The sequence below is a fragment of the Microbacterium sp. AC145 genome (assembly GCF_979258505.1).
Genome location: NZ_OZ409859.1, coordinates 3,055,589 through 3,167,467 on the forward strand (window position 1 = coordinate 3,055,589; position 111,879 = coordinate 3,167,467).

The window sequence follows — 111,879 nt, forward strand, 5'->3', positions numbered from 1 at the left end:
CGTGAGCTCGAAGGGTCGGTGGACGCCCTCGGATCGCTCCCAGTCGGCCGGCCCCCAGTTCTTCGCGCGGATGCCAAGCGGCGGTGTGATGTCACGACGGGCGAGGCCGATGCGCGCGCGGGTGCGCGGTACGCGGATGCCGACGGTGGTCGACTCGATCATGGTGCCTCCCGGAGGGCTCGCGCGGGGTCCGGCGCCTGCGCGCTCCCGGCCATCTGCCCGCGATATGCCATAGCATCGAGCGGACGAGGGATGCGCGCCGCGGCACGCACCGGAACGAGGCTTCGCGAGAGGGGCACACCGATGCGCAGCGTGTCAGACCAGAACGTCGCCGAGCAGGTCGCCGATGAGCTGCGCAGCGCGATCCACTCGGGCGAGCTGGCGCCAGGCGAACGTCTAGTGGAACGCCGGCTCGCCGAGCGGCTCGGCGTCAGCCACATCCCGGTGCGGGAGGCGTTGACCCGGCTGGCCGAAGAACGGCTTATCGTGCGCGAGCCACGGCGTGGAGCACGCGTCGCGGCCCTCACCGCCCAGGATCTCGCCGACATCTCGAGCCTGCGCATCGTGCTCGAGCAGTTCATGGTCACCCGCGTGCAGGAGCGCTGGGATGAGGAGTCCGCGGCGCGCCTCGAGTCGATCGTGCAGGCCATGTCCGCCGCAGCGCCGGGCGACATCGCCGAGGTCCTGCGCCAGGATCGTCTGTTCCACGAGACCCTCGCCGAGCTCGCCGAGCACAGGTTCCTCGACGAGGTCAGTTCGCAGCTGCGGGGTCGGATCGCCGGGTTCCTGTACGCCGCGAACACGGCACTCGCGCCGGCGGAGCAGAAGGAGCACGTGCGCAGCCACCAGCAGATCGTCGACGCCATCGCGAGCGGCGATCCCGAGAGGGCCCGGCAGGTGATCGCCGACCACGTGTCCCGCGCGGTAGAACGCATCACGCCTTCGACCACCACCGACGGAGACAGCGCATGAAGACGATCGTCATCACGGGAGCATCCGACGGCATCGGCGCGGCCGCCGCCCGCCAGCTCGCCTCGTCGGGAGCCAGGCTGATCCTCGTGGGCCGTTCGGAGGAGAAGACCCGCTCCGTGGCCGACGCGGTGGGCGCCGAGTCGTTCACCGCCGACTTCGCCCGCTTCGACGACGTGCGACAGCTGGCCGAGCGGCTGCTCGCCACGGTCGGCGACGACGGCATCGACGTGCTCGCGAACAACGCGGGCGGCATCTTCGGCGAGCGCACTCCGACGGTCGACGGCCACGAGAAGACGATCCAGGTGAATCATCTGGCGCCCTTCCTGCTGACGAACCTGCTGATGCCTTCGCTGCTCGCCGGCGATGGCGCCGCGGTGATCAACACCTCGAGCGTCGGCCATCGGCTGTTCGGTCGCATCGACGTCGACGACCTCGACAACGAGCGCCGCTTCCGTGCGAACAAGGCCTACGGCGATGCGAAGCTCGCGAACATCCTCTTCACGAAGAGCCTGCACACGAAGTTCCACTCCGATGGGCTGAGCTCCGTCGCCTTCCACCCGGGCACCGTCCGCACGAACTTCGCCGCGGACTCGTCGAGTCTCATGCGGCTCGTCTACCAGGGCTTCCTCGGACGCTTCCTGCTGACCGGAGTCGAGGAGGGCGGCAGCATCCTGCGCTGGTTCATCGAGGGCACGCCGGACGAGACCTGGTTCTCGGGCGCCTACTACGACGAGCGCAGGCTGACGAGCCGCGTCAACCCGCAGGTCGACGATGCGGCGCTCGCCGACGCGCTGTGGCAGAAGAGCGCCGAGCTCGTCGGCATCCCGGCCTGACGACGCCGCACACAGCGAAGGAGAACGCAGGGCGCGACGGTGCGGATGCCGAGACGCGTCCGTCGCACGGTGTGAACTCCTTCGCATCGCGTGCGCCTCAGACCTTCAGGTTCGCGGTGTCGACGACCCGGTCGCCCTCGGCGGGGAAGGCCGCGCGGGTGACGCCGACCTCGACGTTGCCGGTGTGCATCAGGGTCGATCCCGTGCCGAAGGCGCCGTCGGCGAGGTCGATCGCGCCTCCTTCGAAGCGGTTTCCGACGGCACGATACTGCGTGACACCGGTCTTCACCGAGACGTGCGTCGCTGCCCCCTCGGCACGCAGCGTGCTGTCGGCGATCGTCAGATGCAGTTCACCGGCGCCCGTGCGCGAGACGCCGATACCGCCCGCGAGAGCCACATCCGACCCGGTGATCTCCACCGTCTGGCGCTCGCCGCGCGCCGCCGCGATCCGCGCATTGCGCAGCGTCGATCCCTCGATACGCAGTCGCTCGGATGCCGAGGTGATCGGTGCCGCGTCGTCGGCCGCGGTCACCGTGCATCCACGGAACGTCACCGCCCCCGGTCCCGTGATCTTCATGCCGCCGACGCCGCTCAGCACGGTGTCGACGAACGTCACGGGGGTCGTCACGGTCGCGCTGGTGAGCTCGCCGGAAGCGACGAACGTGACGTGGGAATCCGCGATGACGGTCGGCCGCGACGAGGCATCCGACTGCTGCGTGATGATGAGGGTGTCGGATGCCGTGCAGCCGCGCAGCTGAGCGCCGTCGGCGTTGATCCACAGCATGCCGGATCCGGCGAGCGAGGGCTTGCCGATCACCTGCACGTCTTCGAGGGTCAGGTCGGTGATGCGCACCCGGGCGACGAACCAGGAGCAGACGTGCTTGCGCACGGTGATGCGCTTGGCCGCCGATCCCCAGGCGGCACCCGAGTTCGCGAACGTCATCAGCCCCGAGTTGCCGGTGTACGTGAGGTCGTGCTCGTACTGGCCGTGCGTGACGAAGGGCCCCTGGTCATCGCCGTCTCCGTGGCAGTTCTCGACCAGGCAGTAGGCGCTCGCGGTGAAGTCGTTCAGGTGCCGCGCGTTCGAGGTGTGGCAGTTCGCGACGTAGCCGTAGATGCAGTAGATCTGCTGGGTGAGATACCCCGCTCCACCCCAGGTCACCGACGTCGGGTTGCTGAGGTTGCAGCTCTCGGTCGTGAAATACGTGTTCCAGCGGCGCTGGATCAGCGGCCAGAACGTGGCCGTGCCGTCGATGTGGTCGACATCGCACCGCACGGCGTATTCGAACGCGAGCGGATGCGAGCCCGTGAACTCATCCGTTCCCTTGCCGAGGAAGCGCAGATTCGAGACCGTCACATCGTGCACGGGCACGACGCGGCGCCAGGTCATGACGCGGTCCCTGCCGAGCGGCCAGCCGTTCTTGTAGTTGACCCGGATGTGCGTGCCGTCGACGATCTGGGTCACCTGCACGAGTCGCTGCAGCTCGCGCTCCCAGCGACCGGAGAGGGCGTTGACCTCGGCCGCATACCAGTCGCCGACCGCGAAGAACGACGAGTCGCCCACGGGGAAGATGTCGGCGAGATCGGGCACGTCCTCGCCGAGCACCGCCTCGTGCGCCGCATCCGTCACCTCTCCGCGGAAGAACATCACGGCGGCGAACGGGTCGTCCTTCGGAGCGTTCTCGATCCCCTCCGTGGTCATCAGACGGTTGCCGAAGTCGAACGCCAGGTTCGACCGGGTGAAGCGATGGCGGCGCACGAAGTTGAGGTCGGTGTGCGCCTCGATGCGGTGGATCGAGGCGTCGCCGACCATCGCATCGAGGGCGTCGTCGGCCGGTGCCGACGCGTCGAAGATGCCGAACTGCCGGAACTCGACGACCCCGGAATGCACGAGGAGCCACGCCCCCTCCTTGCGCGCGGCGAGCACCGTGCCACCGTTCACCGCCGGAGCATCCTTCTTCACGTAGCGGTAGAGGCCGTGGCCCCCGTCGCCCGGCGCCGCGTAGCCGCTCGTGCGCACGAGGTCGCCGTCCTTGCCCTTGAGGTCGGCGAGATCCGCGGCCGTACCGGCGCTGCCGATCGCCTTCGACGTCGCGGGGCTCAGTGGCGCCGCGGGCCCCGCAGCCTCGGCCGGCGCGTGACCGGCGACGGCCACGACCCCACCCAGTGCTGCGGCTCCGAACCCCGCCAGCACCATTCGGCGACTGCGGAACGCGCCGGTCTCGGTCTTGTCTTCCTGCGTGATCGTCATGGTCTTCCTTCATGCGGCGGCGTCACCGCGGTCAGGCGTGCGCCCTCGCGGCGCGCACGCAGTATCCGGTACTGCAGATCCCCAGAGCTCATCGGACTGTGCGCCCCTCGTCTCGGCGTGCGATCTCCGCCGCCGCGATCGTGTTCTCGACCACGACCCGCGCATCCGGCCACGGCGCGACGACGCGTCCCTCGGCGGCTGCCTCGAGCAGGGCGGCGATCATGCCGTCGAAGCCGAGCGCGATGTTCGACGGCTCCCCAGCGAGTTCGACCGAGAGCAGGCCCCCTGTCGTGACGACCTCGATGCCATAGGCGTCGGGCCCGGGAACCCCCGAGAGGCTCACCTGCACCGGCACCTCCGCCTCGCCGGCACGCATCCGCACGTCGATGCCCGCGGCGTCCTCGGAATGCTCGCGACCGGCGCCGCGCGTCCACCCCGAGCCGCCGATCACACGTGCACCGGGAAGCACGACGTCGACCATCTCCCACGCGTGCACTCCGACCGTCGCGAGAATGCCGCCGCCGCGTGCAGGATCGTCCTGCCACCGCCGCTGCCGCGTGCGGAAACCCGCGGCATCGTGCTGCGCGCGCACGCGGATGCCGAGGAGCTCGGCTCCCTCGAGCCGGTCGCGCAGCGCAGTGAGCTCGGGCGCGAACCGCAGCACCGAGCTCGTCCCCACCCTGTCGGCGTGCCCCGCGGTCACTGCGCCCGTCCAGTCCGAGAGCTGCCGCCTCGTCGCTGCAACGACCTTGTTGACGAAGACCGGCACTCCCGCCCCGAGCGATCGCACGAGCTCTGCCGCACGATCCGTGCGCGGAGTCGCGATCACGAGATCGGGCGCCGACGAGAGCAGGGCGTCGACCGACGGCACGGATGCTCCGCCGAATCGCTCCGCGAAGTCGTCGGCCGCACGCATGTCGTCGTCGAACACCGCGACCACCTCGGAGCCCCGCGCGCGCACGTTCGCCGCATCGACGGCGGGATGCGAATGCGCGAGACCGGCGAAGCCCACGCGAAGCGGCTGAGGACTCATGCCATCGATGCCAGGTGGGCGCGATCCACGGTGTGCTCGAGGGGCCGACCGGCGGCGAACGCCTCGATCTCGGCGGCCACGATCGAGCCCTGGCGCAGTCGTCCCTCGTGGGTGCCTGCCGCCCGGTGAGGGGTGAGCAGCACGTTCGAGAGCCGCCGCAAAGGATGCTCGGCGCCGAACGGCTCCTCATCGAACACGGCGATCGCGGCGCTGAGCCGTGCACTGCGCACCGCTGCGATCAACGCCGCCTGATCGACCACCCACGATCGGGCGGTGTTCACGAGCCCTGCCCCGTCGGGCATGAGGGCGAGTTCACGAGCACCGATCAGATGGTGTGTCTCGGGCAGAGTCGGTGCGTGCACCGCGACGATCCGTGCGCGAGCGAGGGCCTCCTCGAGCGGGACGAGCTCGGCACCGAGGGCTGACGCCTCCTCCTCGTCGAGCGTGGGGTCGACGAGCATCGCCTCGGCGCCGAGCAGGCGGACGAGCTCGAGGTAGGCCCGGCCCGTGCGCGACGCGCCGACGACGGCGATGGGCGACCCGAGGATCTCGTGCTGCACCCCGACGGAGGCGGCGTCGTACCAGCCGTCGCCGTCGCGCAGCGCGTTGTGCATCACCGGAATGCGATGCAGCAGCGCGAGCGTGAAAGCGAGCGACACCTCAGCCACGGGCCGCGCCATCGCCGCGCCCGCCTGCGTCACCACCACGCCCCGCTCGAACAGCTCATCGGTGGCGAACGCCTTGACCGACGCGCCGGTGTGCGCGAGCACCTCGAGCCGCGGAAGCGCGGCCAGCACGGTCGCATCGAAAGGCGCGGCGCCCCAGCTCGTGATCACGATCCGCGCGTCGTCGAGGTGCGCGTCGCCCAGTCGATCGACGCGCACGAGATCGCCGCCCAGCTGCGCCGCGACCACCCGCAGACGATCGACGTCGGCGGGCGCGAAGAACTCGGCGAACAGCTCGGCCGAGACGACGGCGACGACGGTCGGAGCGCTCATGACAGCCAGGCCTCCAGGTTCTCGGCGATGAAGGCGTCGTCGTTCAGGGCGGGGTAGGCCTGGCGCACGCGGCGGATCTCGTCGGCCTGTCCTGGCGAGAGTCCCTCGTCGGGATCCAGACACCAGGTTCCCTCGAGAAGCCCCTGCTGCACGAGCATCTCGTGGACGCCGGCGATCACGCCCCGGAAATCGTTGCCCGGGTCGAACACCGCCTGGTTGACGTCGACCATGTCGGAGGCGAACAGTCCGAGACGTCGATAGGCCTCGGCGTCGCCCTCCATCGCACGGCGCGCCTGCTCGAGCATCGCGACGGCGGCCCGAGTGCCCACCGCCCACTGCCCCAGAAGGCCGCCGACGAACCGCATCGTGCGCGGCCCCGAGGGCGACTCGACGTGGAACTCCGACAGCAGGTCGGCGATGATCGCATCGTCGTTGCCCGTGTACAGCGCGATCTCATCGGCCCGCCCCGACGCCGCGACACCGCGCACGAGCTCCAGGGTGCGGTAGCGATCGAAGGGTGCGGCCTTGACCGCCACGACCGAGGGGATGGCCGCGAACTCGCGCCAGAAGTCCCGGTCGAGCACGGGGCCGCCGATCGCCGTCTGCAGGTAGAAGCCCACCACGGGCAGCACCTCGCCCACGGCGCGGGCGCGCTCGAGCAGGGCGCGCTCATCGGCGCCGGCGACGCGAGGGCTCACGAGCACGGCGTCGTAGCCGAGCGACCGGGCGAGCTCCGCCTCTGCGACCGCCTGAGCGGTGTCGCCCGCCACGCCGGCGATGCGCACCACTCGTGGGTCGGCCCGCGCATCCAACTCCTCCGCGGCGAGCGCGAGGACGGGTTCGAACAGCGCATGCTCAGGGTCACGGATCTCGAATTGGGTGGTGTGCACACCGACGGCGATGCCGCCCGCGCCGGCGTCGAGGTAATAGCGCGTGAGCGCACGCTGCCGGCGCTCGTCGAGAGTGCGGTCCGCAGTGAGAGCGAGCGGATGCGCGGGGATCACGGCCCCCTGGGCGAGGGTGGCCGCCGCCTCCGGGCGCAGCACCGGCACCGGGGCGGTGCGGGGCGAGGACGCCACCATCAGAACTTCCCGTCCCGCACGGCCCACTTGGTGGGCTTGGCGATCATCGGCAGCTCGCGGGTGATCCAGTCGGCCTGCATGCGGATCAGCGATTCCGCAGGAACCGACGGGTAGCCGAACAGCTCCATGCACCGCCGCGCGTCGCTGAGCAGAGCAGTGGGCTGAGGCTCATCGATCAGCTCGACCTCTCGGCCGAGCAGCTCGCCGAATCGGCGGGCGACGGCCTCGACGCTCAGCAGCTCGGGCCCGGTGAGATTGATCGTGAACGGCTCGGTCGACGCGTGCGTGAGACTGCGCAGCACCACCTCGTTCGCGTATCCCTGCCAGATGACGTTGACGTTGGCCGTCGCGACGGAGACGGGCTGACCGGCCTGCACAGCGCTGCCGATGTCGGCGAGCACTCCGTAGCGCAGGTCGATCGCGTAGTTCAGGCGGATGATCGAGACACGCGTGCCACGCTCCTGCGCGCCGAACTCGAACACGCGCTCGCGCCCCAGGCACGACTGCGCGTACTCGCCGATGGGGGCGGGGGCCAGCGATTCTGAGGCCCCGCCCGACGAGGCGGGCACGAACGGATAGACGTTGCCGGTCGACAGCACGGCGATCGCACTGTCGCGGTAGCGGCGCGCGACACGATCGGGCAGCGCGGCATTGACCTCCCACGCCCACGACGCGTTGGTCGCCGCGCCGAACTTCGCGCCGACCATGAACACCACGTTCGGGGCGTCGGGCAAAGAGGAGAGGTCGTCGTTCTCGATCAGGTCGAAGGGCATGACGCGCACGCCGGCGCCTTCGAGACGCTCGCGGATGACAGGATCGCCGAACCGCGAGACCGCATGGACGACATCGGACCGACGGCCCGCGGCATCGAGCGCCCGCCTCGCGAGCATCGCCAGGGTCGGCCCCATCTTGCCGCCCGCTCCGAGGATCACGAGGTCGCCGGAGCCACCTGCCAGGTCGTTCACGAGTGCCTCGCTCGGTGTCGCGAGCGTCTCCTCGAGCTCGGCCTCGGAGGTGAATGTGTGCTGAGTCACGTGGTTGTTTCCCTTCTTCTCAGCCCTTGATGCCCGTGCCGGTGACGCCCTCTTGCACGTACCTCTGGGCGATGAGGTACGCGAGGAAGATGGGCAGCAGTGCGACCACGGATCCGGCGAGCATGGTGCTCAGGGGGACGTTCTGCTGCTGGAGCGACGAGATGCCGACCGTGAGCGTGAACATCGAGTTGGACTTGGCGATGATGAGCGGCCAGAGGAAGTCGTTCCAGTGCCACAGGAAGACGAAGATGCCGAGGGTGGCGAGGATCGGCTTGCACAGCGGCAGGACGATCCTGAGGAAGATCCGGAACTCGCCGGCGCCGTCGATGCGTGCCGCCTCGAACAGCTCGTCGGGCAGCCCTTCGATGAACTGCCGCATCAGGAACACCGCCTGCGCGTTGGCGAGCGTGGGCAGGATGAGGCCCCAGTAGGTGTCGATCCCGCCGAGGTTCGCCATCAGGATGAACGTGGGGATGAGGGTGACGTGGAAGGGCACCATCACCATCGCGAGGAACGACCAGAACATCACCTCCTTGCCCGCGAAGCGCTTCTTGGCGAACGCGTATCCCGCCATGGCGGAGAGGAACAGCACGGCCACGACCGACACCAGGGAGTACACGACCGTGTTCCACAGCCATCCGAGGATGTTCTGGCCGCCGAGCACCTGCTCGTACGACTCGAAGGAGATGTCGGTCCAGGGCAGCAGCGAGCCGGGCAGCTCGACGACGAGGCCGGGCTTGAGGCTCAGCACGACCATCGCGTAGAACGGGAAGAAGCTGAGGATGCCGGCGATGCTCAACCAGATCCAGCGAACGATCACGCCGCCGCGGGTGGGTTCGAGCGCCCGGAAGGATCGGTTCCGGCGCGGGCGGCGAGGCGGTGCCGGCGTCACCGTCGTCGTCGGCGGTTGCAACAGAGCGGTCATTTCTGCTTTCCGATCACGAGGCGCTGGATGAGGGCGACCACGAGGGTCATGATGAACAGGGCGACACCGACGGCGGCCGCGTAGCCGTAGTCGAAGTAGCGGAAACCCTGGTCGTACAGCAGGTAGACGAGCGAGTAGCTGGCGTTCGCCGGGCCGCCCTGGGTCATGACGTAGATGACGTCGAAGACCTGGAAGGCGGCTGTCGTCTCGATGACGGCGAGGAAGAACACCGTCGGGCGCAGGTACGGCAGGATGATCCAGCGGAAGCGCTGCCAGGCGTTCGCTCCGTCGACCAGCGCGGCCTCCTCGAGCTCGCGAGGCACGTCCTGCAGAGCCGCGATCATGATCATCATCCCGTACCCGAATCGGGACCAGACGCCCACGACCACGATCGCCGGGATCACGAGCACTGTGCTGCCGAGCCACGAACCTCCGAGTCCGAGCGGGGCCATCAGCGCCGACCAGGGACCGTTGCTGGAGAAGATCCAGACGAAGATGCTTCCCGCGAGCACCAGCGAGGTGATGACGGGGAGGAAGAAGATCGAGCGGAAGAAGCGCGCCCCGCGGAAGGCTCGACGGACCCCGAGCGCCATCACGGTCGACAGCACGAGGGAGATCGGCACGGCGAACACCGTGTAGATCACGGTCGTGCCCAGCGCCCTCCAGAACAGCGGGTCGGCGACGAGACGCTGGAAGTGGTCGAGCCCGCGCCAGGCGATCTCGCCCGAGATGTCGTAGTCGAAGAAGCTCAACGCGACGCCTGCGATGCTCGGCCCGAAGCGGAACGCGAGGAAGAGGAGGAAGGCGGGGAGCACGAAGAGGAACGCGACGCGCGCCTCCCGCCGGGCGAGCACGCGCGCCACCCGTCCGGGAGGTCGCTTGGTCATGGTTGCGGTCGTCATCGGGGGATCCTCACGGGTGGGGAGGGGTGCGCGGAGCTCGCCCGCGCACCCCCGCAGTGACTACTTGATCAGGGGCGCCGCGGCGGTCGCGGCATCCTTCAGCGCGTCGGCGGGCGACTTCTGCCCCAGCAGCGCGGCTTGGATCTCGGGAGCGAGCACGCCCATCAGCGCGCGCGAGCTGGCATCGAGCTCTCCGACCGTCGTATCCGGCACGTACTTCTCGACCTCGCCGAGAAGCGGGTCGTCGGCATAGAGCGGTTCGGTGGTGCTCAGCGCGGAGAAGTAGCCCGCGGCGGTCAGGTACGGTTCGACGATGTCGGCGCTCGTGGCGAACTCGGCGAACTTCGCCGCGGCATCCTTCGACGTCGATCCCTCGAGGACCGACAGCGAGCCGACGGTGCCGTACGCCACGGTCTCTTCATCGGTGAGCGGCGCGAGGATCTCGACGTTCTCCTCGCCCCAGAAGGGTGCGACCTCGGTGACGCCGTTGTTCCACGTGCATCCGACCTTGCCCTGGGCGATCGCCGTCTGCTCGAGCGGCACGTTCGTGGTCAGAGCCTCGGGGTCGAGCGCGCCGGCCTCTGCCAGATCGGTGATGAAGGTCAGCGCCTGCTCACCGGCCTTGCTGTCGAAGCCCACCTCTCCCTTGTCGGTGTAGACCTGCCCGCCGGCCTGCCAGAGCAGCGGGTAGAAGGTGAGATTGAGGGTGTTCTCGGCGGATGCCGGGTAGTTGAGGACGTACATGTCCTTCTCCGTGAACTTCGGAGCGATCTCGACGATGTCTTCCCATGTCTCGGGATACTCCGTCACTCCTGCAGCCTCGAAAGCCGCAGCATTGCAGATCAGCGGCTGGGCGCTGGTGAGGATAGGCGCCCCGAGGATGTCGCCGTCGATCGTGACAGACTCTTTGACGTTCGGCAGCAGATCTCCCTGACGCTCCTCGCTCAGCAGGTCGTTGAGCGGCGCGATCGACTTCTGGTACGCCGCGAGCTGGTCGGGGATCAGGTAGACGACGTCGGGTCCCTTGCCTGCGGCGATCGCCGTCTGCAGCGCCTCGTCCCGATTCGCCCACGGGAAGATCTCGTACGAGACGGTGACGTCCTCGTTCTCCGCTTCGAAGGCGGCGACCGTCTCGTCCCAGAAATCCTTGTGTGCCGCCTCATCGGCGATGACCGGGTAGAGCCAGACGGTGATGTCCTGCGTTCCGGTCGCGGTGTCCCCTCCGCCGGCCGAACATCCGGCCAACAGGGCGGCCGCCGCGATTCCCGCGACGACGCCGGTGGTCTTGCTGACGCGCATGGTGCTCCTTTGCTTGAACCGTGCTGAGTACGGTTCATTATGACACTAGAGTGGGATAATTCGTCAAGTACACAGTTCCAGCCGGTTGTTACAACCGTGTTTCCAGGATGAAAACGGCTGAGCTTGATATGAGAATCCGATGTGCTATTTTGATCGCACCGCGACGGTGAGAAAGAGGGGGCCGCACATGGTCGTGCCGAGTCAGCTGTCGATCGTCGCCCGATCGGCACTCCACCTGAGAGACGCCGGGCCTGCGACGGTCAACGAGATCTCCCGCTCACTGGAGATCTCGCGCACCTCTGTCGAGAACGCCGTCGGTGCGCTCAGCGAGTCAGGGCTCGTCACCGACGCCGCCGTGCAGCCCGCCTCGGGTGCCGGACGCCCCGCACGTCGCTACTCCTTCCACGCGGCAGCGGGCACCGTCGTCGGCCTCGACATCGGCGTCGCGAGCGTGCGGGTGATCCTGTCCGACCTCGCCGGTCGCGTGGTCTCGCAGCAGAGCTTCCCGGGACTCGCGGCCGACGATGACGGGGCGTCGAAGCTCGCCGCCGTCATCGACGACGTGCGGCGCACCCTCGGTTCCGCATCGATCCCCGCGTCGCACCTGCGCGCGATCGGCGTCTCGCTGCCCGGACTGGTCGATGACACCGGCCGGGTCGTCATGTCGGTGGTGATCCCCGAATGGTCCGGCGTCGACATCGGCGCGCAGCTGCATCAGGCGTTCGGTTGCCCGGTGTCGGTCGACAACGGCGTGCGCCTGGCCGCCGTCGCGGAGCACCATCTGGGAGTCGCGCAGCTGGTCGACGACGTCGTCTACCTCTCGGTCGGCAATCGCATCTCCATGGGGCTCATCCTCGGCGGGCGCCCGCGTCGCGGCATCCACAATGCCGCGGGAGACATCGGACGCCTCGCCTTCCGGGGCCTCAACACCGAGACCGGGCAGATCTCGTGGCGATCGGCCCAGACTGCGGCCGAGGTCTTCGCACTCGCTCGCGACGGCGACGACGACGCGCAGGCCGAACTGGACGCCTTCATCGACGAGCTCGCTCACGGGATCGCGACTCTGATCATGACCGTCGATCCGGCCATGGTCGTGATCGGCGGCGGGCTCTCCGCCGCACATGCGCAACTGCTCGACCCTCTGCGTGCCGCTCTCCCCGGTCACCTCGGACTCCCCTTCCAGGTACCCGTCGCCGAAGCGCGCCTCGGCGCGGAGGCCGCCGCACACGGTGCAGTGGTGCACGCGTTCCAACGACACGCCTCGCACATCTACGGGATCGAGGACATGCCGGTTCCGCCCATCACCCCGCTGTCGAACACATCCGCGGCACACGAGGTCCGCGAAGAGGAGAAGAAGTGAGCGAGCTGAAGGTCGGACTCATCGGCGCAGGCGGCATCTCACGGGTGCACGCCGACGCCTGGCGCGCGCTGGGAGTCCGCGGATACGTGACATCCCTGGTGGGAGCCGACGAGATCGCAGAGGCATACGGCTTCGAGGTCGTCGACGACGTCGACCGCCTGATCGATCTCGTCGACATCGTCGACATCGTGACGCCGAGCAGCACGCATGCGGATCTCGCGCTGCGCGCCATCGCGCGCGGCAGATCCGTGATCTGCGAGAAGCCGCTCGCCACCACCGCAGAGATCGCCGGCGCGGTCGTGCGGGCCGCGTCCGATGCCGGGGTGCGTCTCTTCCCCGCCCACGTCGTGCGGTACATGGCCGAATACCGGGCCATCAAGTCCGGCATCGATGCCGGTACGATCGGCACGCTCGCCGTCCAGCGGTTCAGTCGCGCGGGGTCCGCACCGACTGCCCCCTGGTTCTTCTCCGAGAGCGGGGGTGGCGGCCTCATCCGCGACCTGATGATCCACGACATCGATCAGGCGATCTGGTTCGCGGGTCCGGTCTCCTCGGTCTACGCCGTGCAGAACCCGCCGACCGTCGACGACGTCGTTCCCTCTCCCGTGTCGTCGCACGTGGTTCTCACGCACCGCAGCGGCGTCATCAGTCACGTCACCGGCAGCTGGGTCGCGAACGGCATGCCGTTCCGCACCAGCGTCGAGGTGGCAGGGTCAGACGGTCGACTGAGGTACGACAGCGCGGAGGACCATACCCTGCGCACCGACACGGTCATCGACGCGAGCAGCACCGACTACCTGCCGCCGATGTCGCCACGCGAGAGTCCGTATTACGCCGAGATCGACGACTTCGTGAGGGCGTGGCGCGAGGGCGGCGAGGCTCTCGTCACTCCGCGCGACGGCGTCGAGGCCGTCGCGGTCGCCGAGGCGGCCTACGAATCCATCGCCACCGGGGGGCCTGTCGCACTCCCCCTCTCCCCGGCCGAGGAGGTCGTCCGTTGAGCTCTCCCACCCCGCTCCGCATCGCCGTGCTGTCGTTCGCGCACACCCACGCGTTGAGCTACGTGCACGCCCTGCGAGAGATGCCCGGCATCGATTTGATCGCCACCGACCCTGACGGCGCGGATGCTCCCGACGACGCACCGCGCGGCGCGCAGCTCGCCGCCGAGCTCGGCGTGACCTACCTCGACGACTATGAGGCCGCATTCGCGTGGGGCCCCGATGCCGTGGTGGTTGCCGCGGAGAACTCGCGCCACCGCGAACTCGTCGAGCGTGCGGCCCGCGCAGGAGTGCACGTGCTGTGCGAGAAGCCCCTCGCGACGACCGTCGCCGACGCGGTCGCCATGCGCGAGGCCTGCGCCAGCGCCGGCGTGATGCTGATGGTCGCGTATCCGGTGCGCTTCGCGCCGGTCATCCGCGATGCCGTCGCCGAACTGCGCAGCGGTCGACTCGGTCGCATCCTGGCCGTCACCGGTGTCAACAACGGCAAACTGCCCCAGGACCGCGCCTGGTTCACCGACCCCGAGCTCGCCGGCGGAGGCGCACTCGTCGACCATGTCGTGCACTGCGCCGATCTGCTCGACGAGCTCCTCGGCGAGCGCGCCGAGTCGGTGCGGGCGGTGTCGAACGGCATCCTGCACGCGCAGCGCGACCTCGACGTCGAGACCGGCGGACTGGTCACCGTGCGGTATCCGAGCGGTGCCATCGCGACGATCGACTGCTCGTGGAGCTGGCCGATGAGCTCGGCGACCTGGGGTGGCGTCACGTTGCAGGTCGTCGCCGAGCGCGGCACCGTCACGATCAGCCCCTTCGCGAAGGGTGTCGCAGGGCACGACGCCGAGGGCGAGACCTGGACTCCGGTCGGCCTCGACCTCGATGCGCTGCTGCTCGAGGAGTTCGTCGCGGCGCTGCGTGAAGGCCGCCAGGCTCAGCCGGATGCCGACGTCGGCATCCGCACCGTCGAGATCGTGAAAGCCGCCCAGGCCTCGGCCGCTCAGGGCGGAGCCGTGGTGTCGCTCGGCTGATCACGAGCACCCTGCCGCTGCGCTCCGGTCGTTGCGCTCCGGTCGCAGTTCGTGCCGCCGGCTCACGCTCCCGTCGCAGTTTGTGCCGGGGGATCACGACTTCAGCGGCACGAACTGCGACCGGAACCACGCGGGGGCGCGGCAGACGGCACGAACTGCGACCGGAACCACACGAGCACGCACGCAGCGGGACGCGTGGATCGCATGCCCAGGAGCCAGGAGTATGCTGGCACATCGGGTCACGTGACCCCTTCAGAGCGCGAGAGGCGGTGATGGCGATGTCCGGTGATAGTTGCGACGCCGCCTTCGTTGCGTCGCGTCTGACTGCATCCGTGCGTTGAGCTTCGGCTCCGCACCTGCACGTCCTGCTCCGCAGCCGTCGGCGGCGTCATCCGCCCCCTGACGAATCCTGCGCACGCCCTCTCTGACGAGGCGTGCGCCTGCGAGAACGGAGCCAGCCATGGCCCTCATCGACAACGGCGTGTACGTGCACGGACGCCGAGTGGAGACCCCGAAGAACCTCGACGAGACCTACCGGTGCCTCGATTCGCACGGCGGCATCGCGTGGATCGGCCTCTACCGGCCGAGCCCGCAGGAGGTCGCCTCGGTCGCGCGCGAGTTCGACCTGCATCCGCTCGCCGTCGAAGACGCCCTCTCGGGTCACCAGCGGTCGAAGGTCGAGCGCTACGGCGACACGCTCTTCGCCGTGCTGCGCCCCGCCCGCTACCGCGACGAGCAGGAGTCGATCGAGTTCGGCGAGCTGCACCTGTTCGTGGGCCCCGACTTCGTGGTGACGATCCGCCACGCGGAGTCGCCCGACCTCGCAGCCGTCCGCCGCCGCATGGAGTCTCACCCCGAGCTGCTCGCGATGGGACCGGAAGCCGTGTTCTACGCGATCCTCGATGAGGTCGTCGACGGCTACGAGCCGATCGTGACCGGGCTGCTCAACGACATCGATGAGATCGAGGACCAGCTCTTCGGCGACAGCGACGACGACGCCCTCTCCCGCCGCATCTACGAGCTCTCGCGCGAGGTCATCAACTTCCAGCGGGCGGTGCACCCGCTCGCCGGGATGCTGGAATGGCTGCGTCGCGGATCCGAGAAGTACCGCATCGACGAAGAGCTGCAGCGGTCGCTGCGCGACGTGCTCGACCACGTCATCCGCGTGAACGAGCGGGTCGACTCGTTCCGCGCGATCCTCGAGAACGCCCTCACCGTGCATTCCGCCCTGGTCGCCCGGCGGCAGACCGAGGCGGGGCTCGCGCAGAACGACGAGATCAAGCGGATCTCGTCGTGGGCGGCGATCATCTTCGCGCCGACGCTCGTCGGCACGGTCTACGGCATGAACTTCGAGGGGATGCCTGAGCTGAGCTGGTCGTTCGGATACCCGCTCGCGATCGGCGCGATGGCCGCCTTCGCGGTCGGACTGTACGGGGTGTTCAAGTACAAGAAGTGGTTGTGAGCCGAGCGGGCTCAGCGGTCCCGCACCTCGATGCTGGCGACCTCGAGTTCGTCGTCGAGCTGCACGAGGATCCGGGAATCCGGGAACTGCTTCGGCGCGTCGAAGGCGATCAGCACGGCGTCGGCGAACACCACGACCGAGGTGGCTTCGAGGTCGTCGCGCAGGTCGGTCTGCTCGATCACGGGCTCGTCGTCGACCGACTCGTCGATGTCGTCGGCGACCTCGTCGATCACCGCACGCCACCGCGACTCTGACACCGACAGGATGCGGGTGATCGCCGCGAGCAGCGCGTCGGCGTCGAGGCTCTCTTCCTCATCGTCGAGCTCGGGGTCGACGTTGACGGTGACCACCGCACCGGCAGCGTCGATCGTCGCCCGACCGTAGATGAGAGTGTTCTCGGCGACCGGATCATCGAGCAGACCGCTGTCCACGATGCGGGCGAGGAGGGTATCGAGCAGTGGGGAAGCCATGAGACCAGTCTTCCACCGACGCCGCCGCTAGTCTTTAGGGCGTGCCGAACGCCGATTCCCCCGCATCCGCCGCATCCGATCTCTCCCGCCTCGCAGACGCGCTCGCAGGGTCCGAGCCTCTGAACTGGGTCATCACGGGCGACTCGATCACCCACGGACTCGTGCACACGCACGGCGGCCGCAGCTACTCGGAGCATCTGCACGAGCTGATCCGCGGCGAGCTCGGCCGCACCCGCGACGCGGTGATCAACACGGCGATCAGCGGCCACCGCATGCCCGACATCCTCGGCGACTTCGAACGGCGGGTGGAGTCCTGGCATCCGCACGTGGTCACCCTCATGATCGGCACGAACGACATGTCGACCCTGCCGGGCAGCCCCTTCGTCGAGCCTGCCGACTTCGCCGCCTCGCTGCGCGAGTTCGTGACGCGAGTGCGCGGACTGGGGGCGATTCCGGTGCTGCAGACGCCGCCCTCGATCGACATCCCCAACGCTCCGGGGCGCGAGCGGATCGTCGAGTTCGCGGATGCCGTGCGCGACGTCGCCGCGTCAGAAGACGTGATCCTCGTCGACCAGCACTCCCGGTTCACCGAGATCGGTGGCGGCGGTGTGCCCTGGGGTCTGATGAACGACCCGTTCCATCCGAACGCCGCGGGTCATGCCGCGCTGGCGCTCGAACTCGCGAATGCGGTCGGCATCCGGCCCTCGGTGTCACGAGCACTCCCGCTTCTCGAGGCGCAGGTGCGAGCCGCGCGACTGGCCTGATCGGACCGCGCGGCGGCCGTCGCCTCGGCGGTGCGGGGCCAGTCACGCACCGCGAATGCCCGTATCCGATGCGAAAGTGACCCCGCACCACGCGGGAGATGCGAAAGTGACCCCGCATAGCCGGGAAGACGCGAGCGGCGCGACACCTCAGCACTCGCCCTGACCGGGTGATGCCCCCGCACGGCCGCTGCCGCGCGCCGCTACCGTGAGCGCATTCGCACACGACAGCGGAGGTGGTGCCATGTCTCACGTGGTCGCGACAGGGGCCGGCAAGGCCATGATGGAGCGTCGGAACGACCCGACGCACGACTACATCCTCGGGCTCACACGAAAGAAGCGACCCCGGGTGCTGTTCGTCGGCACCGCGACGGGCGACGACGCGGCGTACATCCTGAGCTTCTATTCGACGTACGACTCCGACCGGTGCGCACCTCATCACCTCCCCCTCTTCCACCGGTCGGTCGACGACCTCGCCGGCTTCGTGAAGGGCTTCGACGTCATCCACGTCGGCGGCGGCAACACCGCCAACATGCTCGATGTCTGGAAGCGGCAGGGGCTCGACGAGATCATGCGCGAGATGTGGGACGACCCCGACTCGAACGTGGTGTTCACCGGCGGCAGCGCCGGAGGCATCTGCTGGTTCGAAGGCGGCACGACCGACAGCTACGGCCCGACCCTGCAGGTGCTGCCTGAGGGGCTCGGGTTTCTGCACGGCAGCTTCTGCCCGCACTACGACGCGGAAGATCAGCGGCGACCGCTGTTCCACGCATCCCTGCTCAGCGGTGAGCTCGCCACGGGATACGCGGTCGGCAACCTGCAGTCGCTGCACTTCGAGAACTCCGACTTCGTCACGGCGATCAGCCCGGTCGAGAATCCGCTCGCGCTGCGCGTCGAGGCCATCGACGGAAAGATCGTCGAGACCGAGCTCGCCACCGAGATCCTGACTCCCTCCGCACCGATCACGAAGGGGCCGTCGACGTGAACGACAACGTGTGGATCCTCGTCGCCCAGCTGATCGTCGTCATCCTCGCGATCTACATGGGCACCCGCACCAGCGGGATCGGCCTCGGCGTGTGGGGACTCGTCGGCGTCGCCGTGCTCATCTTCGTCTTCGGCGAGGCACCCGGCAACGCCCCTGTGGATGCCGTCTTCATCGTCATCACGGTGATCACCGCCGCATCCACCATGCAGGCAGCCGGCGGAATCGACTGGATGGTGTCGGTCGCCGCCAAGGTGATCAGACGCAAGCCGAAATCCGTCGTCTTCCTGGCGCCCGCCATGTCGTTCCTCTTCACGGTCGGCGCCGGAACCGGCAACATCTTCTACCCGCTGCTGCCGGTCATCTACGACGTGTCGTACCAGCAGAAGATCCGCCCCGAGCGGGCGCTCTCGGTCTCGGCGGTCGCGTCGCAGGTCGGCATCCTCTGCTCCCCCGTCTCGGCCGCGACCGCGTCGATGGTCGTGCTGCTCGCACCCCAGGGAGTCGACCTCGGCGGACTGCTGCTGATCATGTGGCCGGCGTCGATCGCCGGGCTCTTCGTCGCCGCCCTCGTGATGATGCGGCACGGCAAGGACCTCGAAGACGACCCCGAGTTCCAGCGTCGCCTCGAAAGCCACCAGATCCAGCCGCCGACGGTCGACGCGCACGACAGCAAGCTGCCGCGCACCGCGGTGCTGTCTGCCACGCTCTTCCTGATCGGCGTCGGCGTCATCGTGTTCTTCGGACTCTTCGAGGGGCTGCGCCCGGTGATCGGCACGGATGACGCGGGCGACCCGGTGCGTCTGAGCGTGACCGTGATCATCGAGGTGGTGATGGGCATCATCGCGGCTCTCATCTTCGTGTTCTGCAAGGTCAAGGCCGCCGATGTGCCGAAGCAGCCGACGTTCCCCGCCGGCATCGTCGGTGCGATCGCCCTGTTCGGCATCGCGTGGCTCGCCAACACCTTCGTCGCCGCGAACCAGACGCTGATCGTCGACGGACTCGGGTCGGTGGTCTCAGGATCGTCGGCATTCCTCGGCGCACTGCTGTTCGCCCTCGCCCTGTTCGCGGTCGCGATGCTGACGACCAGCCAATCGAGCGCGACGAATGCGATCGTCCCGATCGGCATCACGATCGGGCTGCCGGCCCCACTGCTCGTGGGACTCTGGCCGTCGACCATGGGCATCTACACGCTGCCCGCCAACGGCAGCCAGGTCGCGACCGTCGCCTTCGACCAGACCGGCACGACGAAGATGGGCAAGTTCGTCTTCGACCACTCGTTCCAGCTGCCGAACCTGGTCTACATCGGTGTCGCGATCGTCGTCGGAGTGACCCTGTCGCTGATCTTCTCGTGACGTGACGGCCTGCTGAGATGCCGGATGCTCTCGACCGTTCGGCCCTGCGCCGGTTCCTCCTGGGACTCGCGCAGGGCATGAACGCGTCGGCCGAGTCGGTCGACCGCATCCGCGACACCATGACGGATGTCGTCGAGGCGTACGGCGGTGACGACACCGACTTCGTGGTGCTGCCGACGATCATCCTCGTCGAGACCGGAGACGACGAGGAGTCACGGGTCGCGATCCGCTCGGCGACGAACGCATCGTTCCGCTTCGACCAGATCGCGGCGCTGTACGAGCTGATCGCGCAGGCGCGCACGGCGTCGGTGTCGCCGCTCGACGGCATCCGTCGGCTGAACGAGATCGGGGCGATGCGCCCGCGTCTCGGCTGGGTCACCCGCACGTTCGGTCACGCCGTGCTGACGACCGGACTCGCACTGCTGCTCGCTCCGACCTGGCAGGGCGCGATCGTCGCGTTCGTGCTGGGTGCGGGCATCGGACTGCTCAAGCTCGTGCGGTCGCCCACCCTGCAGCTCGTCATGCCGATCGCGGCGGCCTTCGTCTGCGCCGCCGCGGTGTTCGTGCTCGCCGAGGTGATCGAGATCGGCGATCCCATCCGGCTGCTGATCGCCCCGCTGGTCACCTTCCTGCCCGGCGGGGTGCTGACCACGGCGACCGTCGAGCTCGCGGCCGGGCAGATGATCTCGGGCGCCTCGCGCCTGGTCTACGGTTTCGTGCAGCTCGCGCTGCTCGCGTTCGGCATCCTCGCGGCCGGCACCGTGGTGGGCGTCGAGTCCCGTTCATACGAGCCGCTCGAGGCCGCATCCTTCCTTCCGTGGTGGGTCGCGTTGATCGGCATCCTGGTGTTTGCGCTCGGCAACTACCTGCACTTCTCGGCGCCCGCCTCGACGTTCGGCTGGGTGCTGCTCGCCCTGATCGTCGCGTATGTCGGGCAGTGGGCGGGCAGCGCGCTGCTGGGGCCGACTGTCGGCGGGTTCGTCGGGGCGGTCGCCATGGCACTCGTGGTGTTCTGGATCGCTTCGCTGCGCCACGGGGCTCCGGTGCAGATCACGTTCCTCCCCGCGTTCTGGCTGCTCGTGCCCGGGGCTGCGGGCCTGGTCGGACTCACCGAAGCGGTCGCCACCGACAGCGGTCTCGCCGATTTCACGGAGGCCCTCATCTCGATCATGTCGATCGCGCTCGGCGTGCTGATCGGCACCGCGCTGTACCGGGTGGTGCACCACGGGGCTGAAGAGATCGTGCAATTCGCGGTCGCTCCGCCGACGGTGGTGTCGGAGGCGCCGCGGCGGCTGCTCGACCGGCTGCTGCCCTGGCGGCGGACCCCGGTGCGGGCTCCGCGCGACTGACCCTCGCCTGCTCGCGGGCCGGACGCGCTGGTCCCCGCGCCCGGCATGCACAACTCAGCACGGATACTCGGCGTCCCCATGATTCCCGCCCATTCGGAGACGATGCGGGCAGTCGGTGCTGAATTGTGCGGTGCGACGAGGCCTTCGAGAAACTTCAGTATTCAGTCTTGCTAAGTACCGGTACTCAGTGTTACTTTGTACCGGTACCCAGCATCACTGAGTACCGAACGAACGAAAGGAGGCTCTCATGGGCAAACAGATGACCGAGATGCTCAAGGGCACTCTCGAGGGCATCGTCCTGGCTCTCCTCGCCGAGCAGCCGGCCTACGGATACGAGATCACGAGCCGCGTGCGCGATCACGGATTCACCGATATCGCCGAGGGCACGATCTACGCCCTGCTGGTGCGCGTCGAGCAGAAGAAGCTCGTCGACGTCGAGAAGGTCCCGAGCGAGAAGGGCCCGCCCCGCAAGGTCTACTCGCTGAACGCGGCAGGCACGCAGGAGCTCGAGGAGTTCTGGAAGACCTGGAGCTTCCTCTCCGAGCACATCGAACGACTCAACACGAACACGAACACGAACAACAAGGAGAACTGACATGGCCGCGAAGTGGATCGAAGCGCTCACCGGATCGCTCGAACAGAAGAAGCAGTACCGCGATGCGAAGAAGCGCATCGACGCCCTGCCCGAGCCGTACCGCACGGTCGCCAACGCCCAGCACCGCTACACGATGTACTACGGGGGCATCACCGACGGCGACATCCTCGTGCAGATCTTCCTCGACCTCGCCGATCTGTGGGAGCGCGCCGCCATCGACGGCACCGCGATCGACGACATCGTCGGCGACGACCCCGTCTCGTTCGCCGAGACCTACGCCGAGGCATACGGCGGAACCCACTGGATCGACAAGGAACGCGCCCGCCTGACGGCAGCGGTCGACGACGCGAAGAAGAAGGAGTCACGATCATGAACGCACCGGCCATCGCCGTTCGCGGCCTCGAGAAGTCCTACAAGGACCTCCAGGTGCTGCGCGGCGTCGACTTCGAGGTCGAGAAGGGATCGATATTCGCCCTGCTCGGCTCGAACGGCGCCGGCAAGACCACCGTCGTCCGCATCCTCTCGACGCTGCTGAAGTCGGATGCCGGCGCCGCCGCCGTGCAGGGGATCGACGTCGCCGCCGACCCCCTCGGCGTGAGACAGCGCATCAGCCTCACCGGGCAGTTCGCCGCCGTCGACGAGATCCTCACCGGACGCGAGAACCTCGTGCTCGTCGCCAAGCTCCGCCACCTTCCCGATCCGGCATCCGTCGCCGACGAGTTGCTCGCGACGTTCCGGCTGACGGATGCCGGTGCCCGCAAGGTCGGCACGTACTCCGGCGGTATGCGTCGCCGGCTCGACATCGCGATGAGCCTGGTCGGTCACCCCGAGGTGATCTACCTCGACGAGCCGACCACGGGCCTCGATCCCGAAGCCCGCATCGAGGTGCGGAACGTCGTCAAGAAACTCGCGAACACCGGCACCACCGTGCTGCTCACCACGCAGTACCTCGATGAGGCCGAACAGCTGGCCGACCGTATCGCGATCCTCCACGAGGGTCGGATCATCGCGAACGGCTCGCTCGCCGAGCTCAAGGCCCTGCTGCCGGCGGCCAAGGTCGAGTACGTCGAGAAGCAGCCCACCCTCGAGGAGATCTTCCTCACCCTCGTCGGCCCGAAGACGGGGTCGACCACCGGAAAGGAGAACGCAGCATGAGCACGCACTTCGCCGCCGACACGGCGACACTCACCGGCCGCTCGATGCGGCACATCTTCCGCAGTCCCGACACGATCATCACCACCGCGGTCACCCCGATCGCCCTGATGCTGCTCTTCGTGTACGTCTTCGGCGGCGCTCTGCAGACGAGCACCGGCGTCGACAACTACGTCGACTACCTGCTGCCCGGCATCCTGCTGATCGCGATCGCGTCGGGCATCGCCTACACGGCGTTCCGCCTGTTCACCGACATGCAGAGCGGCATCTTCGAGCGGTTCCACTCCATGCCGATCGCCCGATCGAGCGTGCTGTGGGCCCACGTGCTGACCTCGCTGACGGCGAACGCCATCACCCTGGCGATCATCTTCGCGGTCGGTTTCCTGATGGGATTCCGCACCGGGGCGAGTGTCTGGGCGTGGCTGGCCGTGATCGGCATCCTGATGCTGTTCACCCTGGCGCTCACGTGGCTCGCGATCATCGCGGGGCTCAACGCCAAGACGGTCGACGGGGCGAGCGCGTTCTCCTATCCGCTGATCTTCCTGCCGTTCATCAGCTCGGCCTTCGTGCCGACCGACACGATGCCGGGTCCGGTGCGGTGGTTCGCCGAGAACCAGCCGGTCACCTCGATCGTCGACACGATTCAGGCGCTGTTCGCCGAGCAGCCTGTCGGCACCGACATCTGGGTCGCCCTCGCCTGGTGCATCGGCATCCTCGTCGTCGCCTACGTGTTCGCGATCGTCTCGTACCGCAAGAAGGTCAGTTGAACGTCTGCAGTGAGACGGAACGCTCCGTCCGGGCCCCGCGCCCGGCCGGGGCGTTTCGCCGCGCTCGGCGCCGGTCTGTTCTTCTCGCCTCGCCGCTCCTGAGCCCCTGAACCCCTGAACCCCTGATCCCCTGACGCCGCGTGGGGAGGAGATCTCCGCATAGGGCGGAAGATCCAGCACGAACCCTCCTCCCTACAGGGTGATCTCCGCCCGACAGGCGGGGTGGCGGATCCTCGCCCCGCGCGACCGCCTCAGTGCCGCGGTCGATCGTCGACCTTCACCAGAGTCCGCCCACGCAGGGTGTACACGGCACCGTCTTCGTCGACGTTGAGGTGCGGACCGCTGTACCACCCGCCGTCGATGCCCGGCACGACCGTCGTCACCTCGAAGGTGCGAGGGTGGATGCGGAACAGGTTCGTGTCGGACACCCCGTAGATCACCCCTCGGGCCGCCTTCATCGCTGCGAAGCCGGGCACGAGTGCGGCGAGGTCACCCGTGTGCACGACCTCTCGGCGCGGCCGGTCGATCACCACCAGCGCACCCTTGATCGTGAGCGCGAACAGGTATCGTCCGTGCGCGGCGAGGGCGGCGATTCCGTTCGGCTTCGCCGTCTCGACCCGCCACAGCTCGCGATGCGCCACCGGATCCCAGGCCACGATCGTCCCACGGGGCCCGGTCTTCTGCGCATTGTCACCTCCGAGGTACGCGACCCCGTCGACCGCGACGACCGCACGCACCAGCTGCACATCGTCGATCGGGTTGATCGCATGGGTGCTGGCGCCCGTCCGAGGATCGAAGGTCCACAGCGAGCCACCACCCTCGGTGTCGGCCTGCGCGGCCACGAGCAGCATGCGATTGCAGTCGTCCCAGTGGGTGTCGAGCGGCCGGTTCTGCGCCGAAGGGAAGGATGCCACGCGACGGATCGGCTCTCCCGAGCGAGGGTCGTATGCCCAGATGCCCTGCGAGTTGTACTGCCCGGTGTAGAGCACGCCGCCGATCACCTCGGCGTCCTTCGCCTCCCCGGGCGCGCGGAGGTTGACGGCACCGCCGCGCTGCAGATCGTGGCGGGCGATGCCCCCGTTGCCGCCGACATAGGCGAAGCCTGCACCGACCGCGATACCCATGCAGGTCTGCGCGCTCACGGGCGCCCCGGCCTTGCCGAGGTCGTACTCGCCTCGTACCGCACCGGCGGCGTCGAGCGAGGCGACGAATCCGTAGCCCGAGACCACGACCAGTCCGTCATCCTGAGCGTCGAGCCCCCAGATCTCACCGAGGTCGATCGGCACCGGCAGCTGCTGCACGGCATCCTCGCCCGGAGTCCACCGCACCACACCGGCGTCGTTCGCGCAGAAGACACCATCGCCCACCACGGCGAAGTTCTTCGCCGTCGTGCCGATCGACGTCACCACGCGGTATGACCCGTGATCGGCGAGCGAGATCTCGGCCAGCTTCGACGGCTCGGTCGACCCCGCGGACGACACGAGCAGCCGGTCGCCGGCGACCGTGAGCTCGCGGATGCTGGGGTCGTTCACCATCTCGACGGGAGTGATGTCGGAGAACGTCGCTGACGCACGATCGAAGGCGTAGAGCGCCGCCCTGCTGGTGCCCGCTCCGCCGCCGAGCGTGCTGCCGGCACCGAAGAACACCGCCTGATCGGTGGCCGCCACGGCGCGCGCGAGGGTCGCCTTCGCGTCGGGCACGCCGAGACTCGTGATCGCGCCGGATGCAGGGTCGTACTGCCACAGCGCGGGTGCGCTCGACCCACCGCCGCCGACGGCGAACACCGTGCCGTCGGGCGAGACGGCGAGGTCGCGCACGTCGCGGTCTCCGATGCGCCCGATCGCCACCGCGGGTGAGGCGAGGTCGGTCAGGTCCCAGCGATACAGGTTGTTCGCACTCGCAGCCTTCTGCAGGATGCCGGCATAGAGCACCTTGCGCACGGGATCCACCGCGAGAGCCTGGATGCTGTGGCCGGTCGCGAGCGTGGTCGAGTGCGTGACCGTGGCCGATGCGACATCGAAGGCGAGGATGCCGGTCGGCTCGAGGTTGCGGGATCCGATGTAGCAGACTCCGTCGAGCAGCACCCCGCTCATCAGCGAGTACTGCATGATGCCCGGGCCGATCTCGGTGATCGTGGTGCCCGTGCGTCCGGCCGGGAAGAGCTGAGGTGCGGCACTCGCCGATTGCGCCGACCCGACGCCGGCCGCAGCCGCGAGCAGCCCGCCGGCACCGGCGCGGAGGACGGTTCGTCTGGTCATCTTCATCGGTTCGGACATGGTGTCTCCGTGCTTCGTCGTCGAATGGTGGGGAGGACGTCAGGTCAGGCGGTGATGGCGAGCAGTTCGGGCTCGACCTCGTGTGCGAGAGGCTCGCCTCGCGCGATCCTGCGCAGCTCGTCGAGCATCACTGCCGACAGCCGCTCGAGCTCGACTCCGTACGACCCGGCGATGTGCGGGGTGAGCAGTGCATGCTCAGACGTGTAGAGCGGATGATCCGGTTCGAGGATCCACGGCACGGTGACATCGAGGATCGCGAACAGCTCCCCGGCGAGCACCCGTCTCGTCAGGGCGTCCTGATCGACGATCTCTCCGCGCGCGGTGTTCACGAGGGTCGCGCCGTGCGGCATCGAGGCGATACCCGCGGCATCCACCAGATCGATCGTCGAGGGCAGCGACGGCGCATGCACCGAGACGACGCGGCTGGTGCGCAGCAGTTCGTCGAGAGCGATCGAGGCGACACCCATCGCCGCCGCATCGGCATCGGACAGATACGGGTCGTAGACCACGACCTCGAACGAGTAGGCCCGAAGCATGTCGATGACGATCCGGCCGATCTTCGACGCACCGATGATGCCGACGCGCTGACCGTAGTTGCCCAGCCCGGGGAACGCGGCCTCGATGTCGAACTCGTCCTGCACCCGGCGGTAGCGGCGCGCGAGTGGAAGCACCTGCTTGCCCGCGAGCACGATCATCGCGACGGCGTACTCGGCCACGGGCACGCCATTGGCTGCGGCGGCCGAACTGACCCGCACACCGCGCTCGAGCACCTCGGGGTCGAGGTAGGGCTTCACGGTGCCCGCCGCGTGCAGCACCGCCTCGAGGCGGGGTGCGGCATCGAGCACCGCCGTGTCGATGCGCGGCGCTCCCCAGCCGGTCACGAGGACTTCGACCCGCGCGAGCACGGCGCGGGCATGGGCGGAGTCGTACTCGGTGAGGATGCCGGCCACCTCGGCGACGTCGGCGTACTCGCGCATCACCCGCTCGGGAAACACGCGACCTCGCACGGAATCGGTCATCGCGAACGCGATCACCGGACGCCGCCCGCTCATTTGACGCTCCCCGCCGAGAGGCCGGATCGCCAGAACCGCTGCAGCATCACGAACGCGATGATCAGAGGGATCACCGAGACGAACGACCCGGCGATCACGAGCGTCGAGAACTCGGGGTTCTGCTGCACCTGGCTCTGCCAGAGCGCGATGCCGACGCTGGAGGGGAACAGGTCGCGGTTCTGCAGCATGATCAGGGGGAGCATGAAGTTGTTCCAGATCGCCACGAACTGGAAGAGCGCGATCGTGACGAATCCGGGAACCAGCATCGGCAGCCCGACCTGCAGGAAGCTGCGGATGGGACCGGCACCGTCGACTCGGGCCGCTTCGAGGGTCTCGGCGGGCAGGTAGCCCGACGAGAAGACGCGTGCGAGGTAGACGCTGAAGGGGTTGCACAGCGTCGGGATGAGCACCGCCCAGATCGTGTTGGTGAGTCCGAGCGACGCCGCGAGCAGGTACAGCGGGATGACGGTGGCGGTGTTCGGGATCAGAACTCCCACGAGCACCGAGGCGTACAGCCCCCGCTTGCCGCGGAACTCGAACTTGTCGAACGCGTACCCGGCCATCAGCGACACGAACCCGCCGACGACGGCTCCGATCCCCGCATAGAGGATGCTGTTCGCCAGCCACCGGAGGAAGATCCCGTCGTCCTGCGCGAGCAGCCGCTGCAGGTTGGCGATGAGGTCGGTGCCGAAGGCGAAGGCGTTGCCCGAGTAGAGCTCTCCCGCATCCTTCGTCGCCGCGAACACCAGCCAGAGCAGCGGCAGCACCATATAGGCGGAGCCGAGCACCAGCAGTCCGTTGACGCCGACCTTCGCGGCCGTGCGGCGGGAGGATCGTGGTGAGCGCGAGCGCACCGGCTTCACGGGGGCGGACGTCTGGGACGTCGGGCGATCGATCACGGCGGTCATCGCGTCGGCTCCTTCGAGGTGAATCGGGTGACGACCCACGACAGCAGGCCGGCGAGCAGGGCGAGGATGATCGAGGCGGCGGCCGCCTGAGGCAGGTTGTTGCGGTTGAACGCCGCGTCATAGGCCCACATGTTCGGCACCCAGGTGCTGGTCACGGCGGTCGTCGCGGAAGACAGGATCTTCGGCTCGGTGAACAGCTGCAGCGAGCCGATCACGGTGAAGAGCAGTGCGACGCCGAGGGCCGGCCAGACGAGGGGCGTCTTGATCGACAGCGCGGTGCGGATCTCTCCCGCACCGTCGACCTTCGCTGCTTCGAGGATCTCGCGCGGCACGGCCTGAAGAGCGGTGAACAGGATGATGACGTTGTACCCCGCCCACTCCCACACCGCGATGTTGACCATCGAGGGGAGCACGAGCTGCACCGAGAGGAAGTCGATCCCGATGCCACCGGATTCCAGCGCCTTGACGATCGGGCTGACGCCGGGAGTGTAGAGGTATGCCCAGATCAGCGCGGCGATCACGCCCGGCACCGCGTGCGGCAGGAACAGCAGCAGCTGGAAGGTCCGCTTGGCGAGGGCGACCGCGGAGTCGAGCAGCAGGGCGAGCACGAGAGCGACCACGAGCAGCGTCGGCACGTAGAGCAGGCAGTAGATGGCCAGCCGCCCGAAGCCGTCGGTGAAGGTGCTGTCACTCAGCACCTCGACGTAGTTGCCGAGTCCGACGAACTCGACCGTCGCCCCGCCGAACCCGAGTCCGCTGCGCCGCTCGGCGAAGAGGCTCATTCCGATCGCGTAGATCACGGGGGCGATCATCGTCAGGGCGAACAGCACGAAGAAGGGGATGAGGAAGACGGATGCCGTGCGTCCGCCCGTTCCCGGAATCGTCTTCGCTCTGGTGCGTCGCGTGCGTCTCGGCGCTGCAGGTGCCTGGGTCGTCATGGTCTGTGTCCTTCGATCCGAACCGCCGGGCGGAGGCATCCGCGCATCCGCCCGACGATGCATCGGCTATTCCTTGATGTCGAGTCCGAGCTTCTCGAGCCCGCTGACCGTGGTCTTCTGGGTCGATGTCAGCGCATCGCTCAGCGTGGGGGACGCCGTGACGGAGTCCTTGAGGGCGGTGGCCGTGAGGTCGTACTTCGGTCCCCACGCCCATGCGCCCAGGTTCGCGGACGCCTCATCGAACACGTCGTAGATGTCGTTCGCGTAGTAGTCGGTGGGGGCGACGGATGCCGCGACGTCGTTGAGTCCCGGGTAGGCCAGATAGGCGGTTCCCACGGCGCCTCGAGCCTCGATCGCCTCGGGAGATGTGACGAGCCATTCGAGGAAGACGGCAGCGGCGGCGGCGTTGTCGGAGTTCTCGGGGATGGCGAAGCTCGTTCCGCCGCTCAGCGCACCGCTGGGCTCGCCGTCCCACGACGGCGGGGCCGCGGCGATCCACTTGCCCTCCTGCCCCGACGCCTCGGTGCGGGTCTTGAGCGCAGAGGCGCTCCACGATCCGCCGACCCAGGCGTTGACGACTCCGCTGTTCAGATCGGCAGTCCACTCGTCGCTGAACCCGAGCTGCTTCTTGACCAGACCCTCGTCGATCAGGCGCTGCCAGTAGTCGGCGACCTCCTGCGACTCCTCGTCGTCGACCGCGACCTTCCAACTGTCGTCTTCGACGCTGAACCACTCGGCTCCCGCCTGCCACGACATCGGCGCGAGCTGCGGCTCGTTCGTGAAGAAGCTCGTGAGGTAGGCGTCGGGGTTGACGGCCTTGACGGCCCGTGCGGCCTCTTCGAACTCATCCCACGTCGTGGGCACCTCGACGCCCGCCGCCTCGAGCACGTCCTGCCGATACCAGAATGACCATCGGCGGCGCGTCGTACGGAAGGGCATAGGCCGCGTCGCCGAACGAGACGAGGCTGCGCACCTGCTCGTCGTACTCGTCCAGCACGTCGCCCGAGACCAGGTCGTCGACGGGTGCGAGCTGCTCGGCCGCCACGAATCCGGGGAGCCGGTCGTACTCGATGCCGACCACATCCGGGCCGCTGCCCGACTCGATGGCCGCGGAGAGCTTGGTGTAGCCGCCGTTCGCACCGTTCGGGATCTCCTCGAAGTTCACCGTGATGTCGTCCTGACTCGCGTTGAACGCGGCGGCGACATCGGACATGCCGCTGAGGAACGACCAGAAGGTGACCTCGCCCTTCGGCGTATCGGTCTGCACCGGTTCGGCGGCAGGACCACCGGCGGCGCATCCTGCGACGAGGGCGGAGGTGGCGGCGAGAGCCACCACGGAGAGGGAAGTTCGACGCAGGGACATCGCGGGTTCTCCTTTGAATCGTTGACCGTGCGTGTTCGATCATTCGTCACGCGGCACGATTCACCAACCGAAGAGACCGATTTACAACAAAACCTAACAATTAGTGGGCGCGAACGGTCGACTCGCGCGTCACCAGCGCCGGAAGCAACGCCATGCGCACGGGAGTGTGAGCCGCCCTCGGCGCCTGCTTGAGACGGTCGACACACAGACGCAACGCCGCATGACCGAGCTCGTGCTTCGGGGGTGCGACGGCGGTGAGCGGAACCGTCGCGAAGGCGGCGACCTCGTCGTCGTATGCCACGACGGCGAAGTCCTCCGGCACCCGCAATCCCCGCTCGAGCACCAGATCGAGGAAGGCCATTGCGTCGGCATCCCCGAGCAGGATCGCGGCCGTGATCCCCTGCGCGAGGCAGTCGTCGAGGAGGGCGCGCAGTTCGACGATGTTCGCGTTGTCGCCGAGCTGCGGGTGCGAGAGATCTCGCCGCAGTGCCCGCGCTGCGCCCGGATCGAGAGCGCCCATCGCGCGTCGGAACCCGGCGTCGAGTCCTGCCACCGTCGCTGCGGGGCGCGCCGCGAGCGCGATGCCGAGATGCCCCTGCTCGGCGAGATGGCGCACTGCGACCTCGGCGCCATGCGCATGGTCGGTGCGGACCCACTCGAGCCTGCCGGCGAGCGGGTCGTCGACCGACCTCTCGACCATCACCACGGGAAGGGCCACCTCGGACAGCAGCCGCTGCAATGCGGATTCCTGCGCGAGAGTGTCCTGCGGGGTGATCATCAGAGCATCCACCCCACTCGCGATGAGTCGTTCCGCCTGACGCAGCTCCTCCTGCTCGGAGTAGTTCGAGGCGCCGACGACGAGTCGGCAGTTGGATTCGTGCGCCGCCTGGCTCGCCCCGCGGATCACCTCGGGAAAGTAGTACTGCGTGGTCGGGACGATCATGCCGATCGTCGCCACGGGCCGCGGTCGGACAGCACCCTGTTCGGCATCCCGGGACTGCTGCTGCGCCACTGCGGGAGAGATCGCCCCGCCATGCACCTTGACGAGCAGCCCGCGCTCCTCGAGGGTGACGAGGTCGCGCCACAGAGTCATGGTCGTCACGCCGAGGCGTGCGGCGAGAGCAGTGCTCGACAGGGAGCCGCGCATCTCGAGCTCGCGCAGGATCGCATCATGACGCGCTGCGGCGGGCATCGTACCTCCGACGGAAAGTTCGCGAATCTAACAGAACCCAACATAGCCGCGGCCGGGCTGGGGATAGCGGCGAGACCACACGCTCACCGCAGCCCGAGCGGACCGAGCACGATGCGCTGGCGCGTGCGCACCCAGATCACGCCGTCTTCTCGCCGCTCGGCACGGGTCGCGAAGCGGTAGCGGTACGACACCGCGCGCACCCACCGCGGCGGCTCTCCGTCGAACGGGTCGACCCGCAGCAGGGCGAGCGTCGGTGCATCCGCCTCGAGAAGTCGCAGCAGGAACATCGTGAACCAGTCGTCGAGCGAGCGCCCGAGCGGCAGGAACCACATCAGCCAGTCGAGACGCAGGTGGTACGGCGCGAACTGGCGAGGGATGCGACGCACATCGCCGGGCTTGCCCTTGAACTCGTACTCCTGCCAGAGCAGACCGTCGTCATCCACCGACCCTTCGACCACGATCTCGACCCGCTCCTTCGTCACGGTGCCGAAGGCACCGTACGCGTTGGCGAGCTGCCAGCGGTTGAAGCTCGCGTTCATCGCCTGGCGCCCCGCGAAGAGGTTGCGCAGCGCCGGCCAGCTCACCACGAGATAGAGCATCCCCACCGCTGCAGTGATCACGAACCAGTACAGCGGGATGCCGGGCCAGGGCGCCGCGGAGGCTGTCGCACTCCCGATCTCTGGCACCCCGATCGCCGAGAACGCGATCACGATCGTGACCCAGTTCAGCCAGGCGAAGTTGCCCGTGGCGATGAGCCACACCTGCGTCGCGATCATGATCACCGCAGCCATCGCTCCGACGATCTGCGGGATCGTTCCCGGCATCCACACCGACAGGATCGGCGCGAACACGAAGAACGGCACCACGAGCTGCGCGAAATGATTGCCGATGACCTCGCCCCGGTGCACCCACCGAGGCAGCAGATGCGCCTGACGACTGAGCGGCCCTGGCATCGGCTGCGTCTCGTGGTGATAGGTCAGGGCCGTGAGGTCGCGCCACTCCGGTCCGCCACGGATCTTGATCATCCCGGCGCCGAACTCCACCCGGAACAGCAGCCACCAGAACAGCACGATCACGACGGTCGGCGGCGGTTGGTCGTTCGAGCCGAGGAATGCGGCGAGGAACCCGGCTTCGAGCAGCAGCATCTCCCACCCGAACGAGTAGAACGTCTGCCCGATGCTGACGACCGACATGTAGCCGAGCCACAACGCCAGGAAGCACAGCATCGGCACCCACGGCGGCCCCCACTGCGGAATGCCGAGAACGAGCGCGGCCGAGAGGGCGATGCCCGCTCCGCACAACACCGCGAGTCGCCTGTCCGAATACCGGATGCGGAGGAACAGCGTCGGATGCAGCATCCGCCGTCGTTCCTTCTTCTCGGCGATCCAGTCGAGCACTACCGGGGCAGGAAGGAGCCCGCGCTCTCCGAGGAGTGGGCGGAACTGATTCAGCGTCGAGATGAACGCGACGAGGTACAGCGCCGCGACGCCCCGCTGCAGGACGTCGCGGGCGAACCCGAAGTCGACCGCCGCGAACCCGTCCACCGCGACAGGCTACGCCCGGGCCGGGTCGTCCGCGGAGGGGGTTGCGCCACGCGACTCTGCGCTCCCGGAGCAGAATCAAACCACGGGGGTCAACTGACCTTCACCGCTGCGTGTTCTTCGGAACACCGACTCCGCCGCGCGCGACGCGCCTCGATGAGGGCCGCCCCCGCAAGCGCGAGCCCGATCAGCATGCCACCAGCGAGAGTGAACCCCTGCGACCCGGATCCTCCGGTGGCAGGAAGCACGAAGGCGGGCACATCGCGCACCGAGATCATGTTCGCTGCCACGCTGACCTGCGGGCTCGACTGGTCGGTCGCGATCGTGACCTCACCGGTCGCGGACACCACGATCTTCACGGGCGCGGCGAGCAGGGTGAACCCCTCCGGCGCCTTCGTCTCCTCGAGCCAGTAGGTGCCGGGGCGCACACCGTCGGCGGTGAACGTGCCGAGCTCGGTGCCGGCGATCAGGCCGGGGGCCACCGGAACGCCGGGGCTCCCCGCCACATCGGTGAGAAGCCGGAATCCGGATCCGTCCATCCGCACCCAGTCGCCGTTCGTGTCTTCGCCGAGCTTCTCGACGACGATCGACACCAGGATGTCGCGAGTGGTCGCGTTGGCCGGATCGGTGTCGGTGACCCGCGCACCGCCGGATGACGGCTGTCCCGATGCGGTCGCGGTGTTCGTGTGCAGCGTCGCACCGGTCGCCGGAGCCGGGTAGGTCGCAGTGAAGACGACCTGCTCGCCCGGATCGAGGATGCCGTCCCAGACGCCGACGGCGACGATCGCTGCCGCACCGATCACGTTGTCCGCGAGCTGCACCCCCGTCAGTGGCACGTTGCCGGTGTTGGTTACTCGGAACTCGAACGTCAACGGCGATCCGGCATCCACGAGCACACCGGGCGCCGTGTTCGCATCGTCGCCGTTCACGAGCTTGACGACCTCGATCGCCGGCGTCGCCGCAGCGACGGTCAGGATGTAGTCCTCGACTTCGCCGGACTGGGCGATGCCCCGGGGATCCGCGACCTCGGATGCCGTGAAGGCCGTGCGCAGTCGCATGTACGTGTCGCCCACCACCGCTGCGCCGGGCACGGTCCAGGTCAGAGTCGCCGAGGTCGCGCCCGCGGCGAACGCCGCCTGCACCCGCTCGGCGGCATCGAAGATCCCGTTCCTGTTGAAGTCGATCCACCCGGCGACCGTTCCGGGCAGCGTCGTGCCCGTGAGCGGTACGGAGAGCGAGTACGGCGTCGACCTGAGCGCGCTCGGCGCGCGCACCCCGTTGCCGATCGCATCGTCCGCGTCGAGGGATGCGGTGGCGCTCGAGTGCGGCGAGAGCGTGGGCTTCGCCGTTGCATCGGCATCCGACGTGATCCCCGCGCCGAGGTGCAGAGGACCCTGCACGTGCACGGCGGCCTGGGCCGCGTCGTAGCTGCTGGGCGCATCGCCCATGTCCTCATGCAGACGGATGGACATGCGGATCAGATCGCCGAGGCTGGTTCCGAGGTCGGCGGTGTTGTACCCGTTCGCCCATCCGTCGGCCGCGGGCGCCCGCTGGATGTGCGTACCGAGACTCAGAGTGACTGTCTGGAAGGTGCCCTTGAGGGCCACAGATCCGCATGCTGCGAGCGAGGTGCTCGTCATCGTGCGACCGTCGAGCTCAGCCGCATCGGGAAGCATCACGTTGCATCGCGAACTGCTCGTCTTCGACGCAGCGGTGAGAGTGGTGGCGGTCGTGCTGATGTTCTGCCCGCCGGCGATCGGGGAGAAGGTCACGCCGGGGGTGACGATCTCGAGCTGCATGGCGATCCACCCACCAGCCGTCCGGTCCCCGTCCGCGTTCGTCTTCATCGTGAATCCGTTGCCGGTGATGATGTTGCAGAAGGTGTCGGTGGTGTTCCGCTCCTCCGCGCACTGCGCGTAACCGCCGAGTCCCGAGATGTCGAGGATCGGGTCGGTGACCGCACGGCTGAAGGTCACCGTGAGGGTGCCGTTCTTGTTCACGCAGTATCCGGTGAAGTCGAGGCCGTCGCACATGCCGGCGAATGCCTCGAGGCCGACCGTCGGGGTGGTCGCCGGGTCGAGTCCGGGCGCGAACATGCCCGAGGTTGCGCCGTACGCCGAGTGCGGGGTGGTCGTCAGAAGCCGCACACCGGGGATTCCCGCCTTCGTGGTCGCGGGCGCGACGGCGAGAGTCGCGGTGACCCCGCCCCGATAGTTCATGGTCGCGGACGTCGCGGTGGCGGTGGTGCTCACCGCGTCCTCGATCGCCTGTGCCGGCTGCTGCGTCGTCGGGAGGCCGCCCGACAGCAGGACCACGCCGATCAGCGCGACCCCGAGGAGTGTTCGGACGCGACGTCGTCGCGGTGCTGCTGCAGTCATCTGGTCCTCGAATCGCGGGACACAGTCGCGGGAGCATCCGTGATCCGATGGCGGACCTGCGGGCGCAGCATTCAGCCCCGGCGAAGTGTGTAGGTCGGGAGCAGATGGTTCGACCCCCACTCACAAGACCGAGGCGAGGACCCTTCGTGACGCCGCATCGGCAGACCGCAGCGATAGATCGGTATCCAATCGCGGCAGCGGGAGCACCCCTCCGGCGGTCGTTGAGCGAGCCCGGCACAGCCGAGCGAGACGAAACGCGGCACCGATGCACGATCGGTACCGCGTTCCGTCTCAGTCGACTCCGTCGTCTTCGCTCGACGACCGATGGGGCTCAGGTCAGGTCAGCTGACGACCCAGTCGAAGTCGTCGCCGTGCTCCTCGAGCCATGCGTCGACGGCATCCGCTTCGTTGCCCTCGCCGTACTCGTTCACGACCATGTCTTCGAGCGAGCCGTACTGGGCGTCGTCGAGCTTGATCTGCTCGATCAGCTCGGCAGCCTCGGGGAACTCCTCGGCGAAGCCCTTGTGTCCGAGGAAGTGCAGTCCCTCGGCCTCGCCCATGGCGCCCTCGGGGTCTTCGAGGTCCTTCATGCCGAACGACTCGTTGGCCCAGAAGGGACGCCACAGCGTGACGACGAGGTCTTCCTGCGCGTCGGTCGCGGTCTTGAGCTCGGTGAGCATCGCCGCGGTCGACGAGGTCACGAGCTCGTATTCGCCCTCGAGGCCGTAGGCGGGGATCATCTTCTCGGTCTGAGCGGTCAGACCGGCACCCGGCTCGATGCCGATGATCTTGCCGTCGTAGTCCGCGCCCTTGCCCTTGAGGTCCTCGATGGAGTTGAGCTCGGAGTACTCGGGCACCGCGATCGTGAGCTTGGCGTTCTCGTAGTACGCGCCGAGGTCTTCGATGTCGTCGCCGTAGGTCTCCATGTACTCGGCGTGCGTCAGCTCGGGCCAGGCCGACGGGTACATGTCGACGTCACCCTGCGCGAGGCCGGTGTACAGCGGGCCCGCCTCGGTCAGCGTCTTCATCTCGACCGTGTAGCCGATCTTCTCGAGCTGGTCCTGCAGCAGGTACGCGGTGCTGAGTCCGTCGGTCCACGAGGGCAGGAAGCCGAGCGTGATGGTGCCCTTATCCTCCGAGCCGCCGTCACCGCCGCCCGTGCCGCCGGCACCGTCTCCGCTGCAGCCCGCGAGGGCGAGGGATGCGGTGATGCCGAATGCTGTGATTGCGAGGAACTTCTTCTTCATGTGTATCTCTCCTGGTTCCGTATACGGGATGTTTCGTACTGTGTGTGATCGCGTCAGCCGACGCCGCCGACTGGAGCGCGATGCGGTGATGCCGTGAGGCGGTTCGCCTCGTCCGCCGCATCCGTGTCGCCCGAGGAGGCCGAGCCTGACCCCTCGTCGCGAGCGCGGTTGCGACGTCGCTCGAGCATCCCGATGAGCGACGAGTGGTTCTCGCCCGGGGTGCCGAGAGCTGCGGTGACCCTGTCGAGGAAGACGGCGATGAGCACGACGCCCAGCCCGGCTTCCACGCCCTTGGGGATGTTGATGGTCGAGATGGCCTCGACGACCATCTTTCCGAGGCCGTCAGCGCCCGCCATCCCGGCGATGACCGCCATCGACAGCGCGAGCATGATGACCTGGTTGACGCCGGCCATGATGGTTGGCGTGGCGAGCGGCAGCTGGATGCCGCGCAGGATCTGCCCCGGCTTCGCTCCGAACGCGTGACCGGCTTCGACGGTCTCGGAATCGACACCGCGGATGCCGAGCTCGGTGAGTCGCACACCCGGAGGCAGCGCGAAGATCACCGTGGCGACGAGTCCGGGAACCACGCCGATGCCGAAGAACACGATGGCGGGGATCAGGTAGACGAACGCGGGCATCGTCTGCATGAAGTCGAGCACCGGCTTCAGCACCGCGCGCACCGTGGAGTTGCGCGCCGACCAGATGCCGAGCGGCACCGCGATCAGCACGGCGATCACGGCGGCGACGAGCACCAGGGCGAGCGTCTGCATCGCCGGCACCCAGAGGTCCATCCCGACGATCAGTCCGAACGACACGACCGTGCCGATCGCGAGCTGCCACGAGCGCACCGCCCAGGCGATCAATGCGGCGATCACGATGATGACGGCGAAGCTCGGTGCCAGCAGGATACTCGTGAGCCCCTCGACGAGGAAGCTCATCACGAACGAGATGACGTCGAGCAGGCCGTCGAGGTTGACCTTGACCCAGTCGACGACCGCTTCGATCCAGGTTCCGACGGGAATGCGGAAACCATCCATCAGCGCACCTCCTCGGTCGTGTGCGTTTCGTCTCGGGGCTGCGCTCCTCGCTCAACGACCGGGGAGTCGGCCGTCCATCCGTCATCGAGCACGGCATCGATCTCGGCCTGCGGCATCGGAAGAAGCGGCAGGGTGAGCTCGCCGGTCGCGCCGGGGCCGGGGCCCAGGGCTGCGAGCAGGGTGATGCGCGGGATCACTCCGGTCAGGCGTCCGTCGGCGTCGACCACGGCCAGCGGCAGCGGAGACTCGACCGACGGGATGAAGAGGTTCATCAGAACCTCGTCTTCGCTGACGCTCTGCGGCACCGGCTTGATGATCGACTCGAGCGTCGAGATGCCCTGGCGCACCAGCTTCACGGCATCCCGGTCGGTGACGATGCCGAGCAGCTTGCGGTCGCGACCCGTGACGTAGGTGGCCGACATGAACGCGTCGCGCATCTGGCGCAGCGCCGTGCGCGGGCCGGCCGTCTCGGCGACGACGGGACGCGGGCGCTCCATGACGTTCGCGGCGGTGAGCACGCGGGCACGGTCGACGTCCTGCACGAACTGCTCGACGTAGTCGTTGGCAGGGTCGGTCAGGATGTCTTCGGGCGTGCCGATCTGCACGATGCGGCCGTCGCGCATGACGGCGATGCGGTCGCCGAGGAACATGGCCTCATTGAGGTCGTGGGTGATGAAGACGATGGTCTTCTGCAGCTTCTCCTGCAGGTCGAGCAGCTGCTCCTGCATCTCGCGACGGATCAGCGGGTCGAGCGCGCTGAACGCCTCGTCCATGAGCAGGATGTCGGAGTCGGCGGCGAGCGCACGGGCGATGCCCACGCGCTGCTGCATACCGCCGGACAGTTCGGACGGCAGCTTGTCGGCCTGTCCGTCGAGACCCACGAGGGCGAGGATCTCGGCGGCCTTCTTCAGGCGCTCGTCCTTGCCGACGCCCTTCAGCTCGAGCGGGTAGGCGACGTTCGCGGCGACCGTGCGGTGCGGCAGCAGTGCGAAGTGCTGGAACACCATCGAGATGCGATCGCGGCGGATCTCGCGCAGGCGTCCGGCCGGGATGCCGGTGATCGGGTCGCCGTTCACGATGACGGATCCGTCGGTCGCGTCGTGCAGCCCGTTGAGCATGCGGATGATGGTCGACTTGCCGGAGCCGGAGAGCCCCATGATCACGAAGATCTCACCACGATTGACGGTGAAACTGGCGTCGATGACGGCGGCGGTTCCGGCGTCGCTGACCGCGGATCTGCTCTCACCGGCCTTCAGTCGACGGACGGCACTGCTCGGATTCTTCCCGAACACCTTGTACAGATTGCGCGCTTCTAGAGCGATTTCGGACACGTTTCCCCTGCGGCTCGCCTTCGGGTGGCGAGCCTGCTTCGGTTACGCCCGGGTGATCCTCCCGGCCGTTTCGACGTGGTGCTGTGGCGGCGCGGACGGCGGATTTCGGATCCACCGCGATAGAGCATCGACCGTACGTCCACGCCTCTTCGCAGCACAGCACATTCGAAAGAAGGACGTGGTCGCGGACTGGTCTTCGGGCCGTCAGGCCCACAGACCAACGTAACGAAATGGCCGGTCAGGGGCAAATCCACGATCCCGAGCACCGTTCAGTTTCTTCGGCTGACCGGGGGATTGCGCGGGTTTCGGACGCGATCGCGAGGCGGTGTCGTGCGGGCGTTTCGGGGGCCGGGATCACCGGCGCTGCGTCCCCCGACCGCGTTGTTCCTATGCCGAAAGCACCAGGCCGGGGCGAACGGGTGACGGAGCGCATCCGAGGCAGAGTGTCGCGCGTTCGCCGGCTGCCGTGCGCCGAGCCACCCAGGCCACGCCTCGGCCGATCACGTCATCGCATTCGTCGCATCGGCGACGGCGGGCAGCGAGCAGGAGCAGGCCCGCGGCAGCGATTCCGAGTGCGAGAGCGACGAGCATCGCGGTGATGGCCGCGTCCGTGCCAGTCTCCGCAAGAATCGGAGGGGTCGTGCTCGTGTCACCCTCGAGCTGCACCTCCACATCGAAACGCAGGTCGGTCGACTCGGCGTTCGCGTTCATCTCCGTGGCCAGGGCCATCGGAACGTCGAATCCGACGGTGACCGGAACATCGGCGCCGCGCGGAACCTGCACCTGCACGAGTTCGGGACGCCCGTCGTCGAGAGCGAGCAGATCGGAGAACGGTGCAGATCCGGTCACACCGGCGATGTCCCAGAAGAGCGTGACGTGGTCGCCGAGTTCCGGGTTGGCGGCCAGCGCCGGCACGGTCTCTGCCAGCACGAGCCCGACGGCCATGACACCGTCGGAGGGGCCGTCGTTGCGAACGCTGAGGGTTCGCGAGACATGATCGCCGGGCGAGATCACACGCTCACCCACGAAACTCGCCTCGGCCGTCGCGTATTCGGAGCCTCGCCAATCGAGATGAACCGTGTGCCCATCCCACCGACCGGAGACCAGGTCTGCCTCTGTGGCGGTGGTCGAGGTGACGCCCGCGTCGCCCGTGGCGTAGGTCTTGGCCCCCGTGGCCCCGCTCGGGGCTTCCTCAGACGGGCTGCGAGTCCCGAAGATGGTGGCACTTGCCGGGGCCATGGAGAACACCAGTGAGACGAGGATGGCGAGCACGACGGCGATGGCGCCGAGGATTCGTGCGCCGCGTGCGAGCCGCGAAGGCTGCTTCAGGGAGTAGCTGTCGCCGGAGGCATCGATATAGGCACTCATGAGTGTTCCTCCCGCGGAGACGGTGTGGCTGTTGCAGTGGAGTGAAATTGTTGTTCCATGAGAGCGACCTCGCGCTCGCGGAGGGAGAGCTCTCGCTCGCGCAGGTCGAGCTCTCGCAGTCGGAGCGAGGCGTCACCGCTGGACACTCTGTCGTCATCGGCGGAGGGCGAGACGGTGTCGGGAGCGACCGGCGCTCCGGCGATGGTGCGGATCCGCGTTCGTGGGCGTGCCCGATCGAGCGCGTAGATCCCCACTGCCAAGAGAGCGAAGATCGAGAACACGAGGATCTTGTTGTCCTCGACCCAGCTGCGTGCCCACCCCACGGCGGGGATGCCGTACAGGAACACACCGCGTACCTGCTCGGGCGAGACCGGCTCATCCGGCGCCGAGTTCGCGTCGCCCTGCAGGATGAGTCGGCAGGACGTGCCGTCGTCGTAGTCGCCCACGGTCTTGGCGATGACGCGGTGGGTGATGAGCGCGGGGTCGTTCGGGGTGGGGTGGTAGGTCACGATGTCGCCGATCGAGACGTCTGTGCAGACATCCTCCTCCGCGATCCCTCGCACTGCGACGACGTCGCCGGGTGAGAGGCCGGGCTCCATCGAGCCGGTGAGCACGGTGAGACTGTCTCCCCCGAGGATGCGCGGGATGAGGAACAGGGTCGCGACGACGACGATGATGACGCCGACGGCGATCGCCCCGACGAAGGCGCCGAGTGCCTGCCAGAGAGAGCCGGGCACCCGCGCCAGACGGATCCCTGCACCCTGCCGGGTCCGCGTGGATCTGATTCGGTTGCGAGGCACTTTCTTCTCCTTGTTGTGGGGCACCCGCTCACGCGGGTGCCCCGGTGCTCGGACGTGCTCAGTTGAACTGCGAGCCGGTGTCGCGGACCTGGTCGAGCTGCAGCTTCAGCTCAGCCAGGGTGTCGACGGTCAGGGCGTCCTCACGGGTGCCCGTGGCTGCCTCGGTCTGGTCCGAGTAGCTGCCGTCTGCAGCGACCGTCGCCTTGCCGGCGTCACCGGCGGTGCTGTCGAACGTGCCGTAGAGCACCACGGTGACGTCCTCGGACGTGTCGGTCATCTGGAAGACGGTCGACCCCGCGACGTCACCCGCGGTGGCGGCCATGGCGACGCCGTCGTCGACGCCGTCGGCCTGACCCGTGGCCGGCGCCGACAGGTAGAACAGGCTGCTGTCGGCGGGGACCGCGGTCTCGGAGACGAGCAGCGTGCCCTTGTTGTAGACCTCGTAGGACCAGGTCATGGATGCGTTGCCGTCGATCATGGCGTCGAGGCCGGCGACCGAGAGCTTGCCGACGAGGTTGTCGCCCTCGAGCGTGACGTCTGCCGAGAACGCGGCAGCGACCTTGTCACCCGGGACGGCGCGCCAGGACGCGTCGTCGATCAGGTGGCCGAGCTGCGTGCCGTCGGTGCCCACGAGGGTCTCGGTGGCGTCAGCACGGTCAGCGGACACGTCGTAGAACGAGGTGTCGGCCGTCTGAACGAGGTTGAGGTCACCCGCGGTGATGTCGCCACCCGCGAAGGTGTCGTTGGCGCTCCAGAGGGCGAACGTCGACCCTCCCGAGAGAAGAGCGACGGCTCCGAGGCCGATCCAGACCAGTCCCCGGCGACGCGTGCGCTCCTCGGTGACAACGATCGTTGATGCGTGGTTGTCCATGTTTCTCTTTCTGCGTGTAGCCCCACTGCGAGGACTGGTTCGACCGAGGCCAGGTGGCCGTCGGGGCTTGCACCGAACGCTGTCACTGCGCAGCTGCGCGGCGATGTCCAGGAGTGGCCGATGCTCCTATGACACCTCCGAAGAGCAGGGGGCCCACGCGGTTCGGGCGATACCCAGTGGTGCGCACGCGGAAGTTGCGTATTCGTGCGGGGAACCGTGCGCGTACTGCCGCTCGAGAGGCGGCCGACGATCACCATCAGAGTCGCCGATGACGTGGCCGGACTCGACGGGCTTCCACGCGAAGTGAGTACCGGTGGCCCCGCCGTCCATGTCCGCCGCAGCGAACGTGGGTGGTCAGCGACGGATGCTGCGCGTCACCGTGAACTTCGACGTGCGCTCGAGCTGCTCGGTGGCCCCGATGAGGCGGGTGAGTTCGGCGCGATATCCGAGCGACGAGTTGAAGACCGTGAACAGCTCGCCGCCGGGGCGGAGGATGCGGGCGGCGGCCTCGAACAGGCGTGTCGCGGCGCCGGTGTGCACGCTGCTGCCGAGGTGGAACGGCGGGTTGAGCAGCACGACGTCCACGCTCCCATCGGCGAGTTCTGAGCCGGCATCGTCGTGTATGACGGCGACCCGGTCTGCGACACCGTTGGCCGCCATGGTGGCGCGGGCAGAGGCGACGGCCGAAGCCGATCTGTCAGTCGCGATGACCTGGAGATCGGGGTGCGCGAGGGCGTACGACGCGGCGAGCGCGCCTGTTCCGCAGCCCAGATCGACGGCGAGCGGGGTCGGGCTCGGCGCCTCCCCTCCCGCGGATGATCGACCTTCGCTGGATCCCTGAACCCCGCTGGGTCCCTGAACCCCGCTGGGTCCCTGAGCCTGTCGAAGGGCCTCGAGCAGAACCCGCGTGCCGATGTCGAGCTTCGCCCCGGCGAACGCGCCGCCGTGAGCGACCAGAGTCAGGCCTCCGTGCACCACCGAGGTCGGAAAAGGCGGCGTGACCGGTACTTCTCTCGGCTCTGACGATACGATCAGCCGCGACTTCCGTTCGGCCCGCTGCGCCTGCACGTGGCCGAAACTGCGTCCGAGCACATCGTTCTGCGCGATGGTCATATGCTTCACGCGGCCACCGGCGACGAGCACGACATCCGGGGCGGCCCAGCGCGCCACGGCATCCGCGATCTCCTCGAGTTCAGCAAGCGCCTTGGGCAGCTGCAGCAGCACGAGCCGTGCACCGTCGAGCAGGGTCGCATCGAGCTCGTGCGGCGTGAAGCCCGACAGTGCGAGCTCGTCGGCGTTGCGCGCGAGAGCCCGACGCCCGGTCGCGAGGTCCTGATGCACGCGGATGCCGTCGACGCCGGCATCCGTCAGCGCGAGCGTGATCGCGCCGTACTCATCCCCGATCACCGCGATCTCGGGCCCCTCGATCCCCAGCGCCAGAGCGCGCTCGACGAGCAGCAGGTCGGTCGCGTCGTAGGCCTGCAGGTTGTCTGCCTCGACGTCGGGCCAGCGGCGCAAGCGGCTGAAGGGGAAGTCCACGGGTCCAGCCTACGAGCGCCACGAGGGGCGTACCGCCGGTCGCCCTCCCGGGTCTCCGGACCGAGCGAGCCGAGCAGGCCGAGCGGGGTCAGAAGAGCACGCACTCCCCTGCGGGGCCAATAACGCACCGGATACACGGCTTTCGGATGCGGAACTGGCCCCGCCCCGACACGAACCGACTTCCGGATGCGAAATCGACCCCGCCCGCGTCCGCACCCCCGCCCACAGCAGCAGCAGCAGCAGCAGCAGCACAGAGACGGTTGACACAATCCGGGTTCAGTGGTTACCTAGTCGAGTAACTAACCCACCAACCACGCGGAGGACTCGTGATCGACGAAGGCAAGCCGCTCTTCCTCCAGATCGCCGAGCAGATCGAGGACTCGATCATCGACGGCTCCCTCGAGGAGGAGTCTCAGGCCCCGTCGACGAACGAACTCGCCGGTTTCTACCGGATCAACCCCGCGACCGCAGCGAAGGGAGTCGCCATGCTCACCGACAAGGGAGTGCTGTACAAGCGCCGCGGCATCGGCATGTTCGTCGCCGCCGGAGCGCGGGACATCGTCGTCGGCGAGCGGCGCGCCGCCTTCGCCGACCGCTACATCGATCCACTCCTCGCCGAGGCCCGCACGCTGGGGCTCGGCGCCGAAGACCTCGCCACGCTGCTGCGTGAACGCGCAGCGCAGGCAACCCAGACAGAGAACACAGAAGGGACGACCCCCGCATGACCGCCGTCATCGAGGTCCAGAACCTCACCAAGCACTACAAGGAGAAGAACGCGCTCGACGACGTGTCGCTCACCCTCGAAGGCGGAGCGATCTACGGACTCCTCGGCCGGAACGGCGCCGGCAAGACGACGCTCATGTCGATCCTGACCGCGCAGAACTTCGAGTCATCCGGAACCGTGCGCGTCTTCGGCGAGCACCCCTACGAGAACACGCGGGTCCTCAATCGCACCTGCTTCGTGCGCGAGAGCCAGAAGTACCCGGATGACGCATACCCGCGTCACGCGTTCAAGGCCGCGAGCCTGTTCTTCCACAACTGGAACCAGGAGCTCGCCGACGAACTCATCGAGCAGTTCCAGCTGCCGATGAAACAGACCATCAAGAAGCTCTCCCGCGGTCAGCTCTCGGCGGTCGGGGTCATCATCGGGCTCGCCTCGCGCGCCGAGCTGACCTTCTTCGACGAGCCCTACCTGGGTCTCGACGCGGTCGCCCGCCAGATCTTCTACGACCGTCTGCTCGAGGACTACGCCGAGCATCCGCGCACCATCGTCCTCTCGTCGCACCTGATCGATGAGGTCTCGAACCTCATCGAGAAGGTCATCGTGATCGACAACGGCAAGATCCTCCTCAACGAAGACACGGATGCCGTGCGCGACCGCGCCGTCACCGTGGTCGGCGATGCCGCCAAGGTCGACGCGTGGGCCTCCGGCCGGGAGGTCCTGCACCGCGAGGCGCTCGGCCGTGTGGCATCCGTCACCGTGCTCGGGCACCTCTCTTCCTCCGAGCGTGCCGAGGTCACGGCATCCGGTCTCGATCTCGCGCCCGTCTCGCTGCAGCAGCTGATCGTCCGGCTCACGCAGCGCGCAGAGACGGAATCAACCACCAGAGCCTCGTCCACGAAAGAGGAGGTGCGCTGATGCGACGCACACTCAACGTCATCCGCCTGCAGTTGATCAATCGCCAGACGTTCATCTGGGTGCCGCTGATCATCCTCGGCTCGGCGGTCGTGCTCTCGGTGCTGATCTACGCGATGATCCCCGTCGACACCCCGAAGTACGGCGGTGGCGGTCAGGCACCGCTCTGGTACTTCTTCGCCATCGGCATCTCGGCCATGACGCTCACCTTCCCGTTCTCGCAGGCGATGAGCATCACCCGGCGCGACTTCTTCTTCGGCACGCTGCTCACGGCGATCCTCGGCAGCGTGTTCATGGGAGTGGTGTTCCTGATCGGCGGCGCCATCGAGACGCTGACCAACGGATACGGCGTCAACGGCTACGTGTTCTACCTGCCGTGGCTGTGGGAGGCGGGTCCGCTCGGGGCGTTCATCGTCTACTTCACCCTCGCCCTGTTCCTGTTCGTCGTCGGCTTCACCGGTGCGACGATCTACAAGAGCTGGGGGCCGACCGTGCTCACCATCGTCGGTGTGGGCCTCGCGCTGATCCTCGTCGGCCTCGCGTTCCTCGCGACCCGGCTCGAGCTGTGGGACGAGGTGTGGAGGGGCATCCTCGACGCGGGGGCTGTGGGCCTCGCACTGTGGGGACTCGTCGCCACAGTGGTGCTTTCCGGAGTCTCGTTCCTGGCGTTCCGCCGGGCGATCCCCTGACACATTGACGCACGTCCGACGCCGGTCGCTCCCCACGGGGCGGCCGGCGTCGTCGTGTACCCGCGCTACCTGCCGCGAGCGCAGGATGCAACCCGGTGCGAGCACGCACCCGCACCGGATAGCGTCACCCTTCAGGGGAGGTCTACGAAGGGATGCCGTGAGCACCATCACCACGCGACTCCGAGCGCGCCGCTCGGGGGCCGCACTCGAGATCCGCGAAGCCCTGCATCCGGCCCGCCTGCTGCTCGTGGCGAAGACCACGGTGGCCGTGGGCCTCGCCTGGACGATCGCCCCGCACATGCCGGGCATCACACAGGAATACCCCTACTACGCCCCGCTCGGCGCGCTCGTGAGCATGTACCCCACGCTCATGGGGTCGCTGCGTTCGGGCCTGCAGACTCTGCTCGGCCTTGCCACAGGCATCGGCCTGGCCCTGCTCGTCGTGATGACCGTGGGCCCGACGTGGTGGACGATCCCCGCCGTGGTCGGGGTGGGCATGCTCATCTCCGGCACGGGATGGTTCGGCGCCGCCCGCGAGTACGTGCCGGTCGCCGCGCTGTTCGTGCTGATCATCGGCGGCCAGAACGCCGACGATTACTCCCTCGGCTACCTCGTGCAGATGGCGGTCGGCGTGATCATCGGACTCGTGGTCAACGTGGTGATCGCGCCCGCTCCGCTCACTCTGGCCGCGACAGCCAAGGTCGACGCATTCCGCGAGCAGCTGAGCACGCACCTGCACGACATCGGCTCTGCCGTGTCGGAGTCCTGGCCGCCCGAGCACGAGAAGTGGGCGGACGACGCGGCATCTCTCGCCGACACGACCTCGGAACTGCGCACCGCGCTGACAGAGGCCGACGACAGCCGGCGCGGCAACGTGAGGGCCCGCGGTCTGCGCGGGGACACCCGGCATGTGCACGCCGAGCTGGCGGCGCTCGACCGCATCGCGCACCTGATCCGAGACATCTCCGACGAGGTGGCCGACACGATCTGGGATCGACCGGGCGCGTTGGAGCTCGACGCCGCGCTGCCCGAGCCGCTGTCGGCCGCCTGCCACGCCGTGGCCGAGGTGATCGCCCAGCAGGAGCCTCTGTCGCCGGCCGACCATCGCATCAGGGCCGAGGCGGCGCGCGCCATCCGGATGCTGCTCGAGACGGTCGATCACCGCACCCTCGACGTGCGTCGATCGATGGGCCCCGGCGTGCTCGCGGCGATGCAGCTGCGCCGCATCCTGATCCTCAGCGGGCATCGGGCACCCGACGACGACGATCCCGATACCTCCGATCCCGCCACGGACTGACCCCCGCCGGGGGAACCGTCAGATCGTGTCGTCGGCGGCCAGCACATCGATCTGCCAGGGGCGCCCTGCGGGGTCGGCCTTGTCGTGGGCCTCCGCCGCCTCGGTGAAGACCTCCTGCACGCGGGTCATCACTGCCTCGAACTCCGCCTCCGTGAGCCTGACCATGCGCTGCGAGAACGCGGCGTGCACCTCGGCGGTGCGGCCCGAGACATACTCGGGAGTCCAGGCGATCACTCGGGCCATCATCTCCTGATGGTCGTCGGCGAGCGAGCGGACCATCGCCGTGCCGAGCACCTCGTCGGGCACCGGATGCTTGGGACCGCCGACGCTCATCGATCCCGGGCGCGACTTCCAGACCCGATCGCGCCGGTCGCGTGCATGCTCCGGGGCCTCTTCGATCAGCCCGGCGTCGGCGAGCACGCGCAGGTGGAAGCTCGCACTGTTGGCGGCGACGCCGAGGTCGGCGGCGACGTCGGCGGCACGCAGATGCTCGCGGCGGGAGAACAGGCGCATCATCTGACGGCGCAGCGGATGCGCGTATGCCTTCAGCATCGCCGACGTCATCCAGACCTGATCGGTCTCTTTCTTCGGCTCGCTCATACCGCGAGTGTATCCGCACCTGAAGTTGCGCAATAACTATTGCGCAACTTCTCTTGCGGAACTACTGTGGTGGACATGACGACTGCGACCGCTCCCCACCGACTGTGGCGGAACGCCCGATACCTGACGTGGCTCGTGAGCGACACGAGCAAGGGCCTCGCCGCCGCGCTGTTCGCCTTCGCCATCCCGTTGCTCGCCCTGATCGTCACGAACGACCCCGCGCAGGCCGGCATCATCGGCGGCGCGGGCATGGTCGCCCGCCTCGTGCTCACACTCGCCGGCGGCATCCTCGCCGATCGCCATCGACGCATCCTCCTGATGCTGATCGGCTCACTCATCGGCATCCTCTTCTCCGGCGCCTTCACGGTGCTGGCCCTCGCCGACGCCCTGACTTTCGGCACGCTGCTCGCAGCCAACGTGCTGCTGTCCGCGCGCAGCGGCCTGTTCGACGTCGCCGGCGAGAGCGCCCTGAAAGAACTCGTTCCCGATGACGCGATGGGTCGAGCTCAGGCGGCCAATCAGGCCCGGGATGCCGCGCTTCAGCTCGCCGGCGGGCCACTGGGTGGGCTGCTGCTCGGTGCCGGCGGGTGGCTCGTGGGCGTCGCGATGACCGTGTGCCACGCGGTGTCCGCCGTCGCGGCCTGGATGCTGCGTGCGGCCCCGCACCGGCCAGCTGCCTGGTCATCGGAAAACGGAGACGATGCGATCACCGCAGGGCGTGTCGCATACGGACCCGCCGTCGACGCGCGTGAGGGTCTGGGTTTTCCCACAGAACCGAGCGCGGATTCCGCCGCCGCGGCCGTCGCTGTGAAGACCAGCGCCTGGGCCGAGCTTCGCGAGGGCTTCTCCTGGCTGCTCTCGCGGCCCGACCTGGGCGGCGTGCTGCTGATCATCACGATCATCAACCTCGGTTTCAATGCGGCGATCACCACGACGATCTACGCCCTGCAGCAGGCCGGATACTCCGAGCTCCTCATCGGATCACTGGGTGCAGCGGTCGGGGCCGTGATGCTGGTGGGCGCGGTCATCGCGCCACTCCTCGTGCCCCGCATCCGCGCCGGCGTTCTCGCGATCGGCGGGCTGTCGGTGGCCGCGCTCGGCGCAGCGATGCTCGCGACCGTGACCGAGCCCTGGGCGATCGTCGCGGTGCTCGGCGCATCGGTGCTTCTGCTGCCTGCCCTGAACGCCGGACTGATGGGCTATTTCATGGTCGCCACGCCGACCGAGCTGCTGGGTCGGGCGAACAGTGCGGCCGGGGTGCTCGGCATGGGGGCGATGCCTCTCGCGCCGCTGATCGCCGGCTTCGGACTCACCTGGATCGGTCGAGAGTGGACGATCCTCGGATGCGCGGCGCTCTGCGTGATCGCCGTCGTGCTCGCACTGAGTAACCGCGCGCTGCGCGCCCTGCCGGTCGAGGCGCAGTGGGCCGAGCACGCGAAGCAGTATGAGATCGCCTCAGCCGGCGACGCTCACCGCTGACCGCATCCGCCCTGCTTCTGCCGCACACTGCCTGGCGATACTGTCTTGCTATGCAGCATCGCTTCCTCGTGGTCCCCAGCGCCGTCATGATCATCACCGTTGCTCTGGCCGGTTGCGCGACGGGGGCTTCCGTCGCCGCGGGCGGCGGGAGCAGCGCAGAGACACCGGCTCCCGTCGAATCGAGCGAACCGGTCGCGCCCGCCGGGGGCGACGCGGCAGCGCTGACCCAGGCTCAGGCGTGGCTCGACGCCGCCAACCTCCCACCGGGTGCCGTGCGCACGGAGACCTCGTCGGGCAGCTTCAACTCATACACGGGGTGGCCGTGCGGTCCGTATGAGGAGTTGGAGGGGTACTGGGTGATCCCCGACACGACTGTCGTCGATGCGGCCAACTGGTTGCTCGAGAATCCCACCGCAGACCTCATGACGACCGCATTCAGTCCGGTCAGCGAAGAGTGGGGACCGGTCGATTCGGCGATCGTCGGGTTCATCCCCGCCCCCGACGCGCAGGAAGGAATCGTCTACTCACTCGCGAAAGCGGACGACGGCGTCGCGGTGCGGGCTGAAGTCGCCGCGCAGACCGACACCGCGACCTGCCCGCCGCTTCCCGACGGCGGCACCTACGGAGCGCCCGGACAGGGCTAGCTCGTCGTCGCCGCGAACCTTGCTCAGAGCACGCCGGCGAGTGCCGCGACGCCGACGAGCACCGACACGAGAGCCAACACCAGGGCGATCGCGATCAGCACGACGTGCACCTTGAGGAAGGTCGTGGCCTTGCCGTCAGCATCCCGCGCCCGCGGGTCGGTCGCGACCCGCTTGTAGAAACGGGGCCAGACCACGATGTTGAAGGCGGCGTTGAGGAACAGCACGACGGCGAGGGCGATCACCTCTCCACGGTAACGCGTCGGCCCGGTCGGTCTCGCACCGGCAGTCGCCCGCGGCATCCGTCCGGCATCCGTCCGGCATCGGCCCCCGGCATCCGTCCGGCATCGGCCCCCGGCATCCGTCCCCGGCATCCGTCCGAGAACATCCGTCCGGCACATCTGCAGGACGGAAGCCCGGATGCAGGATCAGAACCCGGTCTCCGGTCCTGCAGACGGGGGATGTTCCTGCATTCGGGACCACCGGATGCCGCCACGCAACCAATATTCCGAAAAACATACCCAGTCCATGTATCACCGGGCTCTTGCCGTGCTCCTTGCTGGTGTGATCACAATGGGACTCATGATCGACGGCGCACCCGACGGCGCCGCTCTCGATCCTGCACCGGACGACGGATCGGCACGCTGGAAGCGGGCCGCCGACCTCTTCGACGCATGGCGGGACGGCGACAGCCGCGCGATGGACGACCTCGTGCGGCTGATGACGCCTGTGCTCTGGCATGTCGTGCGCGCCTACGGGCTCGAGCGCACGCTGGCCGAAGACGTGATCCAGACGACCTGGCTGCAGCTGGTGCGCGGGCACCGATCGATCACCGAGCCGCGTGCCGTCTCGGCCTGGCTCACCACCACCGCGCGCCGCGAGGCCTGGCGAGCCGGCAAGGCGCACAACAGGGTCGACACGACCGAGACGGATGCTCTCGACGCGCTCCTGCCCGAGCAGCAGTCGGCCGAGCACCACGCCACCGTCGGAGACGAGCACCGCCGACTGTGGGCCGCAGTGCGACACCTCGCCGACCGGTGCCAGCGCCTGCTCCGTGTGATCGCCTTCGAAGAGCGGCCTGACTACGCCCGCCTCGCCGCCGACCTGGCGATGCCGGTCGGCAGCATCGGACCGACCCGACAGAGGTGCCTCGCCAAGCTGCGCGACCTGCTCGACGCACCGACACCACGGACGGAGGGCACCTCATGAGCGAGAACGACGGCAACAACGGCGGCGACAACCACGAGGATGCCGAGCTCTTCGCCAACCTCCGGTCTCTGTGGCGCGACGTCGACCCGATGCCCGCCGCGCTGATCGATCGCATGATCGCGGCCGTCGCGACGGAGGGGCTGTCGGCGGAGTATGCGCTGCTGACTCTCGTCGAACAGCCGCTGGGCGAGGTGCGCGGCGACGCGGACGCACTGACCCTTCAGTTCAGCGACGGCACGACGAGCATCCTCCTGCACGTCACGGGAACAGCGAGCGGGGCTCACCGCATCGACGGCTGGGTCGACACGGCCGCCGGCCTGATCGAGCTCGCTCAGGGCGAGCGGACCCGCACCACGACCGCGAGCGACACGGGTCGTTTCGTGTTCGACGACGTACCCGACGGGTTGACTCTCGTGCGCCTCACCACGACGGTCGGCGACGAGCAGCGCACCCTGTCGACCCCGCAGTTCGAGTTGTGATCCACCGCGGGGCGACCCGCTCACACCGCGGGGCGACCCGCTCACACCGCAGGGCCAGTCCCGCACCTCGCAGGATTCCCCGCACAGCACGCGGGTCCGCCCGCACAGGACGCGGGTCCGCCCGCGAGGAGAGGACCGACGATGGAGCAGCCCAGAGGATGGACCTGGCAGGACCGCGCGGAGGGATCGATCCGCCGAGGCGCGGCCCTGGATCCGAGCGTCGAGCCGGTCGGCGGCGTGCGCGCCTTCCCGACCGCCTATCTGCCCGAGCGCCTGCTGATCACGAATGACCGCGACTCCGACAACGAGGCGTATGACGGCGAGATCCGTGCGCTGTTCGAGGCGGCGCGCTCGTTCGGCTGGAACCTCGACATCGAGTCGCCCGAGACGCGTCTCGCGGCGGGTCCCCTGCTGCCCGGCATCCCGGGATTCCTGCGCGCGCACCTCACGACGCCCGACGAACCGAGCCGCGGCGAATCACCCGTGCCACCCGACGCCTGGCGCGTGCTGCAGCGCGCACGGCGCAGTACCCGAACCCCGATGCTGCGCACGAGTCTCGAGCATGTGCTGTCGATCGACCCGGTCGGGCTCAATCCGTTCAGCCGCACGAATCCCTTCAGCCGCACCAACCCGTTCAGCCGCACCAACCCGGTGCGCGGCGCCGGAGCGGGCGGCAGCGACGACTACCTCGAACCCGGCCGCGGCGCCCGTCAGCCGGTGACCTGGATCGGCGCGGCACCGCAGCGCACGGCCGCCCCGAAGCGCGGACGACGTCCGGTCGTGGCTGTGCTCGACACCGGATGCGGGGTGCACGAGTGGCTGCCGAACGACATCGTCACGCGGCAGGTCGAGCTCGACGGTGTGCCCGTGGGCCTGACGGACGACGCCGACCCCGAGCGGTATCCCGATCTGTACGGCCAGCTCGACGGCGAGATCGACGCGGTCGCGGGGCACGGCACATTCATCGCCGGCATCATCCGCCAGACGGCGCCGGATGCCGACATCCTGTCGGTGCGCATGGCCGGCGCTCTCGGCGTGATCGACGAGAGCACCTTCCTGCTCACGGTCTCGCAGGTCGTCGAACTGCTGCGCCGGCATCGGGAGGACCCTGCCACCGGGCATCCGATCGACGTGCTCAACCTGTCGCTCGGGTACTACCACGAGACCCCGACCGACGGCCTGTTCAGCCGCACCCTCGAAGCGATCCTCACGAAAGCGCGCGAGCTCGGCTGCATCGTCGTCTGCTCGGCGGGCAACGATGCCATCGACCGTCCGTCGTTCCCGGCATCGCTGTGGCCCTGGCCCGGCGCCGACAACGGCATCCCGACCGACGACGACGCCCCACTCGTGTCGGTCGGTGCGCTCAACCCGTCGGCCCGCTCGGTCGCCCTGTTCTCGAACGTCGGCCCGTGGGTGCGCCTGTACGCACCGGGTGCGGCCGTCGTGAGCACGTCGCCCGCGTTCGTGGGCGGTGAGCAGGCGGCGACCAGAGCGGATGTCGACGGACTGCGGCGCGAGACGATCGACCCCGACGACTACCGCGGCGGGTTCTCGATCTGGAGCGGCACGTCGTTCGCGGCGCCGTTCGTCGCCGGGCGCATCGCCGCCCAGCTCGGCCCGGTGCCGTCGAAGGGTGTCAGTGCGGATGCCGCGGCCCAGGCGGTCGCGGCGGTGCTGAAGACGCTGCCGGCACCGGTCGAGCGCTGACCTGTGCCGGGCCGCCGGTTTCACCTGCATGCTCAGATCACGGATGCATGCCGAGACGGCCGGATTGACCATGCATCCGTGATCTGAGCATTCATCCAGCACGGGTCCGCGCCCGCATGCCGCCCGGCTGCCCCGCTCCGGGGGCTTCCGCCCGCGACTGCGGACCGGCATTCTGGTTGGATGCCCCTGACTGCGCGTGAGCTGCATCAGCGCGGCGTCGACGCAGCCAACTCCCGACGGTTCGCCCAGGCTCGACGCGCCCTGAGTGCGGCCTCGGCGCGCACCGACGACGAGGATCTGCTGGCCCGCATCGACGGCACCCGCGCGTACGTGCTCGCCCAGACCGGAGAGCCGGCCGAGGCGGAGCGACTCTCGCGGGCGGCACTCGCACGTCCGGGGATCAGCGCCGAGACCGTCGCCCTCGCCCACGGCCAGCTCGGCACGCTGCTCATGCACAGCGGCCGGCTCGACGAAGCCCACACCTCCCTCAGCCTCGCGATCGACGCGCTCGAGGAGGGGTCGATCGCGAGCGCGAACCTGCTGATGAGCCGCTCGATCGTGAGCATGCAACGACACCGGCTCGACGAGTGCGGCGCCGATCTGCGCCGAGCGGCCTCGGCCTACGAGCACCACGACGCCGAGGAGCCGCTCGCCGAGGCCCGACACAATCTGGGTTATGCGGCCCTGCTCAGCGGTGATCTCGTCACGGCCCTCGCGCTGATGACGGCGTCGCGACCGATCCTCGCCGCGTCGAGCGACCTGGCCGCGGCCATCAGCGACCTCGACCGGGCCGAGGTGCTGCGCGATGCAGGGCTCACCACCGAGGCCGAAGAGCTGCTCAGCACGGTCGCGATGCGCTTCGGCGCGCAGCGCATGCGACAGGCTCGCGGCGAGGCGGAGTTCCACCTGGCACGATCGCTGCTGCGACACGACGCCTCCGCCGCCGAGCGCGCCGCCGCCACGGCATCCCGCCGCTTCGCCGCCCTCGGCAACGACGCCTGGGCGGCACGGGCCGAGGCGGTGCGGCTCGAGGCGCGCATCCGGTCTCACCCCACGGCACCCGCGGATGCCGAGCTGTTCGCGCGCACCGCAGCGACGCTCGCCCGTGGCGGCTTCGCCACCGAAGCCACGGCACTCACCCTGACCTCGCGCCTGTCGAGCGGAGGACGGATGCCGCGGCTCGCCGCCGATGCGCCCACCCCGCTGCGGCTGCGATCTCATGAGGTTCGCGCGGTCCGGGCATCCACTGCAGGGAGGCATGCCGAGGCTCGGCGCATCGCCGCGGAGGGCCTCGACCTGCTCACCGCGTGGCAGCAGTCGTTCGGCGCGCTCGACCTTCAGGCCTCGGTCGCGATGCACGGCACCGAGCTGATGTTCACGGGTCTCACCGCGGCGGCTCGGTCGGGCGATGCCGAGGTGCTGTTCGACTGGTCCGAGCGTGCCAGACACCTCAGCCAGCAGGTGGCACCGGTGCGTCCTCCGCGCGACCCCGAGCTCGCCGCCGACCTGGCGGAGCTGCGCATGCTGCGCGCCGACCTCGCGGGCTCCGACTGGACGACCGATGCGCGGGTCCGCGAGCTGCGCGATCGAGTGCGCGACCGTCAGTGGACGGCGACGGGCGTCGCGGGAAGCCGGGGGCGCCTCGACCTCGTCCACGCGCAGGCGCGGCTGGAGGCCGACACGGCGATCCTGGCCTACGTGTACACGGGCACCGCTCTCGTCTGCGTCGTGGTGCGTCAGACGGGGTCATCGATCGTCGAACTGTCGTGGCCTCGCATCCGCACGGCGCTCGACGGACTCCGGGCTGATCTCGACGTCGCCGCCCTGACTCGGGGCGGACCCATGGCGCAGACCGTGATGAGCTCGCTCGAGCAGCGATTGCGCATGCTCGACGAGGCGCTGCTCGCCCCCGCCCGCGCCGTCGCGGGTGGCGCAGGCCGGCTCGCGCTCACTGTGCCCGGCATCCTCGCGGGCATCCCCTGGGCCATGCTGCCCGGCATGGCCGGGACCCCGTTCACGCTCGCGACCTCGGTGTCGCGATGGCTCGGCGACGAGCATCCGCGTCTTCCCGCCGCGGCATCCGGATCGATCGCGGCGGGATTCGCGACAGGGCCGCGCGTCGCGCGGGCGGAGGAGGAGGTGCGCCAGGCCGCCGGGGCGTGGCGCGATGCGCGGATGCTGACCGGAGAGGGTGCACGGGTCGCGGCGGTGACCGACCTGGCCGCGCAGGTCGACGTGCTGCACATCGCCGCGCACGGGCGGCACGCGGTCGACAACCCGCTGTTCTCGGGATTCGAGCTCGCCGACGGCACGCTCTTCGGCTACGACGTCGACCTGATCCCCCGCGCACCCGACACCGTGGTGCTCTCGGCGTGCGAGCTGGGCCGCTCGTCGGTGCGCTGGGGAGAGGAGGCGCTGGGCATGACCCGGGTCTGGCTGCACGCCGGCACCCGCAGTGTGATCGCGGCGCCCGTCGTCGTCGCCGATGACGTGGCGTGCGAGCTTCTCGGCGCCATGCACTCGGAGCTGGCGAGAGGAGGCGCGCCGGCGGTCGCGCTGGCCGCGGCATCCGCATCGACGGGTCTGACGGCGCCTTTCCAGTGCCACGGAAGCGGGCTCTGAAAGATTTTCTCCAGACGATGTATCAGAACATCGGCGACCCGCTCCTTATCTGCAGAAGGTGCCATGCGAAGGGCTTCGGGAACGAAGCGCGAGGGAGGCGCAGACGTCGGATTTTTGGGGAACCTCATTCACTGGGGAGTGTGAGGACGGCAGGACACCTTCTGCTCCGGGGATGCCGCGAGAGGGGTCGCGGCATCCCCGCAAGGAGTACCCCGACGCTTTCGAATCGCTCACCTTGCAGTTTCCGCCGCCGCTCTTCTGCACAGTGCGCGACTCGAAGGAGAGCCGGAGGCAGGGGGTCAGGCGGTCAGCACCTCGTAGCCGGCAGCGCGCAGCGCGGTGAGGGATGCGTCGTCGACGCCGTCGTCGGTGAGGAGAACGGGGAACAGCTCCGCACCGCCGACGGCGGCGAACGCGACCGTGCCGATCTTGCTGCTGTCGGTGACGACCACGGCGCGGCGGGAACGCTCGGCCATCATGCGGTTCACGGCCGCCTCGCGCTCGTCCTGCGTGGTGGCGCCGGCCTCGGCATCCATGCCGTTCACGCCGATGAAGGCCATGTCGAGGCGCACACCGCGCAGCAGCTGCTCGACGAACGGGCCCACCAGCTCATAGCTGCGTGAGTGGATCACCCCACCCGTCACGACGACCTTGATGTCAGGACGCGTGGAGAGCTGCGCCGCGATGTTCACGGCGTTCGTCACGACGGTGATGCCCGGGCCGGTCGACAGGTCGCTCCGCGCGGCGAGCGCTGCCGCGATCGCCGTGGTCGTGGTGCCGCCCGAGAGTCCGACGACCATTCCCGGTGCGACGAGGGCGGCCGCAGCCTGGGCGATGCTCTCCTTCTGCTGCGTGCGCTGATGGCTGCGATAGCGGATGGGCAGTTCGTAGGCGACGTCGTGCGCCACGGCCCCGCCGTGGGTGCGGGTCAGCAGACGCTGTTCGGCGAGCGAGTCGAGATCGCGCCGAGTGGTCGCGGCCGAGGCTCCGAAGCGCTCGACGAGTTCGTCGACGTTCACCTCGCCGTCCGCGGCCAGGAGGTCGAGGATCGCGTTCAGGCGGGCGGCGCGCTTCATGTCTCCATCCTGCCCGGGTTCTCAGGACTCACCGCGCCACCGCGTGTGGCTCGGCGGGCTCGAGCGCGAACAGTCGCAGCATCCGCGCCGCCTCCCCGGCGAGCGCCTCGCGCGCGGGCTCGAGGTACTTGCGCGAATCGACGAGCGCGTCGTCGGCGGCGAGCGCCGAGCGGATCGCCCGGGTGAAGAAGCCGTTGAGGTGCGTCGAGACGTTGATCTTGGTCATGCCCGCACGCACGGCGTCGGCGATCACGGCATCGGCCACGCCTGATGAACCGTGCAGCACCAGGGGAACGTCGAGCGCGCCCCGCAGTCGCGCGATCAGCTCGAGGTCGAGGGATGCCGTGCGGTCGGTCATCGCGTGCGACGACCCGACGGCCACGGCGAGCGCGTCGACGCCGGTCGCCGCGACGAATGCCCGCGCCTCGTCGGGGTCGGTGCGCACTCCCGGCGCATGCGCCCCGTCTTTGCCGCCGACCTCGCCCAGCTCTCCCTCGATGTAGACGCCCGCTGCGTGCGCTCGCTCGGCGACGGATGCGGTGATCGCGACGTTCTCGTCGTAGGGCAATGCGCCGCCGTCGAACATCACCGAGCCGAAGCCGAGGGCGATCGCCTCGTCGACGAGCTCGGGGCGTTCGGCGTGATCGAGGTGCACCGCCACCGGGGTCGACGCGCGCCGGGCGACGGCCAGCGTGGCCAGCGCGATCGGCTCGAGTCCGCCGTGATAGTCGGCGCAGTTCTGCGAGATCTGCAGGATGACGGGCAATCCGGCGAGGGCCGAGGCGCGCACCAGCCCCTCGGCGGTCTCAAGGTGGATGACATTGAACGCGCCGATGCCGGTCGCGCGCGCGGCGGCATCCGTCACGAGCTCTCGGGCAGAGACCAGGGTCACGGATTTTCCTCTCGAACGACGGCGGTGAAACGGGCGACGACGAGACGCTGTTCGAGCGCCTCCCACTCGTCGGAGATCTCGCCGGCCAACGGCATGAGCACGGCGGCGGCCGACCAGGCGGTCGCGCGTCGCAGGATCGCGTCGGGGTCGCGGACGCCGTCGGCATAGAGCACCGCGCACGCGGCCACTCCGGCATCGCCCGCGCCGGTCGGGTTGCCGGCGAGCGGGGCGTCGAGGCGCGCGTGCAGCACCTCGGATGCCGTGACCGCGAGCATCCCCTCGGCCCCGAGCGACAGCAGCACGAGCTCGACTCCGCGTGCGATCAGCGACCGGGCGCCCTCGACGGGTTCGGTGATGCCGGTCGCCTCGACGAGCTCGGCGGCGTTGGGTTTGACGACGGATGCACCGGCATCCGCCGCGTGCAGCAGAGCGGGACCCGAGGTGTCGACGATCACGGGCACGCCCGCATCCCGTGCCGTGCCGATCAGCAGGGGCAGCAGGGTCGCGGGCGCACCTGGCGGGAGGCTGCCGGAGATCACGAGCACCTGCGCACTCGGCAGCGCATCGACGACTTCGCCGAGCAGGGCCGCCCATTCGGCATCCGTCGGGGTGATGCCGCGTTCATTCACGACGGTGGTGTCGCCGAGTGCCCGGTCGACGATCGCGACGCTCTGCCGCGTCGCTCCGACGACGGGCACCAGGCGATGCGGCACGCCGCTGGCACCGAGTTCGGCGGCGAACTCGACGCCGCTGCGTCCGCCGGCCGTCGCCACCGCGAGCACCGAGGCGCCCTGCCGGTGGGCAACCCGTGCGACGTTGATGCCCTTGCCTCCGGCACGCGCCGCACCGGCATCCGTCCTGTGCGTCTCACCGAGGGTGAGTCGGTCGACGTGCCAGGTGAGGTCGAGCGCGGGGTTCGGAGTGACGGTGAGGATCATGCGAGATCCCGTGCGCGCAGCGCGGCTCCGAGGATGCCGGCGTTGCCCGACAGCTCTGCCGGCACGAGGGCGGGGATGCGGTGGAAGCTCAGTCGCGCAGCGAGCCGTGCCCGCAGTTCGTCGAACAGCGCGCCACCCGCACGCGAGAGCCCACCGCCGATCACGATGGCTTCGGGCGCGACGACGGCGGTGAGCTGTGCGAGTGACAGGGTGAGAGCGTCGAGCGCCGAGTTCCAGATCTCGGCGGCGACCGCGTCTCCGGCGGCCGCGCGTGCGATGACGTCTTTCGCCCCGTCGGGGGTGATCCCGGTCGCGTCACGGTAGCGTCGCGCGATCGCGCCGGCCGAGGCCACGACCTCGAGGCACCCGCGGGCACCGCACGCGCAGACGGGACCCTCGGCGATCGGCGAGTGCCCGATCTCCCCCGCATAGCCGCCCGCGGTGTAGGGCTCTCCCCCCACGAGCAGAGCGCCGGCGATGCCGGTGCCGATCACGAGCACCACCGAGTTCGCGTAGGCGCGTGCACCGCCGAGGCGATGCTCGGCCCAGCTGGCCGCCCGCACGTCGTGGTCGAACGCCACCGGCAGCCCCAGCTTCGCCGACGCGAGGTCGCGCAGCGGCGAGTCGTGCCAGCCGAGATTGCTGGCGAACACGCCGAGTCCGGCCGACGCGTCGACGATCCCCGGCACGACGAGGCCCGCGGCCTGTGGCACCACGTCGGGATGCTCGGCCCGCAGTTCGGCCGCGAGCACGCCGAGACGCTCGATCAGCACCTCGGTGCGATCGCCGTCTGCACGCGGGGTCGGCGTGCGGCGAAGGCCGAGCGCCGCGCCGTCGACGTCGAAGAGCGCCGACTTGATGTCGGTGCCGCCCACGTCGAACGCCAGCACCGGCGCGCCGTGGCCCAGCGAACGTGCAGCGGCGAGCCTCTCGCCCGACACGTCGCTCACGACGTCGGCGATGCTCGCGGCATCCTCAGGCTTGGTCATCGATCGCTCCGCCGACGGTCGCGCTCAGGCGTCCAGGATGACCGAGCGGGTCAGGTTGCGCGGCTGGTCGGGGTCGAGCCCGCGGGCCACGGCACGATCGAGGGCGACCCGGTGCAGGCGCACGAGATCGGCCAGCGGATCGATCGGATGCTGCACGAACCGCGCCCCCGTGGCCTCGACCTGTGCGGCCAGCCCCTCGGGCGCCTCGCCGAACTGCCAGGTCACGCGTCCCGGTGCGGCGATCGCGATCGGCCCGTGTCGGTACTCCATCGACGCATACGACTCGGTCCACGACTGCGACGATTCGCGCATCTTCAGCGCGGCCTCGTGCGCGAGACCCACTGTCCAGCCCCGGCCGAGGAAGGAGTACTGCTCGGCATCGCGCAGCTCGTCGTCGTAATCGGCGGCGAGCACGGCTGCGGCGTCATCGATCGCGCCGGAGAGGTCTTCGCCGAGCGAGGCGCGGAAGAGCGCGAGTGCGGTCGTCGCGAAGCGGGTCTGCACGACCGACTTCTCATCGGCGAACGGCAGCAGCACGGCGTCGTCGACGAGCGAGACGAGCGGAGACGTCTCGTCGCCGATCACACCGATCGTGGGCACTCGGCCCTTGATGCGCTCGACCAGCTCGAGCACCTCCGTCGTGGTGCCGGAGCGGGTGAGCGCGACGACGGCGTCGTAGCCGCGGTCGACGAACGCCTCGGATGCCGCGAACGCGTCGGTCTCGCCCTGCCCCGAGGTCTCTCGGAGGAACGCATACGACTGCGCCATGAACCACGATGTGCCGCAGCCGACGACGGCGACACGGGCTCCGGATGCCGGCAGCAGCGCCTGCGCATCGCGCATATCGGCGGCGCGCGCCCAGGTCTCGGGCTGCGACGTGAGCTCTGCGCGCATGTGAGCGCCGGGGAGAAGTTCGGTCATGTCAGGCCCTCCGGACCAGATGTTGCAAGTTTGTGATTGTTTTGACGACTATTCGATCATAGTATTTCGACTCAAGGGAATCCCGCAAGGATTCCTCTTGATTTGTTCATTCGCCTGACAAATAATCAGACAAAGCTCCACCGCCCCTCCGTCGGCCCGGCCCGCAGAGGGTATCGAGCCGTTCCGGCTCGACCGATCGCCCCTCCGCCCGGAGAGACGGTCACACGCACCGTCGCGTGAGATGTGCTTGCGACTGTGCACCACCTACACAGTGAGGAATGCAATACACATGAAGAAATCACTGCGATTCGGCGCCGTCGCCCTGGCGGCGACCGCCACTCTCACGCTCGCGTCGTGCGGGTTCGGCGGCTCGACCGACGGCGGCGGAAGCGACGCCGAGGGCGCGTCCACGCTCGACCTCCTGGTTCCCAGCTATTCCGACGCCACCAAGGGCCTGTGGGAAGACGTGATCGCGGGATTCGAAGAGGAGAACCCCGACATCACGGTCAACCTCGAGGTGCAGTCGTGGGACAACCTCGAGAAGGTCGTCTCCACCAAGATCCAGGCCGGTGAGGCCCCTGACATCTACAACGGCGGACCCTTCGCCGGTTTCGTCGGCGATGAGCTGCTCTACCCGGTCGAAGACGTGGTGTCGGAGGAGACCTACTCCGACTTCCAGGACGCGTTCCTCGCCAACGCCGAGGTCGACGGCACCGCCTACGCCCTGCCGCTGATCGCCTCGGCTCGCGCACTGTTCGTCAACAACGCACTGCTCGCCCAGGCCGGCGTCGAGGCCCCGACGACCTGGGACGAGCTGCTCGATGCCGCGACCAAGGTGTCGGCGCTCGGCGGCGGCGTGGCCGGATACGGCATGCCGCTCGGATCCGAAGAGGCGCAGGCGGAGGCAGCCGTGTGGCTCTGGGGCGGCGGGGGCTCGTTCGGGGATGCATCCGAGATCACGATCGACACCCCCGAGAACCTCGTGGGTGCCGAGCAGATCAAGAAGATGATCGACGCCGGCGCGACGCAGGCGGACCCCGGTTCGACGCAGCGTTCACCCCTGATGGACATCTTCATCCAGGGCAAGATCGGCATGCAGGTCGGCCTGCCGCCGACGGTCGGCCAGATCGAAGAGGGCAACCCCGAGCTCGACTACTCGATCGTCCCGATCCCGACCGAGGACGGCTCTCCGTTCACGCTCGGCGTCATGGACCAGCTGATGGCGTTCCAGAACGACGGAGACAAGCAGGAGGCGATCACCGCCTTCTTCGACTACTACTACTCGGCAGACGTGTACGTGCCGTGGGTGCAGGCCGAGGGCTTCCTCCCCGTGACCAAGTCGGGTGCCGAGCAGCTGGCCGGCGAGGAGGCGCTCGCGCCGTTCCTCGAGGTGTTGCCCGACGCGCAGTTCTACCCGTCGACGAACGAGAAGTGGTCGGCCACCGACGGCGCCTTCAAGTCGCTGTTCGGCCAGCTGCAGACGAAGTCGGCGCAGGACGTGCTGACAGAGATCCAGGCCCAGGTCGACGCGGGCTGAGTCCCGCCGACTGACACCGACCCTGCTGACCCACCGACAGAGAGGTTCGGGAATTCCCATGAGCCAGACGAAAGAATCCTCGAACCTCGCGGGGGCGGCCACCGGCCGCCCCCGCACCCCGGGTCGAGCACGCACCACTGCCGGCAAGCCCGGTGGCAAGGACCTGCTCCAGGCGCTGCCGTGGATCGCGCCTGCACTCCTGCTCATCATCGGCGTGGTGCTGTTCCCCGCCGGGGTGATGTTCTTCAACTCCACCCGTGACATCTCGCTGTCGGGCCTCGACAAGGGCTCGGTCGGCTTCGACAACTTCGTCACGGTGTTCACGTTCGCCGAGTTCTGGCCGATCATCTTCCGCACCATCGTGTGGGTGGTCGTGGTGGTCGCCTTCACCGTGCTGATCTCGCTCGGGCTGGCGCAGATCCTCAACAAGGCCTTCCCCGGTCGCCAGATCGTGCGCATGGCCGTGATCGTGCCGTGGGCGGCATCCGTCGTGATGACGACGATGGTCTTCTACTACAGCCTCGAGCCGTACTTCGGGGTCTTCAACAAGTTCCTCTACGACATCGGGCTCTCAGACGATGCGGTCGGCTACGGCTGGACCAAGAACCCCGCCACCGCCTTCGCCTGGTCGATCGTGATCGCGATCTTCGTGTCACTACCCTTCACGACCTACACGATCCTCGCGGGGCTGCAGACGGTTCCCTCCGACACCCTCGAAGCCGCCAAGATGGACGGCGCCGGCGCCACCCGCACCTACTGGACGATCGTTCTGCCGCAGCTGCGCAGCGCGCTCGCGGTCGCCGTGCTCATCAACATCATCAACGTGTTCAACTCGCTGCCGATCCTCAAGGTGATGACGGGGTCGATCCCCGGGTACGGCGCCGACACGATCATGACGATGATCTTCAAGTACATCGAGCTGCAGAAGAAGGTCGACGTCGCGAGTGCGCTGTCGGTCGTGGCCTTCCTCATCGTGATCGTGATCGTCGCGATCTACGTCAAGGCCGTCAAGCCCATGAAGGAGGTCTGATCATGACCGTGACCGAGACCGCCCTCGTCACCACCGCAGGCTCCGAGCCTGCACCTCGCATCCCCGGACGCAAGCGCCGCTACACCGAAGACCAGGTGACGCTGCCCCGCGTCATCCTGCGCATGGCCGCCGGCATCCTCGTGCTCGCGATCTTCGTGCTGCCGTACTTGATCATGTTCTTCGGCTCTGTGAAGACGAAGTCGCAGATCCGCTCGGTCGACCCGACCTACCTGCCGACCGAGTGGCATTGGGAGAACTACATCTCGATGTGGTCGACCCCTGAGACACCCCTGCCGTACAACCTGATCTCGACGATCATCATCGCCGTCTTTGCGACATTGCTCGTGCTCGTCGTCTCGCTGCCCGCGGCCTACTACACCGCCCGGTTCAAGTTCCCCGGGCGCATGGTCTTCCTGTTCCTCGTGATCGTCACGCAGATGCTGCAGCCCGCCGTGCTCACCTCGGGCCTGTTCCGGCAGTTCACGGTGCTCGGACTCAGCGACACGTGGGCGGCGATGATCTTCATCAACGCGGCCTTCAACCTGTCGTTCGCGGTGTGGATCATGCACTCGTTCTTCGCCGGGATCCCGAAGGAGATCGACGAAGCAGCCCAGATCGACGGTGCCGGGCGCTTCACCGTGCTCTTCAAGATCAACCTGCCGCTGGTGTGGCCCGGCATCGTGACGGCGATCGTCTTCACGTTCGTCGCCTGTTGGAACGAGTTCGCCGCTTCGCTCGTGATCCTCTCCACCGACAAGAACCAGCCGCTGTCGGTCGCGCTGACCAAGTTCGTCGGTCAGTACGAGACCAGCTGGCAGTACGTGTTCGGTGTCTCGATCGTCGCGATCCTCCCCGTCGTCATCCTCTTCATGCTCATCGAGAAGCGCCTCGTCGGCGGCCTGACCGCCGGCAGCGTCAAGTAGACCCTTCGAATCGCTCACTTTGCAGTTTCCGACCGAGCTTTTCTGCAAAGTGAGCGATTCGAAGGCGAGGAGTGGGTTCCCGGTCGCACGGGTGATAGACAGTTCACAGACGACCGAGGGGGATCGATGCGTGCTGCACGCGGAAGAATGCTGGCCGGAGCGATCGCGGCGCTCACGATCGCGCTGGGCGGATGCTCCGCGCCGAGCACTGCACCGACGACCTCCAGTGCCACGCCGACGCCTCAGGCCGAGGCGGTCGCCGTCGATCTCTCCGCAGCTCCGATCTCGGGCGTGGGGCCCACGGAACCGCATCCGGGAGTCGCCTTCCCTGTGCCCGAGGGAGCGCGCTCCGTGACGCTCGACATCGAGTGCCCCGGCGGCGAGCGCCTCGTGATCAGCGTCATGACCGCGATGTCGCTCGAGAACGTGGTTCTCGAGCGCACCTGCACCGGCCTGCAATCGATGGTCTGGCCGGTGGCTGAGAGCGCCTCGCCCACTCTGTACATCTGGGTACCCGACGGCGTCGCGTGGACCGTGACTCCGCGATTCTCCGTCGAGGAGTTCGAGAGAGACGAGACGATCGCCGCCGAATGCGCGGCGTTCGGCGAGATCTACAGCGCCCTGATGAACGCCGATCAGGGGTATGGGAACTACCAGGCCTTCGGCCTCGACGAGTGGACGCAACGAGTGGATGCCGCTGCCGCCGACCTCGATCGACTCGCCGCGTCGTCCGAGACGAGCATGGCTCCCCGATTCGCCCGGATGCTGGAACTCATGCGCAGCCCCGACCGGGTCCCGGGCGAGATCTCGACAGGTGTGATCCTGAACCATCTCATCGGCGACGCGTGCGGCGTCAACCACACACCGATGGTGCTGAACGCCGAGTTCGGGGGCTGAGCGCTCTCCCGCGCTCTCCCGTCGCACTTCGTGTCACCCCAGAACTCACCGGGTGGCACAAAGTCGACCGGAAGATCGGTCAACGGCACAGACTGCGACCGGATGATCGGCGTCAGTCGCGGAGAACGGATGCCGGAGCGGGTGCCGCGCGCAGCTGCGCCGGACTCCACCGCACCCCGAGGGCGCTGGAGAGTGCGACCTGGGCGACGCCGGTCGACATCGTGGCTTCGGCATCCGCGTAGCGCACCGGCACGTTCGCCGTGCCGGTCGCGGTGTAGTCGATCTCGGCCTGCACGAGTGTGAGGAACCGATCGCCGAGTGCGCGGGCAGGACCGCCGATCACGACCTCCGCCGCGTCGAGCACCGCCGCGATGAGCTTGATGGTGCGCGCGAGCGCCCGCGCTCCCTCGGCCAGGTTCTCGGCGTCGGCCGCCTCGGCGAGTGCGGTGATGGCCTCGGCATCCATCGAGTCGTCGAAGTCGTCGCCCAGCATGGCCGTCATCGAGGCCACTGATTCGAGGCACCCCTGACGTCCGCATCGGCAGACCCGCGCGTCGTCGCCGAACTGCACCTGCACGTGGCCGATCTCACCTGCGCGGTCGCGAGGGCCGGGCGCGAGTTCGCCGTCGAGCGTCACGGCCGCACCGATGCCGGTGCCGATGTGGATGAACAGCCGGTAGCCCGATGACTCGTCGTCTCTGGCCGCCTCGGCGATCGCCTCGGCATCCACGTCGTTGACGAGCAGCACAGGCACCCCGAGGAGCTCCTCGAAGCGTTCGGCGAGCGGAACATCGGTCCAGCCGAGCTGCACGCTCTCGAAGACACGGCGCCCGTCGGTGGTGCCGGGCAACTGCACCCCAGCCACCAGCGGGCGGTCGCTGTAGTCGGCCGCGATGTCGGCCGCGGCCGCGTCGAGCATCCGATCTCGTGTCGCCTCGGAGTACGCGACCTCTCGCGCATCGACCTCGGTTCCGTCGAGGGCGACCAGTGCGATGCGGGCGTCGGTGGGCCTGATCACCACCACGACGATGAGGTGATGATCTGCATCGATGCTCAGGGTCGTCGGCCGCTTGCCACCGGTGCTCGCCGCCTGCGCGCCCTCTGCGACGAGCCGCAGATCGATGAGCTCGGCGACGAGAGACGAGGCGGTCGCCGCCGTGAGTCCGGTGGCACGCGCGATGCCGGCACGCGTCTGCACGCCCGGATCGTGGAAGACCAACTGCAGCGCCCTGCGCAGGTTGGCGCGGCGGACTGCGGCCTGCGTATCGAGTGCGTCGTCGCCGTTCAGCATGGCGCCTGCCCCACTGTCGGAATCGGTTGACAGACTGGGGTGTCCTGCGTACCCTCGGTCATAGTTTATTCAATAAACTTAGTTCGGTCCCCGGGCGAGTGAGTGCTGCACACACTGTCACTCGCCCGGACGACCGGATCATCGCCCTTCGGCGGCTTCCGTGTGATGACGGATCACCTCTGCGACCACGAAGTTGAACCACTTCTCGGCGAACTCGGGGTCGAGATGCGCCTGCTCGGCGAGGGCCCGGAGGCGCGCGACCTGCTGCTCTTCACGGCCCGGGTCGGATGCCGGCATCTCGTGCTCTGCCTTGAGCTGCCCGACCTGCTGCGTGGCGCGGAAACGCTCGGCGAGCATGAAGATGAGGGCCGCATCGATGTTGTCGATGCTGGAGCGCAGTCGGAGGAGTTCAGCCCGGGGGTCATCGGCAGCGGTCATGCCCCCTACTCTACGGAAACACGCGGCAGAACGACCCCACCCCGCACGGGGGATGCCTCCTGGGTCGCGCCTCGGTCGGACGCTATCGTGAGCACATGAGCCGAGAAGAGCAGGAACCGCCGAAGAGCGCGTCCGCTGACGCATCCGAACCCTCCTCGGTACCCGAAGGCGCGGCGACGACCGGTGCATCCGTCGACGCCGCAGCCGCCGCCGGGTCTGCGACCTCCCCTGCGGGGGACACCACCGTCGCAGCGAACACCCCGCACCCCCAGACGACGTCGCCCGCTGCGCGTCACGGCGTCGTCGAGCCGATGACGCCGAGCCGCTCGTTCTGGACCCGCATCGATCGCCCGTTCGTGTTCGGATTCCTGGTGACGCTCGGCGGCCTTGCGGCGATCGTCCTCGGCCTGGCCATGGCGAACCTCTCGACCGTGCTCATCTACATCGCCCTCGCGCTCTTCGCCGCCCTCGGACTCGACCCCACCGTGCGGTTCCTCGAGCGACGAGGGTTGTCGCGGGCCATCTCGGTGGTCGTCGCGATCCTCGGGCTCATCATCGTGGCTGGTCTTGTGGTGTGGATGGTGCTGCCGGTCGTGATCGACCAGATCGCGAGCTTCGTGCGGTCGGTGCCGGGGATGATCCAGGAGTTCACCCGCAGCGACATCTATGCGACGCTCGACGCCCAGTTCGGCGACCAGTTCCAGGATCTCGTCGCCGACGTGCAGAAGTTCCTCACCGATCCCGGCAACATCGCCGCCATCGGCGGAGGGGCGCTGCAGGTCGGCGCATCGATCGCCAACGCCATCTCGGGCATCATCGTCGTACTCGTGCTCACGCTCTACTTCGTCGCGACCCTGCCGTCGATCAAGGCGGGAATGCTGCGTCTCGCTCCCGCCCGTGACCGTGCTCGCGCGAGCGACATCACCGATCAGATCACCGACTCGGTCGGCGCCTACGTCATGGGAATGGTCGTGCTCGCGTTCTGCAACGCCGTGCTCGCCTTCCTGCTCTATCTGTTCCTCGGCTTGCCGTTCCCGCCGCTGATGGCGACGGTCGCGTTCTGCATCACCCTTATCCCGCTCGTCGGATCGGTGATCTTCTGGATCATCGGCACGAGCCTCGCCCTGTTCACGAACCCCATCGCGGCGCTCGTCTTCGCAGTCATCTACCTCGTGTACATGCAGATCGAGGCGTACGTCATCACCCCACGGGTCATGAACAAGGCCGTCGCCGTTCCGGGAGCCCTCGTGGTCATCGGCGCCCTCGCCGGCGGCACGCTTCTCGGTCTGCTGGGAGCGCTCGTGGCGGTGCCGGTCGCGGCATCCATCCTGATCATCATCAAACAAGTCCTGGTGCCGAGGCAGGACGCCCGGGTCTAGCGCAGCCCTGGGGCGCGGCTCCCGGCGGCGCGCCCTCGAAACCCTGCATCCCGCACGAAACCCACGTCCAGCACATGGGTCTCGCGCCGAAAAGGCGGTCTCGCCGAGCTGCCCTCCCCCGCCCGGCACACCGCCCTACGAAACCACCCATCCCGCACGAAACCCACGCCCTGCACATGGGTCTCACGCCGAAAAGGCGGTCGCACGCCAACGCCCCTCCCCACGCAACCCTCCCAGCGGCCCGGACGACACAGAAGTGCCCGGCCCCTGGAAGGGACCGGGCACTTCTCATGAAGACTGCTGACTTCAGACGAGGTCGTTGTCTTCGAGCCACTTCTTGGCGATGTCGGGCGACGACTGCTGGTCGACCGTGCTCAGCACGTTCAGCGAGACGAGTTCCTCTGCGGTCAGCTTGGCGCTGATGGCGTTGAGCACGTCCGACACGTCGCCGGCGATGTCACTCGAGACGATCGGCACGACGTTCGACGAGATGATCAGATTCTCGGGGTCTTCGAGAGCGACGATCTCCTCGGTCTCGAACGCCGGGTCGGCGGTGTAGATGTCCGCGACCTGGATCTCGCCGGCGAGCAGCGACTCGAGGGTCGTGGGGCCGGTGGCCGAGAACGCCAGGTCGACGCCGTAGACCTCCTTGGCCGCCGCCGGGCTGTACGGACGCTGCTCGAACTCAGGCGCGGCGCCGATCGTGACGGGCGAGGTGACCTTCGAGAGGTCGCCGATCGTTGTCAGACCGTTCTCCTCGGCGAAGCTCTTGAGCACCGTGTACGAGTCCTGGTCGGATGCCTCGGCGAAGTCGAGGGCGGTGAGGCTCTCGGGCAGGGCCTCCTGCAGGGCCGCGTAGACGTCGTCGGGGCTCGTCACATCGATCTCGTCATCCGAGATGTACTCGAGCAGGCTGCCCGTGTATTCGGGGAAGACGTCGATGTCGCCGGACTCGACGTCGGGCATGTAGGCGTCACGCTGCCCGATGCTGAACTGGCGATCGACCGTGAAGTCGGCTGCCTCGAGCGCCTGCGCGTAGATCTCGGCGACGATCTCGTTGGAGTAGTACGCCTGCGAGCCGACGACGATCGCGTCGCCGCCGCCCGAGCTCTCGCCGGAGTCGGCCGGCTCGCCGAGCGATTCGCTCGAACCGCAGGCGGTGAGGGCGAGTGCCGCCGCGGCGACAAGGCCGACGGCGAAGACAGAGCGCTTGCCTCGTGCTGTGAACATGGACTTCCTCTTCTCTGGGGGACTTCTGGAACTGCTGTGCTGTGGAATCAGGCTGTGGCGGGCTCGGACTCGACCGGAGTCGGACCGGTACCCGAAGTGGACGGCTCTGCCGCGGGAGCGAGCGCGCGCGAGCGTCGGCGCGAGGGGCGACCGCCGGTGCGGAGCCCCCTCGGCACCGCGAGGTGCTGGGCGGCGGCGAGCAGCAGATCGACCAGCAGTGCGAGCACCGCCACGAGGATCGCACCCGCGACCACCTGGTCGAAACGCTGCAGCGGGATGCCCTGGATGATCGGGTAGCCGAGCCCGCCCAGGCCGACGTACGCGGCGATCGTGACCGTCGCGATGACCTGCAACAGAGCCGAGCGGATGCCGCCGACGAGGAGCGGGAGGCCGAGCGGCACCTCGACCTTCCAGAAGATCTGCCAGCCGGTCATCCCCATCGCCTTCGCCGCGTCGATCACACGGCGGTCGATCGCTTCGAGACCGGTGTAGGCGCCCGCGAGCAGCGAGGGGATCGCCAGCAGCACGAAGGTCGTGATCGCGGCCTCGGGGATGCGGAGCACACCGAGGAGAAGCACGAGCAGGATCATGAGGCCGAAGGCCGGGATCGCACGCGCAGCTCCCGACACCGCCACCGCGATCTCGCGCCCCTTGCCGGTGTGGCCGATCAGCCACCCGAGCGGAACCGCGATGGCGGCCGCGATGATCACCGAGATCGCAGTGAGGGTCAGGTGCTCGCCGAGCAGCTTCGGCAGCGCATAATTGCCGGTCCACTGGGCCGGAGCGAACATCCAGGCGAAGGCCTCGAGGAAGAGGTTCATGCGGGAGCCCCCACGGCCACCGGCCGCGCCGCGCCGGTCTTCGTCGCCGCGCGCGTCCACGGCATGAGTGCCCGACCGGCGAGCAGGAGGAGCAGGTCGATCACGAGGGCGATCACGACGACAGCGATGATCCCGGCGAACACCTCGGCGATGATCCGCCGGTCGAGACCGTTCGTGAAGAGGTACCCGAGGTTGCGGATGCCGATCAGGATGCCGACTGTCGCCAACGAGATGGTGCTCACCGCCGTCACCCGCAGACTCGCCAGGATGACAGGCCCGGCGAGCGGGAACTCGACCGCCCAGAAGCGCCGGAAAGAACCGAATCCCGTGGCCGTGGCGGCCTGACGGATGTCGTCGTCGACGGAGTCGAGGCCGTCTGACACTCCGCGCACCAGGATCGCGATCGCGTAGATGGTGAGCGCGACCACCAGGTTGGCCTCGCTGCGCGGAGAGTATCCGACGACCGACGGCAGCAGGATCAGCAGCGCGAGAGAGGGGATCGTGTAAAGCAGACCCGTGAGCAGGATGATCGGTCCGCGCACGAGCTTGAACCTCCACGCGACCCAGCCGAGCGGAAGCGACAGGACGAATCCCAGGATGATCGGGATGATGCTCTGACGCAGATGCACCCCGGTCAACTCGAGGATCAGCCCGAGGTTGTTCGAGACCCAGTTCACGTGAGGCCGCCCCGGGTCGCACCTAGCGCGGCAGCATCCGGTCCTGCGAGCGGCCCGTCGGACCTCTCGACGTCGGCCACGATCGCACCCTGCGTGCGTCCTTCGGAGTCGACCACGACGGTGCCGTGCGGGGTCTCTCTGAGGTGCAGGGCGCGGCGCCCTCTGTCGGCGCCGATGAAGGATGCGACGAAGTCGTCTGCCGGGTTCTCGATGATCTCGCTCGGGCTGCCCACCTGCACGATGCGCGCGCCCTTGTCGAGGATCACGACCTGGTCGCCGAGCAGGAACGCCTCGTCGATGTCGTGCGTGACGAAGACGACCGTCTTGTCGAGCTCGTGCTGCAGCCGCAGGGTCTCCTGCTGCAGGTCGGCACGGACGATCGGGTCGACCGCGCCGAAGGGCTCGTCCATCAGGAGGATGTTCGGGTCTGCGGCGAGCCCACGGGCCACGCCCACGCGCTGCTGCTGTCCGCCCGACAGCTGACTCGGGTACCGCTCGGCCAGCGACTGGTCGAGGCCGACGGTCTTCAGAAGCTCCCGCGCGCGCTCGTGCGCAGGCCCCTTCTTCACGCCCGTGAGCCGCAGCACGGTGGCGACGTTGTCGATCACCGTGAAGTGCGGCATCAGACCGGAGTTCTGCATGACGTATCCGATGCTCCGGCGCAGCGCGACCGGGTCGCCCCCGAGCACGCTCTCGCCGTCGATCTCGACCTCACCCGAGGTCGGTTCGACCATGCGGTTGATCATGCGCAGCAGAGTGGTCTTGCCGCATCCCGAGGATCCGACGAACACCGTCGTCTTGCGTGACGGCAGCACCAGGCTGAAGTCCTTGACGGCGGTCGTGCCATCGGGGAACTGCTTGGTGACGTTGCGGAACTCGATCACGATTATTCTCCGGTCGGTCGATCGACGAGACGGGCATCAGCGCCCCGGCTGCGGCATACAGAGGTCATGCGGAGACGTCGACCCGCGGGTCGAAAGCGACGAACCCGGAGAAGTCCTTGCCCACGCGGTCGAACGCGCTCGGGAACGGCGTCGGGTACGACCAGGCGTAGTCGGTGTGCAGTTCGCCACCCGCCTGCACCGAGAAGTACTGGGCAGCGCCCTTCCAGGGGCACGTGTACTGGGTCGGGCTCTCGACGAGCGCGCCCTCCGCGATCGACGCGGGCGGGAAGTACCAATTGCCCTCGATGCGTGCGAGATCGCTCTCGTCTGCCTCGGCGATGACGGTTCCTGCGAGTACAGCCTTCATGGTCCTGCCTCCTCGGATGTGGGTTCGAGCGTATAAGAGGTCTGCGACATCGGGTTCAGGGTTGCGCCGGATGCCGTCAATGTGAGAAACAATCCTGCTCCGGGCACGCCGATGCCGCCAGGTCTTTCATGGACTGTTCGGAGCGGATGCCCGAACGGATGCCAGCGATCGGCATCCGCTCTGCGCGTCCGCCCGGGATCGTCATGCCGAATCCCGTCCGTAGCCCTCCAGCAGTCGCAGCCAGATCTCGCTGATGGTGGGATAGGCCGGAACCGCATGCCAGAGGCGGGCGATCGGCACCTCACCGACGATCGCGACCGTCGCCGTCTGCACGAGTTCGGCCACCTCGGGGCCGACGAAGGTCGCGCCGATGATCACGTCGCGATCCGTGTCGATGACGATTCGCGCTTGGCCCTCGAAGCCGTCTTCGTAGAGGCTCGCCCCCGCGATTCCGCCGAGGTCGTAGTCGACGACCGCCACCTCATGGCCCGCCTCACGCGCCTGAGCCTCGGTGAGTCCGACCGATGCCACCTCGGGGATCGAGAACGTGACCTGCGGCGCACCGGCGTGGTCGGCTGTGGCGACATGGCGGCCCCACGCCGCATCGTCGACGTCGTCGCCCTTCGCGCGCGCTGCGATCACGTCGCCCGCAGCCCGAGCCTGATACTTGCCCTGGTGCGTGAGCAGCACGCGACCGTTGACATCGCCGACCGCGTAGAGCCAGTCGGAATCGGGCACACGCATCGTGTCGTCGACCGTGATCCAGCGTCCGGGCTCGAGGCCCACGACGTCGAGGCCGATGTCGCCGCTGCGCGGAGAGCGACCGGTGGCGACGAGCACCTCGGCGGCCGTGACGGTCGAGCCGTCGTCGAGCTCGATCGAGACCCCGTCATCGGTGCGGCTGACGCTCGTCGTGCCGGTCTCGGTGCGCACGTCGACACCGAGTTCTTTCAGCCCCGCCGCCACCCGCTCGCCCGCGAACGGCTCCATCGAGCCGAGCAGACCACTGCGGGCGATGATCGTGACCGTCGAGCCGAGCGCCGCATATGCGGTCGCCATCTCGACGGCTACGACGCCGCCGCCGATCACGGCGAGCGAGTCGGGAAGCTCTTCGGCGCTGGTCGCCTCGCGACTCGTCCAGGGTGAGGCCTCGCGCAGACCTTCGATCGGCGGGATCACGGCATCCGACCCGGTGCTGATCGCGACGGCATGGCGGGCGTGCAGCACTCGGGTGCCGCCGTCGGCATCCGTCACCGTCACCTCGCGCTCACCCGTGAGACGGCCATGACCGCGAGCCAGGTCGATCCCGGCGGAGTCGAGCCACTTCACCTGCCCGTCGTCCGACCAGTTGCTCGTGAACGAATCGCGGCGGTCGAACACGGCGCGCACGTCGAGTGTGCCGGTCACCGCCTCCTTCGCGCCGGCCACATGCTGCGCCGCACGCAGCGCCTGGGCCGAACGCAGCAGCGCCTTCGACGGCATGCATGCCCAGTACGAGCATTCCCCGCCCACGAGTTCGCTCTCCACGATGATCGCGGTCAGGCCGTACTGCACGGCGCGATCGGCCACGTTCTCGCCGACCGGACCTCCGCCCAGCACGATCAGGTCGTATTCGTCGGTCTTCTCAGCAGTCATGAGGTGCACCTCTCCGTCGCCCAGTCTTGCTCAGAACCAACGTCGAGTCACGGGGTGGTTGTTCCACGGGCGCGTCGCCGGGCGGGTCGGGGGTGACCATCCATGCTGAATTGTGAACGACCGCTCAGTCCACCGGCACCGTGACCCGGGGTGCGAGTACGGCCGCGGCGAGCGCGACGATCGCGGCCAGGGCGAACACCGCGACGAAGGGGTCCATGACGACGGCCAGACCGGTGAACAGCACCCCGGTGATCGCGAGCGCGAGCGCGCTTCCGAAGGAGTCCGCGACGGTCATCGCCGAACTGTTGAAACCCTGGTTCTCGGGCTGCGACATGGCGAGGGTGAGGGCGCTGGTCCGGGGGCTCATCAGCCCCATTCCGGCGCCGGCGACGATCCATGCGGCGATGATGACGACGACCGGTGCGGTGAGCGCCGCGGCTGCGAGCGCGAGGACGACACCCGCGACGACGAGTATCGTGCCGATGCGCACGGCCACGACACTCGACAGTCGGGCGCCCATGCGGCCCTGCAGAGTGGCGGACACCGACCACGCGAGCGCTCCGCCGGTCAGCGAGAGTCCGGCGATGGTGGGCGAGACCTCGTAGCGCTCGGTGAGCAGGTAGGGGATGTAGACCTGGGCACCGAAGAAGCCGGCTGCCGCGAGGCCACGCACCAGCAGCACCGACGGCAGCCCTCGACGCGCACGCAGCGTGCCGGCCGGAAGGAGCGGCCGCACGGCCACGACCGCCACCACTACGGCGACGGCCGCGAGCGCAGGCCCCGCAGCCGGGATGTCGCCCACCAGGTTCAACGCGAGCACGGCGAGCGCCGCGAGGATCGACCATCCCAGGCGTCCGTACGACCACGGGATCGTGAGGTCGCCGTCGCCCGCGAGCCCACGGAGAGCCGGGACGACCATGAGCAGGGCGGGGATCACCAGGAACACGACGCCGAGGAACACCCAGTGCCAGCTCCACAGCTCGGTGACGGCCCCGGCGACGGTCGGTCCGACGAGCGACGGCACGACCCACGCCGCCGCGAACCCCGCGAAGATCGCCGGATGCAGCTCACGCGGGTACACGCGGGCCACCACCACGTAGAGGGCGACCATCAGGCCGCCGTTGCCGAGTCCCTGGGCGAAGCGGCCGGCGACGAGCACCTCCATGCTCGGCGCGAGTCCGGCGACCACGAGGCCGACGACGAACAGGCCCACCGACAGGTGGAGGGGTGCGACCGGGCCGCGGCGATCCGCCCAGTTGCCCGCGACGACCATGCCGATCACCCCAGTGGCGAGGGGCCCGGCGAACGCGAGCGCGTAGAGCCGCTCGCCGTCGAGGTCGGCGCTGACCGCCGGCATCACCGTCGTCACCGCGAGGGATTCGAACGCCCCGAGGAACACCAGGGCGCAGGCGCCGATCGTGATCCAGAGGTAGCCGCCGTGGAGGATGCCCGAGGGCGCGGCCTTCGCGGTCTGCGCCGCGTCGGTGTCTGCAGTCATACGCTCGACCGTAGAACCTCAACAATGGTTGAGGTCAAGCGGCAGCTTCTTGTGCGAACTCAGCGCACGAGCAGGAAGCTCGTCGGGGTCGGCGCCGGCGCCTGATGGCGGATGCCGAGCGGTGCCCCCGTGCGCTCGTCGAGGTCGAGCAGGGCGATCGTGTCGGAGCGCTGCCCCGCGACGAGCAGCTTGCCCTCGTGCACCAGGTGATGGCGGGGCCAGTCGACGCCCGAGTCGGCCAACGCGAACGGCTCGAGACGCTCGCCACCGCCCTGCACCCGCAGCGCCGCGATCGTGTTGCTGCCACGCAGCGCGGTGTAGAGGAACTGTCCGTCGCGCGTGCGCGCGAGCTCGGCAGGGAAGTCGGTGCCCACCTCGGCGATCGGGCTCGTGAGCACCGAACCGACGACCGCCCAGGTGCCGTCACGACCGGCGGCGAGGGTGAACACCTCGCACGAGTACTCGGTGACGACGTGCAGATGTCCGCTGGGGTGCACGACCATGTGTCGGGGCCCCGTGCCCATCGGCAACGTGATCTCGTGGTCGAGGACCAGGCCACTCGCGCCCTGGCGCCAGATGCGCACGAGGTCGAAGCCGAGATCGGTCGTCGCGATGCGCCCGTCCGGCAGGAACGCGGCGGCATGCGCGTGCGAGACGCGCTCGTCACCGCCGGCCGTGCGCGAGCCCGCATAGGGGTCGGATGCCGCCGCGGCGACGCCCACCGGAGCAGCAGCCTCGAGAGGTTCGCCGAGCAGGGCCGCGCGCAGTTCGGCGGCCTTGTTCACCGCATCCGGCACCAATCGTCCCTGCGGATCGATCCCGATGCGCACGACCCGGCCGTCGCCGTAGCAGCTCGCGATCAGGAAGTCGCCGCGCGGGGCGACGGCGACGTGGCAGACGTTCTCGCCCGCCTCGACCGGCTCGCCGAGGGGCCGCAGGGTCGACTCGCCGGAGCGGACGAACGCCTGCACCGCGGCATCCCCCTCGAGCGCCGCGTAGACGACGTCGAGCGTGGGATGCTGCGCGAGCCATGACGGCGAGGGGGTCTGCGTGACCGCCCCGCGGTAGGACAGCGAGGTCTGCCGGTCGGAGTCGCCGACGAGCAGGCCGATGCCGTCGGCCGAACCGTCCATCGCCGAGCCGTAGCCCCCGAGCCAGAACCGTGTCACGGCGCGCTCAGTCGAGCAGGTCGTGGCGCACGACGACCTGGTCGCGCTCCGGGCCCACGCCGATCACCGAGATGCGCGTGTTGCTCATGCCCTCGAGCGCCAGCACGTAGTCCTGCGCGTTCTTCGGCAGGTCCTCGAACGTCCGGGCGGTCGAGATGTCCTCCGACCAGCCGGGGAAGTTCTCGAGGATCGGCGTCGCGTGGTGGAAGTCGGTCTGGTTGACCGGCACCTCGTCGAAGCGCTCGCCGTCGACGTCGTAGGCGACGCACACGGGGATCTGCTCGAGCCCCGTCAGGATGTCGAGCTTGGTGAGCACCAGGTCGGTGATGCCGTTGACGCGCGTCGCGTAGCGGGTGATGGGGGCGTCGTACCAGCCGACGCGGCGCGGGCGGCCGGTGGTGGTGCCGAACTCGAAGCCGCGCGAGCGCAGCCAGTCGCCCTTCTCGTCGAAGAGCTCGGTCGGGAAGGGGCCCGAACCCACACGGGTCGTGTAGGCCTTGACGATGCCGACGATGCGGTCGAGTGCGCCGGGGCCCACTCCCGAGCCGGATGCCGCACCGGCAGCGGTCGCGGTCGACGACGTCACGAACGGGTAGGTGCCGTGGTCGATGTCGAGCATGGTCGCCTGGCCGCCCTCGAACACGACGACCTCGCCGCGGTCGAGCGCCTCGGAGATGAGATACCCGGTGTCTGCGACCATCGGGCGCAGGCGCTCGGCGTACGAGAGCAGCTCCTCGACGATCTCGTCGACCGTCACGGCGCGACGGTTGAAGACCTTGACCAGCAGGTGGTTCTTCTGGTCGAGAGCGCCCTCGACCTTCTGGCGCAGGATGTTCTCGTCGAAGAGGTCCTGCACGCGGATGCCGACGCGGTTGATCTTGTCGGCATAGGCCGGACCGATGCCTCGACCCGTCGTGCCGATGTTGCGCTTGCCGAGGAAGCGCTCGGTGACCTTGTCGAGCGTGCGGTGGTAGGCGGTGATGAGGTGGGCGTTGGCGCTCACCTTGAGGCGGGAGACGTCGATGCCCCGGGCGCCGAGGGCCTCGAGCTCGTGGAACAGCACCTCGAGGTCGATCACGACGCCGTTGCCGATGACCGGCGTGACTCCGGGCGACAGGATGCCGGAGGGCAACAGATGCAGCGCGTACTTCTCGTTGCCGACCACGACGGTGTGACCGGCGTTGTTGCCGCCGTTGAACTTGACGACCCAGTCGGTGCGCTCGCCGAGCAGGTCGGTGGCCTTGCCCTTGCCCTCATCGCCCCACTGGACGCCGACGATAACGATTCCTGGCATGGGTATCCCCCTTGCTTTCACCGGGTTTGCACCGGCTGATGAGCTGGCCCTCTTCGGGCGACTCCATCCTACCGAAGGGTTGTTTCCCGGCCTTCGTGGTTGTGGGGGGCGGCGGCGGGGTTCGACCGGCGCGATGCGCACGCCTGCAGGACCGATGCACGAATGCAGGAAGAGAGCACTGATTTCGTCCTGCATCCGTGCCTGCATCCTGCAGATGCACGGCTGAAGCGGAGTCGACGGACGACTGGCGGAAAAGCATCGGATGCTGTCGCTCCGACCGATCGACCGATGTCGGTGGCCGGTGCGACCATTGGAGGATGCCGAAGACCGGTCGCGTGCGCCGCGACGACAGCCTCAATCCCGGAAAGCCCCGAACCCAGGGACCGCTCGTGCTCGTCGCCGCCCTCGTGACGGTCGTGCTGTGGGCGTCGGCGTTCATCGGCATCCGCGGTGCGGGTCCGCACTTCGACCCCGGCGCCCTGGCGCTGCTGCGCATGGCGGTGGGCAGCGCCGCACTCGCGATCATCGCGGTGCGACACGGCATCCGTCTGCCCGAGCGTCGCCACTGGTGGCTCGTCGCGGTGTGGGGCGTCGGCTGGTTCTGCGTCTACAACCTCGCCCTCAATGCCGCCGAGCGCACTCTCGACGCGGGCACGGCGGCGATGGTCGTCAACCTCGCGCCGCTCATGGTGGTGGTCTTCAGCGGACTGTTCCTGCGCGAGGGGTTCCCGAAGCCGCTTCTGATCGGGGCCCCGATCGCCTTCCTCGGCGTGGTGCTGATCGGCATGAACTCGTCGACGAGCGAGGGCCCCGACATCACCGGGCTGCTGCTCGCGTTGCTCGCGGCCGTGATGTACGCCGGATGCACGCTGCTGCAGAAGCATCTCCTCAGCGCCGGATCCGACGCGACGACCCTGACGTTCCTCGGTGCCGTCGCGGGCACCGTCGCGCTGCTCCCCTGGACGGGCAGTCTGATCGGTGCGCTGCAGACGGCACCACTCGACTCGACCCTGTGGGTCGTATATCTCGGCATCTTCCCGACGGCGATCGCCTTCACGACGTGGGCATACGTGCTGCAGCGCAGCACTGCCGGGCAGACGTCGGCCACGACCTACGTCGTGCCGGCGATCGCGATCCTGATGTCGTGGGCGATCCTCGGCGAGGTTCCGACGCTGCTCATGTTCGTCGGCGGCGCACTCTGCCTGCTCGGAGTGCTGGTCACCCGGATGCGGTGGCGCCGACGCACCTGATCGTCGGCGCGGCCCGGGCGTAGCGTCCGTTGCGCGTCCGTCGCGCGTCCGTCGCGCGTCCGTCGCGCGTCCGTCGAGCTTCCGTCGCGCGTCCGTCGCTGTCGGCTCTGCCGTCGGCGCGCCCGATGCTCCGCGCGCGATCCGTGCGGGGCCAGTAACGCAGCGCACATGGGCCTTTCGGATGCAGAACTGACCCCGCACCGGACTTCGGATGCAGAAGTGACCCCGCACCCGCCCAGCGAGATACCTGCTCGACATATCGGTATTTCGGTCTAGCGTTCGAGAGGATCCCGACCGATAAAGTGTGCGCGGAGGCGAATATGACGACCTGGTGGCCCTACGCACGGCTCGCAGCAGCGGTGCTCGCACTGGCGGCGATCGTCGCGCAGCTCTCCCGCAGCATCGAGAACGCGCTGGTCGCCACCACCGAGTGGGGTCAGCACCTGCCCACGGTGGCCGCGAACTTCCTCAGCTTCTTCACGATCCTCTCGAACCTGCTCGCCGCGATCGTGCTGATCATCGCCGCGATCTGGGCGCTGCGACACCGTCGCGACAGCGAACCCGAGCCGAACTGGCTCGCCGTGCTGCTGGCATGCGCGAGCACGTACATGATCGTCACCGGCATCGTGTACAACACCCTGCTGCGCGGCGTCGCACTTCCCCAGGGAGTGACCGTGCCGTGGTCGAACGAGGTGCTGCACGTCGTCATCCCGCTGTTCCTGCTCGTGGACCTGCTGTTCGCCCCTCGTCGACGCGCGCTTCGCTGGAGCGCCGTCGCCCTCACGACGATCTTCCCGATCGTGTGGGTCGTCTACACGCTCGTGCGAGCGAACCTCATCATCGCCCCGGCCACCGGCAACCCGTGGTGGTACCCATACCCGTTCCTGGATCCGCACCTGGTGCCGGGCGGCTACCTCGGCGTCTCGGGGTACATCGTCGGCATCGCGATCGCCATCATCGGCGTCGCCTGCTTCGTGGTCTGGATCGGGCGCCGGCGCGGAGCATCCGTCGCACCGTCCTCCCGTGTCGCGAAGGACTTCTCTCGCTCCGAAGGCTGATCTGCGCGGCAGCCTCCTTCGCAGCAAGAGTTCTCCTTCGCACGCGGTGCAGCTCGCGGCGACCTCCACCTGCACGCTCAGATCACGGATGCATGCTCGAACGACGGTTCTGGGCATGCATCCGTCATCCGGACCTGCATCCGCATCGGACCTGCATCCGCATCGGATGTCGTCATCCGTATCGACCTGCGGGGATTAGTACCCACCTCCAGGCCGGATCGGTGAGACCGGATGCGGTTACGCTGGTCGACGGGGGATCGTCGACGCGTCCCCGTGGGAACGAGGAGACACACCGATGAACGAGCCCTACGCGCCCGGCCCCTCCGCAGGTTCGACGCCGCCTCCTCCGCCGGCGCCCTCCGCGCAGGCCGTCCCCCCGGCTCCGCCGTCCCCCGCGACCCGGGCCGAGGCCTCCGCCGGATCCTCCACCCCGGCCCCCTCTGCATCGAAGAATTCCGCAGCTCCCACCGACTCCGAGATGCGTCGCGCGAGCGAGGTGCTGAAGACCGTCTCCGACGCCTACTCCGCGAAGATGGTCGGCCAGGAGCGCCTGCGCACCAGCCTGCTGATCTCGCTGATCGCGGGCGGCCACATCCTGCTCGAGAGCGTCCCGGGGCTCGCGAAGACCACCGCTGCGAGCACCCTGGCCGACACGGTCAAGGCGCAGTTCAAGCGCATCCAGTGCACGCCCGACCTGCTGCCCAGCGACATCACCGGCAACCAGATCTACGACGCCGCGACCGGATCGTTCCGCACGGTGCTCGGCCCGGTGCACGCCAACTTCGTGCTGCTCGACGAGATCAACCGATCGAGCGCCAAGACCCAGAGCGCCATGCTCGAGGCGATGCAGGAGCACCAGACCACGATCGGCGGCGAGGTGCATCACCTGCCGAAGCCGTTCCTGGTGATCGCGACGCAGAACCCCATCGAGCAGGAGGGCACGTACGAACTGCCCGAGGCGCAGATGGACCGCTTCCTGCTCAAGGAGATCGTCGAGTACCCGAGCCCCGCCGAGGAGTTCGAGATCCTCGGCCGCATCGACTCCGGCGTGCTCGACCCCGACCGCCATGTCTCGAGCGCCATCACGCTCGACGACGTGCATCTGCTGCAGGACGTCGCGAGCCGGGTGTACGTCGACCCCGCGATCCGCAACTACATCGTGTCGATCGCCTACGTCACCCGCAATCCCGCGCCCTACATCGGCGACGAGCGCGCGCGCTACATCAAGTACGGCGCGAGCCCCCGTGCGAGCATCGCGTTCCTGCAGGCATCGCGCGCTCTGGCGCTGCTGAACGGTCGCGCGCACGTGCTGCCCGAGGACATCCGCTCGCTCCGCCACCTCGTGCTGCGCCACCGCGTGCTGCTGACGTTCGAGGCCGACGCCGAGGGCATCCGCAGCGAGGAGATCATCGACCAGATCTTCGCGTCGGTGCCGACACCCTGACCTCCCCATGCCCAGCCTGATCACCCAGGTGAAGAGCAAGCTCTTCATCCACTCGTCGCACAAGTCGATGCACGCGCTCGACGGCGCCTACGCGTCGCTGCTGCACGGGCGCAGCCTCGACTTCGAAGACCTGCGCAAGTACGAGTACGGCGATCAGGTGCGCGACATCGACTGGCGCGCCACGGCGCGATTGGGCACCCCGCTCGTCAAACGGCATCGTGCGATGCGGATGCACACGGTGCTGTTCGTCGTGGACACGGGACGCTCGATGTCGGCGCTCGCACACGACGAGAGGTCGAAGAAAGACCTCGCGGTGCTCGCGACCGGTGCTCTCGGTGTGCTCGCGCTGCGGCACGGCGACGACTTCTCTCTCGTGCACGGCGACGCCGACGGCGTGCGCCGCCGCGCACCGGGCCGCAGTGAGGGCGCCCTCGAGCACGCGCTGCGCACGATCGATCGGGCCATCGATTCGAGTACCGCGCCGAGTGACCGCGATGCGCTGCTGTCATACGTCACACGCACCATCTCGCGGCGCATGATCGTCGTCGTGGTCACCGACGAGGCCCCGATCACGACCGAGACCGAGCGGATGCTGCGCCGACTGCGCGTGCAGCACGACGTGGTGTGGCTCACTCTGCGCGACGCCGATCCGGTGCTCGACCACACGACGAAGAAGATCCGCGCCGACGTGGACAGCCTCTGGGAGGTGCCCGACTTCGCACAGGGCGACCTCGACATCGTGGGCGAGCTCGTGGCCCAGGCGCAGGCCGATGCGGCGCGCCTGGCAGAGCTGCTCACGCGCATGGAGATCAGCCACGGCGTGCTCACCGGTCAGGACGACGCCGTCTCGCAACTGCTGCAGCTGCTCGCCCGGAGGTCTCATGCCCGGCTCTGACGAGCTCTACCCGCCGGCCCAGTACGGCTGGGGCTGGATCCTGCTCGCGATCGGCGTGCTGCTGCTGCTGATCGCGGCCGCCTGGATCGTGACGCTGCTCACGCGACCGCGCCGCGACCTGACTCTCACCGACGGGCAGCAGGCACCGGTGCTGCAGACGACCGACGTGCTCTCGCAGCTGCGCGTGGAGTATCTGCAGAGCATCCAGCGCATCGAAGACGACTACCGTGCGCGTTCGCTGTCGGCCCGCAACGCCAACCTCGAGCTGAGTCGCGTCGTGCGCACGTTCGTCAACGAGTACAGCGGGCTCGAGGCGCCTGTGCTCGCGCTCGACGATCTCGTCGCCCGCGGCGTGCACCCGGCCCTGATCGACGCGATGCAGCGGCATTACTACCCGAGCATCTTCCGCCAGGGACCGTCGATCGATCCGCTCGCCGGGGCGGAAGCAGCCAGAGCGGTGGTGCGCTCATGGCACTAGCGAACTGGTGGATGCTGCTCGTCGCCGCCGGCATCGTGGTCGTCGCCGTGGCGATCGGCCTCGTGCTCGGGCTGCGTCGCACCGCCCGCACCGACGCCCACGAGCAGGCGCGCATCGCGCGCGCCGAGCGGGTACGCGCACTTCCGTCTTTCCGCACCGCGCTGAATCGTCGGATCGTCGCCCTCTGCGGCATCCTGCTGCTCGGCGTGATCGCGACGGTCTCGGCCGGGGTGGTGGCTGCGCGACCGATGTCGTCGCAGACGATCCAGCCCGTCGACACCAGCCGCGACATCATGCTGTGCCTCGACGTGTCCGGCTCGATGACCGAGGTCGACGTCGAAGTGCTGACCGTGTTCGAGGAGCTGCTCAAGGAGTTCGAGGGCGAGCGCATCGGGCTGACGATCTTCAACAGCTCGCCGGTGCAGATCTTCCCCCTCACCGACGACTACCCGTTCGTCCGCGAGCACCTGCAGAGCATCAGGGAGAGCTTCGACTTCGTCGAGCAGACCCCCGAGCACTGGGTGGGCACCATGAACGGCAACGGCGCCTCGCTCATCGGCGACGGTCTCGCGGCATGCGCTCTCGCCTTCGACCACCCCGACGACGAGCGCTCGCGGTCGATCATCTTCGCGACCGACAACGAGATCAACGGCGCGTCGATCGTGACCCTGCAGGAGGCCGCGGCCTACGCGAAATCGGTCGGCGTGCGCGTTTTCAGCCTGAACCCCGTGCAGGGCAAGGACGCCGAGGTCAGCGCCGAGCTCGCCGAGGCTGCCGAGACCACCGGCGGCACGGCTTACGGTCTACGCGACACGACCACCGTCGAAGACATCGTCGCCCAGGTGCAGGAGCAGGAGGCCACCGCCCTCCAGGGTCAGGCGCAGGTCGTCTGGACCGACAGCCCGAACCTCTGGATCGTCGTGCTCATGGTGTCGACCCTGGCCTTCGTGGTCGTGCTGTGGAGGGTGAGACTGTGATCTTCCAGCCCGTGCTCAACGTCTTCCTCCTCGCGCTGCTCTTCACCCCGATCGCCGCGCTCGCCGTGCTCGCTCTCGTGAAGGCACCCACCACCGGCTCCGGCACCAGGGCAGGCGCGCGAGCGCTGTGGGCGATGCGCCTCGTGATGCTGCTCGCGTGCTTCGTCATGCTGCTCCGCCCCGGCATCCCCGGCGGCACCACGCAGACCCTGGCGACCGACACCGACATCGTGCTGGTCGTCGACACCACCGCGAGCATCGTCGCCGAGGACTGGGCCGACGGCGAGCCCCGCCTCGACGGAGTGCGGGCCGACGTGCAGAAGATCGTCGACGAGTATCCGGGGGCACGATTCGCCCTGATCACGTTCGACGCGTCGGCCGACGTGCGGATGCCGCTGACCACCGACACCACCTCGCTGGTCTCGTCGCTCGAGGTGCTGCGCCCCGAGGTCACGAGCCGCTCGCGCGGCAGCTCGATCGGGATCGCCGCAGAGCAGCTGCACGAGACACTCTCGAATGCCGCAGCGAACTCGGAGGACCGCTCGCGCATGGTCTTCTACTTCGGCGACGGCGAGCAGACGGCGCTGTCACCCCCCGAGGCTTTCGACGACAGCGCTCCCTTCACCGACTCCGGTGCCGTGTTCGGCTACGGCACCGCCGAGGGCGGACCGATGAAGCTCACCTCCGGGTCATTCGACGCGGCCGAGGGCGAGGGGTACATCGAGTACCAGGGCTCGAATGCGATGTCGGTCATCGATGAGGCGAACCTGCAGACGATCGCGGGCGAACTGGGGGTCGAGTACCAGCACCGCACCGCCGATACCGAACCGACGCTGCCCGAGGCACCGTCGACCACCGTCGCCTACTCCGACTCGGGCGAGGTCGGCAACGTGACCGAGCTGTACTGGATCGCTGCTCTCGTCATGGCCGCCCTGCTCGGCGTCGAGCTCGCGCGCGCCACCATGCTCGTGGCACGGCTCCGCCGGCTCCGGGTCGGTTCCCGCCCGAGCGCTCGCGCGGGCAGCGGTGCCGGAACGACGACCACGGGAGGGTCCGCATGACGTCTCCACCGCCTCCCCCCGGCGCGCAGCTTCCTCCCGGGGCACCCACGCCCCCCGATGTCCCGGCTCCCGCAGACGTACAGTCGCCCGCCGCGCCGCAGACCCCGGCCGAGCTCCGGGCCGCCGCCGCGGCGGCGCTGCTCGCGTCGAATCGGCGCCGCCGCCGCATCCGCCTGTGGATCGGACTCGGCACGCTGCCCCTCACCCTCGCCGCCCTGCTCTTCGTCGGCAAGCTGCTCAGCATGTATGCCTTCGCGCACCAGTCGATCAGCGCGTACGTCGCCGACGATTACGCCGGAGCCGAGTCCGCAGCTCGTGGGCAGGAGTTCCTCAACTGGTTCGAGCCGTACAAGGCGCCGTTCAACGTGGGCACCGCTCTCGCCGGGGCTGAGAAGCTCCCGGAATCGCGGGAGAAGTTCGAGGAGTCGCTGAGTCTCGCGACCGGCCTCGAGGTCTGCGGCGTGCGCATCAACCTCGCGATCGTGATCGAACGCATGGGCGACGCGGCCCGCGCCGACGGAGACGGCGCGGGCGCCGCGGAGCTCTACGGGGAGGCGCTGACCGTGACGGCCGAGATGCCCGAGGAATGCAACAGCGACGAGGCGCAGGAGCAGTCGTCCGACCCCGACCGTGACATGCAGCAGACCAGGGAAGACCTCGAAGACCGCCTGAAGCAGAAGCAGCAGGAAGAGGAGCAGACTCCGCCCGAGGAGCCGCAGGAGGAGCAGGAACAGCAGCAGGACCAGCCCTCGGATCAGAAGATCGAGGATCTGCAGGATCAGCTCGAGCAGGGCACGCAGGAACGCGACCAGCGCGACGGCGACGACGGCGGCGGCTCGGGAACGGACAAGCCATGGTGATGGATCACGAGAAGCAGCGGGCACGCTACGTCGCCGGCAGCGAGGGCGCACCCCCCGTTCCTCCTCCCGGTGGCTACCGCAACGCGCGGCGGCCGTCGGGTCCTGTGCTGCCCTCGCCCGCCGTCCCCGGCCTCACGGCGACCGCCTCGGCCGAGCCGTCTCGGAAGTCCGCGAACACCCTCGGGTGGATCGCGCTGGTCACCGGCATCCTGTTCGCGGTCATCCTGCTGGTCACCCTCGCGGCGGGTGGCACCGATGCCCTGTACGGGGTCACGATGCTGACGCTGCAACTGGTCGTCGTCGCCGTCATCGTCGGCGCCCTGTTCTCGGCGCGCGCGCGGAGATTCGCCGCGATCGCCCTCGCCGTCACTGTCGTGTTCAACGTCGCCACCGTCGGCGGCATCGGCGCCGTGCGCACCTCGGCCACGGGCAGCTACGACGGCATGAAGAGCGACGAGCAGAAGCACGAAGAGGCCTACCCCGGCATCAAGGACCAGAACCCTCGGGATGCTCTCGACCAGCAGTCTCTCGAAGAGGTGCGCGCCGCCGCCGATGCGCTGTTCGCCGATGTCCGCGACAGGGTCACCGACGAGTTCGGCTACGAATGGGTGCAGGTCGGCGAGGAGGATCTGCGGCCCGAGCGCAACGGCTACGGCGGCGAATCGATGCTCATCGAGTACACGTCGGTCGGCTGGGCGACCTCGGAGCCGATCCACGACTACGCCGTGAAGCTGCAGGTCATGGATCTGATCGACGACGTCATCGCCGAGCACGGCCTGTCGTACCTCTATTCGTTCAACGACGAGTACTCGGGCATCGAACCGGCCATGAAGCAGAAGCTCTACGGCAGCGAAGACCCCCGGCTGCAGCACACCTGGGAGTACTACGCCGAGAACTACCCCGAGCCGATGCGCTTCTACGCGAACATCTTCGACCTCGCGAACGACCCGACCGGGGACTTCCGTACGGCGAGAGAAGCGCAGAACGCCCGCACCGGCGAGCCGCTCGAGGGCCTGCAGATGGTCGTCATCGCGAGCGGACTCCTCAGCGACGCCGATCGCGCGGAGTTCGAGCAGAGACTGCAGGAGTATCCGGGGTTCTAGAGGGTCAGAATGCTCGGGAGACGACAATTTCCCCTGGCGATATTCTGCAGCCTCGGTAGACTCGGGCGCATGAGTCCCGTGAAGTCTTACGACCCGGGGCGCATACGGGGGGCAGCTGCCGCGGTGCATGACGCCAATAGCGGTATCGCTGACGCCTTGGATGCGCTCGATGCAGAAGTGTCCACACTCCGAGCGGCGTGGAGCGGTGAAGCCTCCGACGCATACGACCGGGCCCAGGCCCAGTGGTCGGCCCGTCTCGCAGAGATGAACCGCATCCTGGCCCTCGCATCGAGCGCAGCCGCGAACAGCGCCGAGCGTTACGCCCAGGGGCGATCGAAGATCGAGGCGAGGTGGGCATGACCGGCGCCGACCAGCCGTCACTCCTCGAACGCATGCAGCTGCTGCAGGAGCAGAGCGCGTCCCTGCAGGATCAGTTGCGCCAGACGCAGACGGATGTGGAACGCGAGTTCGCGCGGTACGTCCCGCCGAACCCTGTGCACGTCACCGTGTCACTCGACGACGTCGGGTTCCCGGTGGGTCTCGAGGTCGTCGGCCCCGAGCAGGACCGCACTGCCGCGGTCTACACGTCAGCCATCAGCTCAGCGTTCCAGCTCGCTCAGGCAACCGGTCCTGCGCCACCGATCGAGGCATCGACCGCGATCATCGACGCGATCACCTCGGGCGAGGAACTCCCCGCCACGACGATCTCCGACGACTTCGGACAGTTCTCGGTGACGGCGTCCTTCGGCTCGGTGCGCGGAGTCGAGGCGAAGGATCATTGGGTGCAGTCCTGCACCGACCAGCTGATCGCGGAGGAGATCCTCCGCGTCGCCCAGCACGCAGCGAAGGCGTCGGACGCCTTCCACCGATTCGAGTAGGGGGAGACATGGCAGATTACGACGAGGAAGCACTGCGCGAGGACGCGAACGGCTCCTGGCAGCCGTGGAGTCTGGAGCTGCAGACGTGGGGCGAGACCATCGACGGCATCGCAGTGGACAGGCCGGCGTTCTCCGTCGCTCCCGGATCCGACGAGCTGTTCGGCGCTTTCACCACCGCACTGAGCTCGGTGCGCACCTATGTGGGCGAGGGTGAAGAGGTCTTCGAGGGCATCGCCCGCGCCCTGCTCGACTCCGCCATCGAGTACATGGAGATGGAAGGCTACGCGGCCGATGAGATCGCCCGCGTCGAGCGGGAGATGGCAGCTCTATGAGTTACGTCGATGTCCTGCGCGAACAGATCGTCAACCAGCTCGACGACGCCGAGGTTCGCGTGAACGACGCGATCCGCGTCGCGCCGGGCCTCATCCGCAGAGCCGTGGAAGCGGCGGCCAACCACTACCTGGGCACCATCGCCGTGCTGATCCCCGATCAGGCGATCGACTGGCTCGCCGAGCAGATCACCACGGCAGCGATCTCTGCTCTGCAGGACTGCCTCGTGAGGATCGCGGTCCTGCGCGAGGCCGCCGCATACCTCGGCAGTCCCGACGAACTGCGGGCCGTCGCCGAGAAGCTCGGCGACATCGGTGGCTTCGCATCGGCGATGGACATCAACAAGGATGCTCTCGACGGCCTCATGTCGTGGGACGACGGTGAGCCGACGCGGCGCTACGAGGTCGCGATCGAGAACCAGATCGATGACCTGGCCAAGATCGCACCGGCGATGAGCTCGATCAAGGATGTCCTGCGCACGCATGCCGACGACATCGAGAACTACTACCTTCAGCTGCTGGCTCTGGTCACGGGAGCGGTGGCAGCCATCCTCGGCGTCGTCACGGCCATCCTCAGCCTCATCGCGGGTGCGCTGACCTTCGCGTCCGGGGCCGGACCCGTGATCGGCATCATCGCGGCGGCTCTGTCGCTCGTCGGGGCCATGATCGGTGTCGTGGTGTCGGGCATCGCCGCCGTGCAGCTGTTCGTGACGTCGACACAGGGCGCGGCGAACAAGCTCGACGCGCTGCAGATCGACATGCTCGAATGGAGGAAGCCGTCCTTTGCGCAGATCGAGTAGGGCGCGCGTGCTGACGGCATCCGGACTGCTCGCGCTGGTGCCGCTCATACTGACGGGATGCGTCGGCGGGTCCGGCAGGCCGGAGCCGACCGAGGTCGTCTCGGAGTACCTCTCGGCGATCGCCGCGGGCGACGCGTCGACCGCGACGGCGCTCGATGCGGCCGCGGTCGCAGCGCAGCACGAGGGGTCGACGACAGAGGAGATCGGCGACTTCGAGACGCTGCGCACGGATGCGGTGCTCGGCGCAGCGGAGGGGCGCATCGACAGCGTCTCGGTCGAGCCCCGAGCCGCGGCCGTCGGTGGCGACCAGGATGTGCGCCGGGTGCTCTTCACCTATGAGCTCGACGGGAAAGAGACGAGTTCGTCGTTGCAGGTGAAGTGGGACGAGTCGTCGTCGACATGGGAGCTCACGCAGTCGCTCACGTTGTCGATGTCGATCGAGGCGGTGCAGAGCAAGGTCTCGCTGGAGCCCGCGCCGTTCCGCATCGCCGGCGTCGACGACGTGCTCGCGACCGATGCGCAGGAGGCCCCGCTCCTCTATCTCGTGTACCCCGGCGTGTATCGCATCACGTCAGAGATCCCGAAGGAGCTGCTCGTTCCGGGCACCGACACGGCGCAGACCGTGGTCGCCGCGATGCCCGGTGACGTCTTCGTGCAGTTCGACGTCACCGAGCTGCCCTCGAACTGACGGTTCCGGTCTCGGCTCGGTGCGCGGTGCCGAACGGAGTCAGGCGAGAGAGAGCCCTGCGGCGAGCGCGAAGCCGAGCACGGTGGCGAGTCCGGTGAGGTTCTTCGCCTTGCTCTGAGCATCCGGCACCATCGAGTCGACGAGCATGACGAGCAGCGCACCCGCCGCGAATCCGCCCGCCGCCGAGCGGAATGCGTCTCCGGTCACGCTCGCCAGACCGAAGCCGGCGATCGTCGCGAGCGCGCAGATCACCGCGATACCCGCCCAGAGCATCAGCACGCGCGACTTCGCCATACCGCCCTCGAGCAGGTCGGCGGCCGAGCCGATCGACTCGGGCAGGTTCGAGACCACGATCGCCACCACGAGGGCGATGCCCACGGGTTCGCCGGAAGCGAGGCCGATGCCCAGCACCAGCTGCTCGGGGATGCCGTCGAGCAGCGCCCCGAGAGCGAGTGGCGCTCCGGACCCCTGATCCTTCGACTTCGCCGCCCGCGCGTCGAGAACCCGGTCGGCGAGGTAGTAGGCCAGTGCGCCGATGACGACTCCGCCGACGAGGGGGATGGGACCGGCGAGAGCGAGCCCCTCCTCCCACAGCTCGAACGCGATCGAGGCCATGAGCGCGCCGGCGCCGAACCCCAGCACGATGCCGAGCCACCGCGGCGGCCAGGTGCGCAGTGTCGCAAGCACCGCTCCGACGAACAGGGGTGACGCCGCGACGACTCCCCACAGGATCGCTCCGCCCATGTGCCGCCTCCTCGAGTGACACTCTGCCACGCGGTGACTGGTCTCGTCTGCATCGCCGGCCCCGTCTCGCTGGGTGCCGAGATCCGGTCAACCGCCCCAGATCCGGAAGCGAAGGCATCCGACATCCGCTTCTCGTGCGGTTGACCGGATCTCGCGCGGACGCCGGATGCCGGGCCATGTTCGACCGTTCAGTCGGTCGGCACGCGATGGATGCCGAGGTCGGTGCGTCCCGGCAGCAGATCCGCTCGGAGTGCTCGGGTGCCGTGATAGTCGCCGTCGCGAAGCCTGCGATACGGGCTGCTCGGGGATTCGTCGCCGAGCCCGACGAGACGCTCGACCAGCCGCGCGCTCTCGAGATCGATGCCCGCCGCGTCCAGTCCGTCGGCATCGTGGACGACGTGCAGGTCGAGCGGCTCGATGCCCGTGTACCAGAGGGTGCCGTGAGTCAGCGGGAACAGCAGCGAGTCCAGATCGCCGCTGACGCCCCGCTCTCCGATCGAACGGTCGTCCTCCCCGGCAGTCACGATCACGAGGGCGCGGCACCCGGCGAGCGTGCCCTCGCCGTAGCGCAGGGGGAGACCGGTCTCGGGGTCTGAGGGGCCATACGCGAATCCGCTGGTGAGCACGCGGTCGAGCCACCCCTTGAGGATCGCCGGCGGTCCGTACCACCAGAGCGGGAACTGGAGCACGACGAGATCGGCGGCCGCGAGCTTGCGCTGCTCCTCGGTCACATCCTGGGGCAGCTGCCCCGCCGCATACGCCTCGTCCATCAGATCGACGACATTGCCCTCCCGCCCGAGAGGCTCGCCCAGGTCAGGAGCGGCGAGTACGGGGTCGAACCCCTGAGCGTAGAGATCCGAGATCTCGACGTCATGGTCACGCGAGAGCGCCTCGACTCCGTCGCGGAACAGCCGCGCATTGAAGGAGTTCTCCTGGGGATGGGCATAGATCCAGTGGACGGTCGGGCGTGATTCTGGCACGGATGGCCTTTCTCTTCAGTGGGAGACGGGGTGGCGAGCCGGGCGCCGCCACAGCGGTTCAAGACGGCCGCCGCTTCAGTCTCGTGGCTGGGTACACTTCAGACAAGTACGGTCATTCAGGGTACATAGTGACCATTTGGATACTATGACGGCGAACGGAAGGCGCATCCATGAGGGAGAAGACCGAACGCATCGTCAGGGAGTGGGGCGACGCGTGCGACGCAGAGGTGTCGATCGCCGTGCTCGGCGGAGCGTGGAAGCCCAGCATCCTGAGCCTTCTCGGCGAGCATGAGGTTCTGCGGTTCGGCGAGCTCAGCCGGCTGCTCGACGAGCCGACCGCTCGCGTGCTCACCCGCCAACTGCGCGAGCTCGAAGACGACGGTCTACTCGTCCGCACGGTCTATCGGCAGGTCCCACCCAAAGTCGAGTACCGATTGAGCGAGCTGGGTCGGGGATCGATGCCGCTCGTCCAGGCCCTGACCGACTGGGGTGGCGGATACGCGGCGCATCAGCGACGCGAACTCGACCGACTCGACGCCGAGCCCGAGCCCCTCGACGCCGCCGTCGTGGACTGACTCCCCACCCCGTCCGAAACAGCCGACACGCCGCCGATAGACTGGGAACCATGTCCAAGGTCCTCCAGTCACTTCCCGTCGGCGAGCGCGTCGGCATCGCCTTCTCCGGAGGACTCGACACCTCCGTCGCCGTCGCGTGGATGCGCGACAAGGGAGCCGTCCCCTACACGTACACCGGAGATCTCGGGCAGTACGACGAAGACGACATCGAGTCGATCCCGGGCCGCGCGCTCGAGTACGGCGCCGAGGCCTCGCGCCTGGTCGACTGCAAGACCGCCCTGGTCGAAGAGGGCCTGGTCGCCCTCTCGTGCGGCGCGTTCCACATCCGCTCCGGCGGACGCACCTACTTCAACACCACTCCCCTGGGCCGTGCCGTCACCGGCACTCTGCTCGTGCGCGCCATGAAGGAAGACGGCGTCGACATCTGGGGCGACGGCTCGACCTACAAGGGCAACGACATCGAGCGGTTCTACCGCTACGGCCTTCTCGCCAACCCGCGCCTGCGCGTGTACAAGCCGTGGCTCGACGCCGACTTCGTCACCGAGCTCGGCGGTCGCAAGGAGATGAGCGAATGGCTCGTCGCCCACGACTTCCCCTACCGCGACTCGGTCGAGAAGGCATACTCCACCGACGCCAACATCTGGGGCGCGACGCATGAGGCGAAGACCCTCGAGCACCTGGATGTCTCGCTCGAGACCGTCGACCCGATCATGGGCGTGAAGTTCTGGGACCCCTCGGTCGCGATCGAGACCGAAGACGTCAGCGTCACCTTCGAGGCCGGACGCCCGGTCGCCATCAACGGCGTCGAATACACCGACCCGGTGGCCCTCGTCATGGAGGCGAACACCATCGGCGGACGCCACGGCCTGGGCATGAGCGACCAGATCGAGAACCGCATCATCGAGGCCAAGTCGCGCGGCATCTACGAGGCTCCGGCCATGGCGCTGCTCTTCATCGCCTACGAGCGCCTCGTCAACGGCATCCTGAACGAAGACACCCTCGCGACGTACCACGAGCAGGGTCGCCGTCTCGGCCGCCTCATGTACGAGGGACGCTGGCTCGAGCCGCAGTCGCTCATGCTGCGCGAGTCGATCCAGCGCTGGGTCGGCCTCACGATCTCGGGCACCGTCACGATCCGCCTGCGCCGCGGAGACGACTGGACGATCCTCGACACCACGTCGCCGAACCTGTCGTACGGCCCCGAGAAGCTCTCGATGGAGCGCGTCGGCGACGCGGCCTTCGGCCCGGTCGACCGCATCGGTCAGCTCACCATGCGTAACCTCGACATCGCCGACTCGCGCTCGCGCCTCGAGCAGTACGCGGGTCTCGGCCTCATCGGCGGCGCGACGGGCGAGCTCGTCGGACGCGTCACGGCCGGCGAGTCCGGTGAGATCACGGGTTCCGTCGAAGAGGTCGACGAGAACCTGGCGGATGCGGTCGACAACGCATCCGAGGGCGCCGCGTTCGACTCCGGCACCGACTGACTGGTCTTCGATGACGACCGGAACGGGAACCGTTCCGGTCGTATCAGTCGATCAGATACGCAGCGCGCGCGCTTCGCGCCGCGAGTTCGCCGTCGCCCGCATGCAGGGCCGCGCTGAGGTGACTGAGTGATTCCTCCACCTGCTCTGACAGGTCGGAATCGATGACCCACATGCGAAGCGCGCGAGTCATCGCGAACGACGTCTCACGGAACAGCCCCTGATGCACGTCGTTGAGCGAGTGCGAGGCCAGATGCCCGTACAGCTCGACGGATGCTCGTGCATGACGATCAGGATCGGTGACGTCCGCCGCCATCCTGTCGACCCGGCGTGCGGCTTCGGCCCTGGTCACCTCGGTGAACCGCACCGCGGCCGTCCTGGCCAACGCGGAGAGCTGGTGGCCGACGAACTCACGCCAGTTCGAGACATCCTCCGGAGCGAGTGACGTCACGCGCGTGAAGCGGCTCGGAGCGAACTCGATCATCCCGATCCGCTCGAGGCGCTGCAGCGCCTCTCGCACCGGGGTGCGGGAGACGTTCAGCGCGAGTGCGACGGCATTGTCGCTGATCGCATCGCCGGGAGACAGTTCGCCGGTGGCGATCTGCTCTCCCAGGTGCTGGAAGACGATGCCCGAGAGAGTCACCTGCGTGACCTTCTGCGCTGCCTGCATGCCGGGGTATCTCATTGACCGTGCTCTCTTCCGATTCGTTCGCGAGCAATGCTCTTTCTCTTACCAAGACGTCCGGAACATCGATATATGACGCTGAGTGTGCGATTTCTCGCTCACAGGAAGTTATCTTGCACACTCATGTGCATATTAAGTACACTGAAGGCATGACAACCCGTGCACCCCGTCGCGATTCCGTCGAGAACCGTGCCGGAATCCTCGACGCCGCCCGTGCGACACTCGCGGTCGACCCCCGCGCCTCGATCGACGTCATCGCACGCAGCGCCGGCCTCTCACGCCGCACCCTGTACGGCCATTTCGACGACCGCGATGCTCTGATCCGCGAGCTCATCGTGAGCGGGGCGCAGCGCTTCAACGCGATCGCCGAGTCGGTGACCGACGATGATTCCCGCATCGCACTCGCCCGCCTCGCCGCCCGTCTCTGGCAGGAGGCGGCGCACGTGCAGGTCGCCGCCGCGATCGCCCTCGACGAGGCCCACGTCGAGCACACGGCGGATGCACTCGCGCCCCTGCGGCGCAGCGTCGCGGCGCTCGTGCAGCGGGGTCAGGACGACGGCAGCTTCCGCACCGATCTCGCCGCCCCCACCCTGGCCCGCCTCATCGAAGAGGTCGCGCGCACGGTGGTCTCGCGCACCGATGCATCGAGCACTGGCGCCGCGAATCTCGCGGTGCGCACCCTGCTCAGCGTCGCAGGCCTCTCGTGGCGCGAAGCCGACGCGCTGCTGGCGGCCAACCCCGAACTGATCGCGGAGGTCGACGCATGAGGATCACCCTGCACGACGTCAGCAAGGGCAAGGGCGGCCAGGCGCTCCCGGCCATGAGCCTCGAATTCCACACCGGGGCCGTGCGCTTCGCGATCGCCGAGACCGAGCAGCGCCCCACCGTGCTCGGCCTCATCGCCAGCGGACGCATGAAGCCCGAAACCGGACGCGTCACGATCGACGGCACGACAGACAACCGGATGCTGCGCCGCACCGTCGCGCTCGTCGATGCGCCCGACGTCAGCGACCCGCATCCCGACATCACCCTCGCCGGCGTCGTCGGCGAGGAGCTCATGTTCGCCGGCCTCGGCGCCACGCCCCTGCACGCGCGGCGGTGGCTGACGCAGCTCGGCTTCGGCGAGCTGGCCGGCGTGCCGATCGGCAGCGTCGACCCGGCGGCCCGTGTGCGCATCATGTGCGAACTCGCCGTGTTGCGCGAAGGCACGCAGGCCATCGTGCTCGTCGCCCCCGACCGGCACGGCGGCAGCCCCGACGGCTGGTGGCGCATCGCCTCGGAGTTCGCCGACCGGGGCTACGCCATGCTCGTCATCGTCGGCGGTTCGGCCGCCGTCGCGTTGGAGCGGATGCACGAGCTCGAGGCGATCAACGCGTCGGGGCCCATCGAGCCGCTCGTGCTGGCTGTGCCCGAGCCCGAGGTGGACGCCGAACCGGAGCCCGAGCGGGAAGACCCAGGCCAGTCGACCGACGCCCCGCGTGTCGACGACGAACACGCCGCCGCGGCATCCGATGATCCGGGTTCTCCCGAGCATCCCGAAGACGACACCACCGAGAACGGAGCCGACCGATGAAGGTTCCCGCCATGATCGCCGCAGAACTGCGGCGACTGACCGCGAGCAAGATGGGCGTGATCGCGCTGATCGCCCTGGTGTGCGTGCCGATCCTCTACGGCGGCCTCTACCTGTGGGCCAATCAAGACCCGTATGCGAAGTTCCCCGAGGTGCCGGTGGCGCTGGTCGTCGACGATCAGGGAGCACCCGAACCCACCACGGGCACGGATGCGCCCACCGGCGAGACCGTCAACTACGGCGAAGACGTGGCCGACAACCTCATCGAGGGAAACGCGTTCGACTGGCAGCGCATGAGCGTCGACGAGGCGGCGGATGCGCTGCGCCAGGGCTCCGTGGACTTCACCGTGACGATTCCCGCCGACTTCTCGACAGCACTCACGTCGGCCGCGGGTGACGCCCCCCATCAGGCCCGCATCGAGCTCGAGACCAACGACGCGAACAACTATCTCGCGTCCTCCATGGGCACCCAGGCCGTCGAGAAGATCCGCAGCTCGGTCGCCCAGACCGTGGGAACCCAGGCCGCAGAGCGACTCCTCACCGGACTCAGCGATGTACGGGACAAGCTCATCGAAGCCACCGACGGCGCGACCCACCTCACCGACGGCGCGAACACCGCGTCGTCGGGCAGCACGACGCTCGCCGACGGCACCGCCCAGCTCGCCGCAGGCACGGCGCAGCTCGCCGAGGGAGCGAGCACTCTCGCCGCCGGAGCGCACCAGGTCAGCGACGGCAATCGCCAGTTGGCCGACGTCGCCGACCGGGCAGGCTCCGTCGTGCAACAGGCGGCGGATGCTCTGCCGCAGGTGCGCACCGACATCTCGACCGTGCTCACCGAGCGCGGTCTCACGCCCGAGCAGATCGACGAGGTGCTCGCGACACTCGATCCCCTCGCGACCCGTCTGCAGGACGGCAACGCGACGGTGCAGAGCGCGGTCGGCAGAGTCGATCAGCTCGCCGACGGCGCGGCGACGCTGGCATCGGGCGCCTCCGACCTCGCATCCGGTGCAGGCACGGTCGCGGCCGGCGCCGCCTCGGCCAACGACGGTGCCGCGCAGCTGCGCGACGGCCTCGGAACCCTCGCGAGCGGCACGGCCGAGCTGCGCGACGGCCTGTCGAACGGCGTCGGCGCGATTCCGGCATCGACCCCTGAGCTCCGCTCACAGCAGGCCGACACGATCGCCGACCCCGTGAAGGTGTCGAGCGACAAGGTCGCCTCTGCCGAGGACTACGGCGCGGGTCTCGCCCCGTTCTTCGCCGCCCTGTCGGCCTGGATCGGCATCTACGCCCTGTTCCTCATCGTCAAGCCCATCTCGCGCCGGGCGGTGACGGCGCTGCACTCACCGATCCGCGTCACGCTCGCGGGGTGGCTGACCCCGGCGATGCTCGGCGCCGTGCAGATGCTGGGTCTCATGGGCATCCTCGCGATCACCCTCGGATTCACCTTCGACAATCCGATCGGCACCCTCGGCGTGATGATCGTGGCGTCCGCCACGTTCGCGGCGATCATCCTCGCCCTGAACGTCTGGCTCGGCTCCGTCGGCCAGTTCATCGGCCTGGTTCTCATGGTGCTGCAGCTCGTGACCGCCGGGGGGACGTTCCCCTGGCAGACTCTTCCCGCGCCGCTCGCCGCCCTGCACCACGTGCTGCCACTCGGCTATGTCGTCGACGCGATGCGCCAGCTCATGTACGGCGGAGATCTCGCTCGCGCGGGGTGGGATCTCGCCGTGCTGGGCATGTGGCTCGTGGGAGCGCTGACGCTGGCCGCCATCGGTGTGACCCGCATGACCCATCGGCGCACCCTGCGCGACCTGCAGCCGAGCCTGATCGGATGATCCGGCTCGACGGTGTCAGGCGACGAGCGGAGCGGATGCCGCAGCGGCGCGACGCGCGATGACCCAGATGCCCGCCGCGGCGGCGAGGAAGATCGCGGCGAGCATCGCCCATCCGGCGAAGCCGAACGTGATGGCCGTGGCGTTGACGACGATCGGCGAGGCGAGAGCTCCGAGTGAGAAGCCCATGCCGAAGACACCCTGGTATGCGCCGGCACGCACCTGGTCGGCGAGCTCGAAGCTGAGACCCCAGGCTCCCGCCTGCGACAGGATCTCGGCGAAGGTGTGCGCCACCATGGCCATCACGAGCACCACGATCGCCGCCCAGGCGGGCAGCCCGGCCGCGAGCGCGTAGACGAGGCAGGCCGCCACCATCAGCCACCCCGCGATCATGGTCACTCTGCCGGCGACACGGAGATCGTGGGTTCCCCGCGACGCGCGCACCTGGAAGAGCACGACCAGAGTGGTGTTGACGATCAGCAGCAGCGCCACCGTGACCTCGGGTGCGTTCGTGTTCTCGGTGACCCAGAGCGGCATGCCGAGCTCGGCCACGCCGAACTGCATCCCGAAGACCGCCGAGAGCACGGTCAGCAGCAGGTAGCGCGGGTCTCGCCACGGCGACCGGCGATTCCAATCCACTCGCTCCGAGAGCGCCGCCGCCGCGGCCTGCGCGTCGATCGACCCGGTCGCGGTGCGCACCTCTCCGATGCGCGCGCGAGCCGGTGCGTCGACCGTCGCCGTGAGTCGCAGCAGCGGCAGAGAGCCCAGCGCGCAGACGATGCCGGCGCTCGCGATCACGATCCGATACGCCTCGGGGGTGCCGAGCGCGAGTGCGATCGCGCCGAAGCCCGAGCCCGCCGCGATCGAGAGGTTCGTGACGGTGCGGAGCACGGCTCGCGCGTGCACGCGCCTGTCCGCCGCGAAGCCACGCGCGATGATCGCGGAGCGCGCCGAGTGCCCGATCGAGTCGAAGAACCCGCCGAGGCTCGCGAGCACGAGCGCTGAGACGAAGTCGCCGGCGAACGCGTACGCCGCGAGAAGCAGTCCCCCGAGCATCTCGAATGAGAACGCCAGGCGTCGCGCGCTCCAACGGTCTGAGAGCCAGCCGCCGAGGAAAGACGCCACGACACCGCATCCGCTCGACACCGCGAGCACGACGGCAGCCTGCGCCGCCGACAGCCCGATGATCTGAGTGAAGAACAGCACCGTCACCGCGAGGAACACTCCGCGCCCGACGCGCGACACGGCGGTCGCGGTGAACAGCGCGCGCAGCACCGGATCACTCAGACTCGCGGTCATGCGGGCGAGGAGCCGCGGCGGCACGTCATGCGGCTTCGCTTCTCCCGGGGCGGTCAGAGAGGCATCGGGGTCGTGCGAGGTCACTCTTCATACTCGCATGAGGCGTGCTGCCTGCTTTTCAGTGCTTCGGGATTCGGCGGCAGCCCCGTGCTCCGTTAACGTGTATTGGTGGCCTCCAGTTACCTCGCCCCGAAGGGCACCCCCGTCACTCTTCTGGAGTTCGAGCACGCCGGGGCGACGCTGATCGCCGAGACCTTCGGCGAAGGCCCCCGCACCTTCCTCCTGCTGCACGGCATCGGCATGGGCCGCAGCGTCTACCTCGACGTGGTGCAGCGACTGCAGGGCCGCGTCATCGCGCTCGATCTGCCCGGTTTCGGCGAAGCCCCCGAACCGACGCGCACCCTGACCATGGAACGTCACGCAGACCTGGTCGCCGCCTATCTGCGGCATACGCACGAGGGCCCCGTGGTCGTCATCGGGCACTCGATGGGCAGCCAGATCGCGGCGGAGCTCGCCGCACGGCATCCGTCCCTGGTCGAGGGCGTCGTGCTCGCGGGGCCGACGGTGAACAAGGCAGCGCGAAACCTCGCAGCGCAGGCCAGCTACCTGCTGACCGATCTCGTCGGCGAGCGCCCGCTCGTGATCTGGCGCGGAGCGCGAGAGTATCTGCGCGGCGGCCCTCACCTCATCCGCAAGATCAAGGCCACGATCGCGCACCAGCCCGAGAAGGCCTTCGCCCGCATCGACTGCCCGGTGCTCGTGCTGCGGGGCGAGAGCGATCCACTGGCGCCGATGAGCTGGTGCCGCGAGATCATCGACGAGATCCCCGGTGCCGACCTGCGCGTGATCCCCGATCACGGTCACGGCACGCTGATCACCGACTCCGAGCCCGCCGCGGCGCTGATCCAGGACTTCGCCGACCGCCTCTGACGTTCGCCGGCGGCGTGCCGGGCCGCCGGAAGCTCAGATCCGGTCGACCGCGCGAGATGCGGACCGATGCCGCAGCGGCATCCGCCCCCGGAGCGGTTCACCGGATCTCGCGCGGTCCGATCTTTCTTCAGCGCAGCGGCGGCGCGGTCGGCAGGAGCAGGGCGTTGCGCCGAGATCGCGTGATCAGAAGGGTGAACGCCGAGAGAACGCCGAAGGTCAGGGCGATGATGACACCGAGCACGATCACGAATCCGGTCCACGGACTCTGCGCCACGATGCCGCCGACCACGGCGAAGACCAGAGCCAGCGCAGCGATCGCCGCGATGACCCAGCCGACGATCATCGACAGGAGGTAGCCGCGCGGCCCCGCGTGTCCTGGACGCGCGCCATGCTTCGTACCGATGTACCAGGTCCATCGCGTGCCGGTCCACCATCGCGTGACCTGCGAGGTCATGGGATACCATCCGGCGTCCGGCCCCTCGACCAGGTCGGGCAGTGGCTGCACCGCGGCGTCGATGAGCGGTTCCGACTCCGGTGCGGGCACCCTGCTCACGCTCCGCGAATACCATGCGCCGACGATCCAGAGCACGGATGCAGCGAGCAGCAGCACGGGGAGAACGAAGTTGCCCGGGCTCTGAGTGATCACTGCGGCGGAGAGCTGCAGCATGGCGAGTACGAAGAAGAAGATGCCGAGGAAGAACCCCATCGATTGCGGTTCCACGGCGAGCAGGTCGGGTCTCGGCTTCCCGTCACGTACGCGGTACGGAGCCCAGATCACTCCATCCCACCAGCGGATGTCCTGCGTTCCCGGCACCTGATACCAGCCCATCGAGGGAGCGACCGGTGGTGCCGCCCGCTCGTGGGAGGTCCACTGCATACCATCCCACCAGCGTTGCTGTCCGGGCGTACCCGCGTCGTACCATCCCTGCGGTGTCGACATCGATCCGCCCTCTCTCACCCCGCCGCTGGCGGTGTCTGCTTCGATTCTGCGAGCTCGTCGACCACGAGACTCCGCTCGTCGGTGGTGCCGTTGCGGTACGCCTGGCGCCCGACGATGTGCGCCGACAGCGGCGCGGTCGCGAACTGCATGAGCACGATCGGAGCGACGATCGCGAGTCCGAAGAGAATACCGCCGACGGTGCGCATCGAGAGCGCGATCGCCAGACAGATGAGAACGAGCCCGAGCACCTGCGGTTTCGTGGCCGCATGCAGACGCGACGGAACGTCGCGGAAGCGCAGCAGGCCGATTGCGGCCGAGAGGCACAGAATGGCTCCGAGCAGGATGAGCACGAGCACCGCGGCATCGATCACGGAGTCGGGGATGCTGAGGCCGAACACGTTCATGGTGTCGTGTTGTCCCTTCTCGCGACGAAGCGGGCGACGGCGATCGAGCCGAACACGCCGACCGCGGCGATGATCAGCATCACCGGGATGTTGCGCGTGTGACCGTTGATCGCCATCTCCGCGCCGAGCACGCACATGACCTCGGTGAGCAGCACATCTGATGCGACGGCGCGGTCGAGGATCGACGGGCCACGGACGATGCGGATGATCGTCAGGATCGCCGCGACGCCGAACACGACCGAGATCGCCAGAAGCAGCACGTTCATCGCACACCGCCCTTCTCCGCGCGTTCGTCGGCCTTGAGGGCACGGTACTGCGAGGGTGCGCCCAGCGCGCGCACGACCCGGCGCTCCCAGCGCAGCACGCCGGCGCGCTGCGCCTCGACATCGTCGAGGTTCCGCACCCCGATCACGTGGAGGTACAGGATCTGCCGGTCACGATCCGCCTCGACGATGAGCGACCCCGGGATCAGCGATGACACGACCGAGACGTGGGTCATGATCAGATCGTCGGCGTACTTCAACGGCACCGCGATGATCGCAGCGCCCGGCTGGCGGCGGAAGTCGAACACCTGCGCCGTGACCGAGACCGCTCCGCGAACCATCGCGGCGAGGAACTGCACGACGAACAACGCCGCGTACCAGACGTTGATGCGACCCGACAGCTCGACCGTCGGCAGCCGGAAGACGCGCGTGACGAACACCGCGACGACCAGTCCCGACAGGAACGCCAGCACCGTGAACTGACCCCACAGCAGCATCCACAAGAGGATCAGCCACGCGAGGAACGGCAGCTGCACGCCGATGTCGCGCAAGATGTGCCGACGGGTGCTCGGGTTCATCCGTCCACCTCGTCTTCCAGCTGCACGAGGCTCACGGGCTCGAGGAGTGCCGCGCCGATGCGGTCGCACAGGGCGTACAGCGGGCCCGCGAACACCGTGAGCGCCACGGTCACACCGACCATGCCCGCGGTCGCCACCGTCATGATGCGGGGGATGCGGCGGCGTTCCTGCTGCTCGTCGGCGGCAGGCGCGTTGCCGAGGTACGAGATGCGTCCCTCGGTCTCGCTGGAGTCCTCCTCTTCGCGCCAGAACGCGAGGTTCCACGCGCGCATCAGCGCATAGAGGGTGAGGAGAGAGGTCACGATGCCGCCGATGATCAACACGATCATGATGGGGGTGCCGACGGATGCTGCGGCCTCGAACAGCGCGAACTTGCCGATGAACCCCGAGAAGGGCGGCAGCCCGCCGAGGTTGATGGCGGGGATGAAGTAGAGCACCGCGATCACGGGCGCGACCTTGAGCAGTCCCTTGACCCTGAGGATCGACGTGCTTCCGGCCCGACGCTCGATCAGGCCGACGGCGAGGAACAGGGTCGTCTGCACGATGATGTGGTGGACGATGTAATAGACCGTCGCTCCGATCGCCGCCGGTGTCGCGATGGCGAGGCCGAAGATCATGTATCCGACATGGCTCACGAGTGTGAACGAGAGGATCCTCTTCAGCTCCGCCTGGGCGACGGCGCCGAGCACTCCGACGATCATCGTCGCGAGCGCGATGATCAGCAGCAGGGTGTCGATGCTGTTGTCGGCGAACAGCTGCGTCTCGGTGCGGATCAGCGCGTAGACGCCGACCTTGGTCAGCAACCCGGCGAAGACGGCGGTGACGGGCGCCGGCGCCGTCGGGTACGAGTCGGGAAGCCAGAACGAGACCGGGAAGATGGCGGCCTTGATGCCGAAGGCCACCACCAGCATGAGGTGCAGCACGAGCTGCGTCTCCTGCGGGATCTCGGTCATGCGCTCGGCGATCTGCGCCATGTTGACGGTGCCGAGCGCGCCGTAGATCATCGCGATCGACGCGAGGAAGAGGATCGACGACACGAGCGACACGACGATGTACACGGCACCGGTGCGGATGCGGGACTCAGTGCTGCCGAGCGTGATGAGCACGTATGACGCGACGAGCAGGATCTCGAAGCCCACGTAGAGATTGAACAGATCGCCCGCGATGAAGGCGTTGAAGATGCCCGCCGCGAGGATCAGGTACGACGGGTTGAAGATCGAGATCGGGGTCTCGTCGGTGCCGTCGGCGACACCCTGGCCGATCGAGAAGAGGAGCACGGCGAGCAGCACGATGCTCGAGATCAGCACGAGCAGCGCCGCGAGGCGATCGACGTAGAGCACGATGCCGAACGGCACCGGCCATCCTCCGACCGAGACCGCGAGCGGAGCGCCGGCGTCGACCACGACGAGCAGCACCGCGGCGATCACCGAGACCACCGCGAGAGTCGCCACGGTGACGAAGACCTGCAGTCGCGCATTGCGACCGAAGATCAGCGTGATCGCGGCGCCGAGCAGCGGCACTGCGACGAGGAGGGGAACGAGAGCACTCATCGGCTGTCCTCCCCTTCGTCTCGGCGGTCGTCGTCTCGGCGGTCGGCGTCTCGGCGTTCGGCGTCTCGGCGGTCGGCGTCTCGGCGTTCGGCGTCTCGGCGTTCGTCTCGGTCGGCGCCGCCGCTCGCATCCGGATCGGCGTTCGAGTCCGCATCCTGCGTGTACGACGCGGGGCGATCGACCGGCGCATCGTCATGGATGGCGGGGTGATCCCGCATGTGCAGCACGGTGATGGGCGCCGTCTGCACACCGACGAAGTCGGTCGTGGCCTCGTCGTCGGCGGCGTCGGCGTCGTCCTCCATGAGGTCCTCGTCGGCATCCGTGCGCTCGCGCAGTGCGATGTCGGCCTCGTCGTCCTCGACCGTGTCGGCCTGTCCCAGCTGCCAGGAGCGGTAGATCAGGGCGAGCAGGAACGCGGAGACCGCGAAGGTGATCACGATGGCGGTGAGCGTCAGCGCCTGGGGCAGCGGATCGCTGATGTCGCCCTCGGCCCCGTAGAACGGCGCACTGCCCGGCACTCCCATGACGATGAGGAGCAGCAGGTTGGTGGCGTTGCCGAGAAGCAGGAACCCGATCAGCACTCGCGTCAGACTGCGCTCGAGCATGGCGTAGACGCCGCAGGCGAAGAGCACGGCCATGATCACGATGAGGGTGAGGGAGACGTCCATCAGATGCTCACCCCGCGCTCACGGAACTCCTGAGCCTGACGGTCGACCTCTGCGCCGAGACTGCGCAGCACGTCGAGCACCAGACCGATGACGACGAGGTACACGCCGATGTCGAAGATCGTCGACGTGACGAACTCCATGTGGCCGATGCCGGGGATCTCCCACTCCCAGAACGAGCTGGTGAGCGGCGCCAGGCCGAAGAACAGCGGCACGACAGCCGTGCCCACGGCGAGGATGAGACCGGTGCCGAGCAGGCGTCCGGCATCTGTGGGGGTCGCGGCTCCGAGCTCCCACCGACCGCCTGCGATGTAGCGCATGACGAGCGCCATACCCGCGACCAGGCCACCCGCGAAGCCGCCACCGGGCAGGTTGTGCCCGGAGAACAGCAGGAAGATCGACACGACGATGATCGTGTGGAAGAGGATGCGGACGATGACCTCGAGCAGGATCGACCGATTCTCGGGCTTCACCTTCGCGCCGCCGACGAGCCAGGCGCGCGGGTTGCTCTCGTTCTCCGTCGTCTGGAAGCGCACGCCCTCGGTGGTCTCGACGAGTGGGCGCGCACGGCTCGCGCGTCGCCGGGAGTTCGGCAGGGTTCGGGTGGCGGCGAGCATGTCGGCACGGTGGGTGACGAACACGAGCGAGGCGACGCCTGTGGCGGCGAGCACGAGCACCGAGAGCTCGCCCATCGTGTCCCAGCCACGCAGGTCGACCAGCGCGACATTGACCACGTTCTTGCCGTGGCCGATCTCGTACGCGAGTTTGGCGAAGCCGGTGGAGATGGGCTCGGCGACCCGCGACTGCGTCGCGACGATCGCGACGAGCGCCATGGTGAGTCCGACGCCGACGCCGAGCAGGGCGCGGGGGATGCGGCCGACGGATGCGTTGTGCTCGCCCATGCGCGCCGGCAGACGACGCAGCACGAGTGCGAAGGTCACCATCGTCACCGTCTCGACCAGGATCTGCGTGAGGGCGAGGTCGGGGGCACCGCTCGTCGCGAACAGCACCACCATGCCGAGGCCGGTGATCGAGACGAGGACGACGCCCGTGTAGCGCTTCTGCGCGCGCACCGCGAGCACACCGGCGACGGCCATCAGCGGCGCGACCACGATCTGGGCGGGCGTGTGCCACGCCGAGAGCTGATAGCGGTCGATGTCGCTGGCGAGCAGCGCCGTGATCTCGGCCGCGACGAACACGACGAAGATCGTGCCGACGTACACGGGCAGCGAACCACGCTGGGTGAGGGTGGTGCTGAGCACCGAAAGACGGTCGACGCCGCGCATGACGAGGTAGTAGACGTCTGCGGCCGTGAACCGGATCATTCGGGGCTTGCGGTCCCAGCCGGTGCGGATCGTGAGCAGGAAGAGCCCGGCGCCGAGCAGGACGGTCAGAATCGAGATGCCCAGCGCGGGCTCGAGGCCGTGCCAGAGCGCGAGATGCCCGGGTCCCTCGGCGGCCACGCCTTCGGCATCGAGACCGGGGGTCGCCGTCAGGGCATACCCCTGCAGCGCCGTGTCGAGTGCCGGGGCGCCGATTCCCGCGGCGATCGTGGTGCCGGCCAGGATGATCGGCGCCGAGAGGAAGCCCACGGGCGGGTCGGGCCAGGCGGTGTCGGGCAGGCGGTCGCCCATCGCATCGCGCTTGGTCCAGAAGGCTCCCCAAAGGAACCGGATGCCATATGCCGCAGTGAGAATAGATCCGACGCTGACCCCGATGATGGCGACGAGACCCCACGGTGATCCATGCAGCGCGTCGTCGAGCAGGGCAGTGAGCGTCGATTCCTTCGCCACGAATCCCAGGGTCGGAGCAATGCCCGCCATCGAGGCGATCGAGATGAATGCCGCCGTCGCCATGACCGGCGCCTGGCGACCGACACCGCTGAGTTCGGTGATGTCACGGGTCGACAGCTGACGGTCGATCACGCCGACGATGAGGAACAGCGCCGACTTGAACAGAGCGTGTCCGATGACGAGCGCGAGGCCTGCGAGCGCGGTCGCCTGGGTGCCGTAGCCGACCACGATCGAGAAGAAGCCGAGTTGGCTGACCGTGCCGAAGGCCAGGATGCGCTTGAGGTCGGTCTCACGGAGCGCCTGGATGCCGCCGAGCAGCATCGTGATCACGCCGAGCGTGATGATGATCGGCCGCCACGGGCCCGTGAAGGCGAAGATCGGGGCGAAGCGTGCGATCAGGTAGATGCCGGCCTTGACCATGGCCGCCGCGTGCAGGTAGGCGCTCACCGGCGTGGGGGCGGCCATGGCACCGGGCAACCAGAAGTGGAACGGGAACAGCGCCGACTTGCTAATCGCGCCGATCAGCAGCATCACGACCGCGGCATCGACGATCGCACCGGTCGGCGCGAGTTCGAGGATCTCGCGGATGCTCGACGTGCCGGCATCGACCACCAGCAGCACCACGCCGACGAACATGATGAGTCCACCGAGCGTGGTCACGAGCAACGCCTGCAGGGCAGCTCGTCGGCTGGCGGCGCGTCGACGGTAGTGCCCGATGAGGAGGTACGAGAGGATGCTCGTCACTTCCCAGAACATGACCAGCATGACGAGGTCGTCGGTGAGCACCAGGCCGTACATGGCACCGGCGAAGCCGAGAAGCACGGCCGCGAACTGCCCGATGCCGGCGGAGTCGTCGTGGAAGTACCACCGACAGTAGAGCAGCACGAGTGCACCGACGCCGGTGACGATCAGGGTCAGGACCCACCCGAGCACGTCCATGTGCATCGAGAGATTCAGGCCGAGCTGCGGGATCCACTCGATGGAGACGAACGGCGCGGGTCCGTCGAGCACCTGGGGCGTGAGCACCAGAGCATGGATGAATGCCGCTGCGGGAATGAGAGCCGCGATGGCGAATGCCTGCGAACCCAGCCAGCGCACCAGAACGGGCATCAGGATCGACCCGAGGAGGAACACGGCGAGGAGCGTCAGCATATACGCGGCTCCTCAAGGCTCGTCGGCCGGGGGATCGGCGCAGGCGGGCGGGTGTCGAAGACCAGTTTACCTGGCGTTAGGAAGTCGTAAGGCCACGCCCGGTGAATTGCCGCCGTTCGCCACCGTTTTCCTCGAAACCGCACCTGGCGTGCGAGACCCACGTTCACGCGGTGGGTCTCGTCTCGCGCCGGCGGTTTCGCCTACGACACCGCGCGATGATGCCGTCTTACGGCGGCACCCCGCCGCACTCAGCGCGAAGGCGGCGCGGTGGTCGTCCCCGGGCGGAAACGGCAGGTCAGATGCAGTGTCTCGGCCTCCTCGCCCTGCAGCATGCGGGCGACCTGCTCTCCGGCAGCACGGCCCTTCTCGACCGCGGGCTGCACGCTGGTGGTCAGCACCAGGTCACCGAGGCCGTCGGCGGCTATCCCGTCGAAGCCTGCCACCGAGAGGTCTTCCGGGACACGGAGCCCGAGCTCCTCCGCCGCACGGATCACCCCCACCGCCAGCAGGTCACTCTGCGCGAAGATAGCGGTCGGTCGCGTCGACTCGTCGGCGAGGAGCGTCCGTCCCGCGAGCAGTCCCTCGTCGATGAGGCTGGCCGCGGCCGAGATCGCCGGAGCATCGGGAAAGATCTCTCGCATGCCCGCGAGCCGATCGATCGTGACGTCGACCGTCGCCGAGGCGAGGCGGCTCGGTGTCACCGGGCCTCGCTCTCGGTCGCTGTCGAGCGACAGCGTCACGAGCGCCACCTCGCGATGACCGAGGTCGAACAGGTGACGGGCGACGTCGGCCGCAGCGGCGGTGTTGTCGAGGGTGATGCGCGGGATGCCTTCGCCGGCGTCGCCCTCGATCACGACGACCGGAAGGCCGCGTCCGCGCACGATGTCGAGCGATGCACGGGTGCGGCCGGAGCATCCGATCAGCACGACGGCGTCGACGGGGGCGTTCGTGAGTGCCGAGTCATCGTCGCCGGGCTCGTCGCGCATCAGCAGGATGCCGGCGCTGTGGTCGGTGAGTCCGTCGGTGAGACCGTCCATCATGGCGGTGGTGACCGGATCGAGGAAGGCCGTGCGCAGGTGCCCTTCGAGCACGACCGCGACGATGCCGCTCCGGCCCCGGCGCAGAGAGGCGGCCCGGGGGTCGGGTCCGGCGTAGCCGAGCTCGGCTGCCGCGGAGAGAACCCGCTCCCGCGTGGCCGGGGCCACTTTCGCCTTTCCGCTGAACACGACGGATGCGGTCGAGATGGCGACTCCTGCGGTGCGCGCGACATCGGCGATCGTCGCTCGACGCGGGGCGTCATGACTGGTCATACCTTGAGGATAGCCCCCGGACTTTCGCGGAGTCGAATCGATTCGATAGACTCTGCGTCATGCACACCGCCCTCTCTCGTTCGCAGTACGTCCGCTGGCGCACCGCGATCTTCGCGATCTTCCTCGCCAGTGGTCTGTCGATCGCGACCTGGGCGTCGCGCGTGCCGTCGATCAAGGCGGCCCTCGAGATCGACAAGGCCCAGGTCGGCATGCTGCTGCTCGGCGCCGGCATCGCCTCGATCATCGGCATCTCATCGAGCCCCGCGATCATGGCGCGCACAGGCGCGCGCCTCGGCATGATCGTGTCGATCTTCACCTTCGCCTCCGGTGTGGCGCTGATCGGGATCGGAACCAACGTCCTCGGGTCGTTCACGGTCGTGCTGATCGGCCTGATGCTCTTCGGTCTCGGCAACGGAGCGGTCGACGTCATGATGAACGTCGAAGCCACAGGGATCGAGCAGCACTCCGGCAAGACGATCCTGCCCCTCTTCCACGCCTTCTTCAGCTTCGGCACCGTGATCGGCGCGGGCCTCGGCGCCCTCGCCGCGCAACTGCAGATCGATGTCTTCACGCACACTCTGGTGGTCGCGGTGGCCATCGCCGTGATCGGAGTCGTCAGCATCGCGAACGTGCCCTCGCGCACCGAGGCGCTCGACCCGAGCGATTCCGACTCCGAGAAACCCCACTGGCGCGAACGCATGCACGTGGCACTCGCCGCATGGCGCGAACCCCGCACGTACGCGCTGGGCGTCGTGATGCTCGGCATGTCGTTCGCCGAAGGCGGGGCCAATGACTGGCTCGCGCTCGGCGTGGCCGAAGACCACGGTGGCGGCACGGCGCTCGGCGCCGCCGCGCTCGCGACGTTCTCCGTCGCGATGACAGCGGTGCGCATCTTCGGCGGGCCGCTCGTCGACCGCTTCGGCCGTGTGGCCGTGCTGCGCGTGCTCGCCGTGGCGGCGGCATCCGGCATCCTGCTGTTCATCCTCGCCCCGAGCCTGCCGCTCGTGTTCGTCGGCGCTGCGCTCTGGGGCGTCGGCGCCTCCCTGGGCTTCCCGCTCGGCATGTCGGCCGCGGCCGACGACCCTGCCAAGGCGGCAGCGCGCGTCAGTGCAGCGGCGACCATCGGTTATGTGGCGTTCCTCGGCGGCCCTCCGGTACTCGGTTTCATCAGCGAGCACATCGGCCTGCTCAACACCCTGTTCATCCTGGTCGGGCTCGTGGTGCTGTCGGGTCTGTTCTCGGGGGCAGCCCGGCCGTTGCGCGAGGACGAGATGTCAGAGCAGCCCGTGCGCGCGGATCAGACCTCCTAGATCGTCACCGCGAGACCAGAAGGCGCGGCACGGGACCCTCGAGTCGCGCGATCGCGACCTTCACTTCGCCGAGCACTGAGTCCACCGCCGCGATGTCCGTCTCCAGACGATCGAATCTCGCGTCGACCTTCTCGAACCGCGCATCCATCCGCTGCTCGGCCCTCTCGAACCGCGCATCCATCCGCTGCTCGACCTTCTCGAACCGCGCATCCATCCGCTGCTCGACCTTCTCGAACCGCGCATCCATCCGCTGCTCGACCTTCTCGAACCGCGCATCCATCCGCTGCTCGAAGCTCACGAACCGCGCATCCATGCGAGTAATGATCCACCCGAACCCCGCCGCAAGTCCCAGGAGCGTGGACGCGACTGCCACGACCATCGTCACGAGTTCGATCGACACCACCATCTCCTCATCTTCGACCTGTGCGCCCAGAATGTCAGGATCCAGTCCGCCGGAACCGGGGCGGTGCATTCAGACCCCGGCAGTTGTGGAAACACCGGTGCGGAGACCCACCCCCGCAGAAGCACCCCACCCGACGAAGTAGGCTCGACGGGTGCGTCTCGTCATCGCCCGCTGCTCCGTGGATTACACCGGGCGGCTCAATGCTCACCTCCCGCTCGCCACACGTCTTCTCGTGCACAAGGGCGACGGGAGTCTGCTCGTGCACTCCGACGGCGGCAGCTACAAGCCGCTGAACTGGATGAGCCCTCCGTGCACGCTCGCCACCGAGCAACCCGGTGAGGAAGAGGCGAGCGCCGGGGTGATCGATGTGTGGCGGGTCACGCACAAGAAGACCGGCGACGCGCTGCGTGTGCAGATCTACGAGATCCTCCACGACACGAACCATGACCTCGGCATAGACCCTGGTCTCCAGAAGGACGGCGTCGAAGCCGACCTCCAGCGTCTGCTCGCCGAGCAGGTCGACCGCATATCCGACGGGGCGACCCTGGTGCGTCGCGAGTTCCCGACGGCGATCGGACCCGTCGACCTGCTGGTCCGGGATGCCGAGGGCGCGGCCATCGCAGTCGAGATCAAGCGTCGCGGCGACATCGACGGAGTCGAGCAGCTCACCCGCTATCTCGAGCTGCTGGGACGCGACCCCCACCTCGCTCCGGTGCAGGGGGTGTTCGCTGCCCAGGAGATCAAGCCCCAGGCACGCGTGCTGGCCGAGGACCGCGGCATCCGCTGCCTCGTGCTCGACTACGACGACATGAAGGGCATCGAGTCCGGCATCCCGCGACTCTTCTGAGCCGAGAAGCAGCGTCGACTGCACGGATGTCCACCGCCGTCTCAGGCATCGCGCACAGCCCATAGGCTGGAAGGCATGGCTTCTTCCCCCTACTCCTGCGTGCTGTGGGACGTCGACGGCACGATCGTCGACGCCTCGGTCGGCATCCTCCGCCGACTGAACGTGGCACTCACCCACTTCGGCCACCCCGCCCCCACGCGTGACGAGCTGGTGCACTGGATCGGGCCGCCGATGTTCCAGTCTTTCCAGGCCCAGGCGGGCATGACACCCGAGCAGTCCGCCGAGGCGGTCTCGTTCTACCGCACCCTGGGCAAGGCCGACGGCTACACCACCGACGTCAAGACCTACCCCGGAGTCGCAGAGGTCATCCGCGACCTGCACGATGCCGGCGTGCCGCAGGCCACGGCGAGCTCCAAGCCCGAGATCCAGGTCGACGCACTGGTCGACTTCTTCGAACTGCGCCCGTATTTCCTCACCACTGTCGGCGCGACACCCGACGAGTCCACGCTGGCCTCGAAGACCGACATCGTGGCGGAGGCGCTTCGCCGCCTGGCCGACCGCGGCGCCGACATCTCCCGCCCCGTGCTCATCGGCGACCGCCACCATGACGTGGCCGGCGGAAACGCGAACGATGTTCCGGTGATCTTCGTCGAGTGGGGTTTCAGCAACCCCGACGAGGGCGACGAGGCGGCGATGCGCGCGGCATCCGTCGACGAGCTGCGCGCACTGCTTCTCTCCTGAGACGTGTCACCGCGCCCGATGGCGTGATCGTCCGCATCGTCGCTCACCGCGTCGGGCGGAGAACTCCCCGTCGGGCGGAGAATCTCACTCCGATCGGCCGCCAATCACGGATTCCTCCGCCCATCGCGGTGCTCGCGCTGCGCGCGCTGCTTCTCTCCTGAGACACAGAACTCCCTGCCGGAAGGTCGCTCATCGAGCGGACCTCCCGGTCAGGGAGTTCTGTTTACGTCCGGTCAGACCGGACGGATGTTCTCAGCCTGCAGGCCCTTGGGGCCCTGCGCCACGTCGAACTCGACTCGCTGGTTCTCTTCGAGA

110 protein-coding genes (2 of these 110 only partly in view) are annotated in these 111,879 nt (G+C 68.4%); 52 read left to right on the forward strand and 58 right to left on the reverse strand.

What is annotated here, in order from left to right:
- A protein-coding gene (locus tag ACZZZN_RS14650) for a hypothetical protein (protein WP_463505873.1) crosses the window boundary here: on the reverse strand, positions 1–162 show its beginning. 1,215 nt of this gene lie to the left of the window's left edge; 162 of the gene's 1,377 nt are visible here — the first part of the coding sequence; its start codon is at positions 160–162; the stop codon falls past the left edge of the window.
- 141 nt (positions 163–303) lie between these two features.
- Between ACZZZN_RS14650 and ACZZZN_RS14655 the strand changes: the two genes are divergently transcribed.
- On the forward strand, positions 304–972 hold the full coding sequence (locus ACZZZN_RS14655; RefSeq protein ID WP_463505874.1) for a GntR family transcriptional regulator: 669 nt from the start codon (positions 304–306) through the stop codon (positions 970–972).
- Entirely contained in the window at positions 969–1,805 is an 837-nt protein-coding gene (locus ACZZZN_RS14660) for an SDR family NAD(P)-dependent oxidoreductase (protein ID WP_463505875.1), read from the forward strand. The genes ACZZZN_RS14655 and ACZZZN_RS14660 overlap by 4 nt, the downstream gene beginning before the upstream one ends.
- Before the next feature lie 97 nt (positions 1,806–1,902).
- On the opposite strand, the gene ACZZZN_RS14665 is transcribed toward ACZZZN_RS14660, so the two are convergent.
- From ACZZZN_RS14665 to ACZZZN_RS14700, 8 genes are all read right to left on the reverse strand, one after another.
- Complete coding sequence (locus ACZZZN_RS14665; RefSeq protein ID WP_463505876.1) at positions 1,903–4,056, reverse strand: peptidase C14; 2,154 nt, start codon at positions 4,054–4,056, stop codon at positions 1,903–1,905.
- 88 nt (positions 4,057–4,144) lie between these two features.
- Positions 4,145–5,089 (reverse strand): Gfo/Idh/MocA family protein, encoded by a 945-nt coding sequence (locus tag ACZZZN_RS14670; protein WP_463505877.1) that lies wholly within the window; start codon positions 5,087–5,089, stop codon positions 4,145–4,147.
- Complete coding sequence (locus tag ACZZZN_RS14675) at positions 5,086–6,087, reverse strand: hydroxyacid dehydrogenase (protein ID WP_463505878.1); 1,002 nt, start codon at positions 6,085–6,087, stop codon at positions 5,086–5,088. The genes ACZZZN_RS14670 and ACZZZN_RS14675 overlap by 4 nt, the downstream gene beginning before the upstream one ends.
- Positions 6,084–7,169, reverse strand: coding sequence for a dihydrodipicolinate synthase family protein (locus ACZZZN_RS14680; RefSeq protein ID WP_463505879.1), 1,086 nt, complete (start codon positions 7,167–7,169; stop codon positions 6,084–6,086). The genes ACZZZN_RS14675 and ACZZZN_RS14680 overlap by 4 nt, the downstream gene beginning before the upstream one ends.
- Positions 7,169–8,203, reverse strand: coding sequence for an NAD-dependent epimerase/dehydratase family protein (locus ACZZZN_RS14685; protein ID WP_463505880.1), 1,035 nt, complete (start codon positions 8,201–8,203; stop codon positions 7,169–7,171). The genes ACZZZN_RS14680 and ACZZZN_RS14685 overlap by 1 nt, the downstream gene beginning before the upstream one ends.
- A gap of 19 nt (positions 8,204–8,222) precedes the next feature.
- Positions 8,223–9,128 carry a carbohydrate ABC transporter permease gene (locus tag ACZZZN_RS14690; RefSeq protein ID WP_463505881.1) on the reverse strand — a complete coding sequence of 302 codons (906 nt, stop codon included), beginning with the start codon at positions 9,126–9,128 and terminating at the stop codon, positions 8,223–8,225.
- Positions 9,125–10,030 carry a carbohydrate ABC transporter permease gene (locus tag ACZZZN_RS14695; protein WP_463505882.1) on the reverse strand — a complete coding sequence of 302 codons (906 nt, stop codon included), beginning with the start codon at positions 10,028–10,030 and terminating at the stop codon, positions 9,125–9,127. Before ACZZZN_RS14695 ends, ACZZZN_RS14690 begins: the two co-directional genes overlap by 4 nt.
- 60 nt (positions 10,031–10,090) lie before the next feature.
- Positions 10,091–11,329: an ABC transporter substrate-binding protein gene (locus tag ACZZZN_RS14700; protein ID WP_463505883.1), complete on the reverse strand. Its 1,239-nt coding sequence runs from the start codon at positions 11,327–11,329 to the stop codon at positions 10,091–10,093.
- Positions 11,330–11,516: 187 nt separating this feature from the next.
- On the opposite strand from ACZZZN_RS14700, the gene ACZZZN_RS14705 reads away from it, so the two are divergent.
- The 4 genes from ACZZZN_RS14705 to ACZZZN_RS14720 all read left to right on the forward strand — a co-directional run bounded on the left by ACZZZN_RS14705 (position 11,517) and on the right by ACZZZN_RS14720 (position 16,174).
- The gene (locus tag ACZZZN_RS14705; protein WP_463505884.1) at positions 11,517–12,689 is read left to right on the forward strand and encodes an ROK family protein; all 1,173 of its coding nucleotides are present in this window, start codon (positions 11,517–11,519) and stop codon (positions 12,687–12,689) included.
- Positions 12,686–13,690: a Gfo/Idh/MocA family protein gene (locus ACZZZN_RS14710; protein ID WP_463505885.1), complete on the forward strand. Its 1,005-nt coding sequence runs from the start codon at positions 12,686–12,688 to the stop codon at positions 13,688–13,690. The genes ACZZZN_RS14705 and ACZZZN_RS14710 overlap by 4 nt, the downstream gene beginning before the upstream one ends.
- Positions 13,687–14,712 (forward strand): Gfo/Idh/MocA family protein, encoded by a 1,026-nt coding sequence (locus tag ACZZZN_RS14715; RefSeq protein ID WP_463505886.1) that lies wholly within the window; start codon positions 13,687–13,689, stop codon positions 14,710–14,712. Before ACZZZN_RS14710 ends, ACZZZN_RS14715 begins: the two co-directional genes overlap by 4 nt.
- A 460-nt stretch (positions 14,713–15,172) precedes the next feature.
- Positions 15,173–16,174, forward strand: a complete 1,002-nt coding sequence (locus ACZZZN_RS14720) for a magnesium and cobalt transport protein CorA (protein WP_463505887.1) — start codon at positions 15,173–15,175, stop codon at positions 16,172–16,174.
- 11 nt (positions 16,175–16,185) lie between these two features.
- Here the strand turns inward: ACZZZN_RS14720 and ACZZZN_RS14725 are convergent, their stop codons facing one another.
- Positions 16,186–16,644: a cytochrome C5 gene (locus tag ACZZZN_RS14725; protein ID WP_463505888.1), complete on the reverse strand. Its 459-nt coding sequence runs from the start codon at positions 16,642–16,644 to the stop codon at positions 16,186–16,188.
- Positions 16,645–16,685: 41 nt separating this feature from the next.
- On the opposite strand from ACZZZN_RS14725, the gene ACZZZN_RS14730 reads away from it, so the two are divergent.
- The 8 genes from ACZZZN_RS14730 to ACZZZN_RS14765 all read left to right on the forward strand — a co-directional run bounded on the left by ACZZZN_RS14730 (position 16,686) and on the right by ACZZZN_RS14765 (position 23,605).
- Positions 16,686–17,408: an SGNH/GDSL hydrolase family protein gene (locus tag ACZZZN_RS14730; RefSeq protein ID WP_463505889.1), complete on the forward strand. Its 723-nt coding sequence runs from the start codon at positions 16,686–16,688 to the stop codon at positions 17,406–17,408.
- Between the two features lie 241 nt (positions 17,409–17,649).
- Positions 17,650–18,390: a Type 1 glutamine amidotransferase-like domain-containing protein gene (locus ACZZZN_RS14735; protein WP_463505890.1), complete on the forward strand. Its 741-nt coding sequence runs from the start codon at positions 17,650–17,652 to the stop codon at positions 18,388–18,390.
- A complete protein-coding gene (locus ACZZZN_RS14740) occupies positions 18,387–19,742 on the forward strand; it encodes an anaerobic C4-dicarboxylate transporter family protein (RefSeq protein ID WP_463505891.1) in 1,356 nt (451 codons plus the stop codon). The genes ACZZZN_RS14735 and ACZZZN_RS14740 overlap by 4 nt, the downstream gene beginning before the upstream one ends.
- Positions 19,743–19,759: 17 nt before the next feature.
- The gene (locus tag ACZZZN_RS14745; protein WP_463505892.1) at positions 19,760–21,091 is read left to right on the forward strand and encodes a threonine/serine exporter family protein; all 1,332 of its coding nucleotides are present in this window, start codon (positions 19,760–19,762) and stop codon (positions 21,089–21,091) included.
- Positions 21,092–21,338: 247 nt separating this feature from the next.
- Positions 21,339–21,686 (forward strand): PadR family transcriptional regulator, encoded by a 348-nt coding sequence (locus ACZZZN_RS14750; protein ID WP_463505893.1) that lies wholly within the window; start codon positions 21,339–21,341, stop codon positions 21,684–21,686.
- 1 nt (position 21,687) lies between these two features.
- The gene (locus ACZZZN_RS14755) at positions 21,688–22,059 is read left to right on the forward strand and encodes a DUF1048 domain-containing protein (protein ID WP_463505894.1); all 372 of its coding nucleotides are present in this window, start codon (positions 21,688–21,690) and stop codon (positions 22,057–22,059) included.
- Positions 22,056–22,841 carry an ABC transporter ATP-binding protein gene (locus tag ACZZZN_RS14760; protein WP_463505895.1) on the forward strand — a complete coding sequence of 262 codons (786 nt, stop codon included), beginning with the start codon at positions 22,056–22,058 and terminating at the stop codon, positions 22,839–22,841. The genes ACZZZN_RS14755 and ACZZZN_RS14760 overlap by 4 nt, the downstream gene beginning before the upstream one ends.
- Entirely contained in the window at positions 22,838–23,605 is a 768-nt protein-coding gene (locus tag ACZZZN_RS14765) for an ABC transporter permease (protein ID WP_463505896.1), read from the forward strand. Before ACZZZN_RS14760 ends, ACZZZN_RS14765 begins: the two co-directional genes overlap by 4 nt.
- 251 nt (positions 23,606–23,856) lie before the next feature.
- Here the strand turns inward: ACZZZN_RS14765 and ACZZZN_RS14770 are convergent, their stop codons facing one another.
- From ACZZZN_RS14770 to ACZZZN_RS14845, 16 genes are all read right to left on the reverse strand, one after another.
- Positions 23,857–25,881 carry an NHL repeat-containing protein gene (locus ACZZZN_RS14770; RefSeq protein WP_463505897.1) on the reverse strand — a complete coding sequence of 675 codons (2,025 nt, stop codon included), beginning with the start codon at positions 25,879–25,881 and terminating at the stop codon, positions 23,857–23,859.
- A gap of 44 nt (positions 25,882–25,925) precedes the next feature.
- Positions 25,926–26,933, reverse strand: coding sequence for a hydroxyacid dehydrogenase (locus ACZZZN_RS14775; RefSeq protein WP_463505898.1), 1,008 nt, complete (start codon positions 26,931–26,933; stop codon positions 25,926–25,928).
- On the reverse strand, positions 26,930–27,841 hold the full coding sequence (locus ACZZZN_RS14780) for a carbohydrate ABC transporter permease (protein WP_463505899.1): 912 nt from the start codon (positions 27,839–27,841) through the stop codon (positions 26,930–26,932). The genes ACZZZN_RS14775 and ACZZZN_RS14780 overlap by 4 nt, the downstream gene beginning before the upstream one ends.
- Positions 27,838–28,779: a carbohydrate ABC transporter permease gene (locus ACZZZN_RS14785; RefSeq protein WP_463505900.1), complete on the reverse strand. Its 942-nt coding sequence runs from the start codon at positions 28,777–28,779 to the stop codon at positions 27,838–27,840. The genes ACZZZN_RS14780 and ACZZZN_RS14785 overlap by 4 nt, the downstream gene beginning before the upstream one ends.
- Before the next feature lie 66 nt (positions 28,780–28,845).
- Positions 28,846–29,667: an extracellular solute-binding protein gene (locus ACZZZN_RS14790; RefSeq protein ID WP_463505901.1), complete on the reverse strand. Its 822-nt coding sequence runs from the start codon at positions 29,665–29,667 to the stop codon at positions 28,846–28,848.
- Positions 29,624–30,142 (reverse strand): ABC transporter substrate-binding protein, encoded by a 519-nt coding sequence (locus ACZZZN_RS14795; RefSeq protein WP_463505902.1) that lies wholly within the window; start codon positions 30,140–30,142, stop codon positions 29,624–29,626. Before ACZZZN_RS14795 ends, ACZZZN_RS14790 begins: the two co-directional genes overlap by 44 nt.
- Positions 30,143–30,242: 100 nt before the next feature.
- The gene (locus ACZZZN_RS14800; RefSeq protein WP_463505903.1) at positions 30,243–31,334 is read right to left on the reverse strand and encodes a LacI family DNA-binding transcriptional regulator; all 1,092 of its coding nucleotides are present in this window, start codon (positions 31,332–31,334) and stop codon (positions 30,243–30,245) included.
- Positions 31,335–31,417: 83 nt separating this feature from the next.
- Positions 31,418–32,878 (reverse strand): lipase maturation factor family protein, encoded by a 1,461-nt coding sequence (locus ACZZZN_RS14805; RefSeq protein ID WP_463505904.1) that lies wholly within the window; start codon positions 32,876–32,878, stop codon positions 31,418–31,420.
- A gap of 89 nt (positions 32,879–32,967) precedes the next feature.
- The gene (locus tag ACZZZN_RS14810; protein WP_463505905.1) at positions 32,968–35,253 is read right to left on the reverse strand and encodes a GEVED domain-containing protein; all 2,286 of its coding nucleotides are present in this window, start codon (positions 35,251–35,253) and stop codon (positions 32,968–32,970) included.
- A gap of 341 nt (positions 35,254–35,594) precedes the next feature.
- Positions 35,595–36,500 (reverse strand): glycine betaine ABC transporter substrate-binding protein, encoded by a 906-nt coding sequence (locus ACZZZN_RS14815; RefSeq protein WP_463505906.1) that lies wholly within the window; start codon positions 36,498–36,500, stop codon positions 35,595–35,597.
- Positions 36,501–36,553: 53 nt separating this feature from the next.
- Entirely contained in the window at positions 36,554–37,537 is a 984-nt protein-coding gene (locus ACZZZN_RS14820) for an ABC transporter permease (protein WP_463505907.1), read from the reverse strand.
- Positions 37,537–38,868, reverse strand: a complete 1,332-nt coding sequence (locus ACZZZN_RS14825) for a quaternary amine ABC transporter ATP-binding protein (protein ID WP_463505908.1) — start codon at positions 38,866–38,868, stop codon at positions 37,537–37,539. The genes ACZZZN_RS14820 and ACZZZN_RS14825 overlap by 1 nt, the downstream gene beginning before the upstream one ends.
- 387 nt (positions 38,869–39,255) lie before the next feature.
- Positions 39,256–40,236, reverse strand: coding sequence for a hypothetical protein (locus ACZZZN_RS14830; protein WP_463505909.1), 981 nt, complete (start codon positions 40,234–40,236; stop codon positions 39,256–39,258).
- Complete coding sequence (locus ACZZZN_RS14835; RefSeq protein ID WP_463505910.1) at positions 40,233–41,036, reverse strand: signal peptidase I; 804 nt, start codon at positions 41,034–41,036, stop codon at positions 40,233–40,235. The genes ACZZZN_RS14830 and ACZZZN_RS14835 overlap by 4 nt, the downstream gene beginning before the upstream one ends.
- A gap of 58 nt (positions 41,037–41,094) precedes the next feature.
- Entirely contained in the window at positions 41,095–41,907 is an 813-nt protein-coding gene (locus tag ACZZZN_RS14840) for an alternate-type signal peptide domain-containing protein (protein ID WP_463505911.1), read from the reverse strand.
- A gap of 354 nt (positions 41,908–42,261) precedes the next feature.
- On the reverse strand, positions 42,262–43,446 hold the full coding sequence (locus tag ACZZZN_RS14845) for a class I SAM-dependent methyltransferase (RefSeq protein ID WP_463505912.1): 1,185 nt from the start codon (positions 43,444–43,446) through the stop codon (positions 42,262–42,264).
- 326 nt (positions 43,447–43,772) lie between these two features.
- On the opposite strand from ACZZZN_RS14845, the gene ACZZZN_RS14850 reads away from it, so the two are divergent.
- The 4 genes from ACZZZN_RS14850 (at position 43,773) to ACZZZN_RS14865 (ending at position 47,068) form a co-directional block, all read left to right on the forward strand.
- Entirely contained in the window at positions 43,773–44,171 is a 399-nt protein-coding gene (locus ACZZZN_RS14850; RefSeq protein ID WP_463505913.1) for a GntR family transcriptional regulator, read from the forward strand.
- The gene (locus ACZZZN_RS14855; RefSeq protein WP_463505914.1) at positions 44,168–45,085 is read left to right on the forward strand and encodes an ABC transporter ATP-binding protein; all 918 of its coding nucleotides are present in this window, start codon (positions 44,168–44,170) and stop codon (positions 45,083–45,085) included. Before ACZZZN_RS14850 ends, ACZZZN_RS14855 begins: the two co-directional genes overlap by 4 nt.
- On the forward strand, positions 45,085–45,771 hold the full coding sequence (locus ACZZZN_RS14860; protein WP_463505915.1) for a hypothetical protein: 687 nt from the start codon (positions 45,085–45,087) through the stop codon (positions 45,769–45,771). Before ACZZZN_RS14855 ends, ACZZZN_RS14860 begins: the two co-directional genes overlap by 1 nt.
- Before the next feature lie 157 nt (positions 45,772–45,928).
- Positions 45,929–47,068 (forward strand): FUSC family protein, encoded by a 1,140-nt coding sequence (locus tag ACZZZN_RS14865; protein ID WP_463505916.1) that lies wholly within the window; start codon positions 45,929–45,931, stop codon positions 47,066–47,068.
- An 18-nt stretch (positions 47,069–47,086) separates the two neighbouring features.
- On the opposite strand, the gene ACZZZN_RS14870 is transcribed toward ACZZZN_RS14865, so the two are convergent.
- On the reverse strand, positions 47,087–47,668 hold the full coding sequence (locus ACZZZN_RS14870) for a helix-turn-helix domain-containing protein (RefSeq protein ID WP_463505917.1): 582 nt from the start codon (positions 47,666–47,668) through the stop codon (positions 47,087–47,089).
- 75 nt (positions 47,669–47,743) lie between these two features.
- Here ACZZZN_RS14870 and ACZZZN_RS14875 point away from each other — a divergent pair, with 75 nt between their 5' ends.
- Positions 47,744–49,147 carry an MFS transporter gene (locus tag ACZZZN_RS14875; RefSeq protein ID WP_463505918.1) on the forward strand — a complete coding sequence of 468 codons (1,404 nt, stop codon included), beginning with the start codon at positions 47,744–47,746 and terminating at the stop codon, positions 49,145–49,147.
- 50 nt (positions 49,148–49,197) lie between these two features.
- The gene (locus tag ACZZZN_RS14880; protein WP_463505919.1) at positions 49,198–49,791 is read left to right on the forward strand and encodes a hypothetical protein; all 594 of its coding nucleotides are present in this window, start codon (positions 49,198–49,200) and stop codon (positions 49,789–49,791) included.
- 23 nt (positions 49,792–49,814) lie between these two features.
- Here ACZZZN_RS14880 and ACZZZN_RS14885 read toward each other — a convergent pair whose 3' ends face one another.
- Positions 49,815–50,033, reverse strand: coding sequence for an SCO4848 family membrane protein (locus ACZZZN_RS14885; RefSeq protein WP_463505920.1), 219 nt, complete (start codon positions 50,031–50,033; stop codon positions 49,815–49,817).
- Between the two features lie 337 nt (positions 50,034–50,370).
- Between ACZZZN_RS14885 and ACZZZN_RS14890 the strand changes: the two genes are divergently transcribed.
- The 4 genes from ACZZZN_RS14890 (at position 50,371) to ACZZZN_RS14905 (ending at position 55,805) form a co-directional block, all read left to right on the forward strand.
- Entirely contained in the window at positions 50,371–50,997 is a 627-nt protein-coding gene (locus ACZZZN_RS14890; protein ID WP_463505921.1) for an RNA polymerase sigma factor, read from the forward strand.
- Entirely contained in the window at positions 50,994–51,476 is a 483-nt protein-coding gene (locus ACZZZN_RS14895) for a hypothetical protein (protein WP_463505922.1), read from the forward strand. The genes ACZZZN_RS14890 and ACZZZN_RS14895 overlap by 4 nt, the downstream gene beginning before the upstream one ends.
- A gap of 141 nt (positions 51,477–51,617) precedes the next feature.
- Entirely contained in the window at positions 51,618–53,183 is a 1,566-nt protein-coding gene (locus tag ACZZZN_RS14900) for a S8 family peptidase (RefSeq protein WP_463505923.1), read from the forward strand.
- A gap of 180 nt (positions 53,184–53,363) precedes the next feature.
- Entirely contained in the window at positions 53,364–55,805 is a 2,442-nt protein-coding gene (locus ACZZZN_RS14905; protein ID WP_463505924.1) for a CHAT domain-containing protein, read from the forward strand.
- Positions 55,806–56,104: 299 nt separating this feature from the next.
- On the opposite strand, the gene ACZZZN_RS14910 is transcribed toward ACZZZN_RS14905, so the two are convergent.
- From ACZZZN_RS14910 to ACZZZN_RS14930, 5 genes are read right to left on the reverse strand one after another with little or no spacing between them, the layout of a single operon-like run.
- A complete protein-coding gene (locus ACZZZN_RS14910) occupies positions 56,105–56,881 on the reverse strand; it encodes a DeoR/GlpR family DNA-binding transcription regulator (protein ID WP_463505925.1) in 777 nt (258 codons plus the stop codon).
- 28 nt (positions 56,882–56,909) lie between these two features.
- Positions 56,910–57,773: a class II fructose-bisphosphate aldolase gene (locus tag ACZZZN_RS14915; RefSeq protein WP_463505926.1), complete on the reverse strand. Its 864-nt coding sequence runs from the start codon at positions 57,771–57,773 to the stop codon at positions 56,910–56,912.
- Entirely contained in the window at positions 57,770–58,711 is a 942-nt protein-coding gene (locus ACZZZN_RS14920) for a 1-phosphofructokinase family hexose kinase (protein ID WP_463505927.1), read from the reverse strand. The genes ACZZZN_RS14915 and ACZZZN_RS14920 overlap by 4 nt, the downstream gene beginning before the upstream one ends.
- Positions 58,708–59,700: an ROK family protein gene (locus ACZZZN_RS14925; protein ID WP_463505928.1), complete on the reverse strand. Its 993-nt coding sequence runs from the start codon at positions 59,698–59,700 to the stop codon at positions 58,708–58,710. Before ACZZZN_RS14925 ends, ACZZZN_RS14920 begins: the two co-directional genes overlap by 4 nt.
- Positions 59,701–59,724: 24 nt before the next feature.
- Positions 59,725–60,621, reverse strand: coding sequence for an SIS domain-containing protein (locus tag ACZZZN_RS14930; RefSeq protein ID WP_463505929.1), 897 nt, complete (start codon positions 60,619–60,621; stop codon positions 59,725–59,727).
- Positions 60,622–60,910: 289 nt separating this feature from the next.
- Between ACZZZN_RS14930 and ACZZZN_RS14935 the strand changes: the two genes are divergently transcribed.
- The 4 genes from ACZZZN_RS14935 (at position 60,911) to ACZZZN_RS14950 (ending at position 65,008) form a co-directional block, all read left to right on the forward strand.
- Positions 60,911–62,158 carry an extracellular solute-binding protein gene (locus ACZZZN_RS14935; protein WP_463505930.1) on the forward strand — a complete coding sequence of 416 codons (1,248 nt, stop codon included), beginning with the start codon at positions 60,911–60,913 and terminating at the stop codon, positions 62,156–62,158.
- A 58-nt stretch (positions 62,159–62,216) separates the two neighbouring features.
- The gene (locus ACZZZN_RS14940; RefSeq protein WP_463505931.1) at positions 62,217–63,188 is read left to right on the forward strand and encodes a carbohydrate ABC transporter permease; all 972 of its coding nucleotides are present in this window, start codon (positions 62,217–62,219) and stop codon (positions 63,186–63,188) included.
- 2 nt (positions 63,189–63,190) lie between these two features.
- A complete protein-coding gene (locus ACZZZN_RS14945; protein WP_463505932.1) occupies positions 63,191–64,111 on the forward strand; it encodes a carbohydrate ABC transporter permease in 921 nt (306 codons plus the stop codon).
- A 126-nt stretch (positions 64,112–64,237) separates the two neighbouring features.
- Complete coding sequence (locus ACZZZN_RS14950; RefSeq protein ID WP_463505933.1) at positions 64,238–65,008, forward strand: hypothetical protein; 771 nt, start codon at positions 64,238–64,240, stop codon at positions 65,006–65,008.
- A gap of 112 nt (positions 65,009–65,120) precedes the next feature.
- Here ACZZZN_RS14950 and ACZZZN_RS14955 read toward each other — a convergent pair whose 3' ends face one another.
- Positions 65,121–66,299, reverse strand: a complete 1,179-nt coding sequence (locus ACZZZN_RS14955) for an ROK family protein (RefSeq protein WP_463505934.1) — start codon at positions 66,297–66,299, stop codon at positions 65,121–65,123.
- Positions 66,300–66,437: 138 nt separating this feature from the next.
- Complete coding sequence (locus tag ACZZZN_RS14960; protein ID WP_463505935.1) at positions 66,438–66,737, reverse strand: chorismate mutase; 300 nt, start codon at positions 66,735–66,737, stop codon at positions 66,438–66,440.
- Between the two features lie 95 nt (positions 66,738–66,832).
- Between ACZZZN_RS14960 and ACZZZN_RS14965 the strand changes: the two genes are divergently transcribed.
- Positions 66,833–68,116 carry an AI-2E family transporter gene (locus tag ACZZZN_RS14965; protein ID WP_463505936.1) on the forward strand — a complete coding sequence of 428 codons (1,284 nt, stop codon included), beginning with the start codon at positions 66,833–66,835 and terminating at the stop codon, positions 68,114–68,116.
- A gap of 306 nt (positions 68,117–68,422) precedes the next feature.
- On the opposite strand, the gene ACZZZN_RS14970 is transcribed toward ACZZZN_RS14965, so the two are convergent.
- The 9 genes from ACZZZN_RS14970 to ACZZZN_RS15010 form a co-directional block, all read right to left on the reverse strand.
- Entirely contained in the window at positions 68,423–69,346 is a 924-nt protein-coding gene (locus tag ACZZZN_RS14970) for an ABC transporter substrate-binding protein (RefSeq protein ID WP_463505937.1), read from the reverse strand.
- A 47-nt stretch (positions 69,347–69,393) separates the two neighbouring features.
- Positions 69,394–70,167, reverse strand: coding sequence for an ABC transporter permease (locus ACZZZN_RS14975; RefSeq protein WP_463505938.1), 774 nt, complete (start codon positions 70,165–70,167; stop codon positions 69,394–69,396).
- On the reverse strand, positions 70,164–70,844 hold the full coding sequence (locus ACZZZN_RS14980; protein WP_463505939.1) for an ABC transporter permease: 681 nt from the start codon (positions 70,842–70,844) through the stop codon (positions 70,164–70,166). The genes ACZZZN_RS14975 and ACZZZN_RS14980 overlap by 4 nt, the downstream gene beginning before the upstream one ends.
- Entirely contained in the window at positions 70,841–71,728 is an 888-nt protein-coding gene (locus tag ACZZZN_RS14985) for an ABC transporter ATP-binding protein (RefSeq protein WP_463505940.1), read from the reverse strand. Before ACZZZN_RS14985 ends, ACZZZN_RS14980 begins: the two co-directional genes overlap by 4 nt.
- Before the next feature lie 64 nt (positions 71,729–71,792).
- Complete coding sequence (locus ACZZZN_RS14990) at positions 71,793–72,095, reverse strand: DUF427 domain-containing protein (protein WP_463505941.1); 303 nt, start codon at positions 72,093–72,095, stop codon at positions 71,793–71,795.
- Between the two features lie 201 nt (positions 72,096–72,296).
- Complete coding sequence (locus ACZZZN_RS14995) at positions 72,297–73,730, reverse strand: dihydrolipoyl dehydrogenase family protein (protein WP_463505942.1); 1,434 nt, start codon at positions 73,728–73,730, stop codon at positions 72,297–72,299.
- Positions 73,731–73,854: 124 nt separating this feature from the next.
- On the reverse strand, positions 73,855–75,228 hold the full coding sequence (locus tag ACZZZN_RS15000) for an MFS transporter (RefSeq protein ID WP_463505943.1): 1,374 nt from the start codon (positions 75,226–75,228) through the stop codon (positions 73,855–73,857).
- A 59-nt stretch (positions 75,229–75,287) separates the two neighbouring features.
- On the reverse strand, positions 75,288–76,397 hold the full coding sequence (locus tag ACZZZN_RS15005; RefSeq protein WP_463505944.1) for a lactonase family protein: 1,110 nt from the start codon (positions 76,395–76,397) through the stop codon (positions 75,288–75,290).
- Positions 76,398–76,404: 7 nt separating this feature from the next.
- Positions 76,405–77,691, reverse strand: coding sequence for an adenylosuccinate synthase (locus tag ACZZZN_RS15010; protein ID WP_463505945.1), 1,287 nt, complete (start codon positions 77,689–77,691; stop codon positions 76,405–76,407).
- 317 nt (positions 77,692–78,008) lie between these two features.
- Here ACZZZN_RS15010 and ACZZZN_RS15015 point away from each other — a divergent pair, with 317 nt between their 5' ends.
- From ACZZZN_RS15015 to ACZZZN_RS15080, 14 genes are all read left to right on the forward strand, one after another.
- On the forward strand, positions 78,009–78,941 hold the full coding sequence (locus ACZZZN_RS15015; protein WP_463505946.1) for a DMT family transporter: 933 nt from the start codon (positions 78,009–78,011) through the stop codon (positions 78,939–78,941).
- Between the two features lie 320 nt (positions 78,942–79,261).
- Positions 79,262–79,999 carry a Pr6Pr family membrane protein gene (locus tag ACZZZN_RS15020; protein WP_463505947.1) on the forward strand — a complete coding sequence of 246 codons (738 nt, stop codon included), beginning with the start codon at positions 79,262–79,264 and terminating at the stop codon, positions 79,997–79,999.
- A 478-nt stretch (positions 80,000–80,477) separates the two neighbouring features.
- Complete coding sequence (locus ACZZZN_RS15025; protein ID WP_463506603.1) at positions 80,478–81,443, forward strand: AAA family ATPase; 966 nt, start codon at positions 80,478–80,480, stop codon at positions 81,441–81,443.
- Positions 81,444–81,450: 7 nt separating this feature from the next.
- The gene (locus ACZZZN_RS15030; RefSeq protein WP_463505948.1) at positions 81,451–82,338 is read left to right on the forward strand and encodes a DUF58 domain-containing protein; all 888 of its coding nucleotides are present in this window, start codon (positions 81,451–81,453) and stop codon (positions 82,336–82,338) included.
- Positions 82,325–82,816 carry a hypothetical protein gene (locus ACZZZN_RS15035; RefSeq protein ID WP_463505949.1) on the forward strand — a complete coding sequence of 164 codons (492 nt, stop codon included), beginning with the start codon at positions 82,325–82,327 and terminating at the stop codon, positions 82,814–82,816. Before ACZZZN_RS15030 ends, ACZZZN_RS15035 begins: the two co-directional genes overlap by 14 nt.
- Positions 82,807–83,793, forward strand: coding sequence for a VWA domain-containing protein (locus ACZZZN_RS15040; RefSeq protein ID WP_463505950.1), 987 nt, complete (start codon positions 82,807–82,809; stop codon positions 83,791–83,793). Before ACZZZN_RS15035 ends, ACZZZN_RS15040 begins: the two co-directional genes overlap by 10 nt.
- Complete coding sequence (locus ACZZZN_RS15045) at positions 83,790–84,854, forward strand: VWA domain-containing protein (RefSeq protein ID WP_463505951.1); 1,065 nt, start codon at positions 83,790–83,792, stop codon at positions 84,852–84,854. Before ACZZZN_RS15040 ends, ACZZZN_RS15045 begins: the two co-directional genes overlap by 4 nt.
- A complete protein-coding gene (locus ACZZZN_RS15050) occupies positions 84,851–85,714 on the forward strand; it encodes a hypothetical protein (protein ID WP_463505952.1) in 864 nt (287 codons plus the stop codon). The genes ACZZZN_RS15045 and ACZZZN_RS15050 overlap by 4 nt, the downstream gene beginning before the upstream one ends.
- Positions 85,708–86,817, forward strand: coding sequence for a hypothetical protein (locus ACZZZN_RS15055; RefSeq protein WP_463505953.1), 1,110 nt, complete (start codon positions 85,708–85,710; stop codon positions 86,815–86,817). Before ACZZZN_RS15050 ends, ACZZZN_RS15055 begins: the two co-directional genes overlap by 7 nt.
- 69 nt (positions 86,818–86,886) lie before the next feature.
- The gene (locus tag ACZZZN_RS15060; protein WP_463505954.1) at positions 86,887–87,177 is read left to right on the forward strand and encodes a WXG100 family type VII secretion target; all 291 of its coding nucleotides are present in this window, start codon (positions 86,887–86,889) and stop codon (positions 87,175–87,177) included.
- Positions 87,174–87,695, forward strand: coding sequence for a hypothetical protein (locus ACZZZN_RS15065; protein WP_463505955.1), 522 nt, complete (start codon positions 87,174–87,176; stop codon positions 87,693–87,695). The genes ACZZZN_RS15060 and ACZZZN_RS15065 overlap by 4 nt, the downstream gene beginning before the upstream one ends.
- Before the next feature lie 8 nt (positions 87,696–87,703).
- Positions 87,704–88,027, forward strand: coding sequence for a hypothetical protein (locus ACZZZN_RS15070; protein WP_463505956.1), 324 nt, complete (start codon positions 87,704–87,706; stop codon positions 88,025–88,027).
- A complete protein-coding gene (locus tag ACZZZN_RS15075; protein WP_463505957.1) occupies positions 88,024–88,824 on the forward strand; it encodes a hypothetical protein in 801 nt (266 codons plus the stop codon). Before ACZZZN_RS15070 ends, ACZZZN_RS15075 begins: the two co-directional genes overlap by 4 nt.
- A 7-nt stretch (positions 88,825–88,831) precedes the next feature.
- Positions 88,832–89,512: a hypothetical protein gene (locus tag ACZZZN_RS15080; protein ID WP_463505958.1), complete on the forward strand. Its 681-nt coding sequence runs from the start codon at positions 88,832–88,834 to the stop codon at positions 89,510–89,512.
- Positions 89,513–89,551: 39 nt separating this feature from the next.
- Here the strand turns inward: ACZZZN_RS15080 and ACZZZN_RS15085 are convergent, their stop codons facing one another.
- Both ACZZZN_RS15085 and ACZZZN_RS15090 read right to left on the reverse strand, forming a co-directional pair.
- On the reverse strand, positions 89,552–90,256 hold the full coding sequence (locus ACZZZN_RS15085; protein ID WP_463505959.1) for a ZIP family metal transporter: 705 nt from the start codon (positions 90,254–90,256) through the stop codon (positions 89,552–89,554).
- 188 nt (positions 90,257–90,444) lie between these two features.
- On the reverse strand, positions 90,445–91,236 hold the full coding sequence (locus ACZZZN_RS15090; protein ID WP_463505960.1) for an NAD(P)H-dependent oxidoreductase: 792 nt from the start codon (positions 91,234–91,236) through the stop codon (positions 90,445–90,447).
- Positions 91,237–91,406: 170 nt separating this feature from the next.
- Here ACZZZN_RS15090 and ACZZZN_RS15095 point away from each other — a divergent pair, with 170 nt between their 5' ends.
- Positions 91,407–91,811, forward strand: a complete 405-nt coding sequence (locus ACZZZN_RS15095) for a winged helix-turn-helix transcriptional regulator (protein WP_463505961.1) — start codon at positions 91,407–91,409, stop codon at positions 91,809–91,811.
- 50 nt (positions 91,812–91,861) lie between these two features.
- A complete protein-coding gene (gene argG / locus ACZZZN_RS15100) occupies positions 91,862–93,295 on the forward strand; it encodes an argininosuccinate synthase (protein WP_463505962.1) in 1,434 nt (477 codons plus the stop codon).
- A 43-nt stretch (positions 93,296–93,338) separates the two neighbouring features.
- Here argG and ACZZZN_RS15105 read toward each other — a convergent pair whose 3' ends face one another.
- Complete coding sequence (locus ACZZZN_RS15105; protein WP_463505963.1) at positions 93,339–93,962, reverse strand: GntR family transcriptional regulator; 624 nt, start codon at positions 93,960–93,962, stop codon at positions 93,339–93,341.
- A 164-nt stretch (positions 93,963–94,126) separates the two neighbouring features.
- Here ACZZZN_RS15105 and ACZZZN_RS15110 point away from each other — a divergent pair, with 164 nt between their 5' ends.
- Genes ACZZZN_RS15110 through ACZZZN_RS15120 form a run of 3 tightly spaced genes read left to right on the forward strand, consistent with a single transcriptional unit; the run spans position 94,127 to position 97,382 of the window.
- Positions 94,127–94,744, forward strand: coding sequence for a TetR/AcrR family transcriptional regulator (locus tag ACZZZN_RS15110; protein WP_463505964.1), 618 nt, complete (start codon positions 94,127–94,129; stop codon positions 94,742–94,744).
- Entirely contained in the window at positions 94,741–95,550 is an 810-nt protein-coding gene (locus ACZZZN_RS15115; protein ID WP_463505965.1) for a hypothetical protein, read from the forward strand. The genes ACZZZN_RS15110 and ACZZZN_RS15115 overlap by 4 nt, the downstream gene beginning before the upstream one ends.
- Positions 95,547–97,382, forward strand: coding sequence for a YhgE/Pip family protein (locus ACZZZN_RS15120; RefSeq protein ID WP_463505966.1), 1,836 nt, complete (start codon positions 95,547–95,549; stop codon positions 97,380–97,382). Before ACZZZN_RS15115 ends, ACZZZN_RS15120 begins: the two co-directional genes overlap by 4 nt.
- Positions 97,383–97,397: 15 nt before the next feature.
- Here the strand turns inward: ACZZZN_RS15120 and ACZZZN_RS15125 are convergent, their stop codons facing one another.
- Positions 97,398–98,762 carry an MFS transporter gene (locus tag ACZZZN_RS15125; RefSeq protein ID WP_463505967.1) on the reverse strand — a complete coding sequence of 455 codons (1,365 nt, stop codon included), beginning with the start codon at positions 98,760–98,762 and terminating at the stop codon, positions 97,398–97,400.
- Between the two features lie 84 nt (positions 98,763–98,846).
- On the opposite strand from ACZZZN_RS15125, the gene ACZZZN_RS15130 reads away from it, so the two are divergent.
- A complete protein-coding gene (locus ACZZZN_RS15130; protein ID WP_463505968.1) occupies positions 98,847–99,608 on the forward strand; it encodes an alpha/beta fold hydrolase in 762 nt (253 codons plus the stop codon).
- Positions 99,609–99,735: 127 nt separating this feature from the next.
- Here the strand turns inward: ACZZZN_RS15130 and ACZZZN_RS15135 are convergent, their stop codons facing one another.
- The 8 genes from ACZZZN_RS15135 to ACZZZN_RS15170 form a co-directional block, all read right to left on the reverse strand.
- Positions 99,736–100,548 (reverse strand): DUF2510 domain-containing protein, encoded by an 813-nt coding sequence (locus ACZZZN_RS15135; RefSeq protein ID WP_463505969.1) that lies wholly within the window; start codon positions 100,546–100,548, stop codon positions 99,736–99,738.
- Positions 100,549–100,562: 14 nt separating this feature from the next.
- Positions 100,563–100,952 carry a monovalent cation/H(+) antiporter subunit G gene (gene mnhG, locus ACZZZN_RS15140; protein ID WP_463505970.1) on the reverse strand — a complete coding sequence of 130 codons (390 nt, stop codon included), beginning with the start codon at positions 100,950–100,952 and terminating at the stop codon, positions 100,563–100,565.
- Complete coding sequence (locus ACZZZN_RS15145) at positions 100,949–101,218, reverse strand: monovalent cation/H+ antiporter complex subunit F (protein ID WP_463505971.1); 270 nt, start codon at positions 101,216–101,218, stop codon at positions 100,949–100,951. The genes mnhG and ACZZZN_RS15145 overlap by 4 nt, the downstream gene beginning before the upstream one ends.
- Positions 101,215–101,793 carry a Na+/H+ antiporter subunit E gene (locus tag ACZZZN_RS15150; protein WP_463505972.1) on the reverse strand — a complete coding sequence of 193 codons (579 nt, stop codon included), beginning with the start codon at positions 101,791–101,793 and terminating at the stop codon, positions 101,215–101,217. The genes ACZZZN_RS15145 and ACZZZN_RS15150 overlap by 4 nt, the downstream gene beginning before the upstream one ends.
- Positions 101,790–103,343, reverse strand: a complete 1,554-nt coding sequence (locus ACZZZN_RS15155; RefSeq protein WP_463505973.1) for a Na+/H+ antiporter subunit D — start codon at positions 103,341–103,343, stop codon at positions 101,790–101,792. The genes ACZZZN_RS15150 and ACZZZN_RS15155 overlap by 4 nt, the downstream gene beginning before the upstream one ends.
- Positions 103,340–104,011 carry a Na(+)/H(+) antiporter subunit C gene (locus ACZZZN_RS15160; protein WP_463505974.1) on the reverse strand — a complete coding sequence of 224 codons (672 nt, stop codon included), beginning with the start codon at positions 104,009–104,011 and terminating at the stop codon, positions 103,340–103,342. The genes ACZZZN_RS15155 and ACZZZN_RS15160 overlap by 4 nt, the downstream gene beginning before the upstream one ends.
- Positions 104,011–106,953, reverse strand: coding sequence for a Na+/H+ antiporter subunit A (locus ACZZZN_RS15165; protein WP_463505975.1), 2,943 nt, complete (start codon positions 106,951–106,953; stop codon positions 104,011–104,013). The genes ACZZZN_RS15160 and ACZZZN_RS15165 overlap by 1 nt, the downstream gene beginning before the upstream one ends.
- Positions 106,954–107,201: 248 nt before the next feature.
- Positions 107,202–108,263: a LacI family DNA-binding transcriptional regulator gene (locus ACZZZN_RS15170; RefSeq protein WP_463505976.1), complete on the reverse strand. Its 1,062-nt coding sequence runs from the start codon at positions 108,261–108,263 to the stop codon at positions 107,202–107,204.
- Positions 108,264–108,322: 59 nt separating this feature from the next.
- Between ACZZZN_RS15170 and ACZZZN_RS15175 the strand changes: the two genes are divergently transcribed.
- Positions 108,323–109,573, forward strand: coding sequence for an MFS transporter (locus tag ACZZZN_RS15175; RefSeq protein ID WP_463505977.1), 1,251 nt, complete (start codon positions 108,323–108,325; stop codon positions 109,571–109,573).
- 4 nt (positions 109,574–109,577) lie between these two features.
- Here ACZZZN_RS15175 and ACZZZN_RS15180 read toward each other — a convergent pair whose 3' ends face one another.
- Positions 109,578–109,979 (reverse strand): response regulator, encoded by a 402-nt coding sequence (locus ACZZZN_RS15180; protein WP_463506604.1) that lies wholly within the window; start codon positions 109,977–109,979, stop codon positions 109,578–109,580.
- A gap of 148 nt (positions 109,980–110,127) precedes the next feature.
- On the opposite strand from ACZZZN_RS15180, the gene nucS reads away from it, so the two are divergent.
- Both nucS and ACZZZN_RS15190 read left to right on the forward strand, forming a co-directional pair.
- Positions 110,128–110,823 (forward strand): endonuclease NucS, encoded by a 696-nt coding sequence (gene nucS / locus ACZZZN_RS15185; RefSeq protein WP_463505978.1) that lies wholly within the window; start codon positions 110,128–110,130, stop codon positions 110,821–110,823.
- Positions 110,824–110,898: 75 nt separating this feature from the next.
- Positions 110,899–111,564 (forward strand): HAD hydrolase-like protein, encoded by a 666-nt coding sequence (locus ACZZZN_RS15190; RefSeq protein ID WP_463505979.1) that lies wholly within the window; start codon positions 110,899–110,901, stop codon positions 111,562–111,564.
- Positions 111,565–111,797: 233 nt separating this feature from the next.
- On the opposite strand, the gene ACZZZN_RS15195 is transcribed toward ACZZZN_RS15190, so the two are convergent.
- Positions 111,798–111,879, reverse strand: partial view of a cold-shock protein gene (locus tag ACZZZN_RS15195; protein WP_463505980.1) — the end only. The gene runs 125 nt beyond the window's last position; 82 of the gene's 207 nt are visible here — the last part of the coding sequence; its start codon lies beyond the right edge, outside the window; the stop codon is at positions 111,798–111,800.

What these genes read in the sequence shown, in the direction of transcription:
- ACZZZN_RS14655 (WP_463505874.1), top strand. Translation starts at nt 304, where the DNA reads ATGCGCAGCGTGTCAGACCAGAACGTCGCCGAGCAGGTCGCCGATGAG.
- ACZZZN_RS14660 (WP_463505875.1), top strand. Translation starts at nt 969, where the DNA reads ATGAAGACGATCGTCATCACGGGAGCATCCGACGGCATCGGCGCGGCC.
- ACZZZN_RS14665 (WP_463505876.1), bottom strand. Translation starts at nt 4,056, where the DNA reads ATGACGATCACGCAGGAAGACAAGACCGAGACCGGCGCGTTCCGCAGT.
- ACZZZN_RS14670 (WP_463505877.1), bottom strand. Translation starts at nt 5,089, where the DNA reads ATGAGTCCTCAGCCGCTTCGCGTGGGCTTCGCCGGTCTCGCGCATTCG.
- ACZZZN_RS14675 (WP_463505878.1), bottom strand. Translation starts at nt 6,087, where the DNA reads ATGAGCGCTCCGACCGTCGTCGCCGTCGTCTCGGCCGAGCTGTTCGCC.
- ACZZZN_RS14680 (WP_463505879.1), bottom strand. Translation starts at nt 7,169, where the DNA reads ATGGTGGCGTCCTCGCCCCGCACCGCCCCGGTGCCGGTGCTGCGCCCG.
- ACZZZN_RS14690 (WP_463505881.1), bottom strand. Translation starts at nt 9,128, where the DNA reads ATGACCGCTCTGTTGCAACCGCCGACGACGACGGTGACGCCGGCACCG.
- ACZZZN_RS14695 (WP_463505882.1), bottom strand. Translation starts at nt 10,030, where the DNA reads ATGACGACCGCAACCATGACCAAGCGACCTCCCGGACGGGTGGCGCGC.
- ACZZZN_RS14700 (WP_463505883.1), bottom strand. Translation starts at nt 11,329, where the DNA reads ATGCGCGTCAGCAAGACCACCGGCGTCGTCGCGGGAATCGCGGCGGCC.
- ACZZZN_RS14705 (WP_463505884.1), top strand. Translation starts at nt 11,517, where the DNA reads ATGGTCGTGCCGAGTCAGCTGTCGATCGTCGCCCGATCGGCACTCCAC.
- ACZZZN_RS14720 (WP_463505887.1), top strand. Translation starts at nt 15,173, where the DNA reads ATGGCCCTCATCGACAACGGCGTGTACGTGCACGGACGCCGAGTGGAG.
- ACZZZN_RS14725 (WP_463505888.1), bottom strand. Translation starts at nt 16,644, where the DNA reads ATGGCTTCCCCACTGCTCGATACCCTCCTCGCCCGCATCGTGGACAGC.
- ACZZZN_RS14735 (WP_463505890.1), top strand. Translation starts at nt 17,650, where the DNA reads ATGTCTCACGTGGTCGCGACAGGGGCCGGCAAGGCCATGATGGAGCGT.
- ACZZZN_RS14745 (WP_463505892.1), top strand. Translation starts at nt 19,760, where the DNA reads ATGCCGGATGCTCTCGACCGTTCGGCCCTGCGCCGGTTCCTCCTGGGA.
- ACZZZN_RS14750 (WP_463505893.1), top strand. Translation starts at nt 21,339, where the DNA reads ATGGGCAAACAGATGACCGAGATGCTCAAGGGCACTCTCGAGGGCATC.
- ACZZZN_RS14755 (WP_463505894.1), top strand. Translation starts at nt 21,688, where the DNA reads ATGGCCGCGAAGTGGATCGAAGCGCTCACCGGATCGCTCGAACAGAAG.
- ACZZZN_RS14760 (WP_463505895.1), top strand. Translation starts at nt 22,056, where the DNA reads ATGAACGCACCGGCCATCGCCGTTCGCGGCCTCGAGAAGTCCTACAAG.
- ACZZZN_RS14765 (WP_463505896.1), top strand. Translation starts at nt 22,838, where the DNA reads ATGAGCACGCACTTCGCCGCCGACACGGCGACACTCACCGGCCGCTCG.
- ACZZZN_RS14770 (WP_463505897.1), bottom strand. Translation starts at nt 25,881, where the DNA reads ATGTCCGAACCGATGAAGATGACCAGACGAACCGTCCTCCGCGCCGGT.
- ACZZZN_RS14775 (WP_463505898.1), bottom strand. Translation starts at nt 26,933, where the DNA reads ATGAGCGGGCGGCGTCCGGTGATCGCGTTCGCGATGACCGATTCCGTG.
- ACZZZN_RS14780 (WP_463505899.1), bottom strand. Translation starts at nt 27,841, where the DNA reads ATGACCGCCGTGATCGATCGCCCGACGTCCCAGACGTCCGCCCCCGTG.
- ACZZZN_RS14785 (WP_463505900.1), bottom strand. Translation starts at nt 28,779, where the DNA reads ATGACGACCCAGGCACCTGCAGCGCCGAGACGCACGCGACGCACCAGA.
- ACZZZN_RS14795 (WP_463505902.1), bottom strand. Translation starts at nt 30,142, where the DNA reads ATGTCCCTGCGTCGAACTTCCCTCTCCGTGGTGGCTCTCGCCGCCACC.
- ACZZZN_RS14800 (WP_463505903.1), bottom strand. Translation starts at nt 31,334, where the DNA reads ATGCCCGCCGCAGCGCGTCATGATGCGATCCTGCGCGAGCTCGAGATG.
- ACZZZN_RS14810 (WP_463505905.1), bottom strand. Translation starts at nt 35,253, where the DNA reads ATGACTGCAGCAGCACCGCGACGACGTCGCGTCCGAACACTCCTCGGG.
- ACZZZN_RS14815 (WP_463505906.1), bottom strand. Translation starts at nt 36,500, where the DNA reads ATGAAGAAGAAGTTCCTCGCAATCACAGCATTCGGCATCACCGCATCC.
- ACZZZN_RS14820 (WP_463505907.1), bottom strand. Translation starts at nt 37,537, where the DNA reads ATGGATGGTTTCCGCATTCCCGTCGGAACCTGGATCGAAGCGGTCGTC.
- ACZZZN_RS14830 (WP_463505909.1), bottom strand. Translation starts at nt 40,236, where the DNA reads ATGAGTGCCTATATCGATGCCTCCGGCGACAGCTACTCCCTGAAGCAG.
- ACZZZN_RS14840 (WP_463505911.1), bottom strand. Translation starts at nt 41,907, where the DNA reads ATGGACAACCACGCATCAACGATCGTTGTCACCGAGGAGCGCACGCGT.
- ACZZZN_RS14855 (WP_463505914.1), top strand. Translation starts at nt 44,168, where the DNA reads ATGACCGCCGTCATCGAGGTCCAGAACCTCACCAAGCACTACAAGGAG.
- ACZZZN_RS14860 (WP_463505915.1), top strand. Translation starts at nt 45,085, where the DNA reads ATGCGACGCACACTCAACGTCATCCGCCTGCAGTTGATCAATCGCCAG.
- ACZZZN_RS14870 (WP_463505917.1), bottom strand. Translation starts at nt 47,668, where the DNA reads ATGAGCGAGCCGAAGAAAGAGACCGATCAGGTCTGGATGACGTCGGCG.
- ACZZZN_RS14875 (WP_463505918.1), top strand. Translation starts at nt 47,744, where the DNA reads ATGACGACTGCGACCGCTCCCCACCGACTGTGGCGGAACGCCCGATAC.
- ACZZZN_RS14880 (WP_463505919.1), top strand. Translation starts at nt 49,198, where the DNA reads ATGCAGCATCGCTTCCTCGTGGTCCCCAGCGCCGTCATGATCATCACC.
- ACZZZN_RS14890 (WP_463505921.1), top strand. Translation starts at nt 50,371, where the DNA reads ATGATCGACGGCGCACCCGACGGCGCCGCTCTCGATCCTGCACCGGAC.
- ACZZZN_RS14895 (WP_463505922.1), top strand. Translation starts at nt 50,994, where the DNA reads ATGAGCGAGAACGACGGCAACAACGGCGGCGACAACCACGAGGATGCC.
- ACZZZN_RS14900 (WP_463505923.1), top strand. Translation starts at nt 51,618, where the DNA reads ATGGAGCAGCCCAGAGGATGGACCTGGCAGGACCGCGCGGAGGGATCG.
- ACZZZN_RS14905 (WP_463505924.1), top strand. Translation starts at nt 53,364, where the DNA reads ATGCCCCTGACTGCGCGTGAGCTGCATCAGCGCGGCGTCGACGCAGCC.
- ACZZZN_RS14910 (WP_463505925.1), bottom strand. Translation starts at nt 56,881, where the DNA reads ATGAAGCGCGCCGCCCGCCTGAACGCGATCCTCGACCTCCTGGCCGCG.
- ACZZZN_RS14920 (WP_463505927.1), bottom strand. Translation starts at nt 58,711, where the DNA reads ATGATCCTCACCGTCACTCCGAACCCCGCGCTCGACCTCACCTGGCAC.
- ACZZZN_RS14925 (WP_463505928.1), bottom strand. Translation starts at nt 59,700, where the DNA reads ATGACCAAGCCTGAGGATGCCGCGAGCATCGCCGACGTCGTGAGCGAC.
- ACZZZN_RS14930 (WP_463505929.1), bottom strand. Translation starts at nt 60,621, where the DNA reads ATGACCGAACTTCTCCCCGGCGCTCACATGCGCGCAGAGCTCACGTCG.
- ACZZZN_RS14935 (WP_463505930.1), top strand. Translation starts at nt 60,911, where the DNA reads ATGAAGAAATCACTGCGATTCGGCGCCGTCGCCCTGGCGGCGACCGCC.
- ACZZZN_RS14940 (WP_463505931.1), top strand. Translation starts at nt 62,217, where the DNA reads ATGAGCCAGACGAAAGAATCCTCGAACCTCGCGGGGGCGGCCACCGGC.
- ACZZZN_RS14945 (WP_463505932.1), top strand. Translation starts at nt 63,191, where the DNA reads ATGACCGTGACCGAGACCGCCCTCGTCACCACCGCAGGCTCCGAGCCT.
- ACZZZN_RS14950 (WP_463505933.1), top strand. Translation starts at nt 64,238, where the DNA reads ATGCGTGCTGCACGCGGAAGAATGCTGGCCGGAGCGATCGCGGCGCTC.
- ACZZZN_RS14955 (WP_463505934.1), bottom strand. Translation starts at nt 66,299, where the DNA reads ATGCTGAACGGCGACGACGCACTCGATACGCAGGCCGCAGTCCGCCGC.
- ACZZZN_RS14960 (WP_463505935.1), bottom strand. Translation starts at nt 66,737, where the DNA reads ATGACCGCTGCCGATGACCCCCGGGCTGAACTCCTCCGACTGCGCTCC.
- ACZZZN_RS14965 (WP_463505936.1), top strand. Translation starts at nt 66,833, where the DNA reads ATGAGCCGAGAAGAGCAGGAACCGCCGAAGAGCGCGTCCGCTGACGCA.
- ACZZZN_RS14970 (WP_463505937.1), bottom strand. Translation starts at nt 69,346, where the DNA reads ATGTTCACAGCACGAGGCAAGCGCTCTGTCTTCGCCGTCGGCCTTGTC.
- ACZZZN_RS14975 (WP_463505938.1), bottom strand. Translation starts at nt 70,167, where the DNA reads ATGAACCTCTTCCTCGAGGCCTTCGCCTGGATGTTCGCTCCGGCCCAG.
- ACZZZN_RS14990 (WP_463505941.1), bottom strand. Translation starts at nt 72,095, where the DNA reads ATGAAGGCTGTACTCGCAGGAACCGTCATCGCCGAGGCAGACGAGAGC.
- ACZZZN_RS14995 (WP_463505942.1), bottom strand. Translation starts at nt 73,730, where the DNA reads ATGACTGCTGAGAAGACCGACGAATACGACCTGATCGTGCTGGGCGGA.
- ACZZZN_RS15000 (WP_463505943.1), bottom strand. Translation starts at nt 75,228, where the DNA reads ATGACTGCAGACACCGACGCGGCGCAGACCGCGAAGGCCGCGCCCTCG.
- ACZZZN_RS15010 (WP_463505945.1), bottom strand. Translation starts at nt 77,691, where the DNA reads ATGCCAGGAATCGTTATCGTCGGCGTCCAGTGGGGCGATGAGGGCAAG.
- ACZZZN_RS15015 (WP_463505946.1), top strand. Translation starts at nt 78,009, where the DNA reads ATGCCGAAGACCGGTCGCGTGCGCCGCGACGACAGCCTCAATCCCGGA.
- ACZZZN_RS15020 (WP_463505947.1), top strand. Translation starts at nt 79,262, where the DNA reads ATGACGACCTGGTGGCCCTACGCACGGCTCGCAGCAGCGGTGCTCGCA.
- ACZZZN_RS15025 (WP_463506603.1), top strand. Translation starts at nt 80,478, where the DNA reads ATGCGTCGCGCGAGCGAGGTGCTGAAGACCGTCTCCGACGCCTACTCC.
- ACZZZN_RS15030 (WP_463505948.1), top strand. Translation starts at nt 81,451, where the DNA reads ATGCCCAGCCTGATCACCCAGGTGAAGAGCAAGCTCTTCATCCACTCG.
- ACZZZN_RS15035 (WP_463505949.1), top strand. Translation starts at nt 82,325, where the DNA reads ATGCCCGGCTCTGACGAGCTCTACCCGCCGGCCCAGTACGGCTGGGGC.
- ACZZZN_RS15040 (WP_463505950.1), top strand. Translation starts at nt 82,807, where the DNA reads ATGGCACTAGCGAACTGGTGGATGCTGCTCGTCGCCGCCGGCATCGTG.
- ACZZZN_RS15050 (WP_463505952.1), top strand. Translation starts at nt 84,851, where the DNA reads ATGACGTCTCCACCGCCTCCCCCCGGCGCGCAGCTTCCTCCCGGGGCA.
- ACZZZN_RS15055 (WP_463505953.1), top strand. Translation starts at nt 85,708, where the DNA reads ATGGTGATGGATCACGAGAAGCAGCGGGCACGCTACGTCGCCGGCAGC.
- ACZZZN_RS15060 (WP_463505954.1), top strand. Translation starts at nt 86,887, where the DNA reads ATGAGTCCCGTGAAGTCTTACGACCCGGGGCGCATACGGGGGGCAGCT.
- ACZZZN_RS15065 (WP_463505955.1), top strand. Translation starts at nt 87,174, where the DNA reads ATGACCGGCGCCGACCAGCCGTCACTCCTCGAACGCATGCAGCTGCTG.
- ACZZZN_RS15070 (WP_463505956.1), top strand. Translation starts at nt 87,704, where the DNA reads ATGGCAGATTACGACGAGGAAGCACTGCGCGAGGACGCGAACGGCTCC.
- ACZZZN_RS15075 (WP_463505957.1), top strand. Translation starts at nt 88,024, where the DNA reads ATGAGTTACGTCGATGTCCTGCGCGAACAGATCGTCAACCAGCTCGAC.
- ACZZZN_RS15085 (WP_463505959.1), bottom strand. Translation starts at nt 90,256, where the DNA reads ATGGGCGGAGCGATCCTGTGGGGAGTCGTCGCGGCGTCACCCCTGTTC.
- ACZZZN_RS15095 (WP_463505961.1), top strand. Translation starts at nt 91,407, where the DNA reads ATGAGGGAGAAGACCGAACGCATCGTCAGGGAGTGGGGCGACGCGTGC.
- argG (WP_463505962.1), top strand. Translation starts at nt 91,862, where the DNA reads ATGTCCAAGGTCCTCCAGTCACTTCCCGTCGGCGAGCGCGTCGGCATC.
- ACZZZN_RS15105 (WP_463505963.1), bottom strand. Translation starts at nt 93,962, where the DNA reads ATGCAGGCAGCGCAGAAGGTCACGCAGGTGACTCTCTCGGGCATCGTC.
- ACZZZN_RS15110 (WP_463505964.1), top strand. Translation starts at nt 94,127, where the DNA reads ATGACAACCCGTGCACCCCGTCGCGATTCCGTCGAGAACCGTGCCGGA.
- ACZZZN_RS15115 (WP_463505965.1), top strand. Translation starts at nt 94,741, where the DNA reads ATGAGGATCACCCTGCACGACGTCAGCAAGGGCAAGGGCGGCCAGGCG.
- ACZZZN_RS15120 (WP_463505966.1), top strand. Translation starts at nt 95,547, where the DNA reads ATGAAGGTTCCCGCCATGATCGCCGCAGAACTGCGGCGACTGACCGCG.
- ACZZZN_RS15135 (WP_463505969.1), bottom strand. Translation starts at nt 100,548, where the DNA reads ATGTCGACACCGCAGGGATGGTACGACGCGGGTACGCCCGGACAGCAA.
- mnhG (WP_463505970.1), bottom strand. Translation starts at nt 100,952, where the DNA reads ATGAACGTGTTCGGCCTCAGCATCCCCGACTCCGTGATCGATGCCGCG.
- ACZZZN_RS15145 (WP_463505971.1), bottom strand. Translation starts at nt 101,218, where the DNA reads ATGAACGTGCTGCTTCTGGCGATCTCGGTCGTGTTCGGCGTCGCGGCG.
- ACZZZN_RS15150 (WP_463505972.1), bottom strand. Translation starts at nt 101,793, where the DNA reads ATGAACCCGAGCACCCGTCGGCACATCTTGCGCGACATCGGCGTGCAG.
- ACZZZN_RS15155 (WP_463505973.1), bottom strand. Translation starts at nt 103,343, where the DNA reads ATGAGTGCTCTCGTTCCCCTCCTCGTCGCAGTGCCGCTGCTCGGCGCC.
- ACZZZN_RS15160 (WP_463505974.1), bottom strand. Translation starts at nt 104,011, where the DNA reads ATGGACGTCTCCCTCACCCTCATCGTGATCATGGCCGTGCTCTTCGCC.
- ACZZZN_RS15165 (WP_463505975.1), bottom strand. Translation starts at nt 106,953, where the DNA reads ATGCTGACGCTCCTCGCCGTGTTCCTCCTCGGGTCGATCCTGATGCCC.
- ACZZZN_RS15170 (WP_463505976.1), bottom strand. Translation starts at nt 108,263, where the DNA reads ATGACCAGTCATGACGCCCCGCGTCGAGCGACGATCGCCGATGTCGCG.
- ACZZZN_RS15175 (WP_463505977.1), top strand. Translation starts at nt 108,323, where the DNA reads ATGCACACCGCCCTCTCTCGTTCGCAGTACGTCCGCTGGCGCACCGCG.
- ACZZZN_RS15180 (WP_463506604.1), bottom strand. Translation starts at nt 109,979, where the DNA reads ATGGTGGTGTCGATCGAACTCGTGACGATGGTCGTGGCAGTCGCGTCC.
- ACZZZN_RS15190 (WP_463505979.1), top strand. Translation starts at nt 110,899, where the DNA reads ATGGCTTCTTCCCCCTACTCCTGCGTGCTGTGGGACGTCGACGGCACG.